We start from the raw sequence: 113,912 nt of genomic DNA on the forward strand, positions 1-113,912 counted from the left end.
GGCACCCAGGTGGAGCTGCGTCTCAGCGACCCGATGGACTCGCAGTTCGCACGAAGGGCGGCCGCGGATGTCCCGGTCGGCGCCCCGGGCCGTGGTCTGACCCACGACAAGTTCCATTTCTTGGCCGCCGTGCCGCGGGTCGGCGGCGGTGCGAGCACCACGACCGGACTGACAGAGGCCACAGCGGACCTCGTCGAGGCCATCCGGTCCCAGTGGACGGAGGCCGGCGCCCCGCCCGTGCGTGTCCTGCCCACGCAGGTGCCCGCGGAAGCGCTCCCGTCGGACTTCGGCCGCTCCAAAGGGGAACTCGCCCTGGGCGTCGACGAGAAGCAGCTGCTCACCTTCGGCGTCGACTTCGATACCGACCCCTATCTGGTCGTCTTCGGGGAGAACGAGTCCGGAAAGACGTCGCTGCTGCGGCTGCTCGCCCAGCGGATCAGTAAGCGGTACACGCCTCAGGAAGCACAACTGGTCGTTGTCGACTACCGGCGTTCGCTGATGGGCGAGCTGCCCTCGGAGTACGTGACGAAGTACGTCCGCAACGGCGTGGACCTTCAGTCCTACATCGAAGGCCTGGTCGGCTTCCTGGAGAAGCGAATGCCCCCGCCGGACGTCACTGCGGAGCAGCTGCGTCACCGGAGCTGGTACACGGGACCCGACGTCTTCCTCCTCGTGGACGACTACGACCTCGTTGCGACCACCTCGAGCAACCCCCTCCACCCGCTCCTGGACTACCTGCCGTTCGCGCGGGACATCGGGCTGCGCATTGTGCTGTGCCGGAATTCGGCGGGGGCCGGGCGGTCGATGTATGAACCGGTCATGCAGTACCTGCGGGAGCAGGGGGCGCACGGGCTCACGCTCTCGGGCGACAAGTCCGAGGGGGCGCTGATCGGTTCGGTGACTCCGTCTCGCCTGCCACCCGGCCGCGCGATGCTCACCGGCCGGCGTATCAGGCCGCTTCAGGTCCAGCTGGCCTACCAGCCTCCCCACGCCGACCTATAACGGAGTGCAGGGCGCATTCCTCCATTGCCATAGATCACCGACGAGTTCGCCAAGACGGCGGTGTCAAAGGCGTAAACCGCGATGAGCCGCGCCCCGTTACGGCTCGCCCGCCACCCCACGGTGGTGAGCAGCGCCTGGGCGTCGCCCACGGACGCCACCACGTCCAGGTCGCGCAGCAGCTCGCCGGACGCAGGCATTGACGGACTGAATCCATGACCGCACGGGACGGGACACGCCGTCGCCCGGCGGAATACGGAGATCACTTCGCGTGGTTTGGTACGACGGATGTCAAACTTCAGTGCAGTCGACGGGCGTCACGCTTCGGTCGACCTTACGGCAGGAGATGGGCCCATGGGGTTCAGCGGCAACAGCACGCAGGCGCAGGCAATCGGCCGGTACGGCCTGTGGAACACCGGGCTGCGCGATCCGGATCCCTCCGGCGCAACCGAACGTGCCGAAACTGCGGCGGAATTGGAGGAGCTCGGCTACGGCGCCCTCTGGCTCGGCGGCAGCAGCGGCGTGGAGCACGCGGCCCCGCTGATCGCAGCAACCCGGTCGATCACCGTTGCAACGGGCATCCTCAGCATCTGGCAGCACGAACCGCAGGACACCGCCGAACGGTGGGCCGCCCTCGAGGCCGCCCACCCCGGACGCTTCCTGCTGGGGCTGGGCGTCAGCCACGCGAAGCTCGCCGAACAGTACAAGCGCCCGTACGCAGCCATGACCGGCTATCTCGACGCACTCGACGCCGCGGGGGTCCCGGCCGGCCGCCGGGTGCTGGCCGCGCTCGGCCCCAGAATGCTGGAGCTCTCCCGCGACCGCGCCGCGGGCGCTCACCCCTACCTGGTCACCCCCGAGCACACGGCTCAGGCACGAGAGACACTCGGCGAGGGGCCCTTGCTGGCCCCCGAGTTCACCGTGATCCTGGAAGCCGACCCGGATCGCGCGCGGGCTGCCGCCCGCGGGTTGCTGGCCTTCTACCTGGAGCTCCCCAACTACACCAACAGCTGGCTCCGGCTCGGCTTCACCGAGGACGACCTGGCCAACGGTGGCAGCGACCGACTGGTCGACGCCCTGTTCGGCTGGGGCGACGAGCAGCGGGTACGCGAACGAATCGACGCCTTCCTCGACGCCGGCGCCGACCACGTCGCTGTACAAGTGCTGTCCACGGTTGAGGATCGCGCCGGTCTGCCCCGGGAGGAGTGGCGGCGGCTGGCGGCGGCACTGGACCTCTGAAGTGCTCAGCCGCCATTGACAGGGCAGTTGAGAACAGCAGGCCGTACGTGACCGATGTCCGGAAGCGCCCGCCCCAGGCGTGCGAGCGGGGACAAAGCCATCAGCACCGGGGACAGCATCATGCCGCCGGCCGTCACCAGGAAGCTGGTACGCAAGCCCCACTCCCCTGCGAGAAGGCCTCCGAGCAGCGAGCCGAACGGGGTCAGGCCCATGCCGACAAACGTGATCGTCGCGGCCACGCGGCCTTGCATCCCGTCCGGGGTGACGGCCTGCCGGACGGCCATGACCGTGACGTTCACCAACTGGCCGAAGGCCCCGAACACAAAGTTGACGGCAACGAGCGCGGGGATCGTCACCGCGGAGGGGCCATGGAGCACAGGTACGCAGAGCAGTACGCCGTCGCCGAGCGCCGCCGCGGACACAAGCACCACGCCGTAACCGAACCGGTTGGGGAGTCGGGCAGCGAGCAGTGAGCCCAGGAGCGCGCCCGGCCCCGTCGCCGCGAGCGCCAGACCGACGGCGGTGCCCGACAGGTGCAGTTCCCGTGGCAGGAAAAGCAGATAGACGGTCATCATGGCCGCGAAGGAGAACTGGAATGCGGCCGAGGCGAGGCCCACGGTCCGCAGCAAGTTATGGCCGCCGACAAACCGGAGGCCCTCATGGATCCGTCGCCACACCCGAGGGGGACGTTCCGAGCGCTCCGGGGTCGATTCGCGGCGACGGATCCGCCGGATCGTCAGGAAGGACAGAGCGAAGAACAGCCCACTGGAGGCGGCGGCGATCGGCGCGGACAGCAGGGACACCAACGCGCCGCCGAGGGCGGGGCCGCCGATCTGGGCCGCTGACCGGCTGCCCTCGAGCGCGCTGTTGCCCTGCACCAGCTGATCGCGTTTCACCAGCCGTACGAGAGAGGCCTGGTAGGCCACATCGAAGTACACGGACAGTGCCCCGACGGCGAAGGCCGCCAGAAACAGTGCCGGCAGGCCGAGCCCGCCGAGGAGGCCGGCCACCGCTGCCGCGCCCAGCGCCAGGGCCCGTCCGAGGTCCGCCAGCACCATGACCGTGCGGGTCCGCCACCTGTCCACCCACGCGCCGACGAAGAGCGAGAGCAGCAGAATCGGTGCCTGCCCAGCCGCGCGGAGGGCGCCCAGCTGGTCGGCTTCGGCGTGGAGCGTCAACACGGCGATCAGCGGCAGGACCACCAGGCTTCCGTGCTCGCCGAGTTGGGAGGCCGTCTGGCCCGCCCAGAGCCTGCGGAAGTCGCCGTCCCGCCACAGGCTTGGCAGACCGGTTCGGCCGGAATCGGGTACAGCGGAGGAAGCGGACGGCACACAGACCCCTTGGGTTGCCGAAGACGGGTCCCGCCATCCGTCGCACGACAGGTGCGCCGACGGTTCGGACGGGGGATGGCTCGCCGTGCCGCGCATCCAGGGCAGCACGCGATGACTGGCCGATCACGGCCTACGACGTCAACGCGCGCTCGGACGACCGGGCATGTCTCAGCTCCTTGTGGGGGTCACTCGCCGCCCGAAGACTAGCCCTGCAACGCTTCACGCGAAAAGCGATTTGAAGCCTGTGGCAGACGACCGGGTCGCGCTCACGGAGCCCCCACGCCCGAAGCGGTTGCGTCACGCGAGGCCAACCGCCCCAAGAACGGCTACGGCGGCCCCTGGACCGTAGGCATCCCCGACGCAGCCCTGCGCCGGGAGACCCCGCGTCGCGGGCTCTGGCTGGACACGTCGCACCAGACGCCCGACCAGACCGTGGACCAGCTTCTCGCCGACCTCGCCACAGCCCGCATCGCCGGCTGAGAGAACCCGTCAAAGGATCGCTGTCGAAACCCGTCGACCAGGGAGTTTGCTGTCCCGTCGGGCGAACCGGCCAACCCGCTGCAGCGCAAGCTGACCCAGCAACACCCGAGACGCCGCACCTGTGGCGCGGCGGCCCACGGCCACCGCGCCACACGACTTCCTCGGACTGACGGGCTCATCCGCTCGGCAGGCACAGCACGTCGGCCCGGGACGTGCGAGTAGAGGGCTGAGGAAGGCCCGTTTGTCGAAGCGGGTGGCCACGGCCCGGAAGCCTTTGAAGGCATTGATCGCCCGCTCGACTTCGTTGCGGCGACGGTAGATCGCCGTGTTGAAGTCGGTCGGGCGCCCGCCCTCGCTACCTCGGCGTCGGCGTGTGGCCCGCTGGTCCCTCGGCCGACGAAGGCAAGAGGCCGGTCAGGCGCTGAGTTCCGGGTAGAAGTTCGTGATGTCGCCGGACAGGGCGGCCTTGGCCTGACGGGAGGTCTCGTCGGCGAGCACCTCGAACGCGCCCTTCTCGATCCCGTCCAGCGCCTCCTTGGCGATGTCGGCCGGCTTCGACTTGGGCTGGGTCACCTCCGCGGTCATGTCGGTGTCGACGTATCCCATGTGCAGGCCCGTCACGCCGATGCCGCGGTCAAGCAGTTCAAGCCGGATGGCGTTGGTCTGCAGCCAGAACGCGGCCTTGGTGGCGGAGTACGCGCCGTGCCGAGCGATCCACGAAAGTGCCGAGTGCGCGTTCAGGATGTGGCCGCCGCCGTTGCGCTCGATCACCGGGACGAAGGCCCGGGTCACATTGAGCGGGCCGAAGAAGTTGGTCTCGAAGACGTTCCTGATGTCCTCGATCGGCACGTCCAGGTAGGTGTCCGGTGCGCTGCTGCCGGCGTTGTTGATCAGCACGGTGACGTCGGGCGCTGCCGCCACCAGCGCCTCGATCGAGGCGAGGTCGGTGACCTCCAGAGCCAGCGGTACGACGCGGGCGTCGGTGCTCGGCTGCGGGTTCCGCGCGGTGGCGTAGACCTTCTTCACGCCGCGGGTGAGCAGCTCGTCCACGATCGCCTTGCCGATACCGCGGTTGCCGCCGGTGACGAGTACGACGGCGCCTTCGAGAGTGGTCACTTTGACTCCAGACAAAAGATGGAAACCGATCTGTTTCCACCAAGGTAAACCGATCTGTTTCCGACTGCAAGCCCAGCCGGTACCCTCGATGCCATGACGACCTCGGTGACACCCCGCGAACGACTGCTGCAGGCGGCGGGCGAACTCTTCTACCGCGACGGGATGAACATCGGCGTGGATGCGCTGTGCAAGGCCGCCGGGGTCTCGAAGAAGTCGATGTACCAGTTGTTCCGGTCCAAGGACGAGGTGATCGCGGAGAGCCTCGCCAGCCGCGGCCCGACGTACGAGGCCGCCCTGCTACCGGGCCCGGACGACGCGCGGTCGCCGCGCGGTCGCATTCTGACCGTGTTCGAGCGGCAGGACCGGATGACTGCCGAGGGCAGCTTCCTCGGCTGCCCGTTCGTGAGTGCTGCGGTGGAGCTGAAGGACCCCGGACATCCGGGCAGTGTGGTCGCGCGCCGTTTCAAGCAGCACCTGACCGACTTCTTCCAGGCCGAGCTCGTCGCCGCCGAGGCTGAGGATCCGGAGAGCCTGGCCGTGCAGTTGACGATCGTCTTCGACGGCGCGAGCGCCCGGGTCGTCGTACAGTCCCAGGCGCTCGCGGGCATCGGCGTGGCCACGGCAGCGGCCTTGCTGGATGCTGCCGGCGTCGAGCAGACAGTGCCTGCGGGCCAGGCCCGCTAGTCGGCCCTTCCGCGGACGCGGGTGATGGTCTTGTGCTCGACGTATCCGGTCAGGCCGACCTTGCCGTACTCGCGGCCGATGCCGCTGGCCTTGTAGCCGCCGAACGGTCCGTCGAAGCTCATCGGGGAACCGTTGATGGTGAGCGTGCCGGTACGCACTCGCCGAGCGATCTCAAGTGCTCGGTCGGGGTCGGCGGACCACACGCCGCCGGACAGGCCGTACTCGGAGTCGTTGGCGATCCGGACCGCGTCGTCCTCGTCGTCGTAGGCGATGACGGCGAGCACCGGGCCGAAGATCTCCTCCTGGGCGATGCGCATCCTGTTGTCGACGTCGGCGAACAGGGTCGGGGTGACATAGTTGCCCCTTTCCAGCCCGGCGGGGATCTGCGTACCGCCGGTGACCAGCCGGGCGCCCTCCTCGATGCCCACCTGGATGTAAGAGATCACCCGCTCCTGCTGATCCGGGCGGATCATGGGGCCGACGAAGGTGTCGGGGTCGGCCGGGTCGCCGACCTTCAGCGACTCCACCAGATCCTTGAGCGCGGAGACGACCTCCTCGTAGCGGCTGCGCGGCGCGAGGATGCGCGTCTGGAGAATGCACGCCTCGCCGTTGTTGCCCAGCGAGCCGAACTTCAGCCCCTGGGTGACCTTGCCGAGGTCGGCGTCCTCCAGGATGATCGCGGCGGACTTGCCGCCGAGTTCGAGACTGACCCGCTTCAGTTGCTCGCCGGCGATCGAGGCGATGCGACGGCCGGCCCGGGTGGAACCGGTGAACGCGATCTTGTCCACATCGCGGTGCGACACCAGGTACTCACTGGTCTCCCGGTCGGCGGGCAGGATGCTGAGCACACCTTCGGGAAGGCCGACCTCGGCAAACAGCTCGGCAAGCATCATCATGCTCAGCGAGTTCTCCGGCGAGGTCTTCAGCACGACGGTGTTGCCGGCCAGCAGCGCCGGGGTCAGCTTCGCCATCGCCGCCGAGAAGGGCGAGTTCCACGGGATCACCGCTGCGACCACCCCGATCGCCTCGCGGCGCACGATGGTGTCGTACGGAGCCGCGGGGTCGGAGGGATCTACGATCTCCTCCCAGCCGAACTCCTCGGCGGCCTTGAGATAGGAGTTGATCTGCCGGGTCAGGAACGGCTGGCCCATCTTGGTGAACCAGCCGGCCGAGCCGTTCTCCGCGGAGATCATCTCGGCGATCTCGTCAGCTCGCGCCTCACGCAGCGCGTTGAGATGCCGGATGATCTCCTGCCGCTCCTTGGGATCCGTCCGCGGCCACGGTCCGTCGTCGAACGCTGCACGGGCCGCGGCCACGGCCCGGTCGATGTCCTGCGGAGCGGCCTGTGCGACACGGCCCAGAACGGACCGGTCGTGCGGAGAACGGATCTCCAGCAGGTCAGGGGGGCTGGGGGCGGTCCAGGCGCCGCCGATGTAGAGCTTGTCGTACAGGATCATCTTGGTTCGCTCTCTTCTTCCCGATTCGCAAGCCGCCGCACGGCGGGACGGCGCGTCGCAAGCGGTGTCGTCAACAGGTGGAGCCGGTGGACTCGAAACTGCGGGTCCTGCCCGGGTGGGGGTGGTGCGGGGCCGCCCGAGCGACGAAGTGGCCAGGGCCGGTCCCTTTTCGGCACATTCCGGTGAGCGGGTCACGTCCGGCCGGTCGCCCGGCTGTTCCGCTCGGGTACGTCAGCTGCTGATCGTCTTGAACTCGACGTACTGGCCCAGTCCGACAAGCCCGAATTCACGGCCGATCCCGCTGGCCTTGTAGCCGCCGAACGGCCCGTCGAATGCGGCGTGGGCCCCGTTGACGGAAAACGTTCCGGTACGGACACGGCGGGCGATCTCCATGCCGTGCTCGGTGTCGGCGCTCCACACGCCGCCGCCGAGGCCGTACGGGGAGTCGTTGGCGATCCGCACGGCGTCCTCCTCGTCGTCGAACGGGATGACGACGAGAACGGGGCCGAAGATCTCCTCCCGGGCGATGCGCATGCTGTTGTCGACGTCGGCGAACAGCGTGGGGCGCACGTAGAAGCCGCCCTCCAGCCCCTGCGGCACGTCGGATCCGCCTACGACGAGACGCGCACCCTCCTTGATCCCGAGGTCGATGTAGTTCCGCACGCGCTGCTGCTGATCGGCGCGGACCATGGGACCGATGAAGGTGGCGGGGTCGGATGGGTCCCCCACCGTGAGCCCCTCGAGCATCGTTGCCAGCGCGGCAACGATCTCCTCGTAGCGGCTGCGGGGCGCAAGGATGCGGGTGTGCGCGACGCAGCTTTCGCCGTTGTTCGCCAGAGACGCCGTCTTCAGCCCCTCGGCAACGGCAGCAAGGTCGGCGTCCTCGAGGATGATCGCGGCGGACTTGCCGCCCAGCTCCAAGCTCACCCGCTTGAGCTGTTCGCCCGCTATCGCCGCAATACGGCGGCCTGCCGCCGTTGAACCGGTGAACGCGATCTTGTCCACGCTCGGGTGCGAGACCAGGTACTCGCTGACCTCCCGGCCGGCGGGCAGGATGCTGAGGACGCCCTCCGGCAGGCCGGCCTCGGCGAAGATCTCGCCGAGCACCAGGGCGTCGAGCGCGGTCTCCGGCGCGGCCTTGAGGACGACGGTGCAGCCCGCGAGAAGGGCGGGAACAATCTTCGCCAGAGCCGACTGATGTGGTGCGTTCCACGGGATGACCGCGGCGATCACCCCGACCGGCTCTCGGCGGACCGTCGTGCCGGATTCCAGGCGCTCCTCCCAGCCGAAGGATTCCGATGCCCGCAGGTAGGAGGCGGTCTGCTCGGCGATCCCGCCGTTGTGCAGCAGACCGGTGAACCACAGCGGGGTGCCGTTCTCGGAGGTGACCAGGGCCGCGAGTTCCCGGCCGCGCGCCGTGTGCAGCTCGTTGAACCGCGCGAGGACAGCGCGCCGCTCGCTCGGCGTCGTCCGTGGCCAGGGCCCGTGGTCGAAGGCCTGCCGCGCGGCCTCGACCGCCCGGTCGACGTCCGCCTCGGCTGCGCCTGGGACCCGGCCCACCAGTGACTGATCGTGCGGAGAGCGCACCTCGATCGTCTCGGAGCCCGCAGGTTCGGTCCAGCGTCCGCCGATGAAGAGCTTGTCGTAAGAGGTCATGGGGGGTGCGTCGCTTTCGTCAGACAGCAGGGCCACCGAATAAGAGGCCAGTGGCCCTCTACGCCCTCCAAGGTAACAACCCACTGGCCCTTTAACAAGAGGCCAGCGGGTCTGCTACTTTGAACGCGAGCCATACCTAGGAGGAAGGCCGTGAGCCAGACCGAGAGCGCCGCCTTCCAGCGGGCCCGGCGACCGGAACAGGTCGAGATTCGCAAGCAGACGATTCTCGACGCGGCCGAAACCCTGCTTGGTGAGATGTCGATCGCCGAGATCAGCCTGCGCGAGCTCAGTCGCCGGGTCGGACTGTCGAAGACGAACGTCGTGCGCTACTTCGAGACCCGCGAGGCGGTATTCCTCGAACTCCTGCGCCGCTCCCAGCAGGAATGGCTGGACGCCCTCGAACGCGACCTGCCGCCCGCCCGGTCGGCGCCGCACCACGTCGTCTGCAGCGCACTCGCGGCTTCCCTGGCGCAGCGGCCGCTGCTGTGCGAACTATGGAGCGCACTGGCCACAGTCCTGGAACGCAACGTCTCCCTCGAATCCGTCCGCGCATTCAAACTGTCCAACCTGGAAGCGCAGGTGCGCTTCGCCGGCCTGGTCAGCAACCGCATTCCCGAACTGGGAGACGACGCCGCCCGGGAACTGGCGGCCCTGTGTACCGTCGCCGTGGCGGGTCTGTGGCCCTTCGCCAACCCCTCCCCCACCGTCCTGGCGGCGACCGAGGACCCGCGCCTGGCCGGATCCCGCATCGACTTCGCCACCATGCTCACCCGACACCTCGACCTACTGGTCACCGGACTGCTCCACCGCCCCGCCGCCTCGCCGACTTGTCCCTCCCGGCAATGAATGCGGGGGGCGGCAACACCCGGCAGACCTGGTCCAATTGCGCGACTGCGTACCCGCGGTAGCGAAGGCGACGTATTGCGCGGAGTGGGTGGCACATGGCTTCGGCTTCCGGCCGGCGTCGTACAGGTTCTCCGACCAGTGGCGAGGAGAAGACCAGTCGTCCGGCCGCAACATCTCCGCTGCTGTCGATGAAGAGTTGAATCGTCGCCCAGCTCGGGACGCGACGTGATCCCGGGACCCGGGACCGGGAGCTCCACTGGCGTACACGCACCGCAGCATTCGCGTCATCCCTGGGATGGCGCAACTGAACAACCTGCCGCGACGACCTAGCATCCGTTGTCGTGGCACACACGCTGGCACCGACTGTCGGGAGCAGCGCGCCGCGGACAAGGCGCACGCCGGACCTCGCAGAACAGTGCGCGTACTTCAACGGGCGAGAAGCATTGACCGCCTGACTGCACCGCGGGATCGGTCCGGCCGAGGGACAGGTTGGCACGTGGAGGGACGAACGGGGTCTGCCGGTCGACGAACAGTGCTCGCCCGCGCCTTCCGGCGCATCGCCGATCCCCCCGCCCTGACACCCCACTGCTGTCACCCGCCCCACTGGCCAACCATGCGAAACCCCTCCTTGCCCCGGGCAACGGAGGAAAACAGGAAGAGAGAGGAGACCGTCCATGACCGCCGTGCGCGGAACATCGGTGGACATCCCCACCCAGGACGGCACCGCCGATGCCTACCTGACCCACCCCGACGACAGCACTCCCCATCCCGCGGTCCTGCTCTACATGGACGCCTACGGACTCCGCCCTCACCTGAAGGAAATGGCCGACCGCCTCGCCCGAGCCGGCTACACCGTCCTGCTTCCCAACGTCTTCTACCGCCATGGGCGGGCCCCGGTGGTCGAACTGCCCGACGTCATCGGCCCGGCCAGCCGACCGGAGATCTTCGAGCGTCTCGGCCCGATCATGACGTCACTGACGCCCGATCTGGCGATGCGTGACGCAGACGCCTACCTGCGCTGGCTGGCCGCCTCCCCCCTGACCACCGACGGGCCCGTCGGCATCACGGGCTACTGCATGGGCGCCGGCCTGGCCCTGCGCACCGCCGGCACGTACCCGGAGCGGGTCGCAGCCATGGCCGGCTTCCACGGCGGCCGTCTGGCCACCGACTCGCCCGACAGCCCGCACCTGCTCGCCGACCGGATCACCGCGGAGCTGTACTTCGGCCACGCCGACCAGGACCCCTCGCTACCTCCCGAGCAGATCGACCGCCTCGAGGAGGCCCTCACCGCAGCGGGCGTACGCCACCACAGCGAGATCTACACCGGGGCGCACCACGGCTTCACCCAGGCCGACACCGCCGCCTACGACAGCACAGCGGACAAGCGCCACTGGGCCGCGCTCTTGGCGCTCCTGGACCGCACACTCTGACTGCCCCGCCGCTGCTCGGGCACCATACCCTCCAGCGGGACCGTCTCCCACAGGGCGAAGCGCGCCCTCCGTCAGGGGCTGCCCGCGGTAGAGCGCCTCGCCCGGTCGGCAAGCCGCCGTCCCCTTGTCGGCATGCTGATCGCCATCGCCGTCCTCCTGGCGCTCAAGGACGCCACCGAGGCCTCAGAGGCCGCCGGGCCGACAGCTCTGCGCGGGTACGGGGACCGGCAGTTCGAACCACAGGGTCTTGCCGGTGGGGGTGCGGGAACTGCCCCAGGCTTCGGCGAGCAGGTCGAGGAGTTCCATGCCGCGCCCGCCTTCCGCGTCGGCGCAGGTGGTGCGGCGTACCGGACCGTCGGAGTTGGTGTCCTCGACCTCGCACCGCAGATGTGAGCCGCGGACCTGGAGATTGAGTCGTACGGGGCCGCGTGCGTGACGCAAGGAGTTGGTGACCATCTCGCTGACCAACAGCTCAACGGTGTCAGCCAGCTCGTTCAGGCTCCACGCGCCGACTTGCGCGGTCGCCAGTCGGCGGGCTCGGCTGACGGAGATCAGCTCCGGCGCCAGAGGCCAGGAGGCGTCCTGGGCGGTGGCCCGGGCGCGGGGAGCGCTCAGCGGCCGCAGGGGCTCCATGGTCCGCGACCACAGGGCCAGCTGGCGGGCGAACCACGAAGACGGGGCGCCCTCGGAGACACTCGCCTTGCCGAGAGCGGCGTCCTGGGCAGCCATGCCGATCAGTCCCTTCCCTATGAGCACGCCGGTTTACGTAGCGGTTATTACATTTAAATATACATGTAGCGGGTGTTACGGTAAAGGTCGGGCTGAATCGGACACTGGCGAGGAGGCTTCATGCCGCGGCCGGCTGACCCAGCCAAACGAGCGGACCTGCTGCGCCGCATCCGCGCGTACGTGCTCCGCAACGGACTGACGGGCCTCTCCCTGCGCCCGCTGGCCCGGGAACTGGGCACCAGCGACCGCATGCTCCTCTACTACTTCGACACCAAGGAACGCATGGTCGCGGAGGCACTGTCCGTGGATGACCGACGCCCGCTCCTGCGCTTTCGCGATGTACGCAACTCCACCGATGCCCCCGAGGACGCGGCGGGCCTGCGGCGCCTCCTGGAAGAGCTGTGGGAGGAGTTCCACAGTCCGGACCGCCGCGCCGCGATGCCACTCCAGTTCGAATTGATGACGGCCAGTGTGCTCCACCCCGACAAGTACGGGCCCCTGATGCGCGATCTGATCACCGAGTGGACGGATCTGTTCACCCCCCTTTTCGTCCGCCTCGGCATGTCCGACGAACGTGCCCGGAACGAGGCCACCCTGCTGGTCGACGCCATCCTCGGGCTGCTCTACGGGTCGCTCGCCGACGGCGACTGGGACCGGGCGACGGCTACCTTCCGCACCCTTCTGGGCCGCCTTGAATCCGGCTGGACACCCGACGGCACGTAAACCGACACCGCCCCCACGCATCGTCACAGGGCGACGCGCACAGCGATGCGTATGCGCCGACGGACCTTCGGCTCAGGCGAAGGTGTCATGGGATCCCACTCGACTCCGCTCAGGGAGCGTCGCTTCGATCAGCGGTGCCGGAGATCGCCAGGACAGCGTCTTGCTGCGCCGCCCGCCGTTCCATTCCCCAGCGCCGGCGGGCAAGGGCGAAGCCGACTCCGGCTATCAACGCGGGAACGGCCAACTCCATTGCCAGTGACGCCATCCAGTCCGGGTTCATCCGCCGCGTCAAGCCGCTGGTGTACTGACAGGTCGCCTGAGGTGGGAAGAAGCTGTACTCCAACGTCTTCGGCGCATTGGTTCCCCAGTCCGCTCCTACTGAGCAGACCGACGACGGCCCCGCGAACAGCCTCCATCCGACCAGCGCGTAAAACATGAGGAACACAGACCCGGTCACGAAAAACGCCGTCCCCGTGCGGCGGAGCCTCTCGCCCCTGGACATCGGTACAACCAGATCACTACCGAGTCGCGGATCGAAACACTCCGCAATCAGGGCCACGAGCAGGCAGGTGACCATGACCAGCAGGCTCCCCCAGAGCAGCACGCCGAGCACCCCCCGGCCGCCGATCGAGGAGACGTCTCCGTGTTGGAACTCGCAGATGGTGGCCGGAGGAAACGCCTGATCCCGCACCCGCAGGAGTCGGCCCGGCCCCTGCGTCATCCCCTGCATGCACCGCTCGTCAAATTCGAACATGCCGAGCAGTGCGAGCCCTGAGCCAACCGCCACAGCACCGAACGAGATTCCTGTCGCGACCCATAGGCCGCCCGTCCGATAGCCGCCGTACGTACGTGCGTTTGACATTCGCGCACAGTAGCGGATCGCAATGCTGCAACTGACGGAATCGGGCCGCTGAAGCTCAAGTGACCCGGAGTCGGCGCCGATGCAGCAGCGGGCCCCGCGGGTGCTTGGCGTCGACGAGTTCGCCTCCCGCAGGGGCCGCACCCACAGAACCCTCTTCGTCGATTTCGCAGCCGGCCTGGAAGTTGACCTCCTGCCCGACCGCACGCCGGAGCCTGCGCCACCTGACCGCGCGACCACCCCGGCGCCGGGAGCGTCCAGTTGGCCCTGAAGGCGGTTCACGAGCCCAAGTCGGGCGTTCTCAGGCGTTGGGACGCTTGCCGTGATTGGCCTTCTTCTTCTTGCGGGCGCGTCGCTTGTTCCCTCGCTTGGCCATGGTCCACACCTTCCAGATTCCGGACTTTTCGGGCGCTCGTCAGTCTAGGTTCAGCCAGACGCGTCCGCATCGGGCGGCGCGCCGTTGGGGCCAGGGAGCGCTTCCCCTCTCTACGGCCTCGTGAACAGCGCATCCCGGGTCATCCCGGGCCGACCCTCCCCCCTTCGTCGTCGTGCTCGAGCCCGGCTGCACGTGCTGGACCGCGAGCTGATGCCAGGCCAGGCGTGAAGCAGCGGTGTGCCGGATAGGCCAGAAAGCCCGCCCGTTCAGGGGACCCACTTGTACTTGGCTCCACCGACCCATCTCACGACCGCGGGATCGTCGAGGTCGACATCGGTCACCCCCGCCTGGTGCGCCAGCCTGATCACATCCACCATGTCGTAGGCAGGGCCGACCAGCTCCCCGTTGATCTCCACCATGCGGTACGGCGGATCGTCCGGCACTACGCCGAGGACGACGACGGGGGTGGGGTGGAACACCTCTTGAGCATCGTTGGTCATGCTTACAGCGTGTGGCAGGGGCGCGACACTCACATGTCGAGCGGACCAGCGGGCGCAGATCCTCGGCCGGACTCACCGCCAGGCGGGAGGGCTGCCTGAAGAGGACCGGTCGCTGATGCCGTGACCCGGCGGGATGTCAGGCGAGCCGGACGCAGGCAGATGCTCAGCCTCAAAGGCTACCGACCAGGATGATGATTGACATCGCAAGTGCGTCAATCGAACCGATCCAGGCGTTGGTTCTGAGACCGGCCCCGCTGACAAGCTGAGGGCCATGGCCGATCTCCCACCCGGATGGCCGTCGCTGGATCGGTCGGCACCATGCTGTGCGAAGGAGCCCTGTGGATAGGCGCAAGACAAACGACGGTTGGGTACAAGGCCATCGGCCGGTTCCGGATGTCGTCGCCTTTTTCGGTATTCCTTACGCTGCTGCGCCGTTCGGGGGCAACCGGTTCAGGGAACCGCGCCCGGTCCACGCATGGGGAGGAGTTCGAGAGTGCAAGGATTTCGGCCCCATTGCCCCGCAGTCGGCAAGACTGCCCGGGGCACCTGCCTGGTCGCCCGGCAACGAGGAGATTCTCACGCTCAACATCTGGGCTCCTTCATCCGACGGTGCTCCGTTGCCGGTCCTGGTGTGGATCCACGGCGGTGCGTACACCTTCGGGTCCTCCGCGCAGCCTGATTTCGACGGCACGGCACTGGCCCGAGCCGGTGTGATCGTGGTGACCTTCAACTACCGACTCGGTTTTGAAGGCTTCGGTCACCTTCCGCCCGGCACCGAGTCGCCGTACCCGGAAAATCGGGGCCTGCTCGACCAGATCGCCGCGCTGCGGTGGGTGCGTGACAACATCACCGCTTTCGGCGGCGATCCGACAAACGTCACGCTGGCCGGGCAGTCTTCCGGGGCAGCCTCAGCCGCCTGCCTGATGGTGATGGACCAGGCCCGCGGTCTGTTCCGGCGCGTCATAGCCCATAGCGTCGCGAGCCCTTGCTATTCGATCGAGCTCGCTGCTGAGACCACCCGGAAAGTTGCTGATGCAGCCGGCATCCCCTGCACGGCCGATGCCTTGGTGTCCGCCGCTCCGCACACGCTGGTCGCCGCCTCCGATCGGGTCGTCGACGACTACCGGCAGGACCCATTCTCCGGGCACCGCCACTACGACCCCGTGATATACGGTCCTGTCGCCGGAGGTGGCATCCTGCCCAGCGACCCGTTGTCCGCGACAGCCGCCGGATCCGCCCGCGAGGTGGACCTGTTGGTCTGCCACACGACGCAGGAGTACCGGCTGCTCGATGCCGTGGGCAGCAGCGCGAAGGTCATCACCGACGACCAACTCGCGCTTTTCGCGAAGGACTTCCATCTCCCCGACACCCTGGTGCCGGGCTACCGTGCGCTGATGCCCCTTGCCCCCGCCCTCGACATCTATCTCGCCATCTTCGGCGACATGCAGTTCAGCGAGTACAGCACTCGGCTCGCTGAGCGGCACGCTCAATCCGGTGGCCGAACCTTCATGTCCCGCTTCGCCCGTCAGCGCAACGGTCCAGAAGGAGCGGTGTACGCCTGGCACTGCGCGGACATCCCCTTCGCGTTCGGCAACCTCACTGCCAAGAGCGTCGAGTTCCTCATCAGCGGACCGCCGAGCGCTGAGGACCACCAGCTGTCTCGGCGCATGCTGAACGCATGGGTCTGTTTCGCTACTACGGGCGACCCCGGCTGGCAGCCGATCAACGACTCCACCAGCAGCGTCCAGACCTGGGGCAGGTCAGACAGCCCCTCCCAGCTGCACGCCGCCGGCATCCGCGAGCTGTGGCACCAAGCAGACTTCCCACTCCTGCGGCCATGAGACGCAAACTCTGCGGCTCCGAAGCACCACCCCGACCAGTGCCCGCCGCAGCCGACCGGTCGAGCAACGCGTCCGAACGAGCGATGCCGACCGATCGAGCACCCCACAGGCACGGGCCCCGAAAATGGGGGCCGCAGGGCTGCAGCCCACCGGGGCCGCCTTGCCGCGACACGCGGGGAACTCGATGAACGCTTAGTATGACGTAGAGGGTGTATAGGAGCTCCAGGCGCGCGTCATACGTGTGCGCGACCGCCTGGCATCTGTGCATCTGCGCATCCGTTGATCCGCCGAGGGGTACCCCCGCGCCGGAAACCCCGGCCCGATTCCGACGGGCCGGGGTTTCCATGTGATGCGGGTGGAGCTGTTACCACTTGTTGCCGTAGTGGTCCCTGACCACTCGGAAGCTGCCCACGACACCGTGGCGAACCTTCACGCCACCGCGGACCTGGCGGGTGAAGACACCGTTGCTGGTGCTCCAGGGACCGACAGTGGCGACCGGGGAGCCGTTGTCGCAGGTCGCCCCACGGAAGAGCTCCACAGACCGGTGGCTGTCGTTGCGAACGTTGAAGCTCCGCGAGCCCAGCCCGCTGACCACGGTGATGCAGCCCTCCTCCGAGCGGGCGGAGTACGACCGCTCGTTGATGAAGATCCGGCCTTCGTACTTGTAGCCGTGGCCACCACCGTAGCCACCGCCACCCCCGTAGCCGCCTCCTTCATTGCCCTTCCCGCCCGCGACTCCGCCTTCGTTGCCGCCTTCGCCACCGAGCGGAGCCGTCGCAGGGGCACCCTGCTGGACGGCCGGCGCGGCCTGCTGGACGGACGGGGCAGCCTGGGGGGAACCAGCGGCCGAGGCATAGGTGATACCAGTAGTTGCGAGGACCGCGGCGCCCACTGCGGCGGCGGTCACGGCGACGGTACGCGTCGTCATGTCATTCTCCCTTGTCTCTGAGGGTCGGCCGGGCAACCGGCCTGCAATGAACGTACTTATGGGGCCTTTACCTGTCATGTCGGATGTGGCACCAGGGGGCCGACCGGGCGAATGCGCGGCTCATATCGCACATCTGGATAGACCTGATGAACCGTCAAAACACTTAAAAATAGGCCTATATGACATACGACTAGGCCTTCTGGGTGACTTCATGACACCCACTCACCCTCTCGGCAGCATGCCGCCGGGTTCCAGCGCCAAAAGCCGCTCCTTACCTCCCTGAACGAGCGTCACCGACACTCACTCCTGCCGCCCTGACCGCCGCAGCGGCCCGGCCGCACCCTCCCCCGCACACCAGGACGGAGCCGTCGGCATCACCACGGTCCACCCTGCCGACGAGGCACTCACCAGCCCGTTCCGACGGTGCGGCCCCGGCCTGGCCGCCGGTAGGCGCCCGACAGATCCGTAGCGCATGAGGGGTGACACAACGCCGATGACGTCAGCGCCGTCACCGGCCGGCGACGGCGGAATGGTCCAGCAGAACGGCGAAACACTGACGGCCGTCGACCAGCCTGGCGAGGGGCCACACGTGCCTCGCGATCCGTAACGCGGACGGGGAGGTGCGCACGTATTACCCGTTGGCGGGTCGGTCCCATGGAGGAGTTCGGAACCGAGGCCGGCGCCCCGGAGACGGGCCCGTTCGTGGTACACAAGGTGACTTCGGTCAGGGTGTCACCGCCGCAGCGGCCCCGGACTCCGGCAGAGGCCCGCTCGCAGTGGAATCCCTGATCAGTGGCAGGGGTGGCAGGGGTGGCAGGAGTCGAACCTGCGGCATCCGGTTTTGGAGACCGGCGCTCTGGCCATCTGAGCTACACCCCTTCGGCACTCGCAGCTTGCCACGCGCGGCGAACCCTGATCCACCGATTTTCGCTCCTCGACAACCAGTAGCCCGGAGCACCCGCTCCGTGCCGCTGCTCGCTCCCGACTCTCCACAGCCCAGGCTTGCGCCCGGCATGGCCGGCTCCCATGTCCACGTGCCGTCACGCGAGTTGACTCCCACCCACCCTCTTCACTCCGCTGCCCCGCCATCTTCACCCGGTTGGACGGTGCGGCCGGGCTCAACAGCGCCGATGCGTGAACGCTGGGGTGCTCCAGGCACCTCAAGGGAAGCGAGAACGGCATGACCGCATTGGCGATCTTCGGCGCACGGCATCGAATATTGCGTGCACACGTCACCGTGGCCGGATGTGCCCTCGCCCTGTGCGTGGTCTCAGCGGCCCCCGCGGACGGCGACACTTCAGGTGCGAAACCCACCGTGGTTTTGGTACACGGCGCGTTCGCGGACGGCTCCAGCTGGGACGAGGTCATCTCGCGGCTCGAGCGCAGCGGATATACCGTCATCGCGCCCGCCAACCCACTGCGCGGCCTGTACAACGACTCCACGTACATCGCCTCCGTGCTCAACAGCATCAAGGGTCCGGTCGTGCTGGTGGGCCATTCCTACGGCGGCGCTGTGATCAGCTCGGCCGCGGCCGGCAACCCCCAGGTGAAGTCGCTGGTCTACGTGTCGGCTCTGATGCCCGACGTGGGCGAGAGCGGCATGTCCCTTGCCGCACGGTTCCCCAGCGAACTGAGCACCGCCACCAGGTCCGTCCCGTACCGCGAGAGCGGCCGGAGCGGGACCGACCTGTACCTCAAGCGCGACAAGGTCCGCCAGGTCTTCGCCGCCGACCTGCCCGAGAGCGAGGCCAATCTGCTGGGGGTCACCCAGCGGCCCGTCGCTACGACTGCTTTCTCCGAGAAGGCCAAGGTCGCAGCCTGGAAGAGCATCCCGTCCTGGGCACTCGTCGGTCGGCAGGACAAGACCATCAACCCGGAGCAGGAGCGATTCCAGGCGAAGCGCGCCGGTGCGCACACGGTGGAGATCAACTCCTCGCATGTGTCCTTGATCGCCCACCCCGAGGCGGTCACCGACCTGATCCTGCAGGCGGCCGGGGGTTCCTCCTCCGCCCAACCGTCCTTGGCGACCACCGGGTCCGTGTATGACGCCCGCGTCGAGGCCGGCATCGCCGGTGCGTCCCTGGTGGTCGGCACAGGTGCCGTCCTCCTCGGCCGCCGGCTTCGACGCCGCCTCCCCTGACGGCGCACCGGGGCAGCGCAACACCTGGTGGGCGGCCGATGACGGCCCGAAGTCGGGGAGTCGGCCGCCCGGGGAGCCACGGTGTCTCAGGGCTTCCGGGACAGGTCCTGGATGCCTCGCAGGCAGAAGTGCCCGGTCACGACCAAACCGCGGCGGCAGCAGCGAGAGTCAGAGATCGAGGATGAGATCCGTGGGTGGCTGTGAGCAGCAGATGAGCGCGTTGCCCTCGGCCGGTAGGTCGATGGGGTCGGGAGAGTAGTCGACACGGCCGGAGACGACTGCGGTCTCACAGGTGTGACAGACACCGGTGCGGCACGACCACTGCACGGGGACGTCGCATGCCTCGGCGAGTTCCAGGAGTGTGCCGTAGCCGGCGTCCCAGGGAACGGTCAGACCGCTGCGGGCGAACGAGACGGATGGGCCGGTGCCAGGTCCAGGTGGATGAGCGGGCAGATGGGGGGCCGGCGCATCGGTCGGGACCACTCCGGGCGTGATCGCAGTCACGGACCCAAAGGTCTCTGTGTGGATCCGTGCAGGGTCCAGGCCGCAGTTCACGAGTGCTTTTGTCATGTCGTCCATGAACGCCACCGGACCGCAGATGTAGGCGTTCGCGCCGGGCGGGAATTCAAGGTCCTCGAGCAGCTGAGCGGTGAGCCGGCCGGTGGAGGTGTAGTCGTCGCCGAGACGGTCGTCGTCCCGCGGCCGGCTGTAGGAGACATGCCGTCGGCCGGACGGAAGGCGGGACAGCAGGGTGCGTGCTTCGTGAGCGAAAGGATGCTCCGTGCCGTCCCGGGCTCCGTGCACCCACCACACCGGGCGGGGATCGAGGTTGTCGGCCAGTGCATGGAGCATGGCGAGCACCGGGGTGGCCCCGACGCCGGCGGAGACCAGCACGATGGCCGCCTCGTCCTCGGCGAGGGTGAATGTGCCCCGCGGGGCAGCCACATCCAGGACGTCCTCGACCGCGACGTGTTGATGCAAGTAACTGCTGGCCACGCCATGGGGTTCCTGTTTGACGCTGATCCGGTATCGCACGTCTCCGGGGCGCCCGGACAGGGAATAGCTGCGGATGACCGGCGCGCCCTGCGGATCGGGGCGCATCCGGACCGTGACGAACTGGCCGGGCAGCGCCGCGGGAAGCGGACTGCCGTCGGTGGCAGCGAGGGTGAGGGAGAAGATGCTCCTGCTCTCCGGAGCGATGTCCGTGACCACCAGGGGACGGAAGCCCGGCCAGGCCGGCGGCGGGCTGGTCGCGGCGGACGTCAGGCCCGTATTGCCTCCCGTACTGCCTGTTGACCGGCCCTTCGAGTCGTAGTCGTCCAGGAGCGACTGCATGGAAGTCTTCCAGCCGGGGCTGAGCGCGGGAATGCGGAGCGCCCGTTCCACCTGAGAACGCGAGCGCCCGGGTTTGTAGAGGACGGCGTCGATCTCCGCGACGGTCATGGCTTCCGGCCCCGTGGAGACTTTGACGATCTCGTCTCCGGCCTGGACGAATCCCTCGGCCAGCACCTTGAAGTAGAAGCCTGGGCGTCCATGGGCGACCAGCAGGGCAGGCATCTGCGGTTCGTCCATGCGAAGGCCTACGCGGTAGCAAGTCACCCGGGGCTGCGTTACTTCGAACAGCGCGTCGCCGATGCGGTACTGGTCGCCGATGCACACTTCGTCGTCGGGCAGGCCGTCCACGGTGAAGTTCTCGCCGAACTGGCCATGAGTGAAATCGTCGCGGTGCAGGTGCCTCTGCCAGTGCCGATAAGAGTCCACCTGGTACACCAGCACTGCCCGGTACGGACCGCCGTGACCGGCAAGGTCGCCCTGGCCGTCGCCGTCGATGTTCAGTTTCCTGACCATCCGCGGGCCCGTGACCGGCTGCTTCCACACACCCGTATGCGTCACTCGGCCCTTCCAGGGAACATCCCGGGGCATCCCGACATTCACGGCGATGAGCGTGGCCATCGGTGCATCTCCCTGGTCGAGCGGACCACCCCCACTGGTGCCACGCTAATACGCCGACTTTCGATGGTGAGTCAGGACACGTGACGCAACGCCATGCACTGAGGTCCTTTTGGCCGCGTGGTATCCATCGCGGCGGTGGAGCCCGGTTTCGCTCTCAGGGGCTGGTTGCAGCATGGGGCAGCGCTGAGATGAACTCCTCCGTGGCGAGGATGGCGTGGGCGTGGGCGGGAGCGTTGAGTTCGGACGTCGCTTGCATCTCCTCAGGGCGGAAGACGGCGATGGCGTCCATGACCAGCGGGACGTGATAGCGACGCTCCCCGTCGACTTGGCATGTGGTGGCCGATCATCACGAGCGTCTGCCATCGCTGCCCATGGATATCGACGCGCAGGGACGAGGGCCCGTCAGCCGTCCGCGGCCTACCCGTTCAGCTCAAGTACCGGCCCTGTCAGCGCAGCTCGCGCGGGCAGCCAGGGCAGCGTGGAGGTGGAGCCCGTCCGGGAGTCCTTCGCACGTCGACCGGGCGGGCCGCCACATCCGAGCCGCAGGTGTCAGATCCTGCGCAGCACGGCCGTTTGCCCGAGGGAGCCGTGTCATCACCGGGATGCGCTCGTACCTCACGGTACGAGACGCCCCTCGCAGGTGATTTCGTCGATCACCCTTTGGCACATCACCCTCAGCGCGAACAGTTCGCCCTCACCGACCAGCCGGCGCGGCCGCGGGCAAGGCGCCGCCAACCGCAACCGACGGTTGGACACTCCACTGATCAGCTCGGTCGGATGGTCAGGCGGCCGGCGCCGCAAGCTCCGCGTTGGCACGCTCGGCGACCAGTGCGAGGACCCGGCCGGCGGCGGCCAGATCCTCGGCGGGTATCCCGCCCCAGATGCGGGCGGTGACGGGGGCGGTCTCCGCGCCGATGGCGGCGATCAGCTCGCGCCCCGCATCCGTGGGGCGAAGGTGCGCGCCGTCCGCGACGAGCAGCTGCTTTGCCAGCAGCTCGTCGAAGGTGGCGCGGATGTCGGCCGGATCAGCCTTGAGCGATCCCCGGACCTGGGTGACGAGATCTTCCGGCGTGTGCGGGGCGTCGGCGGTGACGGCGGCGCGCAGGGCGATCTGCTGCTGGAAAGTCGTGCCGTGCCGGGCCAGGACGCGCTCCAGGACGCCGCGGGCGGCGTAGTGGGCCAGGCCGAGGGCGCGGGCGTCGGCGGTGGGTGCGGTGGGTGCGGTGGTGGTCATGGTGTTGTCCCCTGACTGCTCTCGTCGTTCGGTACGGATGGAGCGAGAGGTGCGTCGAGCAGGGTCGTCAGCTCGTCGGTGAACGCGCGCGTCCGCGGCGCGTCGAGGCCGCCGAGCGGCTCCAGCAACTGCTGAAGCAGCTTTTGGACCACCGCGATGGCCTGCCGCGTGACGGACTGCCCCTGCTCGGTGAGGGCCAGCTGCACGGCGCGCGGGTCGCGGGGATCGCGGGTGCGCTCGATCAGGCCGGCCGACTCCAGGGCGCGCGCCAGTTTCGAGACGTACAGCGCCTCCAGGCCGGTGTGGTCGGCGAGTCGGCGCTGACTGGGCCGCTCACCGGCGCGCTGCATGCCGTGCAGCGACGCGACCAGTGAGTACTGCGCGTGAGTGAGGCCCAGCGGAGCCACCGCGCGATCGACCGCGACACGCCACTTGTTGGCGAGCCGCCACACCAGGAAGCCGGGCGTGGGACCCGGTGAACCCTTACTCATGCCGAATAGAGTACATGGCTACTATGTCCATGGCTACTATTTTCTGCGGATCCAGCCCGCCCGTTCCGCCCTGGCCCGCGACGGTCGATGGTGTTGACCGTGCGAAGCGGACGATGCCCGCCCGGCGATCGGTGCACCCTTCGGGCTTGACGCAGAATGCCGGGCGGGCGCACGCCGGAGGGTATCCGCACGACGGAAACCCCGGCCCGATTCCGACGGGCCGGGGTTTCCATGTGGCGCGGTGGCGCGGTTACCACCCGCCGTGGTCGCCGATCACCCGGAAGCTGCCGACGACGCCGTCGTTGAGGAACAGGCCGCCCTGAACGGTGGGCGTCACGACGCCATGAGTGCTGCCGTAGGGACCGACAGTGGCGACAGGAGAGCCGTTGTCGCAGGTCGACCCGCGGTAGACCTCGACGACCTTCCGGCTGTCGTTGCTGATGCTGAAGCTCGAGGAGCCCAGTCCACTGGCCGCGGTGATGCACCCGTCCGCGGCTGCGGAGTACGTCCGGTCGTTGAATTGGATCCTCCCCTCATCCTTGCCGCCGTAGCCACCGCCGTCACCGCCGCCATAGCCACCTCCGTCACCGCCGCCATAGCCACCACCGTCACCGCCGCCGTAGCCGCTGTCGTCTCCGCCGCCGTAGCCACCGCCGTCACCACCGCCGCCGTAACCGCCACGCCCCTCACCCCCGTTGCTCTTACTGCTGTCTTCGCCCAGGGGAGCCGCGGCCGGGGGCGCAGCCTTCTGTGCGGGTGGGGCGGCCTTCGGCGCGGGTGGGGCGGCCTTCGGCGCGGGTGGGGCGGCCTTCGAGACAGGCGGCCGAGACTCCTGGGCGGACGAGGCGGTGTGGGGGGATTCGTCGTTCGAGGCGTAGGTGATGCCGGTGATGGCAAGCACCGCGGCGCCCACTGCAGCGGCGGTCACGGCGACGGTACGCGTGGTCATGTCACTTCTCCCTGTCTCAGAGATGCCGACCGGACAGCCGACCTGCGACGAACGTACTGACAGCTCCTATAACTGTCATATCGGGCATACCTATGGTGTGACACCAGAGGGCCGACCGGGTGTACACGTAGCACTCATCGCACATGGATCCCGCACCTGACATAGCATCAAAAATGTAATAGGGGGTACCTCTAGCGCATTGTTAGGCTTTCCGGGCGGCACATGCCGCCCGCTCACCCTGTCGGCAGCAAGTGGTTGGATCCTCGCAGGGCGAAAACGCACCCACTCCCCCTGAATGACCGTCATCGATGCCCACCCGCTCGCCTCGGCTGGAGCGGCTGCCGAGAGCATCTCTCCGCCTTCATCCGTTCACGCCACACGTTCGCAACGAGGCAGCCGCCGGCCCGGCCGCATGCTGTGGACCTGCCCCGGCCCGGAGAGCCCAGGAGGTCACCCGGCTTTGTCGCCGGCCTCGGCCCGCTCATCGGGAACAGCACAGCCGAAATCCGGACAGCCATCGAACTGCCGATCTACACCGGCCGGCGTCCCGATCAACTCTGGCGTCACTGCAGAGCGGGTGACCACCGTGCAGTTCGACCTGCACGGCCGTCGTGAGCATCAAGGGCGCGTGACTGCCGGTTCAGTGGCAGGGCTCCATGATGATGTCGTCGAACTCCGGGAACTCCTCGGTCGCCGGCTCGATCACTGCAGCCCCCGACCCGCGCCGGTGCCCAGCAGCTGGTCGGCGGCCTACAGGATGGAAGGACTCCGGGTCACGGCTCGATCAGTCCGACTCGGATTGCGTATCGGGTGAGCTCGAGCCGGTCCTTCATACCGAGTTTCTCCAGCAGGTTGGCGCGGTGGCGTTCGACGGTCTTGACGCTGATGACGAGGATGTCGGCGATCTCCTGGGAGGTGTGGCCCTCGGCGACGAGCTTGAGGATTTCTTCCTCCCGGTCGGTGATGGCCTTGGCGGGGATGGTGCCGCCTTCGCGGGCACGGTCGAGGTAGTTGCGGATGAGGGCGTTGACGGCGCCGGGGTAGAGGAACGGTTCGCCGCGCATGGTCGCGCGGCAGGCTTCGACGAGGTCGCGGTCGGCCACGGATTTCAGGACGTAGCCGGAGGCGCCGGCGGCCAGGGCTTCGAAGAAGTACTGCTCGTTGTCGTACATGGTCAGTATGAGGAGGCGCAGGCCGGGCTTGGTGCGGGCGAGTTCGCGGGCGGCCTGCAGGCCGGTCAGGCGGGGCATGGCGATGTCGAGGATGGCCAGGTCGGGCTGGTGGATGCGGGCCGCTTCAACGGCTTCGGCGCCGTCGCCGGCTTCGGCCACGACAGTGAGGTCGGGTTCGCTGTCGAGGATGAGGCGGACTCCACGGCGGACCAGCGCGTGATCGTCGGCGAGAAGGATGCGGGTTTCGGTCGCCTCGGGCATAGTCAGTGGCTCCGATGGGAGGTGGGCACGGTCAGGCGTACTTCGGTGCCCCCGTCGCGGGCGGCATCGAGGGAGAGGCCGGCGCCGACGAGCAGGGCGCGTTCGCGCATGCCGCTGATGCCGGCTCCTTCGGGAGCGCCGTTGATACCGCGGCCGTCGTCGCGGACGCGCAGCTCCACACCCGCGGGGGTGTGCCGGACGGTGAGCTCGACGCGGCGGGCGCCGGCATGGCGGGCGGCGTTGGTCAGGCTCTCCTGTGCGACGCGGTAGAGCACGAGCTCGGTGTCCCGGCTCAGCGGTGGCAGGTCGGCGTCGATGTGGTGGCGTACGGCCAGAGCGGAGCCGGTGAACTCGTTGGCCAGGGCTTTCAGGGCGCTGGTCAGTCCGAGCTCTTCCAGGACGCCGGGGCGCAGACGGCGGGCGATACGGCGGATTTCGTCGAGGCTGGCGCGGGTGGTCTCCTGTACCTGATGGAGTTCTTCGCGTACCGCGGGTGGGACGTGATCGGCGACGCGTTTGAGTTCGAGCAGAACGGCGGTGAGGGTCTGGCCGATCTCGTCGTGGAGTTCCTGGGCGATGCGGTGACGTTCGGCTTCCTGTGCGGACAGGGCGCGGCCGGCGCTGGCGGCACGTTCGGTCTCCAGCCGGTCGAGCATGGTGTTGAACGTCGTGATCAGTTCTGCGACCTCGCCGTGACCGCCGACGGCCGGACGAGTTCCCGGTCGAAGCAGGTCGGTGGTGGTCATGGCGCGGGTGAGGCGTTGCAGCGGGGCGAGGCCGATACGCAGCAGGAGACCATTGGCGATGAGCATCGCGGCCAGTCCCCCGGTGAGGACGGCGGCTTCGGTGAGCAGGACGGGGGTGGAGACGGTGACCGGCCCCAGCAGCAGGGCGGTGGCACCGATCAGCACCACGGCATTGAGCAGGAAGATCCGCCAGAACAAGGGCACCGAGACCGCCTCCGTCCAGTCGCCGTCCTCACCACTGATACCGGCCTGACCTCCCCACCGCCGCACGTGCCCCGGCGGGGGATCTATTCCCGTCATGGTCAGCCTGGGTGCGATGCGCGCTGGTGTCCATCGGTGGCAACACCCATGTGCCGGCCGGTCCGGTGGGGGTCGGCCACCTGGGGAAATGGGTGCCGGCCCCGATGGTGACGGCGGAGGGATCCGTGTGACCGTGGCAGAAACCCCCTGACCTGCCGGACCCGGGAGGAGGAGCCATGGCACGTCCTGGCGACAATCCGCAGCACCATCTCGAGGAGCAGATGGAGCGGAAGGATCTAAATGTCGTGCGCGATCCGGATACAGGGCGCTCGCGCCGACCGCGGGCCGTCCGGCGCAGACCGGCCTGGGTGTTGCTGGCTCTTTCTCTGGCGATGTTGATCACCGGCATGGTGCTGCCGCACGGCCTGCTCCTTGCGGCCGGCCTGGTCACGGCTGGAATGGCGGCGAATCTGTTCACACCTGCGCAGGATCGCACCGAGCCCCGCCCTCGCCTGCCCTGACACCCACCGCCATACCCATCAGCGACAGCGGCCTTCAGACGATCACCAGTGCCTGAAGGACCGCGAGCAAGGGGGACGTATCCGCTCCCGTCACCCTCGACACCCCAGCCTCTCCGTGCTCCCGAAGGTGGTGACCCGTGGGACATGCCGACACCCTGCTCGCCATGGGCGGCGCCTTCCTGGCCGCCGCTGTCCTGGCCCGCCTCGGCAGCCGGATCGGCCTGTCGACCATCCCGCTGTTCATGCTCGCCGGTATTCTCCTCGGCCCCCACACCCCGGGCCTGGTCCTGGTCGAAGACGCACGCGACTTCGACATGCTCTCCGCACTCGGCCTGGTACTGCTGCTGTTCTACCTGGGCCTGGAATTCCATCTCGACGAGATCAGGAGTGGCGGCAGACGCCTGCTGACCGCCGGCGGAATCTATCTGCTGCTGAACGTCGGCGCCGGCCTGGGATTCGGGTTCGCACTGGGCTGGGGTGCGCGGGAAGCCCTCGTACTCGCCGGTGTCCTGGGCATCTCGTCCTCCGCGATCGTCACCAAGATCCTCATCGACCTCGGCCGTATCGCACGCCCGGAGACCCGCCTGATCCTGGGCGTCATCGTCGTGGAGGACATCTTTCTCGCCCTGTATCTCGCCGCTCTACAGCCCATCATCAGCGGGGCCCAGGGCATCACGGAAGCGGTCCTGCAAGCGGGCAAGGCGTTCGGCTTCCTCCTCGTGCTGGCCGCCGCAGCCCGCTACGGCACCCGCCTGATCGGGCGACTGATCACAGTCCGCGACAACGAACTGCTGGTCATCAGCTTCCTCGGAGTCGCAGTCCTCATCGCCGGCGTATCCGAAGTCCTCGGGGTCGCCGACGCCATCGGCGCCTTCATGGTCGGGCTGATCCTCGCGGGAACCCCCTCCGGACCGCGGATCCGCGAACTGGTGCACCCGTTGCGCGACGCCTTCGCAGCCATCTTCTTCTTCGCCTTCGGACTGGCCATCGACCCAGGGGACATCGCTTCCGTCGCCACGCCGGTCGCCGCCGCAGCAGCCCTGACCATCGTCATCAACGTGGCCGCGGGACTGCTCGTGGCCCGCCTCTACCACCACGGCCCCCAGCGCGCCGCGCGAATCGCCACCACCCTCCTGGCACGCGGCGAGTTCGCGCTGATCCTGGCCGCCATGGCCACCAGCGCCGGCCTCGACGGCCGTCTGGCGCCGTTCATCGCCGGCTATGTCCTCGTCCTCGCCGTCCTCGGCCCCGTCGTCGCCGGGCGCGCGCACCTGCTCGCCCATGTCCTTCGAGCGGCGGCCGCCTGTCTGTCCGGCCACCGAGCCCGCACCCGGTTTGCCGCCACCCCGTCGGCCGAGCCGGTACAGGGCGCGTCCGGCATCCGCTCCGACAGCGCCGCCGGCCCGCCGGCACCGACTGAAGTGCCCACCGAAGCGCAGCGGTAGTGCCGGGGAACCGCGGAGCCCGGGCCCCACCGACCGGCTCCGCGGGCCGACGCACCGGTTGGGCCGAACAGCGATGCCGGCCGCACCGGCCATCACCCAACGCGGCGATCCCGCCTTCCATAGGCACCGAGCGCAGCTGACGTTCACCCTCGAAGGCGGCTAACTCCGATGCTGTACGGCAGATTGACGATTCATCAGCAATTGCAGTCCCCGACGAGGGCGGCTCGACCGACGCCACAGGCCATCGTCCGCCGCTTGCCACGCCGAGCTCGCACTGCTAAAAATGCCGCGACATATTTATTTAAGCCCTAAGGTAAATGAGCGGGCGTCATGCGCGCCATGGTGAAGGGACGGTGCCGATGCGGCGCGCGGCATTTGGACGGCTGGGACGTCCTGACGAAGGGACTACGGACCTGAGATCCAAGGCGGGGCGCTGGTACGGCGTCCTCACCTTCACCGTCGTCGTGGCCATCTCCTATGTCGACCGGGTCAACATCTCGGTGCTCATCACCGACAACGCCTTCCTGGACAGGTTCGGACTGGCCGGCGACCGGGTGGCCCAGGGGGCTCTGATGACGGTCTTCCTGCTCGGTTACGGTCTCGCCGCCTTCGTGCTCACGCCGGTGTACGAGACACTGCTCGGGGTGCGGCGGGGGCTCGTGGTGAGCGTGGCCACCTGGGCGGTGCTCACGTTCGTCTCGCCATGGATCGGCAGCCTGTTTCTGCTGCTGGCCGTGCGATGCCTGCTCGGGGCCGCGGAAGGTCCGCTGTTCTCCCTGAAGACGATGTACGTCAAGGACCGGTTCGCCGACGCCGAATTGGGCCGCCCGAACGCGGTCAGCTCGATGGGCGTCTCCCTCGGCACCGCCGTGGGGATGCCGCTGATCACCCTGCTGATCGTGCACTCCGACTGGACCACGTCTTTCCATGCCCTCGGTGCGCTCAACGCGCTTCTCGGCATCCCCCTGGTGCTGTTGTTCATCCGTCCCATGACCGCAGGCAATCGCGGATCAGGTCGCGATCGCGCACAGGACCGGGACGTGGACCGGCAGCCGGAAGACGGACCGATTCCCCCCGATCACCGCCCGCGTGGTTTCGGCATCCTGCTGTCCACCCTGGTCCGTGCCCTGCGAACGCCGCGACTCGGTTGGATCCTGCTGATCGAGATCGCCACTCTGGCCTTCCTGTGGGGCACCGCTTCCTGGCTCCCCTCGTATCTGCTGCAGGAACGACACTTCTCCGCGGCGCAGACCGGCTGGCTCGCTGCGTTGCCGTTCACCGTGAGCCTCGGCTCGGGGCTGCTCGGTGGCCTTTTCATCGACCGCGTCCCGCAGCGACACCTCCCGCTGATGCTGGTGGTCGGCAGCGTCGGGGCGGGTGCGTGCGCCACGCTCGCCGTGGCCGCGACCTCGGCCACCGTCTCGGCAACGGCACTGATCCTCGCCGGTGGATTCTGGGGGCTGCAGGGTCCCGCCATCCCGACCCTCGTGCAGCGCCACGCCCCCGCGGGCAGCGTCGGCAGTGCCTACGGGGTGGTCAACGGCGTCGGCAACCTGGTGTCGGCATTCATGCCGACCCTCATGGGAACGGCAATCGCAACGGACAGCGGACACGGCTTCGCCGCAGGCCTGTCCCTCCTGGTCGTGACGCAGCTGATCACTCTGGTCAGTGCCGTGGTCCTGCTCCTCCGGCACCGGGGTCCGCACGCCGGACAGGGTCTGCCCCTGCCGAGCGCCGGACCTGCGGTCAGGTCCGCGGGGCAGGCGGCCGGCACTGCGCCCTGACGTCGAAGGAGGTGCGCGTGTTCCCGGTACGGTGCGGTGCCCGGACACCTTCTGCCGACGCACGGCTACGACGTAGCCAAACCCGACCGGGCTCAACGAACATGCGGTTCACACACCATCAGCGGCCGTCTCAGCGTGCCCGGTGGCAAACGGCTGTGAGAGAGAATCCCACAGCGAGCATCCTCGGCGCGTCATGAGGAAGCCGAGCCACCCTCCGGGGAAACTCTCGTCATGACCAACGCAGCAAAGGCAGTCCTCGAGGGCGGACCCGACGATCTCCCCGAGCGGATCGTCTCCCTCACCACGCCCGGGACCGACGTCAAGATTCCGTTCCGCGGCGGATACGAACACTTCAAAGCCACAGCACGCCACCAGGAAACCACCGAGGGCGAGCTGCCTGTCTACGAGTGGTGGGAACGCACAGAGATCCCGGGCTGATCACTCCTCACCGCACAGAACCCGGCACCGAACCGTCGGTACGCGGGCACCACGCGACCTGCCTGACCACTTCCGCGGCCGTGATCCCGCCCCCTCACCGACAGGCCACTCATTCACCGCAACGGTGGTGACCCTCACCACCGCCGACACCACTGCACCGAAGTCGGGCAACGGCGGAGGATCAGCGCCCACAACAGCCCCCAGCCGTGGGCGGCGGTCCGTATCCGCGCCCCTACATCTCCTGTACGTCCTGGAAGCGCAGTACGAATCGTCGTTGCCAAGGAGTTTCCACCGCGCGGCGGTGGTAGTGCCGGCGGACGAACGCCACCGCTTGGTCGGCCGGTACTCCGTCGAGGACAGCCATGCATGCCAGCGCTGTTCCCGTCCGCCCGTATCCACCGCCACAGGCAATCTCGACGCGTTCGTTCGCCGCGCGCGTCAGAGCCTCTTCGACGAGGCTCCGCGCCTGCTGACGGTCCGGGAGCCAAAAGTCGGGCCAGCGCAACCACCGAGCATCCCAGGCGGTGGCCGGTGGCTGCTTGCCGAGCAGATACACCGCGAAGGACGGAGTCGGTCCCGGCGGCAGTGGATGACGTAGGCCCCGGCCGCGCACCAGTGCGCCAGAGGGAAACCGAATGATCCCGCTGTCCGTCGAGCTCCAGTTCTCCGCCACGCGAGCAATCTACCGACGGTTGATGGGCAACCGCGGTCACGGGCCTCGAAGTTCTCCTCCGGACCGGCCGAGATGACAGGGTCTCCCGTCAGAACTCCGGGCTCCGGCACAGTGACGGTGGTTCGGCCGCTGCCTGACAGCGCCCGCCCGCGCACACGGGAGGCAAGTCCCCCACCAGTACGGATACGCCGCACCGCCTGATCGGCACACCACCCCGGAAGGGCTGCACCCCTCCCGCAAAAAAATCTTTCGCCGCCGATGTAGAGATCTGCTTTGCTGCTCCGTCCATGGGGTGAGTGCGCCACACTGGGCGCAGCGAACACGGGAGTCGACATGCCGAAGTTCATGCTCATGGTCAACCACGACGGGGGCGTCTTCGAGGAGCCCATGGACCAGTGGGAGCCCGGCGACATCGCAGCGCACTTCAACTACTACGAGGTGCTGACCAAGGAGCTGACCGAGAGTGGCGAAATGGTCCAGTTCATGGCGCTCGCCGACCCGCGGCTGACCAAGATCGTGCGGTCGGACGGCAGTGCGGCGCCGCTGGTGACCGACGGGCCGTTCCCGGAATCGAAGGAAGTGCTGGCCGGGTTCAACGTCTTCGACGTGGAGTCCGAGGCCCGCGCCCTTGAGATCGCGGCGCGAATCTCCGCCGTGCCCGGCCCGGGCGGGGTGCCGACACAACAGCCGGTCGAGGTCCGGCAGGTGATGAGCGACAGCCAGGGCGACCTGTGAGCGGTCTCCACTCCGTCGAGGACCTGTTGCGCTCGCTGGCGCCGCAGGTTCTCGGCGTGCTCGTGCGGCGGATGGGGGACTTCGACGCGTGCGAGGACGCCGTGCAGGAAGCCCTCATCGCCGCCGCCCGGCATTGGCCCGAAGACGGTGTACCCGGCAATCCGCGCGGCTGGCTGCTGCAGACCGCGACGCGGCGATACATCGACCAGGTACGCAGTGAGCAGGCGCGGCAACGGCGCGAGGAGCGCATGGCCCAGGAACCCGCCGCAGGCAGCGTCCCCGCCGGCGACGACACGCTCATGCTTCTGTTCATGTGCTGCCATCCCGCACTCACACCCGCCTCGGCGATCGCACTGACGCTGCGGGCGGTCGGTGGCCTGGCCACCTCCGAGATCGCGGGCGCCTACCTGGTGCCGGAGGCGACCATGGCGCAGCGCATCAGCCGGGCCAAGCAGCGTGTCAAGGCAGCGGGCCCCGGGTTCGAGGTCCCCGAGCCCGGGGCGAAAGGCTGGGCGACGCGGCTGCGTTCCGTCCTGCACGTGCTGTACCTGATGTTCAACGAGGGCTACGCCACCACGTGTGGCCCCGCACTGCACCGCGCCGACCTGTCCGGTGAGGCCATCAGGCTGGCCAGACAGGTACACCGGATCCTTCCCGGCGAGGCCGAAGCAACCGGGCTGCTGGCCCTTATGCTGCTGACCGAGGCCCGCCGCCCCGCCCGAACCAGCACGGACGGGGACCTGGTGCCTCTGACCGAGCAGGACCGCACTCGCTGGGACCGCCGCCTCATCGGCGAAGGCGCCGCACTGCTCGCCACGACGATCGGCGGCGGACCACCTGGCGAATACCGGCTGCAGGCAGCCATCGCAGCCGTCCACGACGACGCCGCACACGCCAAGGACACCGACTGGCCACAGATCCTCGGCCTGTACGGACTGCTCGAAAACGTAGCGGCCAGCCCGGTGGTCACCCTCAACAGGACAGTCCCGGTCGCGATGGTCGAAGGCCCGGGTGCCGCACTCGCGCTTCTCGACGAACTCGACACCGACAACGGACCGCTCCACGGCCACCACCGTGTGCACGCCGTGCGGGCACACCTGCTCGAGATGGCGGGCGACATCCCATCCGCGCTCGTCCACTACCGTGCCGCGGCGGCCCGCACCACCAGCACTCCTGAACAGCGTTACCTGACCGCGAAAGCCGCCCGGCTGCACCACCATACGCGCACGAGCCCCAACTGCGATTGAGCGCCCCAGTTGACCTGCCTGAACACGACAGTTGACTCCGAACTCTCCGTCGGATTTCCGCCAGCAGCGCATGCCCGGCAGCGCCACGATGAATGGCATGACCAGCACCTATCAACCGCGGCCCATCACCCCCACCGCCCTGAAGGAGCTCCGCGTCCGCGACGACGCCGGGCATCCGATGTACCCGTACGTGGACGAGGAAGGCGGCGCTCCGCTCCGCTGCTGCCTGCGGCTCAGCGTCGTAGGTGACCGGATCGCCCTCGTCTCGTACGCCCCGCTGCGTCGCTGGGCGGCCCACACGGGTGCCGAGCCCGGGGCGTACGACGAGCAGGGTCCGGTCTTCATACACGCCCAGGACTGCGGCGGTCCGGCCCCGGACGGCACCGGCTACCCCTGGGCCCGCCCCGGCGCTCTCCGTGCGTTCCGCCGCTACGACAACCGAGGGCGCATCATCGGCGGCCGCATGGTGGAGCTGCCCGACGACGCCGACGCATCCTTCGACCGCGCCTTCACCGAAGCCTTCTCGGACCCGGATACCGCCCAGGTCCACGTGCGAGCTGTCGAATACGGCTGCTACCACTTCCGCGTGGACCGACCCTGACTGTCTCAGGGGCGGACCGTCGGCCACGTCGGGGCCCGCCCCTCACGCCTCCGAACGACCGGGTGCCCACGACACCACCTTCTCGATCACGATCCCGCCCTTCCTGACCGTCCGCAGTCGTCCACCGGGCTCCTCCCTCGCCTCCACCAGGACCCGCATTGTCACTACGAGGACAAGCCCGCCGAGCAGCCCGACTGTGGCTTGGCGCTTCATCTGGCGAGTGAGCGGTTGACCTGGCGGGACCGAGCGCTCCAGCCGGTGAGCGAGTTGATCTCTGTCTGGCGACGGTGCCTGCGGATGTCGATGCAGAGTGCATGACGACACCCCGACACGTGAGCCCTGTGGGCTCGTGCGCCATGACCCCGGGTGGGTTGGGCTGCGGCGTCTCGGTCGATCGGGCGGTGAGAGCTTGCGTGTGGGGGCGAGATCAGTTTTCTCGCCAACCACAACGCTCAACTCGCCAACCGAACCACGGGATGCTCATCAGGTGCCTCGGGCGGCGCCGGGTCGACCGGGCCGGTGAGCGAACCGGGCACCGGCCCCGACGTCCACCCGCCGGACGCTTCGTCCAGCACCGCACGAGTCGATGGGCGCAGCGCGGTCATCAGCTCCAGCCTGCCGCGACGAAACTCGGTGGAGAGTCTGTCGCGGCAGGCCTCGGAGACGGGGCACGGAGTCGACGGAGCCGATGGGGGCCATGGCGTACGACTCCGCCGACGTGTCGACGCCGTACCGCCGGATCCGTCAGGCCGTGTGCAGCGTCAGCCCGTACCGGTTGAGGATCTCGTTGATCGGCTGGTGCCAGGTCTCACCGCCACTGCTGCAGTTGCCCCAGCCGCCCGAAGTGACGCCCTGTGCCTGGTCACCGCTGATGAACGAGCCGCCCGAGTCGCCCGGCTCGGCGCACACGCTCGTCTTGGTCATCTGATAGACGGCGCCCTGGCTGTAGTTGACGGTCTCGTTCGTCGCCAGCACATTCCCGCAGTGCCAGTGGGATGTGGAGCCGGAGCGGCAGATCGAGGCGCCGATGGGGGCCTCCGCGGAGCCGCGGACCAACTGGTCGGAGACCGTGCCCCAGCCGAGGACCACCGGCACGGTCCACCAGCCGCTGCCCACGCTGACCCAGGCGTAGTCGTCGCCCGGGAAGGAGGACCCTTGGAAGTTGCCGATGTACGAGCCGTCCCATCCGCTGACCCCGGCGCCCGCCTGACCGCAGTGACCGGCCGTGACGAAACCGCCGTACACGGAGAAGCCGATGGAACACCGCACGTTGCCCGTGTAGTACGGGTCGCCGCCGACCGTCCCGGCGGCGAAGGTCTTCGGCGCCTCGGCGGTCCGCTGCACGAGCACCGGTCCGACCTTGCGGGCCTGCTCCACGAACGCGCGGACATCGTTGTCATCCTCCGACGACGCAACGACGTTCACCACGACCCGGCTGGCCTTCGGGTCGACGTGCCAGCTCGCGACACCATCGGGCGCGGAAAGCGAGTCGAGCCGCGCTTTGGCCGCATCGAGCCGACGCGCACTGTGGTCCACCAGCCGAACTGCCGCACCCGTCGCGCGTACCGCACCGGCCTTCTTGTCGCTGGTGACGGCGACCGTGAGCTTGCCCGTTGCCGGATCGAACCAGGAACCGCCGTACGACGGTCCCGCCGCCCGTCGAGCCTTTCCCTGTACGGCCGTTGCCGTCCGCTCCGCGGTCAGGCGCGCCTTTGCCTGACTTGCCGTCAGACCCAGGTCCTTCTGCATCGCGGACAGCAGGCCGGCCGAGGCCGGCGCCTTGGCGGTGGAAGCGGAGGTGAAGCTGGAGGTGGTCGTGGATGCGGATGCCATGGAAGGGGCGTCCGCGGCGGAGGCGGGGGCGACACCGGCCGTCGCCCAGGCTCCGAGCAGAAGTATGGCGGACAGACCGGTGCGTAACGCTGTCGTACGTCTCAAGGGAATGGACCCTTCTGTTGTTCCGGCATTGGTGGGGGAGGAACAGCAGACGTCCGAGACCTCTCACCTGAGAGCGCTCTCAGAGTGTGCCGCGACAGACTGTAATGCAGCACCATCGTCAGGTCCATGCCAATGACGGCGAAGGTGTGCGCCCGGCTGTTCAGGCTCTCGTCGCCGGGCAGTTGCGTCGGCGACGAGAGCCTGCGGGTCGCTGGTTGTGCGTGCGGGGGTGACCTTCCGAGTGACAGGGCCGGTCAGGAGCCCGCTTTGCGCTTGTTGTAGACGTCGAACCCGACCGCGGCAAGCAGGACAAAGCCCTTGATGACCTGCTGGTAGTCGGTGCCGATGCCCACCAGCGACATCCCGTTGTTGAGTACGCCGAGCACCAGGCCGCCGATGATGGCGCCGAACACCGTGCCGACGCCGCCGCTCATCGAGGCGCCGCCGATGAACGCGGCGGCGATGGCCTCCAGTTCGAAGTTGGTACCGGCCTGAGGGACGCCTGCATTGAGGCGGGCCGCGTAGACGACGCCGGCGAGGGCGGCGAGCACCCCCATGTTCACGAAGACCAGGAACGTGACGCGCTGGTCCTTCACCCCGGACAACTTCGCTGCTGCCCGGTTGCCACCGAGCGCGTACACATGGCGCCCGACGATCGCGTTGCGCATGACGTAGCCGAAGCCCATGAGCAGTACGGCGAGCAGGAGCAGGACGACCGGGACGCCGCGGTAGCTGGCCAGGGTCATGGTGAAGGCGAGGACCGCCGCGCCCATGGCCACGCACTTGGCGAGGAAGAGATTCCTGGGCAGGACGTCGAGTCCGTACCGCTGTTGCCGCCGCCGGTCACGGACCTCCTGGATCAGGGCGAAGGCCAGGAGTGCGAGGCCCATGAGAAGGGTGAGATTGTGATAGTTGGTGTGCGGACCGACCTCCGGGAGGTAGCCGGTGGATATCTTCTGGAAGCCTTCAGGGAACGGGCCGAGCGAGCGGCTGCCGAGGAGGATCTGGGTGCCGCCACGGAAGAGCAGCATCCCGGCCAGCGTGACGATGAACGACGGGATTCCGACGTACGCGATCCAGAAGCCCTGCCAGGCTCCGGCGACCGCTCCGACGACGAGGGCGAGGACCAGGGCGAGGACCCATGGCACATCCTGCTCGACCATCATCACGGCGCAGGCGGCGGAGACGAAGGCGGCCAGCGAGCCGACCGACAGATCGATGTGGCCGGCGATGATGACGATCATCATGCCGATGGCCAGGACGAGGATGTAGCTGTTCTGGAGCACCAGATTGGTGACGTTGTTCGGCTTGAGAAGGACGCCGTCGGTCCATATCTCGAAGAGCACGACGATCAGTCCGAGGGCGATGAGCATCCCGTACTGGCGCATGTTGCGGCGGGCCGCGTCCAGGAGGAGGGTGCCGGTGGTCGCGGGCGCTGCCGCTGTGGCCGGCGTCGGGCGCTGCGGGGTCTCGGTAGGGGCCTGGGACATTTCCTGCTACCTCTTGTCGCTGGTCATATGGCGCATCAGGACCTCCTGGGTGGCCTCCGCGCGCGGGACTTCGCCGGTGATCCGGCCGGCCGACATGGTGTAGATGCGGTCGCACATGCCGAGGAGTTCGGGCAGTTCGGAGGAGATCAGCACAACTGCCCTGCCTTCTGCGGCGAGCCGGTCGATGACGGTGTAGATCTCGTACTTGGCGCCTACATCGATGCCGCGGGTCGGTTCGTCGAGGATCAGCACGTCGGGTCCGGCGAAGATCCACTTGCTGAGGGCGACCTTCTGCTGGTTGCCGCCGGAGAGCCGGCCGACCTGCTCGAAGACGGTCGGGGCCTTGATGTTCATGGACTTGCGGTACGACTCCGCGACCCGGGTCTCCTCGTGCTCGTCGACGACGCCGCGCCGCGCCACCTTGCCCAGGGCGCTGAGGGTGATGTTGCGGCCGATGGTGTCGATGATGTTGAGGCCGTACTGCTTGCGGTCCTCGGTGACGTAGGCGATGCCGTGCCGCACGGCCTCCGGGACGGTGCGGGTACGGATCTCTTGTCCGTCCTTGAAGACCTTGCCGCTGATGTTGTGGCCGTAGGTGCGCCCGAAGACGCTCATGGCCAGTTCGGTGCGTCCCGCGCCCATCAGGCCGGCAATGCCGACGATCTCGCCCCGCCGGGCCTCGACCCGGGCGTGGTCGACGACCTTGCGGTGCTGGTCGATGGGGTGGTGCACGGTCCAGTCGCGGATCTCCAGGGCAGGGTGGGCGCCCGGATCACCCTCGTACCTGGTCCGTTCGGGGAAGCGGTGGTCGAGGTCGCGTCCGACCATGCCGCGGATGATGCGGTCCTCGGTGGTCGCCTCGGCGTGCACGTCGAGAGTCTCGACGGTGCGGCCGTCGCGGATGACGGTGACCGAGTCGGCGACCGCCGCGATCTCCCCCAGCTTGTGCGAGATGATGATCGAGGAGATCCCCTGACCCTTCAGCTCCTTGATGAGGCTGATGAGCTGGGCGCTGTCCTCGTCGTTGAGTGCGGCGGTCGGTTCGTCGAGGATCAGCAGTTCGACCTTCTTGGCGAGGGCCTTGGCGATCTCGACGAGCTGCTGTTTGCCGACTCCGATGTCCGCGACCCTGGTCTGCGGGTGCTCACGCAGCCCGACGCGTTCCAGGAGGGCGGCGGCGTGTCGCAGTGTCTCGTTCCAGCTGATGAAGCCGTGGCTGGCGTGTTCGTTGCCGAGGAAGATGTTCTCCGCGATGGAGAGGTACGGCACCAGGGCGAGTTCCTGGTGAATGATCACGATGCCGCGTGCCTCACTGGCACGGATGTCCTTGAACGCACAGCGCTCGCCGCGGAATCGGATCTCGCCCTCGTAGCTTCCGTGCGGGTGCACTCCGCTGAGGACCTTCATCAGGGTCGACTTGCCGGCGCCGTTCTCCCCGCAGAGGGCGTGTACCTCGCCCTCCGCGACGGTCAGGGAGACATCCGAGAGCGCCTTGACGCCGGGGAAGGTCTTGACGATGGACCGCATTTCGAGGACTGGGGCGGTCATCGGAGGTCGCTCTCCTTGATGTAGCCCGAGTCGACCAGCTCCGCCTGGTAGTTGGTCTTGTCGACACTGACCGGGTCCAGGAGGAAGGACGGCACGACGCGCTTCTCGTTGTTGTACGTCGTGGTGTCGTTGACCTCGGGCTTCTTGTCGTGGAGTACGGCGTCGGCCATCTGGACCGCCTGCTTGGCCAGGGCCCGGGTGTCCTTGTACACGGTCTGGGTCTGCTGTCCCGCAATGATCGACTTCACGGAGGCGACCTCGGCGTCCTGGCCGGTGACGACCGGGTAGGGCTTCGACTTGGTGCCGTAGCCGTCCGATTTGAGCGCCGAGATGATGCCGATGGAGATGCCGTCGTACGGGGAGAGCACGGCGTCCACTTCGGCCGACGAGTAGGCGCTGGTCAGCAGGTCGTCCATGCGCTTCTGCGCGGTGCCGCCGTCCCAGCGCAGGGTGGTGATCTGGTCAAGCTTCGTCTGCTTGCTGCGGATGACGAGCTGCTTCTTGTCGATGTACGGCTTGAGGGTCTTCCAGGCGCCCTGGAAGAAGTAGCGCGTGTTGTTGTCGTCGGGCGATCCTGCGAACAGTTCGATGTTGAAGGGCCCCTTCCCGGAGCCGGACTTCAGGCCGAGCTTGTCGACGATGTAACCGGCCTGGAGTTCGCCGACCTTTTCGTTGTCGAAGGAGGCGTAGTAGTCGACGTCCGGGCTGCCGAGGATGAGCCGGTCGTAGGAGATGACCTTGATGTTCTGCTCCCCCGCCTGCCGCAGGACGTCGCTCAGCGCGCGGCCGTCGATCGCCGCAACGACCAGGACGTCCACGCCCTTGGTGATCATGTTCTCGATCTGGGAGACCTGCTGGTCGACGTCGTCCTCGCCGTACTGCAGATCGGTCTTGTAGCCGAGCTTCTTGAACTCGGCGACCATGTTGCGGCCGTCGGCTATCCAACGCTCCGACGACTTCGTCGGCATGGCGATGCCGATGGTGGAACCCTTGCCACCCCCCTTCTCCTCCTTGCTGCCACCGGCGCTGCTCTGCCCGCAGGCTGCAAGTGAGAGGGACAGCGCGACAGCTGTCAGGGCGACTGCTGCAGTACGTGTGCGGGTCGTGCGCATGATCGATCCTCCGGAGTACGAGGGAAGCGGCGGGAGTTGGTCCGACAGGAGGTGGATCCCATCGGGCGTTCGGTATATCGGACAAGGTTCGAATCGCTGAGCGCGCCCATTCGTGACTGCCGGACGATCAGCCGACTCCCATGAGTGGCAAGGCGGTTGCTCCTGAGGCTCGCGCAACTCCTATAGCTCCTAGGGCGTTCGATATTTCGTCAACCGTTCGAAATTCTGGCGTGACCGTAGTGAGGGGTCGGGGAGAGTGTCAATGGTTCGCGCACGCGCAACTGGGACAAGCAGGTAGCCGGAGCGGGTTTCGGCCGCTCCGAGGCCGGCTCGCATCGCTCCGGCGCAAGTGCTGGAGCCGGGCCCGGGAACTCCCCGTACAGCCTGGGAACCTATGCTGTCGTCAGGAACTCACAGCCGTCCTCAACTCCAACTCCGCCTCGGACAAGGCGGACCGTGCCGCACCTCCGCTCGGGAGCCATCACCATGACCTCCTCCGCCGGCGACGCCTCCTGGACGAGGCTGTGGGCCGGCTCCCCGCACATCCCGCACGCGCCCCTCGACGACGCGACACGGCGGCACGCGGATCTCCCCGCAACGCTGCTTCCGGCCCCCGTCGGCATGCATCACCCGGCGATCTTCGAACCTGCCTTGAAACAGTTCGCCAACGCCTACCGGGCCGGGGAACCACACTTCGAGGATGCTGCGACGGGCCGGGCCTGGCACCGGGCGCGGCGGACCGTACTCGATATGGTGCTCGCGGCTGTCGCGGACGGTCCCTGGGCCCGCCATCTGGTGCTGCGCGGCAGCGTGTTGATGGCCACCTGGTTCGGTGATGCGGCCCGCGATCCGGGCGACCTGGACTTCCTCGTCGTACCTCAGGACTGGGCCATGGACGGACCCCGGACCGCGGGTCTGTTCGACACGATCGCCCGGGACGCCGCGGCAGCCGCGCGCGGCGCCGTCCGGATCGACGCGGCCGCCATGGTGACCGAGAACATCTGGACGTACGACCGGGTTCCGGGCCGCCGCATGCTGCTGCCGTGGACTGCGGCGGGACTTCCCGGTGGCACCGTACAGCTGGATGTGGTGTTCAACGAGACCCTGCCGGCCCCGGCCGAACTCACCGGGATCCGGCCACTGGGTGACGGTCCCGGCTGCCGGGTACCGGCCGTCTCCCCCGCTCTGTCGCTGGCCTGGAAGCTGCTGTGGCTGGTCACCGACGCCTATCCGCAGGGCAAGGACCTGTACGACGCGGTCCTGTTGGCGGAACACACACCGCCGTCCTACGAACTGGTACGGGACGCCTTCGTACTCAGTGGTGCGGAGGGGGTGAGGCCGGCCGGTGCCTGGTGGCTCGACGAGCTGGACGTGGAGACCGGTTGGCGCCACTTCACAGCCGAACACCCCTGGGTCACGGAGGATGCGGCAAGCTGTCGGGAGCGCCTCGCCCGCACCCTCGGACCTCTGCTGGAGGCGGCGGAACGACCGGGAGAGGACGGCTACAGCCGGTGGGCCAGGTGGCTGCGGCCGCTGGTGGATTCCACCCGTGCCATGGCCGCCGACCACCCTGAGACCGCCCTCGGGCATCTCTGCGCAGGCGGCAGGGACGGACTGACGGCTGCGATCGTGATCGTCCGCGAGATCGTGGGACGTGAGCGGCTCCGCCCGGAGGACGCACTCGCCGCTGTCCTGACGGACGGGAACAGCTGGCGCTACTGGCGGGAGAACCCGGACGCCTGCCGCCGGGCCCTGGACGAGTTGCGATGACGGCGGCAGCCCGATGCGTTACGCGCCGGCGACTCCGTCTCGCGTCACCCGGCGGTGGAGTGAGGGGTTGCGAACTGCTGTCGGTTTACTGCATTGAAGTGAGTTGTAGCGAGCGGGATTGAGTCCTGCGGGTGGACTTGTGGGGGGAACTGCGGTTCTAGTGATCGTGCGGGGCATCGGACCGCCCAGGCCGAACCAGGCACCCGGGGACGTGAGGGAACCCGCCCACCCACAACGGACCGGCCCCCCGGAGGGCCGCCGCCGAGCGGGAAGCGAAAACGGGAACCCAGCGCATCCAAAACCGTTCGGGATGCGCCCAGTACGCACCGGTGGGTCCAGGACTCACTTATGTGCACTGGCTAAGGGCTGTCCCGTAAATAGTTCTTGGGTCGGCTTGACGTGGCTGTTCGTTGCTGGCCGGCTACCGCCCGCCTACCCGACGAGGGCGAGGTTGTGCATGCGCGCGACGCCGAGCATGGCGTGGTGTGCGCCGTCACCCTTGAGGTGACAGTTGCGGAGGATCTTCCAGGTCTTCATGCGGGCGAAGACGTGCTCGACTCCGGCGCGGACCTGCTTGTGGGACTTGTTGTGGGCTTCCTTCCAACTGGGCAGAGCTTCGCCCTTGCGCCGCCTGTGGGGTATGACAGGTCCGGTACCAGGATTGCCACCGTCGGCGATTGTGGTTATCTAGCACAGACGCAACGGCTGGACCCGGACGTTCTCCGTCGCCGGCCCTTGACCTAGAGCGCGGTCCAGCATCTAGCGTCTCCGTCATGACGACACCTCAGCACAAGATCGGATCGGGCTTCGGTGCCCGGAGCACCGCGGACGACGTCCTGAGCGGGATCGACCTGTCCGGCAGCACCGCGATCGTCACCGGTGGCTACTCGGGACTTGGTCTGGAGACGACCCGCGCTCTGGCGGGTGCCGGAGCCCGCGTCGTGGTCCCCGCCCGGCGACGGACGGCCGCTCAGGAGGCGGTCGAGGGCATCGAGGGTGTCGAGACCGACGACCTCGACTTGTCCGACCTCGAAAGCGTCCGCGGTTTCGCCGAGCGGTTCCTGGCCTCGGGTCGCAAGGTCGACATCGTGATCAACAACGCTGGGGTCATGGCCTGCCCCGAGACGCGGGTCGGCCCGGGGTGGGAGGCGCAGTTTGCCACCAACCACCTCGGTCACTATGCGCTGATCAACCATCTCTGGCCGGCGATCGCTCCCGGTGGCGCGCGCGTGGTCGCCGTGTCCTCCGGCGCCCACGGCATCACCGGAGTGCGCTGGGACGATGTGCAGTTCGAGCGTGGCTACGACAGATGGCAGGCGTACGGGCAGGCGAAGACGGCGAACGTGCTGTTCGCCGTGCAGCTCGATGCGCTCGGCCGCGACGCCGGAGTCAGAGCGTTCGCGCTGCATCCGGGCAGCATCCTCACCCCGCTGCAGCGCCACCTCGCGAAGGCGGAGATGGTCGACGCGGGCTGGATCGACGAGAGCGGCAACCCGACCGATCCCACCTTCAAGACGGCCGGGCAGGGCGCGGCGACGCAGGTATGGGCGGCGACCTCCCCCCAGCTGGCGGGCATGGGCGGCGTCTACTGCGAGGACTGCGACATAGCCGAGCTGGCCGGGGACGGCTCGGAAAGCGGCGTGCAGGCACACGCGACCGACCCCGAGCAGGCTGCGCGCCTGTGGGCGCTGTCGGCCGACCTCACGGGCGTCGACGCTTTCGCGGCGACAACCTAGCCCCGGACGTCGCGGGTCACCGTTTCAGGTCTGTGGCCAGCCGGCCCCCGGGCCGGTCACACCATACGAATCGGCGTCCACCACGCCATGCTCGGCATCGCGCGCATGTGCAACCTCGCCCTCGTCGGGTAGGCGGGCGGCCAGCAACGACCAGCCACTTCAAGCCGACCCAAGAACCATTTACGGGACAGCCCCCTAAGGGCTGTCCCGTAACTGCTGGTCACAGGTGAGATGATCTTGCGGTGTCTGGTGTGATCACGGCGTCGGAGCCGTCCTGGATAGCCCCGTTCACCGGGCTGAGCCCGCGTTCCTTCGGCAAGCTGGTTACCGCGCTGCGCCGTGAAGGTGCAGATCCGGTCCGCAAGGGTCGCCCGTGGTCTCTTCCGCTGGAGGACCGGGTGCTGCTCGTGGCGGCCTACTGGCGCACGAACTTGACGATGCGCCAACTCGCTCCGCTCTTCGGTATCTCGAAGTCCGCGGCCGACCGCGTCATCGACCACCTCGGCCCGTCGCTCGCGCTCCAGCCACGCAAGCGGTTCCGCAAGGACGCCGTACTCATCGTGGACGGCACCCTGGTGCCTACCCGCGACCACACCATCGCCGCGCAGTCCAAGAACTACAGGTACTCCACCAACCACCAGGTCGTCATCGACGCCGACACCCGGCTCGTCGTGATGGTCGGCCGACCCCTGCCGGGCAACCGCAACGACTGCAAGGCGTGGCAGGAGTCCGGCGCGAAGGCTGCCGTCGGCAAGACGATGACGATCGCCGACGGCGGCTATCCGGGCACCGGGCTCGTGATGCCCCACCGCCGCCGCAAAGGCGAAGAACTACCCGACTGGAAACAGGCCCACAACAAGTCCCACAAGCAGGTCCGCGCCCGCGTCGAGCACGTCTTCGCCCGCATGAAGACCTGGAAGATCCTCCGCGACTGCCGCCTCAAAGGCGATGGCGTCCACCACGCCATGCTCGGCATCGCCCGCCTGCACAACCTCAACCTCGCCGGATAGGCGAGCAGCCGGACCGCCACCGACCACGCCACACCCAGTCAAAGATCATTTACGGGACAAGCCTTAGGAACGGTGATCGCCACGCTTGTCGCCCCACCGGAATTGACACAATCGAGTTCGGCTCCGCAGGCACGGCGTATATGCGCGTCCCGAAGGGCTGTCCCGTAATCCCTGGCGGGCGCACGACGACAGCTACGGCACCTCGCCACGTTGTCGGAACGCCCGAATACGCCCAGTGCGATGACGCCCCTCTGCCTTGCGATGCACCGCATCCGACGCCGCGCGCTGATCCACCAGGGATTACGGGACAGCTCCTGGCCTAGCGAAGGAGGGAATCAGCTATGGGCGAGAAGATCGCAGGCGTCGAAATCCCCGATACGCGGCTGGCGGCCGAGGCCACGGCGCTGGTCCGCGAAGATGAGCCGCCGCTGTTGTTCGACCACTCTCGCAGAGTCTACCTCTTCGGGATGCTGCAAGGGATACAGCGCGGCCTGAAGCCCGAACCGGAACTGCTCTACGTCGGAGCGATGTTCCACGACCTGGGTCTGACTCAGTCATACCGGACCGCTCAGCAGCGCTTCGAGATCGACGGTGCGGACGAGGCGCGTCGGTTCCTTACCGAGCATGGGGTCGGCGCTGACGATGTCCGCCGGGTTTGGACGGCGATCGCCCTGCACACAACGCCTGGTGTTCCGGAGTTCATGGAGCCCGAGATCGCGTTGGTCACCGCGGGCTCGGAGACTGATGTGCTCGGGATCGGCCGTGACGCCCTGGATCCCGCGTCACTCGAAGCCGTCACCGATGCGCACCCGCGACCCGACTTCAAGCGCCGGATTCTGGTGGCTTTCACTGACGGCTTCAAGGACCGGCCCGACACAACCTTCGGCACCGTGAATGCCGATGTGCTGGCCCACTTCGTGCCTGGCTTCCAGCGCATCGACTTCGTCGAGGTCATCCTGAACAGTTTCTGGCCCGAGTAACCGGCTGCCCGGGCGGCGCGCTCTCGGCAAGAGGTTCCGACGCTCCGAGTCGCGTCCGGTCCTGATGTAAGTGCCCACGGCAGGAACGTGGTGGGGGCCGGGGGACAATCTTGGACCGAATTGCGCCGCCGAACCGATTGACCAAGACCACGGTCACAGCCTCATTGCGAGCTCCGCGCACCGTTTGCTCCCAGAGACCTCACCGGAATTCCATGGAATGCGATCTCTTCGTACGGGCCGTTGTCCCCGGTCTCATACAGAATCCCAACTGTCCTGTCATCAAGCTGCACCAGGTCCGAGTACCCGGCCTTCCGTGACGACAAGGTCAGCACCTTCCGGAATGAGCGCCCACCGTCCGCGCTGCTCCAGAGAGCCATGGCGACTCGCCCGGACGGCACTGAAGGCCCGGAGAACAGCAACTCACCTCGCTCTTCGGTCGTCAGTTGCAGCACACTCCCTTGGACCATCGGGACGTCGCTGAGGGTTGGCTGTACCGCGTAGGGCCGGTCGAGCGACGCACCGTCGTCATCGGAATAGGCGTCCAGACGATTACCAGGACTTGTCCCGCGCTGATTCCTCGCGCTGAAGTACAGGCGGCCGTCGGGCAATTGCGCGGCAGTGGATTCATTCGCATTCACCGCACCCTCGTACGCATCATCCACAAAACCAAGGTGCCAGGACCGGCCCGAATCGTCGCTGTAGATCGCATGCGCCCCGTAGTACTTGGCCTCCTGCCCAGTGTCCCCGGACCTGGCAGAGGGGGCAGCAGAATGGTTCGCAGGCACCACCAGGCGGCCGGCATGCTCGCCGCGGGTCAGCGCGACCGCATGGCCCGGCCCCGTCGCGTACCACCGCCAGTTCGCGCGCTTCACCGCTGATGTGATCTCACGCGGTTCCGAGAACGACCGCCCCTCGTCCTGGCTCGTCTGCACGAACACCCGACGGCTCTCCTCGTCCGCCGTCTCGCCTCTGAGGATCTGCTCCTCGGTCACCTCACCACTGTTGTACGAGGTGACCAGCACGATGGCGCCGGTGCGGGGATCGACCACTGGTGCCGGATTGCCCCGGGTATCCCCCCGCCCTGCCGCGACAACCTGCAGTGGCCCCCAGGTGCAGCCCCCATCACGAGACCGCCTGACCACGACGTCGATGTCACCGCTGTCTTCCCGCCCGCCGACACGGCCTTCGGCGAACGCAAGCAGCGCACCCGCGCGCGTCCGGACGACGGCGGGTATCCGGTATGAGGCATAGCCACCGGAACCCGAGCGGTACGGAATCGACAACGTGCAGCCTCGTTTCGAAACCCGGGCCTTGTCGTCCGTCTCGTCCGCCCCGGATGGCAACATCACTACACCCGCCACCGCAACCACGGCCAAACCAAGAACGGAAATCCTTCGACGACGAGAAAAACGAGCCATGAATTCCACCCCTCCTTGCACCCAATGCAGCCACCTACGCCACACCGAGCTTGAGCGACAGATTCAATCCGAACTCCCACGATCTTGTACAGATTTCGGCGCCACCCCCCGTGACCGTCGATCTTGGCCGAAAAGATCCCGTGGCCCGCGCGCCAGAAACGGCTGGAATCTCCCCCAGGGGGAGGTCCTACCGTCCTGACCGACCGCATAGGCGATGCTTCGAAAGAGGTCTGTCATGACGACGTTTCTGCTGGCCCCGGGGCTTTTCATGGGTGGCTGGGCCTGGGAGGCGGTGGCCGCCGAGCTGACCGGGCAAGGGCACCGGGCGCTTCCGGTCACCTTGCCCGGCATGGCCGATCGGGCGGGGGAGGACCCCGCCGGCATCGGGCTGGGTGAGCACACCGATGCCGTGGCGGCGCTGCTCGACGCGGAGGGCCCGGGGATTGTGCTGGTGGCGCACAGCTACGGCATCTTCCCGGCCCTCGCGGCGGCCGACCGGCGCCCCGGACAGGTCGCCCGGGTGGTGTTCGTGGACACCGGCTTCCCGGAGCCGGGTGAGTCGGTGGTGGCGCAGATGCCGCAGCTCGGCCTGCTGGACCGCGCCTTCGGCGGCGTCGTCCCGGTGCCAGAGGAGATCCCGGCGGTGCACGCCGTCCCGCCGGCGGAGCTGGAGCGCTACCACCGCCTGGTCACCCCGCACCCGGTCCGGGCCGTCACCGAGCCGATCGAGCTGACCGGCGCCTGGCTCAAGCTCCCGACCACCGGGGTGTTCTGCCTCGCGAACGGCCTCAGCCTGGAGTTCGCCCGCACCCTGCACGGCACCGGCCTGCCGCGGTTCGCCAAGCTCGCCGAGCCCGGAGTCACGTTCTTCGAACTGGCCACCGGGCACTATCCGATGCTCTCCACCCCGGTGGAGCTGGCCGACGTCCTGGTGCGCGCGGCGGCCGGCGAGGGCCTCGGCCTGTACGAGGGCTGACCGTCCGCCGACCAGGGGCTGATGAGCGTCTTGGTCACCCACTTCAGCCGGGGGCCGGTGCTCGGCGTGATCGCCCGGTTGACGCGCAGGCTCGGGGCCACGGTCGTGCTTCAGGAGGGTGTCGCCTTGGACGGTTGGACGACCTGCCGTGGTTCAGCCGGCCTGGCCGATCGCGCCACGGAGCATGGCCACGGTCGTCGCCGCCGCTCTGCGCTCCGCGTCGTCCTCCGTCGTACGCACCCGTTCCTCCAGGAGCACTACGGCTGCCTGGAGCACGCCGATCCGTACCGGAACGCTCTGCATCCCTGCCAGCACGGCGGCCGCCTGCTCCGCCGGGGTGGCGGTCGCGGCCTGCGGAATGAGGGTTGTGATGCCGCGCCCGAGCGCGCGGTCTCGTGGTGGTTGAGCCGCATTTGTGGTCACCGAAGAAGTCTGCCGCACCGGGCCCGCGGATCGGGTCAGCGACTTGGCGCCTCGCCGGTCGCGGGTGCGTGCGACCGGGCCGGGAGCCGGCCCTCCGGACCGCCCGTGGGCGTGATCCAAAAGCCACGATGGCCGGTACTCACTGGTCCGGCGCGGACGCGGACGCGCCTGCGGCGGTGCGGTTCCCGATCGCCGGGCGGATCGGCCGGACACCCCTAGGGCCGGGCCCAGTTGCGCATCGCGGTGCGCGACGCGAAGGCGGCCACGTCCTTGTCGAGCGGATCGTCGGTGTACTGGTGGATACGCCAGGTCGCCTCGATACGTGGTTTGCCCGCGGTCACGTAGTCGGCGATCCACAGGCCGTCACCGGCGTACGACGTGGTGTCGTAATTCAGCCAGAAGTGCCGGTTGCAGTAGAGCAGAACCCGGTGGTCCGGCCGGAGGCGCTTGACCTCGCGGATGAAGCGGTCCTTCTCCGCGTTGGTCGCGCGCGTTCCGTCGCCGGTCATCTCCCAGTCGACGGCCAGCAGATCGCCGGCCTTCTCCGGAGCCTTGCTCACGAAGTACTCCGCCTGCGCCGTGAGATTGCCCGGCCACAGGAAATGGTAGAAGCCGACCACGCATGAGGCGTCCCTCGCCCGCTTGACCTGCGAGGCCAGATGCGGATTGACGTACGAACGGCCCTCGGTGGCCTTGATGAAAACGAAGTCCAGTCCATCCGTGTCGAAGGACGACTGATACGAGCTGACATCGACGCCGTGCAGCATGGGTTCCGCCTTCAAGTGGGCTTCTGGGGTTCCGTTTCTCGTTCTGTACGTGCCCGCAGTCGCCGGTTCTCACCCGGTCCGGCCGACCGGGCGTACGTCTTCCAGCCACCCGGAATAGGTACCGATGCCGAGGAGTTGGTGAACCGGCGAGACCGCACTGCACACCGCACGCACCATCGAAAGGTCGGATCCATGAAGATCGGAATCATCGGAGCGGGCAACATCGGCGGCAATCTCACCAGGCGTCTTACCGCGCTGGGCCACGAGGTGTCGATCGCCAACTCCCGCGGCCCGCACACGCTCACCGCGCTCGCCGAGGAGACCGGAGCGACCCCGGTCACCGTGGCGGAGGCGGCACAGGGCGCCCGTGTCGTGGTCATCACCATCCCGGTAAAGGCAGTCCCGAACCTGCCCGCCGGGTTCCTGAACGGCGCCGCGGAAGACGTCGCGGTCATCGACACCGGCAACTACTACCCGCAGCAGCGCGACGGCCGTGTCGCCGCCATCGAGGACGGGCTGCCGGAGAGCAGGTGGACGCAGGAACAGATCGGGCACCCGGTGATCAAGGCGTTCAACGGGACCTACGCGGATGACCTCCTCACCAAGGCTCTTCCGAAGGGCAGCCCCGGCCGTCAGGCCCTGCCGGTCGCCGGTGACGACGCGGCCGCCAAGCAGACCGTGCGCGACCTCATCGACGAGCTGGGCTTCGACACAGTGGATGCGGGCGGTCTGGACGAGTCCTGGCGCCAGCAGCCGGGCACTCCCGTCTATGGCAACCAGGGCGATGCCGAGACCATCGCGAAGGCGCTCACCGCTGCCTCCCCGGAGCGTACGGCGGAGTGGCGCGCCTGACAGGGCCGGCCCCGGTCCACCCTCGTGCTCCCGGTCGGCAGGGCGGGGGCGGACCGACGGCGTATTCGCCGATACCCCCGCTTCCGCCTCTGATTTCGCTCGGACCGCGCCGGCCAAAACCCGCGTGGGCCGACGGCACGGGCAACGCCATGGCGCGGGGCTGCGCCGAGGTCGTACGCGAACGCGGCTCCGCCGCACGGGCGTTGTCCGACGGCTGTCCGACCCGGCGCCCGTCGTCCGGGCATTGCCCGACCTCGGGCCCCCCGGGTCTACTGGCCGTCGTCCGGGGCGGCCGGCAGGCTGTCCATGAACGAACTGACGGAGAACACGGCGCGCCCGGGTCCGGGCGGACCGTAGCCGGGCGGCGAGCTGAGCCCGTACTCCTGCATCGTCGAGCGGTAAGCGTCCAGCAACCTGATGTGGTACTCCAGCGGTGCCCCGTCCGGGTTGGTCTTCCCGAGTGGCGTGGTGGGTTCCGGGCACCAGGTGGTGAACCGCGGGGTGATGCCGTGCGACATGAAGAACCGCAGCCCCTCGGTGGTCGAGTCGATGGCCTCGTCGACCGTCGTGAAGCCGAACGGCTCGGCCATCTCCACGCCCGCCACGAAGTTGGGAATGACGTTCCGGGCACCGAACACCTCGGCGGAGTCCAGAATGCGGCGGTGCCATTCGTCGCGGCCGACGTAGCGCTCCTTGCCCGGGCAGTACAGCTCGAACAGCCGGCGGTCCCACACCTCGTAGTTGGGGTGGTAGATCTGGACGCCGAAATCGTGGAAGCGCTGGACGTCGGCCTTCGGCAGGGCCTGCGCGACGACCTTGCCGATCCAGCGGCCGGGGAAGGCCTCCTCGATGGCCTTGGCGTACTGCCCGTAGAAGTCGGCTTCGTCGCGCCCGCCGATGTGGGAGGTGATGGCGCCACCGGTGAGGGTGTAGGCGATGGAGGTCTTCGCGGTGTCGTACCGGTCGATGATGGCGAGCGCTTCCAGCACCTCCTCGACGGGCTTCACACCGGTGTACGGGCGTCCCGCCGCCTTGTGCTGGCGCCAGTTGTGGTTGATGTCGCAGTACTGGCACTCCTCCTTCGCGCCGAAGTACTGGCAGACGCGGAAGACCGTCAGATAGACGAGGTAGCCCCACTGGATGGTGGGCGCGACCTCCATCACCGACTTGCCGTTGGCGAGCGTGTGCCGGTAGTAGTCCGGCATCGGCGGCAGGCCCACGTCAGAGATCCGCCTGCCGTCCAGATACAGCCCGAGGACACCGTCCGCGTCGGCCGCGACACGGTACGGCGACGCCGGGTTCACCCGTACCGACACGACCGTGCGGCGCAGCTCGTACGGGCCTCCGGTGAGCACGATCTCCTCCGGCGGGCGGCGCAGGGCGGCCGCGCCCAGCTCGGGCAGGGTGCTGTGGTCGAAGGAGAAGATGAAGTACGACTTCGGCTTGACGTCACCGTCCTCGTTGTCGCTGAGCGCGGACTCGTCGAACGCCACGCCGCCGCGCAGCAGGTCTTCCTTGACGACGGCTTCCCGCGGCACGTGCGGGAACCGTTCCATGAGCTGCTCGATCAGGCGGGTACGGGTCGCGTCGGTGCGGTTGGGGTCGCCGGGGTCTCTGCGGCCGGTGTCGGTTCGGCTGGGCATCTGCGGGGCTCCTCGGTCCGGGCGTCGAAGGTTCTTCCGGTACGCCACACTGTGCAACGAACCACGGACGTCAACCGTTCGCGACGCCGGCCGGAGCAGGTGCCGTCGGTCACTTGTTCCAGTGCGAGGGGGGACTGAGCGACGGCGGGAGTTTCGTGGCAGCGTCGCCGCGCGCCGCGTTGAGCTGCGCCTGCGTGAGGAACAGACTCCCGGTCAGGTCGGCTCCGGACAGTTCGGCGTCCCGGAAATCCGCGCCGATGAGGTCGGCCAGACGCAGGTCTGCGCCGGTGAGGTCGGCGGCGATGAGAAGAGCGCCGCGCAGGTCGGCCCCCTGCAGGTTCGCGCCCTTGAGCCGGGCGCCGATGAGGTCGGCGCCCCGGTGGTTGCGCTTCTTCTTGCGAGGGACGGTGGCCCGTACGAGTTCGCTGGTCCGCAGCAGCAGCGCGGCGACGTCCTCCCGGTGTCCTGCGACGTCGAGGTCGGCGAACGCGTCGGGGGCGACGTGCGTGAGACGTTCGGTCGTGTCGAGGGCGCGCCGTATCTCGCCGTGGAGGGGGCGGGCCGCCCGCAGCGTCAGGGCTTCGGTGAGGTACCAGAGCAGTTCGTGGAGTTGCCGCATGACCGGGAACACCTGGAACATCTGCTGGGCGGTCTGCGGGGCCTGCCGCCAGTCCTGTCCGTCGAACGTCTCCTGGGAGACCTTCTGGCCGGCGCCGAAGCAGTCGTACACCGTGCAGCCGGGGAAGCCCTGGGTCCGCAGCTCGGTGTGAATACCGCAGCGGAAGTCGTCCTGCAGATTGTGGCAGGGCTGCCCGACGTCCTTGTTGACCGCGAAGTCCGCCGACCGGGTCAGGGTCAGCGCGACGCAGCACAACCCGAAGCAGTTCGCGCAGTCGGCGCGCAGGACGCCACGGCCGGAGCCGTCGCCGCTCAGCTCGGTGCGATCGGTGGAGCGGTCGGTGTCGGAGCCTCGGGCGTTGTCGGACACGGTGCGGTGGATCCTCTGGTGTACGGAGTGCCTGGACGTTCGAGCCTACCGAGGTCCCGCAGGCCGAGGCGCACGGGGACGGACAGCCTCGTTCCCCGTGTGCCCGGGCCCCTCCGGCGCAGGCCGGAAGCTGTGCGCGCGATGATGGAGGCTTGCATCGTTGCAGGAGGTGGCCACCGACGTGGCGAACACACCAGTCGACAGCATCCCGGCGGCACTGTCTGGCGCACCGCATCCCGGTGGTGCCGCGCGGTGCGGGCACCGCACATTCCCGCCCGGCCTGAAGGCCGGGATTCCCCACGAAGAGCAGGGATGGGGCTGTGCGTCGACGCGGATGTGGTGCTGCTCGGCCCGGTCGACACCTCGGGCGCCGAGGGCGACGCCGAGGCCGAGCTGGTCCGGGACTGCTTCGAGCGGGCGGGCGCATGGGCCGTGGTCTCCACGGATCAGCAGGAGGCGGACGCGTTGTTCCAGGCGCGACGGCTGGCCTGTCCGGCGCTGGAGCGGCTCGGTCCCGTGCTCACCGAGGATGTCTGCGTGCCACGGACCGCAGTGCCGGAAATGTTGGCCCGGATCGAGAGGACTGCGGCCCGGCACGACATACTGGTGGCCAATATCGCGCATGCCGGTGACAGCAATCTGCACCCGTTGATCATCACGCCGCCCGGTGACGAGGCGGCGCGTGCGCGCGCCCAGTTGGCCTTCGAGGACATCCTCGACGACGCGATCGCCCTCGGTGGGACGGTCACGGGCGAGCACGGGGTGGGGCTGCTGAAGATGCGCGGTATGGGCAAGGAGCTCGGGCCCGCCGTGCTCGGGATGCATCACGCGGTGAAGGCGGCCCTGGACCCGCACGGCATCCTGAATCCCGGGAAGGTGCTCAGCTCGGGGCCCGCCGCAGCGGTGTAGCGGCCGGTGGGCGCCGGTCGGGGTTGGCCCGCTGTCGGTGGGGCGACGCACACTGGCAGGAGGGCGGGTCGGGTGAAGGGACGTGGATGAGCAGCGGGAACGACCATGACGCCGGCTTCGAACCGGCCACCGGGGACGGCCCGTTGCCCCCGGGTCCTGCGGAGAAGCGTGCCGCGTCGGTACGGACGGCGTTCGAGGGGCTGCTGCAGATCCGACGGCTGACCAATACCGGCCGACAGGACCCGGAGGGCGGGCCGGCCGAGTGGGAGCTCCGTCGGGTGGTACGGGCGGTGGCCCTGGCGCTGGAGGCGGACGGCCGCCCTCCCTCGGCCGTCGACACGTCCGGGCAGCGGATCGCGTCCGGGTACCGCGTGCAGGAGGGCGAGACGCCCGGCACCGTACGGGTGGAGTGGCTCGGTCCGCCGGGCAGCGGGGCCGCGCACGAGGAAGAAGCCGAGCTGACCCGCTGTGCGGCGGCGCTGGGACGGCTGGGGTGGACGGCGCTGCTGTACCGGGGGCCACGGCGCCGCAGGTTCTTGGAGGTCGAGTCATGACGGTGGCGTTCAAGTCCTGAACACGTCGGTGGTGCGGTCCGTCAACAGAAGGTCTGTACCAGCTCCTTGACGCCCTCTCGTGCCAACACTTAAATCAAGAAATGAATTAAGCGTCGGGAACGAACGTCACCCGGGCGCCGGTTCAGCGTGCGATCTGTCATGAGCATGCCCCCACCATGAAGTGATGTGATGACTGTGCGAACCCCCAGACGGCGTCGGACGGCGCTGTACCTCGTTGCCCTGCTGTGCTGTTCCGGCGCGGTGACCGCCGCCGCCCCCGCGGGCGCCGCCCCTCTGCCCGAACCGCGCGTCGCCGCCGCGGCCGCAGCGACAACGTTCTCCGACGACTTCAACGGGCCTGCCGGATCGGCGGTCGACGGCAGCAAGTGGCAGACGGAGACCGGCGACAACGTCAACAACCACGAGCGGCAGTACTACACGGCGGGCAACAGCAACGCCGCCCTCGACGGCCAGGGCAATCTCGTCATCACCGCCCGCAAGGACAACCCCGGCAACTACCAGTGCTGGTACGGCCGGTGCGAGTACACCTCGGCCCGGCTGAACACGGCCGGCAAGTTCACCTCGACGTACGGGCACGTCGAGACGAGGATGAAGATCCCGCGCGGTCAGGGCATGTGGCCCGCGTTCTGGATGCTCGGCGACGACCTCGGCAGCGTCGGCTGGCCGAACAGCGGCGAGATCGACATCATGGAGAACGTCGGCTTCGAGCCGGGCACTGTGCACGGCACCATCCACGGTCCCGGGTACTCCGGCTCCGGCGGCATCGGGGCCGGCTACTCCCTCCCCGGCGGCCAGGCGTTCGCCGACGCGTTCCACACCTTCGCGGTGGACTGGGCCCCCGACTCCATCACCTGGTCCGTGGACGGCAATGTCTACCAACGGCGTACGCCGGCCGACCTCGGTGGCAAGAGCTGGGTGTTCAACAAGCCGTTCTTCATCATCATGAACCTCGCGGTCGGCGGCTACTGGCCCGGCGACCCCAACGGCAGCACCGCCTTTCCGCAACAGCTCGTCGTCGACTACGTGCACGTCACCACCAGTGACAGCGGATCCGGCGGCACAGGCGGCACCATCACGGGGCTGGGCGGCAAGTGCGTCGACGTGGCAGGTGCCTCCGCCGCCAACGGAACAGCGGTCCAGCTCTACGACTGCAACGGAACCGCCGCCCAGAAGTGGACCGTCGGCACCGACGGTACGATCCGCGCACTCGGCAAGTGCCTCGACGCCAAGGACAACAGCACGGCCGACGGCGCCCAGCTTCAGCTCTGGGACTGCAACGGCGGAGCCAATCAGCGGTGGGGGGTGTCCGGCGCCCGGGACATCGTGAATGTCCAGGCCGACAAGTGCATGGATGCCACCGGCAACTCCTCCGCCAACGGCACCCGGCTCCAGATCTGGACCTGCTCCGGAACCGCCAACCAGAAGTGGACGGTGAACGCCGCATGAGCCCCTCCCCCGGCCTGCGCCGCCGCCTCGGCCCGCTCGCCCTCCCGGCAGCCCTCCTCCTCGCCGCCGGAGCCTCGCTCGTCACCCTCCCCGCCACGGCCAGTGCCGCGGCCACAGCCACCGGCGCGATCACCGGGCTGGGCGGCAAGTGCGTCGACGTGGCTGGGGCCTCCGCCGCCAACGGAACAGCGGTCCAGCTCTACGACTGCAACGGAACCGCCGCGCAGCAGTGGACCGTCGGCACCGACGGTACGATCCGCGCACTCGGCAAGTGCCTCGACGCCAAGGACAACGGCACCGCCAACGGCACGCAGCTCCAACTGTGGGACTGCGGCGGCGGAGCCAACCAGAAGTGGTCCGTCTCCGCGGCCCACGACATCGTGAACGTCCAGGCCGACAAGTGCATGGACGCCACCGGCAACTCCTCCGCCAACGGCACCCGGCTCCAGATCTGGACCTGCTCCGGAACCGCCAACCAGAAGTGGACCGCGCCTTCGGACGGCGGCACCCCCACGCCCGGTGGAACGATGGCCGTGGCACCGTATCTGTACAACGGCTGGGGCAGCCCGCCCAGCCCGACGACCGTCATGAACGCCACCGGCGTGAAGTGGTTCACCCTGGCGTTCGTGCTCAGCAACGGCTACTGCAACCCGCAGTGGGACGGCGGACGACCCTTGACGGGCGGCGTCGACCAGCAGACCATCAACACCGTGCGCGGCGCCGGCGGGGACGTCATCCCGTCCTTCGGCGGCTGGAGCGGCAACAAGCTGGAGAGCTCCTGCTCCAGCGCGGGTGAGCTCGCCGCCGCGTATCAGAAGGTCATCAACGCGTACGGTCTCAAGGCGATCGACATCGACATCGAGGCGGACGCCTACAGCAACGCCACGGTCCAGCAACGCACGGTCGACGCGCTGAAGACCATCAAGGCCAACAACCCGGGTATCAAGGTGTACGTCACCTTCGGTACCGGCCAGAGCGGCCCCGACACCAGCCTGATCAACAGGGCCGCCTCCGCGGGGCTGACCGTCGACAGCTGGACGATCATGCCCTTCGACTTCGGCGGCGCCGGACAGAACATGGGCACGCTCACCACACGTGCCGCCGAGGGGCTGAAGAACGCGGTCAAGAGCGCGTACGGATACAGCGACGACCAGACGTACCGGTCGATCGGCATCTCGTCGATGAACGGCATCACCGACGACAACGAGACGGTGACGGTCGACGACTTCCGCACCATCCTCGCCTACGCCCAGCAGCACCACCTGGCGCGGCTCACCTTCTGGTCGGTGAATCGTGACCGGCCCTGCACGGGCGGCGGAGCCGACACCTGCTCCGGCGTGAGCCAGCAGGCATGGGACTACACGCGGGTGTTCGCCCAGTACACGGGATGACGTGACGGGAAGCGCAGGGGGCTGCCGGCCGGTCGCCCGCTGCGCTTCGGAGGCGACGCGGACCGCCCGCTCGGCGCCGGTGCGAACCACCGGGCCGGGCGGACGGTTCCGCGGTTCCCCGGAACGTGCCCGCTACAGGTGGGGCTGCACCCTGCCCGCCCCGCCGAATTCCCGTCGCCTCCGGGCCGGTCAGGGCCTACGCTCCGCGCATGTCACACGCGAAGACCTCGTACGTCTGTCTGCCCTGCCGGGCCTCGTACAAGCAGCGCTGCACGGGAGACCACGACCGAATCTGCCCGCGCTGCACGCAGCCGTTGATCCACGTCGGCTCGGCCTTCGCCACACCGCGGCGTCGGGACACGGATGCCTGGCGCACCCTCTCGGTCCTGTTGAATGCGGGTATCCGCTTCCACAAGAGCTGCTGCGGCGGTCCCGGCTACCGTCCGCGCACCATGAGCGAGGTGCGCGAGCGGATGGCGTACGCGCGCACCACCGGGGAATCCTTCGCCCGAGCGCTCGTGCGTCGCAGCCTGCCATAGCCCGCCCGTACCTTCGGCGGGGTCGGCCACCGGATAGGCCGGCTGCCGGATAATCCGCCACGGACCGAATCGCGATTACCCTGGGCGGCATGACTGCCATGGCACCCGCCCGGACCGAACCAGACCTCTCCTTCCTGCTGGATCACACCAGCCATGTTCTGCGGACCCAGATGGCGGCAGCGCTCGCCGAGATCGGGCTCACGGCGCGCATGCACTGCGTCCTGGTCCACGCCCTGGAGGAGGAGCGGACCCAGATCCAGCTCGCCGAGATCGGCGACATGGACAAGACCACGATGGTCGTGACGGTCGACGCCCTGGAGAAGGCCGGCCTCGCCGAGCGCCGCCCGTCCAGCAAGGACCGCCGCGCGCGGATCATCGCGGTGACCGAGAAGGGTGCGGAGGTCGCCGAGGAGAGCCAAAGGATTGTCGACGGGGTGCACGAGCGGGCGCTCGGCTCCCTCCCCCAGGACGAGCGCGAGGTGCTGCTTCAAGCGATGAAGCGCCTGGTGGACGGCCATCTGGCCACTCCCTCCGAGAGTCCGCAGACGGTTCGTCGGGCTCGTCAGCGCGGGTAGCGGCCGGCAGATCGACCCGAAACAAATAGTCTGCAACAAAACCATCTGCTAACTTCTCTCCTGTCACCTCATCCGACAGGAGAGACCGCATGTCCGCTCCTTCTGCTCGCCCCGCACCCGTCGTCCCGTCCACGACACCTGCCCTCACAACCCGCTCCCGCCACTTGGCTCTCGGGGTTATCGCGACGGGGATGCTCATGATCATCCTCGACGGCTCCATCGTCACCGTGGCCATGCCGGCCATCCAGAACGACCTGGGGTTCACCCCGGCCGGACTGAGCTGGGTCGTCAACGCCTACCTGATCGCCTTCGGCAGCCTGCTGCTGCTCGCAGGACGGCTCGGCGACCTGCTCGGCCGCAAGCGCATGTTCCTGGCCGGCACCGCGGTGTTCACCGTCGCATCACTGCTGGCGGGCCTCGCCACCACGCCCGCGCTGCTCATCGCCGCCCGGTTCCTGCAGGGCATCGGCGGCGCGATGGCGTCCGCCGTCGGCCTGGGCATCCTCGTGACACTCTTCACCGAGCCCCGGGAACGCGCCCGCGCCATAGCCGTGTTCAGCTTCACCGGCGCGGCCGGTGCGTCCATCGGCCAAGTCCTCGGCGGGGTCCTCACCGACGCCCTCAGCTGGCACTGGATCTTCATCATCAACCTGCCGATCGGGCTCGCAGCCCTCGCCGTCGCCGTGCCCGTGCTGCCCGCCGACCGCGGTCTCGGCCTCCGCGCCGGAGCCGACGTCATCGGGGCGCTCCTGGTCACCGCGGGGCTGATGCTGGCCATCTACACCGTCGTCAAGGTCGAGGAGTACAGCTGGACATCGGCTCACACGCTCGGTCTGGGCGCGGCCGCCGCCGTCCTGCTCGGCGCGTTCATCGCCCGCCAGGCCGGCGCCGGAACCCCGCTCCTCCCTCTGCGGATCCTGCGGTCGCGCACGGTCGCTGGTGCCAACCTGGTCCAACTCCTCATGGTCGCCGCACTGTTCTCGTTCCAGATCCTGGTCGCCCTCTATCTGCAGAAGGTCCTCGGTTACGGCTCCGCGCGGACCGGACTCGCCATGCTTCCGGCAGCGGCCGTCATCGGCGTGGTGTCCCTGGGCGTCTCGGCCCGTCTCAATGCGCGCTTCGGCGAGCGACGCGTACTGCTGGCCGGACTCGTGCTGCTGGTCGGGGTGCTGGGGCTGCTGGCGCGCGTACCCGTCCATGCCCACTACCTCACCGATCTGCTTCCGGTGATGCTGCTCGCGGCCGGCTTCGGTCTCGCGCTCCCGGCATTGACCTCGCTCGGTATGTCCGACGCGAAGGCCGATGACGCCGGGCTCGCGTCCGGGCTGTTCAACACCACCCAGCAGATCGGCATGGCCGTGGGCATCGCGCTGCTGTCCACGCTGGCGGCCTCCCGGACCGACGAGCTGCTCGCGGACGGACAGAGCCGGGCTGCGGCACTGACGGGCGGCTACCACCTGGCGTTCATGGTCGGCGCCGGCTTCCTCGTCGCCGCCTTCGTCGTAGCCCTCGCGGTACTGCGCCCGCACAGGCCGAAGCCCGTCGCCGCCTCGGAGAGAAACGCCGCGACTGTCTGACCCACCTCTCCCTCTCCCCCTCCCCCTCACCTTCGTTCACGACCACTACCGACGAAAGGTCGCCTCATGAACGCGAACACGGAAGAACCGGCGAAGGACGAGCAGCAGCCGGGCGCCGGGCCCGCACCCCGCGTGCTCACCGATGACGAGCTGTCACGTCTTCTGAGCGATCAGCAGTTCGGAGTGCTCTCCTTCGTCAGGCGCAGTGGCCACCCGCATCTGTCCACGGTGCTGTACGACTGGCATCCCGTGGAGCGTGTTCTACGCATCTCCGCCACGGCCGACCGCCTGAAGGTGCGCCGGCTGCGAAACGCACCGCGGGCCGCCCTGCATGTACAGGGGCCGGACGTCTTCTCGTTCGCCGTCGTCGAGGGCGATGCGGAGGTCTCGGAGGAGACGACCGTTCCCGGTGACGCGACCGGCAGGGAACTGCTCGCCATGACACCGGGGTTCGAGGACAAGGAGGAAGAGGCCGCATTCCTGGAACAGGTCGTGGCAGACCGGCGCGTAGTGATCCGCATTCGGGTCTCCCGTCTCTACGGAACGTCCCTGGACGTCCCCGCAGCGCAGTCCTGAACCGCGTTGTCAGACCCATGAGAGATGCTTGATGGTCCGACACCTCTGACCAGGAGATGCTGAAATGCACAATGACGAGCTCGCTGCGGCCCAGGCCTACGTCCGGTTACTGGAAGCGACTCGGGCAGCTCTCGCGGACCAGGACCAGGCGCCGCTGTACCTGTCGCTGCTCGCCTCCCCGATGGCTGAGGCCGACGGCGCGTTGCGGCGTGCGGGGCTCTGCGGCAACGAGGCCAGATTCTTCGATCTCGTACGGTCACTTCAGCCGAGCATGTCCGGCAGCGATCACTGACAGCACGACCGGCGGGCAGGCCGACAGGCCGACGGCGACGGTGCCGCGGCGAGCGGTCCGTCTGTCGATGTCGGGCTGCGGCCCTCCTGCGCCGACCATGGCTGCGGCTTCACGTCACGAGCCGATGCCCTCACGACGTGGGCCCGCGCCTTCGCGCCGCGCCCCGTGATTCAGCCTGTGGCCGGGGCATCGCCGGCGAGGCCGAGTTCGCGGTCTCCCAGCGGCTCGAAGAAGCCCGCCACGTCCGCCGAGCTGACCTGGGCGAGCCGGGCCGGGCTCCACTGCGGGTTGCGGTCCTTGTCGATGATCTGGGCGCGCACGCCCTCCACCAGATCGGGCCTGGTGAAGGCGGCGCAGGAGACGCGGAACTCCTGGTCGAGCACCGCCTCCAGACTGCCGAGGCGCCGTGCGCCGCGTACCGAGGCGAGGGTCACCTTCAGTGCGGTGGGCGACTTGGCGAGAATCGTTTCGGCGGTCTCCTTCGCGGCGGGTACGCCGCGGTTCTGGAGCCGGTCGACGATCTCCTCGACCGAGGCCGCCGCGTAGCAGGCGTCGATCCAGTCGCGGTGGGCGGCGAGTTCGCCGGCGGGCGGCGCCGTGGCGTACCGCCGCACAGTCGCCTCGACCTCGGCCGGCGTTGCGCTCCCGGCGAGATCCCGGGTGAGATCCACCAGGTGCTCGGACGGGACGAAGTGGTCGGCGAGGCCGCACAGCAGCGCATCGCCCGCACCGACCGCGTCCCCGGTGAGCGCCAGGTGGGTGCCGAGCTCACCGGGTGCGGAGGCGAGGAGGTGGGTTCCGCCGACGTCGGGCACGAAGCCGATGCCGGTCTCCGGCATGGCGACGCGTGAGCGTTCCGTGACGATACGGACGCCGGCGTGGGCCGAGACGCCGACGCCGCCGCCCATCACGATGCCGTCCATGAGTGCGACGTACGGCTTGGGAAAGCGGGCGATACGGGCGTTGAGCCGGTACTCGTCGCGCCAGAACTCCACCGATGCGCTGCCGCCCGCCCGGGCGTCCTCGTAGATGGCGCGGATATCGCCTCCGGCGCACAGACCGCGCTCCCCCGCCCCACTGAGCAGCACCGCGGTGACCGAGTCGTCGTGTTCCGCCGCGGCAAGGGCTTCGTCGATACGGAGCACCATGGTGTGGGTCAGCGCGTTGATCGCCCGGGGCCGGTTGAGCGTGATGTGCCGGATGCGGCCGGCGGTGCGCAACAGGACGGGGTCTTCGTTGTTCATGAGTGCGCTCCGGTCAGCCCCTGTGCCGTACCGTCCGCCGGTCACGGACGATCTTCCGCTGTTCATTGTGCGTGGTGGGTGGTGGGGTGGGGCACAGGGGGTGCCGAGGGCCGGGAGCAGAAGCTGGGGGCGGTACGGAGCGTCCGGGGTGCCGGGGGGTGCCGTCCGCTGTGGCAGTCATCTGCGACCGGTTCGACAATTGAGGCGTATACGAGTACCGCACACAGGCCGCACTGCCCGCCAGTCCCGCCGGACGATCTCCGGAGCAGGAATGACCGACAATGACCGGAAGCCAGACTCCGACGATAACCCCCGCGTGCAGCTCGACCGGCGCCAGACCGGCGAGACCGGGACGGCGGAGCGGCTTGCGCTGAACCGCACGGGCAGCTTCGAGTGGGACCTGGACGCGCGGACGCTGGACATCGACGTGGCCGGCCTGCTGGTCTTCGGGGTGGACCCGGACAACTTCACCCCTCGCCCGGGGGCCCTGCTCGAGCGGCTCGAACCGGTGGAGCGGACCCGGCTGGAACTCGCGGCCGACGAGGCCATCCACGGCAGCCGTAACTCGTACAGCATCCACTTTCAGGTCCCGCTCGACGACGGCACGCACCAGTGGACCCATATCCAGGCGCGGGTCCTGCGCAGCGACGACGGACGGGCGCACCGGATCATCGGAGTCGTACGGGATGCGACGGCGGAGATCACCCATTCGGCCTTCGTGCTGGACCTGGAGAAACGCCGCCAGCGCCAGACCAGCATCGTTGAACGCACAACAAGCGCAATGGCGCGCGCGGTGACCGTGGACGACGTGACCGCGGCGCTCACCGGCCCGGGCGGACTCGCCAGGCTCGGCGCCGACGGGCTCGCACTCGCGCTGGTCGAGAACACCGTGCTCAACGTCATCGCGCTGAGCGGTGACGCCCCGGAGGCGATCACCGAGATCGCGGCCAGGAATCTCGACCCTCGATTCCCCCTGGCCGAGACCATCCTCAGCGGCCGGCCACGGTTCGCGACCTCGGTCGGCGCACTCACCCGGCGCTACCCGGCGCTGGAGCCGTACGCGGACCAGTTGAAGTTCCGCGCGGCGGCGTACCTACCACTGGTCGCACAGGCGCGTACGCTGGGCGGGCTTGCGCTCTTCTACCACGAACGCACGGCCTTCAACGCCGACGAGCGCAATCTGTGTCTGGGGCTCGCGGCCATCGTGTCCCAGTCGCTGCAACGCGCGACCCTCTTCGACGAGGAGCGCGAATTCGCCACGGGGCTGCAGTCGGCGATGCTTCCCCGGCAGATCCAGGAGATCAAGGGTGGCGAAATCGCCGTGCGCTATCACGCTGCGTGGAGCGGGCGGCAGGTCGGCGGCGACTGGTACGACGTGATCCCCCTGCCCAAGAACCGGTTCGGCATCGTGGTGGGCGACGTGGAGGGCCACGACACCCACGCCGCCGCCATCATGGGCCAGCTGCGAATCGCCCTGCGCGCGTACGCCGCCGAGGGGCACCCACCGGCCACGGTGCTGGCTCGGGCCTCGCGGTTCCTCGCCGAACTGGACACGGATCGCTTCGCCACGTGTACGTACGCGCAGGTCGATCTCGCCTCCGGGACCGTGCGCATGGTCCGTGCCGGACACTTCGGTCCGCTGATCCGGCACACGGACGGCCGGATCGGCCTTCCACAGGTACGGGGCGGGCTACCGCTGGGGATCTCCACCGCCTTCGAGGACGAGGAGTTCCCGGAGACCCGTCTCGACCTGGTGCCCGGCGAAACGCTCGTCCTGTACACCGATGGCCTCGTGGAGGAGCCGGGAGCCGACATCGATGCGGGTGTCCGTGCCCTGGTCCACGAGGTTCGCGCCGGTCCCACGCGCGCGCAGGCGCTGGCCGACCATCTGTCGGATCGGCTCTGGGAGCGTTGGGGCGCGGGGGACGATGTCGCGCTGCTCGTGCTGCGGCGCAGTCCGGATCCGGGGTCGCCGCGAGCGCCGCGGTTGCACCAGTACATCCACCAGGCGGATCCCGAGGGGCTCTCCGAAGCCAGGGCGATGGTGCGCCAGGCCCTGGAGGACTGGGAGCTGGCCGCATTCGCCGACGATGCCGAACTGATCACCGGTGAGCTACTCGTGAACGTGCTGCTGCACACGGACGGCGGGGCGGTCCTCACGCTGGAGGTCCTTCCGAAACCCGTCCGGCGGGTGCGGCTGTCGGTGCAGGACCGTTCCAGTGCCTGGCCGAGGCGGCGAACTCCCGGCGAAACGGCGACATCGGGGCGCGGCCTTTTGCTCCTCGATGCCATCGCCATCCGCTGGGGTATCGAGTCGCGCGGCGAAGGAAAGGCCGTCTGGTGCGAGATCGGACCGTCGACACCATCCGCCTCCACTGCCCGGGTCCGGAAGTCGACCCGGTCTACGGAACCCGGTGCGCCTGTGAAGCCGCCCGGCCCTGAGGAGTCCGCGGATCCTTCTGACGGCCCGGGTTGAGGGGCGCGCCGCCACGCCTGGCGTGATGCGGCACGCCCCTCGCCCCATGGTCCGTGGCGCGGTCCCGCGCTACGGACCAGCGGACCACTGAGCTATGTCAGTGCTGTGCGGTGCGACGCTTGCGCACGGACCACATGATGCCGCCACCGGCCAGCAGCACGGCGACAGCCGCACCACCGATGACGGGGGTGGCCGACGACGAACCCGTCTCGGCCAGGTCGGGCGAGCTGGGGCTCGGCGAGGCCGCGGCGGGCGCGGTCTCCGGGGAGCTCTCGCTCGGGGAGGGCGCCGCCGTGGTCGGCTTCTCGGCCGGCTTCGACTCGGACACCGACGGCGTGGGCGTCGGGGTGTTGTCCTCACACACCGGCGCCGTCTTGGTCTCGTCCTTCGAGAACTGGTCGCCGTCACCGGCCTTGACGACCAGGTGGACCGTCAGTTCCTTGTCGTGCTGAGGCAGCTCGAGCTTCTTGTGGAACTCCCTGCCGAACGTCTCGGTGGACAGGAGGTCCTTTCCGTCGACGGTGACAGTCACCTGGTTGGTGACGCCACCGTTGTAGGCGGTCAGGTCAAGGCTCACATCAGTACAGGTCACGGCCCAGGTGGGGGTGTGAGCTGCGGCCGGTCCGGCGCAGAGAACCGCACCGGTCAGGCCGGCAACCGCAACGGCCGCGTACGTCCCCGCGGCACGCCACGATCTCCTGGGTATGGTCATGGAATTCTTCCTCCACATGTTTCATCGCCCGAATGGCGGTGGAGCGCACAGTACTGCCCCCCATAACCGTCCGCGCAACCGACCCATGCACCACGCGAGGTCACAACTGTCACCACATCACCTCTGGTTGGTACATGCCGGACACTCCCCTGGCGCCGCGGCCCGTCGCGCTGTGGCGCGAAGTGAGCGTAGGGCGCCGAACCGCCCTCTCTGCCGACCCGAGAGCGGCCCGGGGAGCAGCAGCCCTGCCGACAGCCCGAACAGCAGGCCTCGCGAGTCAGAGCGCGCGATGCATGATGTGCAGTCCGACGAACCCGCGCTTCGGGTGGTTGAACCCTTCGGGCAGGGTCCCCAGGATCTCGAACCCGAGTGAGCGGTAGAGCCGCACCGCATAGTGGTTGGTCTCCACGACAGCGTTGAACTGCATCGCCCGGAACCCTGCCGAGCGAGCCCACTCCACCGTGTACACGCACAGCGCCCGGCCCACTCCCTGACCGGAGTGCTCCGGGTCGACCATGTAGCTGGCGCTGGCAATGTGCCCGCCATTGCCCATGTGGTTGTTGTTCATCTTCGCCGTACCGAGAACGGTCCCGTCGTCGTCGACCGCGACGACCGTACGGTTCGGCTCCTTCAGGAGCCACCAGTCGCGGGCGTCGTCCTCGCCCAGCTCGAGCGGGTAGGTGAACGTCTCCCCGGCGGCGACGATTTCGTGGAAGAACGGCCAGATGGCGGGCCAGTCCTCGGTGGTGGCTTCCCTGATCAGCATGAGGACACAATGCCGATGCGGAGCGCCTTTCGCGAATCTTTATTCCTCACGCCCGGCAGGCGCTTGCTCCCCTGCTCCCGGGTCGAGAGTTCGGATGACTCGGGCGGGGCTGCCGACCGCCAGCACTCCCGACGGCAGGTCCTTGGTCACGACGGATCCTGCGCCGACGACGGTGTTCGCCCCGATGGTCACGCCGGGACAGACGATCACCCCGCCACCGAGCCATACGTTGTCCCCGATCGTCACGGGGTCCGCCTTCTCCCAGCCCGCACGGCGCCGCTCGGTGTCCAACTCATGGCTGGGGGTGAGAAGCTGCACGTTCGGGCCGATTTGTACGTCGGCACCGATCGTGATGGGCGCCGCATCGAGAAAGACCGCTCCGAAGTTGATGAACGTACGCGGGCCGATGGTGATACGGGAGCCGTAATCACAGTAGAACGGCGCGCGAATGTTGACATCCGCGCCCACCGCGCCGAGCAGCTCCTCAAGGATCTTCCGCCGCTCGCCGGGTGTTGCCCGCGCCGCGGTGTTGTAGGCCTCGCAGAGTTCGATGCGCCGCTCGGTGTCCGCGCGCAGTTCGAGATCGTCCGCGATGTACCAGTCACCGGCCAGCATCCGCCTCTTGTTCTCCCCCACGACTCGCCTCTCTCTTGCGTATCCATCGTGTCGGTCGTGTCCGTCGTGTCCGGTTCATTCAACGGTCTTCGTCGGCAGCCCGTTCCCAGCCGTACTGTGCCCGGTGACGCGCCTTCGCAGACCGAGTCGGGCGAGCAGTCCGGGTGCGGGATCGAGCAGGGGCTCAGTACCGGGATCCGAGACGGGAACGGAGACGAGGACGGGGCGATGGTCGTCTCCTGGACGTGGAGCCTGTCGCGACGCCCGTGCGCCGTCCAGCTCCATGATCAGAGTGATCCTCCGCCAGAGGATCTCGTCCGGATCGTCGGCCTGCATCAGCTGCGCCATGGCCTCCCGAGCGGCGACGGATCCCGGCGGCCCGAAGACGGGCTCGGGCCGGACCTTGGCGAGGTGGGCGCGCTCGTAGGGATCGTCGACCACCTCCGCGAGCTGCACCGGATCCAGCGCGCTCGCGAGCACCGCCGCACGCCGCCAGGGATCCTCTGTCCGGCTCAGTAGCCGCTCGATCCGTTGTGCACGCCAGTTGCGCGCCCGCCAGTCGATGCCTGCATCCAGCCGGGCCCTCATCCAGACCGGGCTGTTCCCGGCCAGCAATTGAGGAGCCCGGGCCGCGAAGTCGAGGACTTCTCGGGCGAGATAGAGCCAGACAACCGCTCGATACCGATTCAGATAGAACGTGACCGGCGTGATGCATCCAGCCCGGGCCAGTCTGGTGAACCGGACCGGACTGATACCCAGCAGACGCGCCCCTTCCGCCGTGCCCACCGTACGAACCCGTTCGCGCACCGCGTCCGGGAACCCGTCCTCCGACCGGAGGCGGTCGATCTCCCCACACCCCACCCTGGGCCTGCCGCCGGCCAGCTCCGCCGTGGTGCACACGAAGCCCAGGTGCACCGCGAGTTCGAATTCACCGCGCTTCAGACCCAGTTCCTGCGCCGCTCGTCCCGCAGCCACCGTCCCGCCACTGGCGTCGGCGGCAGCGGACGCCTGGACGCACAGCACCTCTGTACGCGCTGCTTCCGTAACAGCCATGATCGTCCTCCCCCGTGAGGTTCCGCGAGTTCCGTAACTCTCTGTGATCACGGTATCTCGAGAGGGAGACTTTCGCCCGGCCTGTGGACAACTCTCACGGCCGGGCGAAAGGTGCAGGTCGGACGGGCTCCGTAGGGTCAGATCCGGTTGACGCCTCCGTGGCCGCCCTGCCGCGCAGTGACGCCGAGATGTTCTCCGACCTTGTTCACGAGCAGCGTCATCTCGTACGCGACCTGACCGACGTCGGCCTCGGCCGCGGTCAGCACGCACAGACAGCTGCCGTCTCCTGCGGCAGTCACGAAGAGGAGCGCCTCGTCGAACTCCACCATCGTCTGCCTGGCCTTGCCTGCCCGGAAGTGCCGTCCCGAGCCACGGGCGAGGCTGTGCAGCCCCGACGAGACCGCGGCGAGATGCTCGGCGTCCTCCCGTGCCAGCCCCGTACTCGCTCCCGTCACCAGGCCGTCGTTCGAAAGCACCAGGGCGTGCCGTATGTGCTCGACGCGGCCGGTGAGATCGTCAAGGAGCCAGTCAAGTCCCCTGTCCAGCGCCATTTCCCCGCTCCTCCCCGCTCATGCGTTCCCCGTACGTGTCCGCGTTCCCACGTTGCGCGCAAGCCTTGCGTACAGCTCACGTACGAGCAAGCGCCCTCCTGCATCCGCGAGTCGCACAGGAAGGGTCAGCCCACCGAGTCGAGGAGCCGCGCCGTGTGCATCCGGCCGGCGTACTCGACCATGCGGATGAGGACCTCCTTGCCCGAGTCGCGGTCGCGCGCGTCGCACAGCACGACCGGTGTCCCCAGGTCGAGATCGAGGGCGCGGGACACTTCGCGCTCGCCGTAGGCGCGAGCTCCCGCGAAACAGTTGACGGCCACGACGAACGGGATCCTGCGATGCTCGAAGTAGTCGACGGCCGGGAAACAGTCTTCGAGCCGCCTGGTGTCGGCGAGCACGACCGCGCCGAGGGCCCCTTGGGATAGTTCGTCCCAAAGGAACCAGAACCGGTCCTGCCCGGGTGTGCCGAAGAGATAGAGCGAGAGGCCGGACCGGATGGTGATGCGCCCGAAGTCCATGGCCACGGTCGTGGTGGTCTTCTGATCCACCCCGTCGGTGTCGTCGACCGACTGTCCGGCCTCGCTGAGGAGTTCCTCAGTACGCAGCGGCCGGATCTCACTGACCGCACCGACGAGAGTCGTCTTACCGACCCCGAAGCCTCCGGCGACCAATATCTTCAGCGCGAGAGCGTCGGTCTCCGCGGCCGGCTCAGCCGCTCCCCCGACCGTCTCTCCGCCCGTTCTGTCAGCGTCCTCGGAAGGCATCGATCACTTCTCTCACCCGTGAGCCTCAAGATGGAAAAGCGCAGATCAGAGCCATCTTGACGGGCTCGGTTCGGTATCTGTGGGCTGCGGTACGTGTGACAGCATGGCAAGCAGTGGCCCCACCCCGAGCAACGTGATCGGATTTTGACCGGAGTGGCCGGACAGAGACCACTCGGTGTTCGTATGAGATCACTGTTTGAGCCGAATTGGAGCCTGGTTCCAGCCAGAGCTGAACCTGGCGCGGTTGTGCGGTCAGGCCCGAGGCCTTCACGTCCGGCGCCTGCACTGATCGCTTCGGGCGTGGGGAGACAGTCCGGACGGACAGGAGACAAGAGTGTCGACACCAGCCGGCGGCGGCCTCGACGATCCGTCCGCGGAAGTGCTGGCGGAGGCGGCCGCAGCCTTCGCACTGCTCGCGACGCCGGCGCGGCTGCACATCGTCTGGGCGCTGTCACAGGGTGAGAGTGATGTGACCGGTCTTGCGGAGCTGGTGGGCGGCACGCTGCCGTCGGTGAGCCAGCATCTGACGAAACTGAAATTGGCCGGTCTGGTGCGATCGCGGCGCGAGGGCCGCCGTCAGGCGTATCTCGTGGACGATCCAGACGTGGTGACGGTGGTTCGGCTGATCGTCGGCCAGCTCGCAGCACGGGCCGGACACGCGCCCCCGCAGCACGTACACCTCCGTGGCCTCGGCGTCTGAAAGCAGCGCAGCCGCAGGATCCCGCCGCACCGGCCGCGGTGACTCCGACTCTCCGGCCCAGGCGCTTCGTCCCCGGTCTCGTGGACGTAGCGTTCGGTGTCCTGCTGCCGCCGCTCGAAATCGCGTTGCCTGCCATGGTTCGCGCGTTGTACGCGTATGGACAGAGCGCGACCCGTAACCGCTGCCCACATAACTGGAGATCCTCATGAGCCTGCAGCACATCGATGTGTGCGTGCGTCGCGCGACCCTCGACGACGTGCCCGCTCTGGTGCGGATGCGAGCGCTGATGCTGTCGGACATGGGAATGCGGACCGGCGACGCCGATGCTCCGTGGCGTGCGGCATCGGCGCTGTGGTTCTCCGAGCGCCTGCGGTTGCCGGACGAGTTCGCCGCGTTCCTGGTCGCCGATCCCGATCTCGGCGTTGTCGCGAGTGCGGTCGGTGCGTGCGATGTGCACGCGCCCAGCCCGGCCAATCCCAGCGGACTGCACGGGCACATCTCCAATGTCAGCACCGATCCGCGCCGTCGACGCCGCGGGTATGCCCGGGCGTGCCTCGACTCGTTGCTCACCTGGTTCCGTGAGGAGACCCCGGTGACGGTCGTCAATCTCAATGCCACGGGGGACGGCGCCGGTCTGTACGAGTCGTTCGGCTTCGCGGCGCCTCGGCACCCTGCTCTGCAGCTCCGTACGGGGGCGTGACGGCCCGCAGTTCCGCAAGGGCCGGGGGAACCGGGCCGGTCAGCCGTAGGAGAGGTCGGCGCACAGGTCTTCGTCGGCCGACCGGACTCCGCCGCCGGCGGTGGACGCGGCCGTACCGGGCGTCGTGGCCGCGGCGGGCGACGGATTCTGTGCGTACGAGCTGCCGACGATCACTCGGATGCCCGGGGTGTCCGAGGCCGTGGTCCGCGCCCCGGTGAAGAGTCGCGCAGTCGTCTCCGCCTCACTCCGGAGGCCCGGCCCGTATTCGATGACCGTCGAGGTGTGGTCCTGGGTGCTCGCGGTCGCCGTGACGGTGACGGTGAAGCCGTGGGCGCGCAGGAGTTCGGTAGCGCGGGCGGCGAGTCCGGTGACGGTGGTGCCGTTGTAGACGGCCAGACTGATGCCTGTGCCGGAGACCGCGGCCGGGGCGGCGGGAGACGGTGACGCCTCACCCTTACCCGTGCCGTCGCGGCCTCTCTGGCCCTTGCCGGCGGCGTCCTGGTCGTCGATCGCCCGGTCGGCCTTGAGCGCTGCCCACAGCGTGTCGGCGTCCGGCTCGACGATCGCGACGCGCGCGCCCTCGTAACGCCAAGGGACGGTGACGAACTTGGTGTTGTGCAGATCGATGTTCTTCATCGACATGGCGAACGACAGCAGCCGGTCGGCCGATCCGAGGCCTGGGTCGACGGTCATCGCGTCGGTGGCCGCGTTGGCGAGCGGCAACAGGGTGGTGGGGTTCATGCCCCGGGACTTGACCTTCTTGATGAGGGAGCCGATGAAGGCCTGCTGGCGTTTGATCCGTCCGATGTCGGAGCCGTCGCCGATGCCGTGCCTGATCCGGACGTAGTCGAGCGCGCGCTGCCCGGAGACGGTCTGCGGGCCCTTGGCGAAGACCAGAGCGCCCCGCGTGGGCCGGTTCGGGCTGAGGTCGCGCTCGTAGACGTCCTGCGGCAGACAGACCGGGACGCCGCCGACGGCCGACGTCAGGGCGGCGAAACCGGAGAAGTCCACCACGATGGTGTGGTCGACGCGCAGGCCCGTGAGGTGCTCCACGGTGTTCTGGGTGCAGGCCGGGTTTCCCTCAGCGGTGTTCCCCACCGAGAACGCCCCGTTGAACATGACGTGGTGCTGCGGTGCGGTCCAGTCGCCGTCGGGCGTCTTGCACGCCGGGATGTCGACGAGGGAGTCACGCGGAATGGACACGGCGACCGCGTGCCGGTGGTCGCCGTACACATGGAGCAGGAACGCGGTGTCGGAGCGGCCCACGGTGTCCTTGCCGCCGCCCAGCTTCCTGTTGGCGCCGGAGCGTGTGTCCGATCCGATGACGAGGACATTCTGACCGTTGGACGAGGAGGGCGGCCGGTCACCGGAGATCCCGTCCGCGCTGAAGGTGTCGATCTGACCGGTCAGCTTGAGGTAGCCCCAGCCGACGCCCGCGACGAGCAGGATGAGGAATGACAGTCCCATGGTCACGGTGCGCCGCAGCCGGCTGCCCCGTTCTGAGCCCGCCGCCACCTTGTGGCTGCCCGTCATCGGTCACCTCGCCCGTCCGGCTTTCCGTCTTCCGCGGAGGAAGACGTACGTCCCCGCCTCTAAGTTGCACTTTGCGCAATCCAACAAGTGTCGTTGTGCAAGGGGATCGACGGACCCGCCCGCAGCCGTCCGGATCCGCCGGCTCCGGAACATCCGAAGGAAGGACGGAACAGCGGCGCTGCGCAACGGCCTTGAACCCTGGCACCTCTTGATTGTCGCGGTTGCACTCGTCGCACTGTCCGGATCGGAGAAACTGCCGGACTTGGCCCGAATGCGGGGCAGGTCCAAGCGGATCCTGAAAAGCGTGTGGCAAAGGCCATGAACGAGAATGAATCATAGTGAGCCGGGCGGTGCGGTACCGTGCCCGGGCTGACCGTGGTGACGGTCGCCCCGGACTGGGACGTGTGGACGACGGGTGAGGGCGAGGGCTTTCGGGGAGCTGTGCCGGCACGGGGCGGAGTGGAACGTTCCGCACGGTGGGCCAGGGTTACGCGCAAGGCCCTGCCGGTGTCCCGTCCGCCTCCGGCGTCATTGTCAGGTCTCTCGGGCCGTCGACCGGATCGGTGGTTCAGAGCGCCCGCAGTCCGTTGATCACCTCGCGCAGGATCCGCTCGTCGGGCAGTTGTGCGGGCGGTACGGGTCGGCTGACCCGCACATAGCCGGCTTCGAGCAGGTCCCCGAGGAGTACGCGGACGACACCGACGGGGAGATCGGCGTCGGCGGCGAGTTCCGCGACGGACTGGGTCTCGGATCGGCACAGAGCGAGCAGGGCGCGGTGTTCGGGGCCCAGCAGGCACTCCTCGGAGCTGTCCGGTGCGCTGTCGGCGACGGCGACGAGTGCGATCAGATCGAAGTGCGCCCCGTTGGGGCCCGGTTCGGTCCGTCCGCCCGTCATGGCGTACGGGCGGACCAGGGGCCCGGCTTCGGCGTCGTACCACTGGCTGCCAGGCAGTTCGGGCGGGTCCGGGAAGCGCTGGGAGCCTCCCGGACCCTTGCTGGTCATGTCCACTGCGGTCTTCGCCCTCTCAGCCGGCCGGGGACGGGGGTGCGGTGAGCCGCGGCGGGGTACGCAGGTGCTCGCCGACCCGTTTGACGAGGCGGGCCATCTCATAGGCGACCAGGCCGATATCGGCGAAGGCCGTGCTCAGCACGGCGAGGCAGGAGCCGTCCCCCGCAGCCGCGACGAACAGGAAGCCCTCATCCATCTCGACCATCGTCTGGCGGACGTCCCCGGCCTGGAAGTGCCGTCCGGCGCCCTTCGCGAGGCTGTGGAAACCGGAGGCCACCGCCGCCAGGTGCTCGGCGTCCTCGCGGCTGAGCGCGCTGGAGGCGCCCACCGCCAGACCGTCGTTGGAGAGCACCACGGCATGCCGGACTTCGCCGACCCGGGCCACCAGATCGTCAAGCAGCCAGTCGAGTTCGCCCGAGCGCCGGTGCACCTCGGTCCTCTCGTTCGCGATCATGCGTGGTCTCCTTCGCTGCCGGGGCGGGGGCGGGGTTCGGTGATGTTCCGGCGGGGTGCGGGTGTGCCGGGGGCGGTGCCGCCACCGCGTACCCAGCCGTTGCGGTAGGCGGTCATCCGGTCCCTGGCCTGCTCCGGGGTGCGCTCCACCGGGGTGTCCGCACCACTCCCGTCCTCGCGCCGGGCCGGTTCGGGACGGGGCTCCTCGCGCAGTTGCGGCACGAGACTGGCCTGCCGGACGCGGCGGGGCAGTGTGCCGTCGTCGTCCGCGCTGCCGCTCTCGCTCCGGGGCGTCGGCCTGACCGCGCTCCTGCCCTCCGCCCCGTCCTCGTCCGTTCGGCGGGCACGCGGGCGCAGCGAGGTGACTCCGGCCGGGGGTGCCGTCCGGGATTCGAGGGCGTGCACCGGGGCCGGAGCGGGGAACGCCGTGGCCTGGGGGCGCACCGCACGCGGGCCCGGTCCCGGTCCGAACGGCACGCGGTCACCGTCGCCGTCGTGTCGGCGCTCGACCGTCGCCTTCTCAGGTGCGGCCGTTTCCTCGCCCGCCGGAAGCGCACCCTGCAGGAGCGCGGTCGGCAGCAGGACCACGGCGGTCGTTCCACCGTACGGGGAGGTGCGCAGCTTGACTTTGATGTGGTGCCGGACCGAGAGCCTGCTGACGACGAAGAGGCCGAGTCGGTCGCTGTCGAACAGGTCGAGGGCCTCCGCCTGCTCGATGCGCCGGTTGGCCTCGCCGAGGAGTTCGTTGCCCATGCCGAGTCCGCGGTCCTCGATCTCCAGGGCGTAGCCGTTGCCGACCGGCTCGCCGCTGATCCGTACCTTGGTGTGCGGCGGTGAGAACTGCGCTGCGTTCTCGACGAGTTCGGCGAGGAGGTGAGTGAGGTCGGCGACCGCCGTGCCCTTGACTGCGGCGTCGGGCAGTTGCCGTACCTCCACCCGGGCATAGTCCTCGATCTCGGACACGGCCGCGCGTACGACGTTGGTCAGCGGTACGGGCATCCGCCACGCGCGGCCGGGGGCGGCGCCGGACAGGATGATCAGGCTCTCCGCATGCCGCCGCATCCGGGTGGTGAGGTGGTCGAGGCGGAACAGGTTGCCCAGTTCGTCGGGGTCGTCGGCGCGGCGCTCCATGCTGTCGAGGAGGTTCAGCTGGCGGTGGACAAGCACCTGGCTGCGGCGGGCGAGGTTGACGAAGACGCCCGAGATGCCGTCGGCCAGTTCGGCTCGTTCGACGGCGGCGCTGAGGGCGGCCCGGTGCACGGTGCCGAGGGCCTCGCCGACCTGTCCGATCTCGTCGTGGGAGGCCAGGCCGGGTGGGGCTTCGGCCTGGATGTCGAGGGTCTCGCCGGCCCGGAGTCGCTGCATGGCGCGGGGCAGTTTGCGGCGGGCGATCTCCAGTGCGCTGTTACGGAGACTGACGAGCTCCACGACGAGCGCGCGGCCGATGCGTACGGAGATGACCAGCGAGGCGGCCACGGCGACGCAGCCGAAGAGGACGGCCGCTCCGGACGGACTGAACAGGCCGCGGGTCAGCGGGTCGGTGCGGTCCGCGGCCCGTTCCGCGGCGCGGGTGTCGATGGTGCGCAGCTCGCTCCGTACGCTCGCGGCGGCCGTTTCCCAGTCGGCGGTGTTCACCGCCCGTGCGGCTTCTTCTCCGGGCGATGCCGCCAGCACCTGCTCCTCGGCCGCCACGATCCGGCGGTATGCGGGCCGGGCTGTGAACTTCTGCCAGGTGAGGCGTTCGGCGGCCGGCAGATCGGCGCCCGCGGTCTCGATGAGGTTCCTGCGGGTCTCCGCCGCTCCGGTGAACTGCACCAGTCGGTCGCCGTCGAGGCTCTTGGTGAGGCCGGCGGTGGCGAGCAGGGCGTCCTCGCGGGCCAGCATCTCGTCGGCGCGGGCCAGTTCGAGCAGGACCCGTGCATCGGATCCGAGCGCGTCGTCCTGGATTCCGGTCACAGCGCCGGAGACGGCGAAACCCGCGGTGACGGCCCGGGTGTACCGCTCGAACACCGCGTTCTCGTCGCGCTCCTGCTTCCCGTCCCGGTCCCGGTCGCCCGCCGTGCGCAGTTCGTGGGTGCGGTCGAGGAACCGGTCGAGCCGGTCGGCGACGCTCGTCGGAAGGCTGCCCGTGTCGGCGATGGTGTGCTGCTTGTCGATTCGCAGGGCGGCGAGCGCGGTGTCGGTGCGGCCGGCCTGCTGTTCCAGGGCGGCGGCGCGGGCGCTGCTGGGGGCGACGGTCTGGAGCAGGGCGGCTCTGCGTTCGGCCTGGAGTGCGGCGACAGCGGTCGATATCGGGGCCCGGACCTCTTTGTCGACCTGTTGCAACTGCCGTAGCTGTGCCACCTCCTGGGCGGTGTTGACCGTGGCGAAACCCCACAGGGCGAGCAGCGAGACGACGGGCACCATCAGAAGCGAGATGATCTTCGCTCGTACGGTCCTCGGCCTCAGGGTCCAGCGTCCACGTGGCCCGGATGTGTCCTGCGTCAGGAGCAGCCGCACGTCGTGCTCGACGCTCTCGTCGGCCGGCGGTCCCGCGTGCGCGCGTCGTCCGCGCGCCGCGGGCGGGGGCGAGGAGTCGGGCGAGGGCTGGGCGCTGGGCCGTGCGGCGGCCGTCGTGCCGGGGTCCGGGGTCGTGCGGGGTGGGCGCATGGCCTCCTCGTTCCGGGTGTGGAGCTGGGCAGGAGTGAAAGGGGCACAGGCGTCAGGGCGTGGCGGCGGGCGAGGGGTCGTGGCCGCGCGGGTCACGCCGTGTGTGGGGATCGCGTCCGCGTTGCGCGGATCGTGCCGGGGCCAGGGCGTCCCCTTCGGCGGGCTCCGCACTGCGCCCGGCGGAGACGTACGCGGCACGCTCGCGGGCCGTCGGCGAGAGGGCGACGAACGCCGACGTCAGGAAGAGGTACGAGCCGAGTCCGACGGCCAGGGGGAAGATGAACTGCATCGTCGATGCCCCGGGAAGTTCCACGTCGGAGGCGGTCACGCGGACGCCGACGGCCATCATGCCCGTGTAGTGCATGCTGCTGACCGCCGCGCCCATGACGAGCGAGGCGAGGGCGACGGCACGCGGTGACTTGATGTTCAGCGCCGCCCACAGGGCCGCCGTCGCGGCGACGACGGCGATGACGACGGAGAGTGCGACCCGCAACGGGTCGTAGTCGATCGTGCCGTGCAGCCGCAGTGCCGCCATGCCCAGGTAATGCATGCTGGCGACGCCGAGTCCGGTGCCGAATCCTCCGACGAGCAGTGCCCTGGTGCGGTCACGGCTGTAGCCGACAGCGAAGACCCCGCATCCGACCACCGCCATGGCGCCGAGCAGGCTGAGCAGGGTCAGCGGCACGTTGTAGCGGATGTCGGTTCCGGTCACGCCGAAGCCGAGCATCGCGACGAAGTGCATCGTCCAGATGCCGGTGCCGAGGGCGGATGCGGCCGCGATCAGCCAGTTGCGGCGCGAACGGCCGCTCGTGTCGAGTGCGCGCACGGTGCAGCTCAGTCCGAGCGCCGAGCCAATCACTGCCATCGCGTACGACAGCGCAGGTGTCAGCCAGCCGAAGGTGGCGTGGTCCAGGTGTCCCATGAATCGGGGACGCTAGTCGCGATGGGGGCGCACGCCTGGGGCGCATTTCGAAAGCTGCCGGAATATGACAGAGAGATGTCCCCCGACGATCGCACGATGCTCGAACATGCACACCGATTCCCGTGGTTTCGTTCCATTTCGCTCCGGCTGCCGCTGCGCGATCATGTCCGTATGGCCGATCACCACACACATGTCCAGGACTTCTTCACCGCCCGCGCCGCGGACTGGGACACCCGATTTCCCGACGACGCTCCCGCCTATGCGGCCGCCGTCGAAGCACTCGGGCTGCGCCCCGGCGACGCCGTGCTCGACGCGGGATGCGGTACGGGACGGGCTCTGCCTGCACTGCGCGACGCCGTCGGGCCACAGGGCACGGTTCTGGGTGCGGATCTCACCTCGGCGATGCTCCAGGCGGCGGTACGGGCCGGACGCGACCGGAACGGTCAGCTGCTGCTCGCCGATGTGGCCCGGCTGCCTCTGCGGAACGCCTCGCTCGACGCAGTGTTCGGTGCCGGGCTCATCTCCCACCTGTCACATCCCGGACCGGACCTGGCCGAGCTGGCGCGCGTCGTCCGGCCCGGCGGGCAGCTGGCACTGTTCCACCCGATCGGCCGGGCCGCACTCGCGGCGCGCCACGGCCGCCGGATCACGGACGACGATCTGCGGGCCGAGCCCAGCCTCCGGCCGCTGCTCGCACATTCGGGCTGGCGGTTGGACTCGTACACCGATGAGGATGCCCGATTCCTCGCACTCGCCGTGCGGGCGGACTGACCGGCGAGCGGGCCGAGCCGGCGCGGGCCTCCGGGGCTACTCGACCGGCGCGCCGGGCCCCCGGTCGTGCGGGACCGGGCAGCCACCGGTGCCGGGGGTTGTGAGCTGCTGTCGGTTTACTGAGCTGAAGTGAGTAATGGTGAGCGGGAGTGAGTCCCGTGGGTGGGTTCGCGGGGTGGGAACGGGAGTTCTGGAGTCGAATGGGTGACCTTGGCGGCTGCTGCTCGTTGACCGGATGGCGGGTGTCCGACCTTGAGGGGGGTGATGTGGTGGGTGGTGTGCGGAAGCTGACGGCCTCGTTCGTGGTGGCCGGGCCGTGCGGGGTGGCGGTCCGGGACCGTCTCAAGCACCTGACCACCGAGGACGAGAGGGTGCTGCGTGCGGTCGGTGCGCACCAGGGCACGCTTGCTTCTCGTGATCTCAAGACCCGCTGTGCGGACGGTCTGGAGCACGGTGCGGACACCTGGGCAGCGCGTAAGCGGGACCTGACGAAGGAGTCGTCGTCGCGTATCGCGGGTGCGATCACGAAGGCCACGCATGATCAGTGGGCGCTGGCGCGCCGTTGCCAGGCCGCGCACATCCAGAACCTGGCAGCCGGGATCAAGATGCTGCGGCACCGGCTGTCCCTCCCGCTCGGGGAGAGGGGCACCAAGCGGGCTGCGGGTGGCTACCGGTCGAAGAGCGAGTGGTTCCGCAAGTCCCGCCGCCTCGCGGCACTCGAGGCGCGGCACACGGCGGCAGTAGCCGACTGGCAGGCCGGACGGGTGCGGGTGGTACGGGGCGGCAAACGTCACTTCAACACCCGCCACCACCTCACCGAGGCCCGTCTCACCGAAGACGAGTGGCGACAACGGTGGGAGGCGGAACGCTGGTTCATCGCCGCCGATGGTGAGTCGGGGAAGCGGTTCGGGAACGAGACGATCCGCGTCACCCCGGACGGCGAAGTGTCCATCAAGCTGCCCGTTCCGCTCGCGCACCTGGCCAACACCCGGCACGGCCGGTACACCCTCACCGCCCGCATTGCGTTCGCGCATCGGGGCGCGGAATGGGCCGACCGCATCACCGCGAACCGGGCCGTCGCCTACCGCATCCACCTCGACGTGGAGCGAGGCCGCTGGTACCTCACGGCCTTGTGGCAGCGCCCCGTCGTGCAGACCATCCCGTTGGAGACCGCCCGCGCCAGGGGCATGGTCGGTGTCGACACCAACGCGGACCATTTCGCCGCCTACCGGCTCGACCGGCATGGCAACCCCATCGGTGACCCGCACCGCTTCGGCTACGACCTGTCCGGGACCGCCGGCCACCGCGACGCACAGATCCGCCACGCCCTGACCCGGTTGATCAACTGGGCGGTGCGGGCTGGTGTCGCCGCGATCGGCATCGAAGACCTCGACTTCACCACCGAGAAGACCCGGGAGAAGCACGGCCGCAGGAAGCGGTTCAGGCAGCTCATCTCCGGCATGCCGACCGGCGAGCTCAAGGCCCGGCTGGTCTCAATGGCCTCCGAACAGGGTCTTGCGGTCGTTGCGGTCGACCCGGCCTACACCAGCAGGTGGGGTGCCCAGCACTGGCAGAAACCACTGACCACCCCACACCGAAAGATGTCCCGTCACGATGCCGCGGGTATCGCGATCGGACGACGCGCCCTGGGACACCCTGTCCGGCGTCGGACGGCACCGCCCCCACACGACCGGAGTGATCGTGCGGGGCATCGGACCGCCCAGGCCGGACCGAGTGACCGGGGGCGTGAGGGAGCCTGCCCACCCACAACGGACCGGCCCCCTGGAGGGCCGTTGCCGAGCGGGAAGCGAAAGCGGGGGACCAGTGCATCCAACACCGTTCGGGATGCGCCCAGTACGCACCGGTGGGTTCAGGACTCACTCATGCACACTGGCCAGGAACGGTCGGGAACGTACCGAGCCCGCCGATCTCGTAGCCGTCGGGGTAGCCCTTGATCTCCGGGTTCTGGCGCGCGTAGTGCGCGGTGGAGCGGGGCGGCAGCAGTCGCACGGCCCGCGCCCGCAGCCGCAGCGCGCCGCGAGTGAGACCACGGGCGACGGGGCCGGGACGTTCGTAACGGAAGGCCCGCAGCAGCGCATCGTCGAGGAGCGCCAGGCTCGCCTTGCGCAGGACGGGTGCGAGCGGGCCCGGATACCAGGAGGCCATCAGCGCCAGCGTGGCGTCGGAGACCTTGCGCGCGCCCTCGTCCCAGCCGAAGTGCTCGTCCTCGTACGCGTCGAGGGTGCGCTCGAACTCCTCGAAAGTCTGAGGCACGCCCTTGATACCCATGCGGTCGCCCAGGGTGCGGTAGTAGACGGCGAACGCCTGCAGTTCGTGGTCGGAGAGCCGGCGCCAGCCGTACGTGTCGATCCAGCGCTTCGGGACGACGACGAACGTACACAGCACGTAGCGCATGTCGTCGTTGCTGATGTCGTAGCTGCGGTGCATCTGATTGATCCGGCGGATAGCCGTGCGCCCCGAATCGCTGTCGAAACCGTGCTCCACGACGGCGTCGAGGAGGAGTGCGGTGTCGTCGTACCGCTTCTGGGCACGGCCCGTCAGCTCTGCCGTCTCGGCGAGGAGTCGGCCGATGCTGGGGACGGCATATGTACGATAGAGGGCCAGTTCGAGGGCCCGGGTGATGTCCCAGGGGAACTCGTAGGTGGCTGTCAGCCGGTAGATCTCCAGGAAATCCCGTTCCGGATCGAGACGCTGGATCTCCTTCAGCCGGTCGTATCGCTTCACCGCGCGGTCCCCGTTCCTCGGTGGGTGGTCCAACTCTACGTCGAGGGGGAAGACCGTAAGTACGTACGAAGACAGCTTGCGTGCACGGCTCGCCGTGCATGATTCCCCGGGAAGGCGGTCTCCATGATCGACATGTTCAGCAGTCTCCGGAAGGTGGTCTCTCCCGGCCGCAAAGGCGGGCTGCCCGCGCCACCGCGCGAGGAACACCGACGCAAGCAGCACAATCTGTTCGAGGCGGCCGCCACCTATGTCTCGGCGTACGTGGAGGACGACCAGGACCGGATGGACGAGGTGAGCGGATGGGTATCGCCCGGAGCGCTCTCCTTCGGGGTCAATGAGCTGGCCTGCAGAGCCGTCGTCGCGCTGGCGCGCGAGCGCGGTCAGTCGCCGCAGTCCGTGGCCCGCGACCTGCTCGGGCTTCCCGCCGACTGAACGCCACCGTCCGCTTGACCACGCACGATGGGTCTTCCCTTGTCAGGGCCTCGACGACCGCGTTACCCACTGGTTAAGGTGCGCCGACGGAAACCATGAGGGACGAGGAGAGTGCTGTGGCCGGGACGGACGACGCGGTCGCCGAGGACGACGCACTGTATGTGCTGACCGCGGTGCTGCTCACACCCGCGCAGTTCCCGAGCGTGCTCGGTGACGACTACCCGGCGGCCTGCGGGGCCCTCGGCCTCGAGCCGTACGCCGAGGGCTACGGACTCGTCCTCGGCCAGGACGGCGACGGTGCCCGGTGGACCGTCGTCGTCGACGACGTGTCACTGGTCGCCGTCGCCATCGCCTCGTGGGACTGCGGCATGGAGTACGACCTCTCCCCCGACGACCGCTCAGTGGTCTGCGCGCTCCCCGGCTGGCCCCTCGCACTGGCGGTCGCCGCACCAGGGGTGCCCGCCCCCCACGACCCGCCGCCGGACCCCGAGGCCGAGGGCACCGATCTGCCTCCGCTGACCCCGCCCGACACCGAGACGTGGGGGCCTGCACAGCGGCGTCTGGGCGCGGACGAGATCGCGTTGCAGTGGGCGGCGTGGCGCGACCAGATCGACGACGAGACGACTTTCGCGGGGTCGAACGGCCCGGACGGCACGGATGGCGTGGAAACCGGGGGTGGCGCCGGCGAACTGAGCGGCACGGACGGTCCGGACGGCGCCCGGGAGCCGGATGCCGGGGCCGCAGTGGACGCGGACTCGGCCGCCGGTGCGGCAGAGGAGGGCTCGGCAGGCTCCACCGCGCTCTCCGGAACCCATCCCGGTGTGCGACGCGCTCTCGCGGAGGCCCATGCGTACGTGGACAACCCGCCGCCGCCCGGACGCATCCGGTCCTCCTTCGCGCCGGGTGACGCCCGGACCCTGCGCGCCGACGGACCCGGCTGGTCCCTGGTCGCGAGGACCGACGACATCGCGTTCGTCCTGCTGGACGAGGAACCCGGCGAGGTCCTGCCCGTGGGACGCGGGGTGGCGCTGCCCGGCCTGTTGAAGGCGCTCGACGCGCTCGCGGTGCGGCCGGCCTGAGCCTCTCGGCTCAGGCCCGGCCGGACGGTGACGAGGGGCCCGCACGGGACGACCGGTGCGGCTCCTCCGCTACACGCGGTCCAGCGGCCGGTGCGGCTCGGCGGGCAGCTCCACCTTGACCGGATCGCCCGGCCGGACCGTTCCACCGGACGCGACGATGCCCATGATCCCGGCCTTGCGCACGATGTTGCCCGCTGCATCCCGGCCGACGACCTGCTTCAGCAGGCCGTCCTGGAAATTGTCGATCTGCAGGCACGGGTTGCGCAGGCCGGTGACCTCGACGACGGCTTCGTCACCGAGGTGCAACAGCGTGCCGACGGGGAGGCCGAGGAGATCGATGCCGCGCGTGGTGACGTTCTCCCCGAGATCCCCGGGAGCTACCTCGAAGCCCGTCTCCCGCAGTTCCTCGAACAGCTCCTCGTGGATCAGATGGACCTGGCGCAGATTCGGCTGGGTGGGGTCCTGTGCAACACGGGAACGGTGCTTGACCGTGACCCCCGCGTGTACGTCCCCCTCCACACCGAGTCCGGCCAGCAGGGTCACGCTGTCCCTGTTCGGCTTGGTGAAGGTGTAGGAGCCGTTGCTGCTCACCACGGTGACTGTCCCGCTCATCTACGAATAGCCCCCGTCCCGGCCGCCTGTCTTCTCAGCGACCGATTTCCTTGCGAGTGATCCTGCGGAGCCTGCGCCGCTGCGAGGGATCCAGCATCAGATAGGCCACCGCAGGCACTCCGATCAGCACCAACAGCGACAGCCAGAATCCGATGAACGGCATCAGGACGACTGCCGCGACAACTCCCCCGATGGCGATCTTTGCGGTGTTCGACATCGTCCACTCCTTCTTCGCGGCGTAAGCCGCTTCTGCTGTGACAACGCCTGTGCAGGCCTGTCGGTTCCAGCTTGCACCAGAGGTCGTCCCGATGGGTTGCCCCAGAAGGTTGCCCGAGTCGGCTGCCCCGAGTGGGCTACTCGCTGAGCTGTCTCAGCGAGCCGTCTGGGCAGGTTGCCTCAGCGGTTCGCCGACCTCATGCATGTGCTGCAGCGCCTGACGGTAGGACTCGACCAGGCCGGTCTCCGCGTACGGCATGCCCAGCGACTCGCAGTGGGCTCGTACCAAGGGCTGCGCCCGGCGGAGGTGGGGGCGGGGCATGCTCGGGAACAGATGGTGTTCGATCTGGTAGTTGAGCCCGCCGAGGAACCAGTCGGTGAGGACGGCGCCTCGTACGTTGCGCGAGGTGAGGACCTGTCGCTGGAGATGCCCCCAGCGGTCGCCGTCGGGGTCGGGCATCTCCATGCCTTTGTGGTTCGGTGCGAAGGCCATGCCCAGGTGGAGTCCGAAAAGCGCGTGATGCACGAGCGCGAAGACGACGGCCTTGCCGGGGGACATGACGGTGAGCAGCAGCGTCGCGTAGAGCCCGAGGTGGGTGACGAGGAGCAGCGCCGACAGGACACGCTCGCGGGCGGGCTGCTGCCGCAGGTACTGGAAGCCGGAGATCTTGAGGGCGATGCCTTCGAGGAGCAGCATCGGGAAGAACAGCCGGGCCTGGTTACGGGTGAGCAGGCGGGCGAAGCCTTCGCGCTGGGCTGCCTGCTTCTGCGTCCAGACGAGGGCGCCGACGCCGACGTCCGGGTCCTTGTCGATGTGGTTGGGGTTGGCGTGGTGGCGCACGTGTTTGTCGTTCCACCAGGCCTCGTTCATGCCGAGGAGCAGGTTGGCGTGGACGAGGCCGATGATCCGGCCGGCCCGGCGGTCGCCGGTTATCTGGGCGTGTCCGGCGTCGTGGCCGACGAACGCGGTACGGGACCAGAGGATCGCCAACGGCAGTGCGAGCAGCAGGGCCCACCAGGTGTTGCCGAGGAGTACCAGGCCGGTGAGCACGCCGCCCAGGGCGAGGAGGTTGGAGGCGATGACGGCCGCGTACCATCCGGTGCGTCGCTCCAGGAGTCCTTGCCCCTTCACGGCCCGCAGGAGCGGCGCGAAGTCACTGCCGCCGACGCCTGCCGCGCGTCCCCCGGCGCCCGTGCTTCCGGCGGCGTTCTCCGTACTTCCGGCTCGGTCGCGGGGGCGGTCCGCGACGGTGGCTACGGCCTGGGGCATGTCGTCTCCGGTCTCTGGGAGGCATGGGAAGCTGCTCTGACCTGTTGAAACGTACGGGCTGGGGTCCTGCGCAAACCATGGCGCCACCACCCGGAGTCTCGGGGGGTAGCCCCCTCCTGGGAGGGGGGTGCTGCCTACACCGGGCAGCCCGCAGCCGCCATCGAAGTGAGCTGGATCACGGCGGTTCCACTCCCGGACGACCTCGCCGGTGGAGTACCCTCGGCGACCTTGGGCCCCCACTAGTCAAATTTGAGGAATCCGACATCGCTGTGCACAGGCTCCCTGCGGCAACCCTCGCCGAGATCTCCGCACTCTCCCGCTGCTCCGTCGTCTTCCTTCCCGCGGATCCCTCCCGTACCGGCCGGGTCGCCTTCTGGCATCCGGACGGCAGCAGCCCGCCCGATGCACCGGGGACCGTCGGGGCACTGACCGTCGTCGGAGCCGACACCCGCCCGTACGATGTGCCGGCGCTGCTGCTGCCGGTGCGGGACGCTCTGCCCGTACTGACCCGTGCGCGGGCCGCGGCCCAGGCCTCGCCCTCGGCCGCATTCTGGGGCGCGGCCGCCCTCCTCGCCCTGCAACTCGCCGCCCGCGGACTGCTGCTGCCGGGGCTGAGTGCCTCCGACCACGACGAGTGGCGGGCCGGGCCGCTGACCGCCGCCGACCTCGACCGGATCCGTGACCTCGCGTCTTCCATGCCGCCCACCGCCCATGCCGTGCCGCTCGACGACACCGTGGAGCCCGTGCAGCTGCCGGAGCCGGAGCGGCTGCTGCGCGCGTTCCTGGACGCGGTGGCCGACGGGCTGCCGCGCACGCCCGCCGCGGTGTTCGCCACCGGAAGCCCGGCCTTCGCCGTCGACGCGCCGCAGCGCCTGCCCGAGCGCCGGGCCTGGGCCGCCGATGTCGCGGCCGGGCACGACGCGGGTGTGCGGCTCTCGCTGCGAGTCGAAGTCACCGGTCTGACTCCTGCTCACGAGGACGCCGAGCGAGATGCCCTGCCGTCCTTCCGTGCCGTCCTGCAGATCCATAGCGTCAGCGATCCGACAGTGGTCGCCGACGCCGCAGACGTCTGGGCGGGCACGGCGCCCACCGCTGCGGGGTTCGGTCCGCGCGCGCGGATGGACGCCCTCCTCGCCCTGCGCCGCGCCGCCCGCGCCTGGCCACCGCTGACTCCTCTGCTGTCGGCCGCCGTACCGGACTCCGTCGAGCCGGCCGACGAGGAGATCGCCGAACTGCTCGGCCCCGCCGCACGGTCACTCGCCGCGACCGGGGTCCAGGTGCACTGGCCCAAGGAGCTCGCCCGCACGCTCACCGCACGCGCGGTGATCGGCCCGCCGGACGAAGGGGAAGCCGGGGACGCCGGCGACGGCGAAGGCCCCCACGACGACCGCGACGGCGAGTCCTCGAACAGACAATCCGCGTCCGACGTCCCGTCGTTCCTGTCGGCCGACGCGCTGCTGGCGTTCAACTGGTGGTTCGCACTCGGCGACCAGAAGCTCAGCCGCGCCGAACTGGACCGGCTGGCCGAAGCCGGCAGACCCATTGTCCGGCTGCGCAACCAGTGGGTGCTCATCGACCCTGAAGAGGCGCGCCGCGCCCGCGCGACGCAGGACCGCAAGGTCACTCCGATCGATGCGCTCGGGGCCGTTCTGACCGGTTCCACCGAGATCGACGGCAGCCCGGTCGACGTGCAGGCGACCGGCTGGCTGGAGCGACTGCGGGCGCGGGTCGCCGATCCGGAGTCCGGTGCGCAGCAGACGGTCGGTCAGCCCCCCACGCTCGACGCGACGCTGCGCGACTACCAGCTGCGCGGCCTGAACTGGCTCCACACCATGACCTCGCTCGGCCTCGGCGGCTGTCTCGCCGACGACATGGGCCTCGGCAAGACCATCACCCTCATCGCACTGCATCTGCACCGTCAGAGCGTCGAGGAGGCCGCCGGACCGACCCTGGTGGTCTGCCCGACCTCACTGATGGGCAACTGGCAGCGGGAGATCGAGAGGTTCGCACCCGGCACACCGGTGCGTCCCTTCCACGGCGCGTCCCGGAACCTGGACGGCCTGGTCGACGGCGAGTTCGTCCTCACCACGTACGGCACGATGCGGCTCGACGCGGCGAAGCTCGCCGGGGCCGGTTGGTCCATGGTGGTCGCCGACGAGGCGCAGCACGTGAAGAACCCGTACTCGGCGACCGCGCAGCAGCTGCGGACGATCGGTGCCCGGGCGCGGGTGGCGCTCACCGGCACCCCCGTGGAGAACAACCTGTCCGAGCTGTGGGCGATCCTCGACTGGACGACGCCCGGACTGCTCGGCCGCCTCGGCACGTTCCGTACCCGGTACGCGCGGGCGGTGGAGGGCGGCAACGACCCTGCGGCGGCCGAACGGCTGGCAGCCCTGGTGCGGCCGTTCCTGCTGCGGCGGCGCAAGTCCGATCCGGGCATCGCCCCGGAGCTGCCGCCGAAGACGGAGACCGACCGCGCGGTCTCGCTGACGGCGGAGCAGACCGGTCTGTACGAGGCGGTGGTACGAGAGACCCTGGCCGAGATCTCCGGCGCCGACGGGTTCGCCCGGCGCGGCCTGGTGATGAAGCTGCTGACGGCGCTGAAGCAGATCTGCAACCACCCTGCGCAGTATCTCAAGGAGGAGCGGCCGCGGATCGCGGACCGTTCGGGGAAGCTGGAGCTCCTCGACGAGCTGCTCGACACCATTCTCGCGGAGGACGCGAGCGTGCTCGTGTTCACCCAGTACGTACAGATGGCGCGGCTGCTCGAACAGCATCTGGCGGCACGCGGGGTACGCACCCAGTTTCTGCACGGTGGTACGCCGATCGCCGAGCGCGAGGCCATGGTGGACCGGTTCCAGGCGGGCGAGTCCCCGGTCTTCCTGCTGTCGCTGAAAGCGGCCGGTACGGGGCTCAACCTCACCCGGGCGGGCCACGTGGTGCACTTCGACCGCTGGTGGAACCCAGCAGTGGAGGCCCAGGCCACCGACCGTGCGTACCGCATCGGGCAGACCCAGCCGGTACAGGTGCACCGGCTGATCACCGAGGGGACGATCGAGGACCGGATCGCCGACATGCTGGCCCGCAAGCAGGGCCTCGCGGATGCGGTGCTGGGTTCCGGTGAGACGGCACTGACCGAGCTGACCGATGCGGAACTTGCCGATCTGGTGCAGCTACGAGGGGGCTCGCGATGAGCGACACGTACGAGACCGACGGATACGCGAACCCTGGACACGAGGGCGAGGAGTACGACGGCGACGGTTACGAGGGGGCGGGGCGATACCCCGCCGCCGTCGGAGCCGAGGTGTCGGCGCCGGGGCAGGAACGTACCTTCGCCGCTCTGCCGCCCGCGCGGGGCCGCGGTTTCGCCGAGTCCTGGTGGGGCCGTGCCTGGCTGAAGGCCCTGGAAGACACCGCGCTCGACGGCGAACAGGTCAAGAAGGGGCGCCGATTGGCCCGCGAGGGAAGGGTCGGCGCGGTCTCCGTACGCCCGGGGCGGATCACCGCAGTCGTCCAGGACCGGGACTCGACCCCGTACCGCAGTGATGTCCTGCTCCAGCAGCTGAGCGAGGAGGACTGGGACCGCTTCCTGGACATGGCGGTCGACCGGGCGGGGCACATCGCCGCGCTCCTCGACCGGGAGATGCCGCCGCATCTGGTGGAGGACGCGGCGGCGGACGGGGTTGATCTGCTGCCCGGGATCGGCGATCTGGATCCCGAGTGCACCTGCGAGGCGTGGGACCACTGCGCGCACTCCGCCGCCCTCTGCTACCAGGTGGCGCGGCTGCTGGACCAGGACCCCTTCGTCCTGCTGCTGATGCGGGGGCGTGGCGAACGGCGGGTACTCGACGAACTCCAGGCGCGGATCACGGCCCGGGCCGCGGAGCGGCAACCTGCGGAGTCCTCCCGCGCGGAGGACCGGCGGGCGCGCGGCGTACGGGCGGACGAGGCATTCGCCGCGCAGGAGATCCTGCCCCCGCTGCCCGCTCCACCACCGCTGCCCGCCGAGCCGGGCCCCCCGCCGTCGCTGGACACGGGGACCGAACCGGAGCCTGGCCTCGACCCGGCCGCTCTGGAAGTGCTGGCGACCGACAGCGCCGTCCGGGCCCACCGGATGCTGGCCGAAGCCCTGTCGGCCGATCACGGACAACAGCCCGTGCAGGCCGGGTTGACGCCGGACCAGGATGCTGTACGGCTGGTCGCGGACGCCCGTCCCGAGCCGTGGCTCATGACACGGCTGGCCGCCGGGTCGGGGCGGCAGCGGGCCGAGCTCGACGCCGCGGTGCGGGCCTGGGGGTACGGCGGGACCGCCGCGCTGACCGTGTTCGACGAGGAGTGGACACCGGATCCGGAGTCCCACGCCCGGGCCCTCACCCGGCTCGACGCGGCGTGGGAGGACGGCGAGCGTCCGCGGCTGCGGGCGGTGCGCAACCGGTGGACCGTGGCGGGCGGCGACGTACAGCTGCGCTACGGGCGGGACGGGCGCTGGTGGCCGTACCGCAAGGAGCGCGGGCGCTGGATTCCGGCGGGGCCGTCGGACGACGACCCGGCGGCGGCGCTGTCGGAAGCGCTCGGCATGGGGTAGCCGCCCGCCGGTGGCCCCGCCCCACCGGACACCGCACCCCACTCCCCCAACTCCCTTGCACCCCACCGATTTTCGGCCGCATGCCATCTTCCGCCAGCCACGCCGCGGTCGTACGGTGGGGCGCGCGAGACGCTCGGCCGTACATCGGACAACGCATTCCGGTCAACGGACAAGAGGGAGTCACGGAGTGTCGGGGGAATCGGAAACCACACTGCTGCGCGATGCCGTCGGGCTGCGCGAAGTTCTCTTCCAGAGCATCACGGCGATGGCGCCCGCCGCCGCCATCGCCGCGTCCATCCCGTCCGGGGCCGCGTTCGCCGGCGGCAGTCTGCCGCTCTCCGTGCTGGTGGCGCTGGTGGCCTGTCTGTTCACCGCGTCGTGCGTCGCGGAGCTGGCCCGCCACCTGCCGGCGGCGGGTTCGGTCGCCACGTACTCCGCACAGGGCCTGCACCCGGCCGTCGGCTTCCTGGTGGGCTGGGGCTATGTCTTCGTCGAGGCGCTGGTGCCCGCGCTGCTGCTGCTCCAGCTCGGGTTCACGACAGCGGGCACCCTGCACCAGGAGTGGTCGTCGTACCCGGCGGACCTGTGGTGGCCGTGGTCGCTGCTGGGTGCGGTCGTCATCGCGCTCGCCGGCTACTTCGGCGTTCGGGCATCCGCCCGCTTCGGGACCGTACTCGGCATCTTCGAGGTGCTGGTCTTCGTCGCCTTCGCGGTGATGCTGATCGGACAGGCCGGCTCGGACAACACCCTGTCGGTGTTCGGCACGTCGCACACCGCGGACGGCTTCGACGGCATCAACGGGATCTTCGCGGGCTCCGTCTACACCGTGCTGGCGTTCGCGGGCTTCGAGGCGGCGGCGCCACTCGCCGAGGAGACGAAGAACCCACGGCGCACGATGCGCCGGGCGGTGCTCGGCGCCGCGCTGTCCATCGGCCTGGTGTACGTCCTCACCACATACGCGATGTCCGTCTACTTCGGGCCGGACAAATTCTCCGGATTCGGCGCTTCGGGGGCGGCGTCATGGGAAGGCGTGGCCCGTGCCTCGTTCGGGCTGTTCTGGGTACTGCTCTTCCTCGCCGTCGTCAACTCGACCGTGGCCAACGCCAACGCGTGCGCGAACGTGTCGACGCGTACGGCCTTCGCACTGGGGCGCATCGGAGTGTTCCCGCAGGCGTTCGCCAGGCTCCATCCACGCCGCCGCTCCCCCGTCACCGGAGTGGCCGCGCAGTTCGTGATCGCGGTCGGAGCGACGCTCGGGCTCGGCTTCGGCTATGACCCGGTGACCGCGTTCGTGCTGCTGGCCACCATTATCGTGACCGTGATCATCGGTGTGTACATCGTCGTGAACCTCGCCTGCGCCGGGTACTTCCTGCGCCGGCGCCGCGACGCGTTCAACCCCATGCTCCATCTCCTCTTCCCGGTGCTGGGCATCGCGGCGTTCGTGCCGGCGCTGCTGACGGCCGCCGGAATCCCGGTCTTCGACTTCGTCTCGGAGCTCAGTGCCCCGGTCTCGTACGCCGGTCCGGTGGTCGGCATCTGGATGCTCATCGGTATCGGTGTGCTGGTGGTGCTGGTGCGCAGACATCCGGAGCGGGTGGCACAGACTGGTCGGATCCATCTGGACGAGGCCGCCCCGGAGGCCGTCGTCGACATCGAGGCAGGAGCAGAACAGCGATGAGCGACCCACGGATCCTGACGGTTCGCCCCAAGGAGGGCGAGTACGCATGGACCTTCGGCGGTGCCGCGCCGGTGGCCCGGATCGAGCCCGGAACCTTCCTCGATGTGTACACGGAGGACTGCTTCGCGGGCCGGGTGCGCTCCGAGAAGGACCTGGTCTCCGCCGTCTGCGAGTTCCCGTTCCTCAACCCGCAGACGGGTCCTTTCCATGTCGTGGGGGCGGAGCCGGGCGACACCGTCGCGGTCCACTTCGTTTCGATCGAACCGGCCAGGGATTGGGCGGCGTCCACGACCGTGCCGCTGTTCGGCGCCCTCACCTCCACCCATACGACCGCTTCGCTGCAGGCCCCGCTGCCCGAGGTGGTCTGGATGTGGCAGCTCGACCGGGCCCGCCGCACCTGTCTCTTCAGCGCCCGCGACAGCGACATCCAGGTGGAGCTGCCGATGGATCCGATGCACGGCACGGTCGGGGTGGCTCCGGCCAATCTGGAGGTGCGTTCCGCGCTGGTGCCGGACGCGCACGGCGGAAACATGGACACGCCCGAGATGCGGGCCGGCGTCACCTGCTATCTGGGGGTCAATGTCGAAGGTGCGCTGTTGAGTCTCGGCGATGGCCATGCCCGGCAGGGTGAGGGCGAGACGTGTGGGGTCGCGGTGGAGTGCGCGATGAACACGGTGGTGCTGGTCGAGCTGCTGAAGGGTGTCGCGACGCCGTGGCCGCGGATCGAGTCGGACACCCATCTGATCTCCACCGGCTCCGCCCGCCCCCTCGAAGACGCCTTCCGTATTTCACAGTTGGACCTGGTGCAGTGGCTGGCACGCGACTACGGGCTCTCCGAGCTCGATGCGTACCAGCTGATCAGCCAGGCCGGCGAAGCTCCGTTGGCGAATGTCTGCGACACCAACTACACCTGTGTGGCGAAGATCCGCAAGAATTGGCTGCCTGCGGGCGATCCTCATCGTGGGCTGCACCGTCATCTGCGGGAGACTGCCGCCCTACTGCCCACCGCTTGATCCCGCCCCCACAGGAGCGTTCATGCACCGCAGAAGGATCCTTCAAGGCGCCGCGGCGACGGCAGCCGCCGCTCTGCTCCCGGCCTCCACCCGCGCCATGGCCTCGTCCACGGCGGGCTCCACCGACTATCCGCTCGCACACTGGACGCCCGCCTCCGCCGTCAACTACACGGCCTCGATGCGCCCTTCGGCGTATCCGGTGCAGTACGTGATCATCCATGTCACGCAGGAGATGTTCTCGGACGCGATCGGGATCTTCCAGAATCCGGCGAAACAAGTGTCCGCCCACTATGTGGTGCGTTCGGCCGACGGGTACGTCGCGCAGTGCGTCCGGGAACAGGACATCGCCTGGCACGCGGGAAATTGGGACTACAACACCCGCAGTGTCGGCATCGAGCACGAGGGCTGGGTGGACCAGCCGGCGTACTTCACCAACGCCCTGTACGAGCAGTCGGCGCTGCTGACCGCGTCGGTCTGTGACCGCTACGGCATCCCCAAGGACCGTGAGCACATCCTCGGACACGCCGAGGTACCGGGCACCGATCACACCGATCCCGGACCCAACTGGGACTGGGTGCGCTACATCCGCCTCGTCAACCTCTTCAGCGCCGGCTGAACCGAAGTCCCGTGTGACTACTCTCCGCACCGAGGTTGTCGCAGAGCCCGGCTGCGACGACGATGGGGGTGCACGACATCCCTTGGACGGGAGGGTGAGTTGACTGACCCCTGGGTAGCCCTGACCGCCGATACGGACGTCGTCGAACGGCTCGGCGAACTGCGTCACGCACACGAGGTGTTCACCACCGCGGGCCGGCTGGAGCTGCCGGTACGATCCGTGGTCGGCGAGTCGTGGCGGCGTTCCGCCCGGGCCCGGGTCAGTCCGGACGGTGCGGCCCAGGTGGAGCTGGGCGCGGACGAGCTCGGACCGTACCGGGAGGGACATCCGCTGGCCCGCGCCATGCCGGTGATCCGTGAACTGATGAGTGCGTACGCCACCGACGGAGAGCATCTCCTCGCGGTGTGCGACGCGCACGGCAGGCTGCTCTGGGTCGAAGGACACGAGACGACGCGGCGGCGCGCGGGGCGGATGAACTTCGTGGAGGGTGCCCGCTGGTCCGAGTCCGTGGCGGGGACGAACGCACCGGGGACGGCGATCGCGGTGGACCGGCCGGTGCAGGTGTTCGCCGCCGAGCACTTCCTGCGTCCAGTGCAGCAGTGGACCTGCGCCGCGGCGCCACTCCACGATCCGCGCACAGGGCGGGTGCTGGGCGCCGTCGACATCACCGGTGGAAACGGGCTCGCGCACCCGCACAGTCTGGCGTTCGTCCAGGCGGTGGCGCGCGCGGCCGAGTCCCAGCTCGCTCTGCTCGCGCCCTCGCCCGCGCGGGAGTCCGTACAGCTCAGCGCGCTCGGCCGGGACGAGGCACTGCTCGTCGCGGGCGGCCGCAAGATCCAGCTCAGCAGGCGGCACAGCGAGATACTGGTGACGCTGGCCCGCCATCCGGAGGGCCTGGGCGGCGACGAACTTCTCATCGAGCTGTACGAGGACGAGTCGGTGACCCCGGTGACGCTGCGGGCCGAACTCTCCCGGCTGCGAAGGCTCCTCGGCCCCGAACTGCTGCTCTCCCGCCCGTACCGGTTCGCCGCCCCGGTCGACGCCGACTTCGACAACGTGGCGCGCAGGCTCGCGTCCGGTGCGGTGGCGGCGGCGCTCAGCGCGTACGCGGGGCCGTTGCTGCCCGGTTCACAGGCTCCGTCCGTCGCCCGGCTGCGGCGCCGACTCGACGATCAGCTGCGGGCCTCGCTGATCGCGCGGGGTGACCCGGGACTGCTGGCGGACTGGGCGTACAGCCCGTGGGGCGAGGAAGACCTCCCGGTGTGGCAGGCGCTGGCCGCGGCAGCTCCGCCCGGGCAGCGGCCGGCGCTGCTGGCCAGGGCGCGTGAGCTCGACGCCGAACAGCGGTAGAACTGCCCGGCCGAACGGGCCGGTGCCGCGGCGCCCCGCACGACCGCGCGCAACGGGCTTGCAACGTTGCGCTGCCTAGCCTCGCGCCGAGGGCCGTCCAACGGCGGGCGGCACCGGATCCGGGAGGCCACAGAGATGACCCGTTACGCTGCGCCGGGCACCGAGGGCGCCATCGTCTCGTACGAGTCCCGCTATGACCACTGGATCGGCGGCGCTTACGTTCCGCCGGTCCGCGGCCAGTACTTCGAGAACCCGAGCCCTGTCAACGGCCGCCCGTTCACCGAGATCGCCCGCGGCACCGCCGAGGACATCGAACTCGCCCTGGACGCGGCACACGCCGCCGCCCCCGCCTGGGGAGCCACGGCCGCCGGTGAGCGCGCTTCGGTCCTCAACCGGATCGCCGACCGGATGGAGGCGCATCTGGAGGAGCTGGCGGTCGCCGAGAGCTGGGACAACGGCAAGCCGGTGCGGGAGACGCTGGCCGCCGACATCCCGCTCGCCATCGACCACTTCCGGTACTTCGCGGGTGCGCTGCGGGCCCAGGAGGGCTCGCTCAGCGAGATCGACGACGACACCGTGGCGTACCACTTCCACGAACCGCTCGGCGTGGTCGCTCAGATCATTCCGTGGAACTTCCCGATCCTGATGGCGACCTGGAAGCTGGCCCCTGCGCTCGCCGCGGGCAACGCGGTGGTCCTCAAGCCGGCGGAGCAGACCCCGGCTTCCATCCATGTGTGGCTGAGCCTGGTCGCCGATCTGCTGCCGCCGGGTGTCGTCAACATCGTCAACGGCTTCGGCGCGGAGGCCGGTAAGCCGCTCGCCTCCAGCCCGCGCGTCGCGAAGATCGCCTTCACCGGCGAGACCACGACCGGCCGGCTGATCATGCAGTACGCCTCCGAGAACATCAAGCCGGTGACGCTGGAGCTGGGTGGCAAGTCCCCGAACATCTTCTTCGACGACGTCTGGTCGGAGAACGACGACTTCCGCGACAAGGCCCTCGAAGGGTTCACGATGTTCGCCCTCAATCAGGGCGAGGTGTGCACCTGTCCGTCGCGTGCGCTGATCCAGCGTGGCCACTACAGCGAGTTCCTGGAGGCAGGCATCGCCCGCACCGAGAAGATCGTGCCGGGCCACCCGCTGGACACGGACACCATGATCGGCGCGCAGGCCTCCAACGACCAGCTGCAGAAGATCCTCTCCTATCTGGACATCGGCCAGCAGGAGGGTGCGAAGGTCCTGTCGGGCGGTCAGAAGATCGAGTACGACGGCGAGCTGGCAGGCGGCTACTACGTCCAGCCGACCATCTTCGAGGGTGACAACCGGATGCGGGTCTTCCAGGAGGAGATCTTCGGCCCGGTCGTCGCGGTGACGTCCTTCTCGGACTTCGACGACGCGATCAGCACGGCGAACGACACGCTGTACGGCCTCGGTGCAGGCGTCTGGACCCGGGACATCAACACCGCATACCGCGCGGGCCGCGCGATCCAGGCAGGCCGGGTCTGGACGAACTGCTACCACGCCTACCCCGCTCATGCGGCCTTCGGCGGCTACAAGCAGTCCGGGATCGGCAGGGAGAACCACAAGATGATGCTGGAGCACTACCAGCAGACGAAGAATCTGCTGGTGTCGTACTCGCCGAAGAAGCTGGGCTTCTTCTAGACGCACGAGAAAAGGCGCCTGACCTGGGCTTTCACCCGTCAGGCGCCTTTCACTCAGCCCGCTCTCGACCGAGCCCGGCTTGCGCGCTGGCTCCTATGCCCTCCCACTGCTGTACTCCTCCCGACCAGTGCTTCCGGGCCAGTCACGGACCAAACCCCGGTTCAGCCCTCGGGTGTGTCACCTTGGCTGACGCGCTGCCACACGTTCGTGGATTGCTCGATGAGGCGGTTCGCCTGCTCTCGAAGGCCGTCGAGGAACTTGGCGTAGTGGCGAAAGAGAACCTCGATGCTCTGGCCGGCGCGGCAGGCGCATTCGGCCGGGTCCACTCCGGAGCAGAGCCAGAACGAGATCCCGGCCTGCCGGAGATCTGAACGGCTCAAGGCACTGCGCGACGGCGAACTGGAAGGCAGCCGCCCGGAGTACCGGGAAGAGTTCCAGATCCACCACACCGAGAACCACCTGTTCGACGTCACCGGCCCCGAGTCCGAGATCGGCCACGCCTCCTTCATCCCCACCGTCACCGCCGGGCACATGCTCAAACGGAAGTGGTTCACGGAGGACGCCTTCGCCCGCCGCGACGAACTGACTCCCGGTCTCGACATCACCCCCGACCGCTTCGAGGCGTACCTGGGCGAAGATTTGGGCCTCCAGGTCCGGGCTGTGCCGCCCTTCCAACGCGTCCGCTACGACATCCAGTGCGAGTCGATGCGCACCGGACACGTCTACGGCATCTTCCTCGACCGCTGCGCCCTCCTGGCGGCACCCGAAGTAGTGCTCTCCCAGTGCGAGCTTGAGAACCTACGCTCGCGCAGCATCCTCGACCACGACCAGGGCGAGGTCCTCATCGAGATGGAGGGTCGACAACTGGCTCTGCGAGTACCTCGCCATTCACGACTGGGCGACCGAGCACACCTTCTACTCGAAGCGCAGCTTCCTCCGCGACGCCGTCGCCCTCCGACCGGAGCTCGCTGCGCCATGACCAACCAGGCGGCACCCGGCAAACCCCCGGAGGAATTACCGCAACCCACATGAGTGATCGAACACAGCATCACAGCCCGCTGCACTCGGCCGCACAAGGAGAGGGTCCGGTATTCGAAATCGAGTTCTAGATTTCGCCCGCCCCCACCCGTTACGGCGACAGCAGAACCTCCGTTACCCGAGCACCTGTCCGCATCTCGCCCCGAGGAGTCCCCATGCAGCCCGTACGCCGCCCTGCCCTCGTTCATCCTGCGTTCGAGAACACCGCTGTCTCCTCGGGCACCAACCCTCGCATCACCTCCGACCGCGCCGCCCTGCTCGCCGAGGGGTCACGACCGGATACGAGGTACCTGGCATGACGGAATCCACTCGTCTTCCCTCCTCCCTCGCCACCTGGGTGGAGAGCGTGCTGGGCCCCTTGAACTGTGTGCGGGACGCCTCGCATGCCCGCGACAACTCCCAGGTGTGGAGGGTGACCGGACCGGTCGGCGACCACTACGTGAAAGTGGCGCCCAAGCCGATCCTGTATACGCGCGAGACCTGCGCCTACCGGGTGGCCGTTCCTCACCTCGGCCACGCCAACGCCCCGGTGCTGCGTGACAGTTCTGCAGAGCTGCTCGCCCTGATCCTTACCGCTGTGGACGGCGAGCCGTTGAAGGAACAGGAGTCACCCGCGCGCCGCCGCGTTGCCCACCGGCAAGCCGGCCAGCTCCTGCGCCGCTTCCACGACGCAATGACCGGCCCCCTGGTCCAGCCTGAAGCCGCCAGAGTCGTCGAGAACACGGTGGCCGGCCTGGACAAGCACCTCGCGGAGGCTGCCGACCACCTGTCCGCCGCGGAAGCCGACACGCTGCAGCGCCTGGTGAGCGCGCTGCCCGGCTGCGGACCGCTACCGGCTGGGTGGAGGCACGGGGACTTCTGCGAGCGCAACCTGCTGTGGAACGGCCGACGCTGCGCGTTGATCGATTTCGAGCGCAGCGAACCGGGCCCTCTCGTCACCGACTTCGTCAAACTCGCCACCTCACTGTGGCCGGACCACCCCGAACTGCGAACCGCCCTGTTCGAGGGGTACGGCCGGCCTCTGTCCGAGACAGAGGAACGGGCGCTGACAGCGTTCGCTGCAGCTGACGCCGCCAGCGCCCTCGCCTACGGCCCCCTGCACGGCGACCCGCTCGTGACCGCGCGCGGCCGGCGCACTGTCGAATGCCTGATGCAGGAGGGCCGTCTGTGAGCGACGCGCCTCACCTGCTGATCTCTGACGTGGCCCAGGTCCTACTCCGTGCCAACGGTGCCGCCCTGTGCGTGCGCCGCAAGCCGGACGCGGCCCTCGCACCGGGACAACTCACCGTCGTGGGCGGCCATCTCGAAGCCGGCGAACCGCTCGATCGCGCCGCACGGCGCGAAGCGAAAGAAGAGACGGGGGTCCGCATCAGCGCTGACCAGCAGGAGTTCTGCGGCCTCATCCACCACCACGAACCTGGCGGTGGCTTGGACAGGATCACCGCTGTGTTCGTCGCCCAGTCCTGGACGGGCGAGCCGCGCAACGCCGAGCCGAACAAGCACGAAGGGCTGGGGGTACCGATGGAGAAGCCCCCGCCGGACTGCCACCCCTACACCACCCACATCTTCCACATGCTCACCCACGGCCCGTCCTACCGGGCTCTGAACTGGCCGACGCAGGGAGGCAGCCAGTGAGGCGATTCTTCGGCAAGGTCCGCATGGCCGAGCCTCAGGTCTCCGACGCAGAACGCGAACTCTTCGGTGGGCCACTGCGCTACGACATGGGCTGGTCCCAACACGAGCATGCGGGCCTGGACTTGACCATGCGGTCAGCGTTGCGTCAGATGCCCAGACTCGTCAGCGCCACCCTGCGGATGGCCTGGAGCGCGGACCGCCGCGCGCTCCTGGCGGTGGCGATCAGCGAACTCGGCCAGGGCATCGCCGCCGCAGTCGGCCTACTTGCAATCAACGCGGTCATGCACGCGCTCCTGGGGGCCGGAGATACTGCCGAGCGGCTGCACGCGCTCCTGCCGGGCCTGCTCGCCGCTGCAGGTGTCGCCGTCGTGAACTCCGCCTTGGCCGGCTGGTCGACCTCTCGGGCCGGACGCCTCGAACCGCTCGTCGAGCGGATCGCCACGACGCAATACCTGGCCGCAGCGACCGCCGTCGAACTCGAAGCGATTGACGATCCGGACTTCCGCCGCCTGATCGACGTCGCCCAGTACGGGCCCGCCTCCGCGCGCCGCATGATCGGCGCCTGCGTCTCCGCACTGAACAGCACCATCTCGTTGATCGCCACGGCCGGTGTGCTCACTGTCTTGCACGCGGCACTGCTGCCCATGCTGCTGGTCATCGCAGCACCCCGCGGTTGGGGCGCCATGCGGGTGGCACAGGAACGCTACGTGTCGATGATGAGCTGGATCGAGCACCTGCGGGCCAGCCGCCTCATCGGCAACCTCCTCACCGAGCGAACGGCCGCCCAAGAAGTACGTATCCACGCCGTCGGCCCCTTCCTCCTCGACCGGTACCGGCGCATGGCCGCGAGCGCAGAAGCGGAACAGGAACGCCTGGCCTCCAGCAAAGCCATCACCGAATGGGTCGCCTCCGCACTGTCCGGGCTAGCGATGGCCGCCACCTACGGAAGCATGATCTGGCTGATCGTCGCCGGGCACATGAGCCTAGCCGTCGCCGGCACCGCCGTGATCGCGGTACGGACCGGGTCAGCGAGCCTGGGCGCCCTGGTGATGAACATCAACCAGCTGCACGAAGAGTCCCTCTACGTCAGGGATCACGGACAGTTCCTGGTCGATGCCACCCAACGCGCCATCCCGCAGACCGGCAGTCCCGTCCCTGCCCAGGTCAAGCAGATCTCCTTGGAGCACGTCACCTACCGGTATCCCGACCGCGACGCACCGGCCCTGGACGACGTGACGCTCACCTTCCCCATGGGGTCGGTCACCGCCGTGGTGGGCGAGAACGGCTCCGGCAAAAGCACGTTGATGAAGATCCTGTCCGGGCTGCTGCTCCCCCACGACGGAACCGTGAAATGGGGTGAGTCAGACATCACCGAGATGGAACGCTCCCAGGTCTTCGACCGCGTCTCCCTTCTCACCCAGGACTTCCAACGCTGGCCCCTAACTGCCGCGATGAACATCCGCATCGGCCGCCCCGGCCACGACGCCTCGACCCCCGACCTGCAGACATCCGTCGACTACGCCGGAGCGGGGCCCATCACCGCCAAACTCCCCAACGGCCTGCACAGCATGCTCGGCCGCATGTTCCGCGGAGCCATCGAACTCTCCGGCGGTGAATGGCAGAAAGTGGGCCTCGCCCGCACCCACTGGCGCAGCTCAACATCGCAGGCGGACAGCATCCTCATCGTCGACGAGCCCACCTCCGCCCTGGACCCCGAAGCCGAGATCGAAGCCTTCGACCGCATCCGCCGCCTCGCCGCCCCGAACCGGGCCGTCGTCCTGGTCACCCACCGCATGTCCGGCGTCCGCCACGCCGACCACATCTACGTGCTCAGCCAAGGACACCTCGCCGAACACGGCACACATGACGAACTCATCGCCACGCGTGGCCGGTACGCCGCCATGTTCGACACACAAGCTGCCCAGTACGCCCCCACCGCCAGCATCCCGAACCCCGCCGCACCCCCCGTCTCGGACCCCGCATGACCCGCTCGCCCGAAAGGCCCGCCGTGACGACACCGCCCACCACCGACCTCGATGAAGCACGCGCCCTGCGCCACCAGCTGGCCGACCAGCTCGCCGATGCCGGCCACATCCGCACCCCTGCGGTCGACAACGCCCTGCGTGCCGTGCCCCGGCACGCCTTCGCCCCCGAAGTACCGGTCCAGAAGGCGTACGCCAACGACATCGTCGCCACCCGTCACAGCGACGACGGCAGCATCATCAGCTCCATCTCTGCGCCCTGGCTGCAGGCCGACATGCTCGAAGCCGCCCGCATCCGGCCAGGCCACCGTGTCCTGGAGATCGGCTCCGGCGGCTACAACGCCGCCCTCATGGCCGAACTCGTGGGCCCGACCGGCAGCGTCACCACCCTGGACATCGATCCGGCCGTCACCGACCGCGCCACCCGCTTCCTGGCCCAGACCGGATACGACCACGTGCACGTGGTCACTGCGGACGCCGAGCACCTGCCCGCCGGCATCGTGCCGGACGGCGGCTTCGACGCCATCCTGGTCACCGTCGACACCTGGGACCTGCCCTGGACCGACGCTCTCACCGACGGCGGACGCCTCGTCGCCCCGCTCCGCCTGCACGGCTACCACTGGGCCATCGGATTCACCCAGCACGACAGGGTCCTGCACAGCGACGAGCCGCTCATTGTCTGCGGGTTCGTCGCCATGCAGGGTGACGGCGCCTGGAACGCGAACCGGCGCAGCGTCCCTGGCACCGGCGTCCACCTGTCTTGGGAGGACGGCGCCCCGCTGCCCGTCGACCAGCTCGCCCCCGCCCTCACTCGCGAACCGACCGTGGCGCACACCCACGTCACCGTCGGCGGCCAGGAACCCTTCGACGCCCTCACCCTCTACCTGGCCGGCGCCCTGCCCGGCTTCTGCCGCCTTGCGGTCGACCCCGACGGCGACAACGGGGTCCTGAACCCACCGCCCAAGCACTGGCCCGGCGCCGCGATCGTCCGCGGTGCCTCCCTCGCGCGGCTGGCCACCGAGCGTTTCTCCGACGGAGACGACGGCAAGGGCCTGTACGAGTTCGTCGTCCACGGCTACGGTCCCCACGGCCACCTTGCCGCGAAGGAGATGGCCGAGCAGGTCCAGCACTGGCAGCGCAACCACCGCGCCGCCCTCTGCCCGCGCATCACCATCCGCCCCCTGGACGACAACAGCCCCACGCCCGCGACCGGTGCTCCGCACGTGTTCGTCAAGAAGCACACCCTCGTCGCGATCGACTGGCCGACGATTCCCGGTACCGCGGCCCTGCTTACCGACGACGACGGCCGCTACCTGCTCCACCTTCGCTCGGCGCACAAACCGATCTGGCGCCCGGGACACTGGGCCCTGCTCGGCGGACACACCGAGAAGGGCGAGACCTGCGACGAAGCCATCGCCCGGGAACTCGATGAGGAGATCGGACTCGTCATCCCGGACCTGACCGGCTTCGTCACGCTGGACACCCTGGATGCGAGCGGGGCCTTCAAGGGCCGCGTGCGCGCCTACCACGGCACGCTGAACACCCCCGCGCACGAGATCGAACTCCGCGAGGGCATCCAGCTTCGCTGGACCCATATCGAGGAAATCGACGAGATGACCATGGACCCCGGCGCCGCCGCGGTCCTGCACGCCCACCACAACGCGGACCAGCCCGGTGGGCGCCAGGACGCAACGCTTCCTGTGGTGGAAGTCCGCGAGCCGCGCGATCACCGCAGCCGCAGCATCGTCGGCGCCCACCTCGTCCTCATCCGTGACGGGGCCGTCCTTCTGGGCAAGCGCCACCCGGACAGTGCCTTCGCCCCCTCGACCTGGCACCTTCCCGCCGGCCACCGCGAAGACATGGAATCCGCCGTCACCTGCATGGTCCGGGAAACGGAGGAAGAGACCGGACTCCGCATCCCGCAGAGCGACTTGTCACTCCTCCACGTCCTCGACCTGCTCGACCCCGGGAGCACGATCCCGCGCATGGGGCTGTTCTTCGCTCCCTCCCGCTGGGAGGGCGAGCCTGTCGTACGTGAACCGGAGTGCTGCACCGAGTGGTGCTGGTGGCCGCTGGATGCGCTGCCCGAGCCCATCGTCGAGTACACGCGCGTCGCCTTGGAGGCCATCTCCAACGGCACCTTCTACGTCCCCATGGGCTGGTCCTGACGGGGTCTACATCCGGACGACCGGCTCCGGGCGGCTACCAGTGGAGTCAGCCGCCCTGCCGTTGCCAGAACTGCTAACGAGAGGGCGTGCCTTCGCACATGTTCACCACGCAGGACGAATGGGACCGCGGTTATACCGAAGGGCGCCGCTATCGGCCGCTCACCAGCGACGAACGCACGCTGCTCGCCACACATCTACCGCCTGACGCCGAGGCCCTGGCTCTCGATGTCGGGTGTGGAACCGGCGAACTCGCCGCTCACCTGGCCTCATCCGGCTACACCGTGGACGCCATCGACTGGTCCGAAACCGCCCTCACCGAAGCGCGCACCCGCCAGGGTGAAGCTGCTCGCTGGCTCCGTCTCGACGTCGAGGAAGACGACGGGGCCTCGTTGAACGCCGACGGCTATGACCTGATCACCCTGCGCTTCGTCGCTCCGTTCCTGACCTCCCTCGACCGCACCTTGAGCGCGCTGGGCCGTCGGCTGCGGCCAGGCGGTGCCCTCGTCCTCATCACGCCGCTCGCCGCCGACACTCCCACTGAGCGACGCGGTATCGCCCTGGTCGAGGACGAAGTTGCCCGCCTGCAGAGTCGCTGGGCGGCTGCCGAGCGGCACGATGCCGACGGGCTGGTCTTCCTCGTCCTGCGTGGGCCGCGCCAGAACGAGGCCACACCGCACGTCGCGGCACAGCGCACCCCGTCGCATGCGCACAACGGGGAAGAAGCTGCCGCGCGGCGCGAGCATCACTTCCACCTCATGGGCCGCTCCTACGGGCAGGTGGAGTCCGGGCGCAAGACGATCGAGGTCCGCGTCGCCACGCCGGAGAAGGCGGCCGTCGGGGTGGGGGACGCCGTCGTCTTCCAGGACCGGGACAGCGACCGGGAACTCGACATCATCGTGAAGCGGATCACCCCGTACGCCTCGTTCGAGGCTCTGCTCAGCGCGGAGGATGCCACCCGTATCGACCCGGACGGACCGCGCGAGGACCTCCTGCTCAACCTCCGCGCCATCTACCCGCCGGCCAAGGAGGCGCTCGGCCCCCTCGCCTTCGAGTTCGACCACCGCCCTGCCCGGCCCGGACGCCTCATGCCGATGACTCCCTCGCAGTACGCACAGACCGTTCCCCACCACACGGTGTACGGCTGCCTGTACGTCCGTGACGAGCACGACCGGCCGGTACAGCTACGTTCAGTCTACGGCTCGCGGCTCTGGCAGTTCCCGGGCGGAAACCTCGACGCCCAAGGAGAGGACCCGCTCCAGACCGCCCGGCGCGAAGCGGTCGAAGAGACCGGCCTCGAACTCGGCCTGGAGACACCGAGGCTGCTCCTCACGCACTTCCTGCACGCCGGGCCCCGCATGCCGCTGAACAAGGTGGGTTTCATCTTCGACGGAGGCCGGCTGACCTCAGACCAGCTGCAGCGGATCCGCCTCGATCCCGCCGAGCACGACATGTGGGCCGTGCACGACATGGCCGACTGGCAGGAGTTGATGGCGCCCCGCGCCTTCGCCCGTCTCGACGCCATCGAACGAGCCCGGCGCGGCGAGGGCCCCACCTACCTCATCACGCACACCTGATCCGCATCACGCCCACCGAGGAGGCATCGTGCCCGTCGAGGACATCAACACCCACGCCTGGAAGGTCTACGGCCAGCGCCAATTGGCCCGCGCCTACACGCCGCCCATTCCCGACCGGATGTCCTGGGCGCCCTGGGAGGGGGTCGGACCGGGAGCTGAAGTCCTTGGTGACATGATCGGCCGCCGCGTCCTGGACATCGGTTCCGGGGCCGGCCATCACGCCGTCCATCTCGTACAGGCTCACGGCGCTCGCGTCACTGGAATCGAGCTGTCCCCGACCCAGCACGAACGCGCCGCCTCCAGCCACGCGGATGTTGAGGGTGTGGAGTTCACACAAGGGGATGTAGCTGAGTACCTGGCCGGGGTCGAGCCGTTCGATGCCGCGTACGCCATCGGCACGCTGGGGTTCATCGACCCGCACCGTGTGCTGCCGGCGCTGCGCGACGGGCTGCGTCCCGGCGCGCCGCTGATCCTCTCGCTCCTGCACACTGACCTGCACGGCCGCGGGCCGTCCACGGAGGTGGCGCCGCGCGAGCAGATGATTCTGCTGCGTGACGATCCGCCCTTGCCGACTCAGATGTGGGTCTTGGCGCCGCAGCTGTGGGAGGACCTGCTCACGGAGTGCGGCTTCCGCGTCGAGGCCATCGACCTGCTGCATCACCCTGACGAGAACGCCCCGGTCATCCAGCAGCTCATCCGCGCTCGGCGCCTGCCCGACCGGCCGGCACGGGTTTCCAGCCGCCCCCGCAGCATCAGACCGCCGGTGGCGCACGCGGCCGTCGGTGTCGGAGCGATCCTCCTCAGTGAGCAGGGAATCATGTTGGGCCGTCATCGTCGCGGCACCCTCGAACTTCCGGGCGGAACTGTCGAGGCCGGGGAGTCCTTCGAAGCTGCGGTGGTCCGCGAACTCGGTGAGGAGACCGGTCTGATCGCGCGACCCGGGGACGTCAGGCTCCTGGGCACGCTCGTCGACCATGTCGAAGGAGTCCTGCGGGTCACCGTCGGCGCGCTCGTCCACGCCTGGCGGGGACAGCCGGCCACCCAGCCGGACGAGAGCGTTGGCGACTGGGCCTGGCACCCTCTCGATCAGCTTCCAGGCGGCTTGTTCGTGTGCAGCGCCCAGATCCTCACCGCCTGGCGTCCCGACCTGCCCATCGACCACACACCCGCGCACTTCACGCCCTTCACCCTCGGCACACCGACCACGACGACGGTGGACGGCCTGGCATGACATCCAACGCAGACTCGAGTCTGTGGCGCCACCGCGACTTCCGCCTCTACTGGACGGGCCAGGCAGGCGACGTGCTGGGCTCCTCGCTCAGCTCGGTCGCCATCCCCCTGGTCGCGGTCGTGAGCCTGAACGCCACGACGTGGCAGGCCGCCGTCCTGGCGGCCGTGCAGAAGACGCCGCCCCTGCTGTTCTCGCTGCCGGCCGGTGCCTGGTGCGACCGCGTCCGCAAACGGCCCCTGATGATGACGACGAGCCCGGCCTGCGCGGCAGCGATGGGATCGATCCCCCTGGCCGCATCCTTCGGCAGGCTGACCCTGATGCAGCTGTGGGTCGCGGCGTTCGTGGTCGGCTCCTGCCACGTCGTGGGCATGGCCGCGAGCCTGTCCTACATCCCGCATCTCCTGCCGTCACACCGGCTCATGGAGGCAAACGCCAAACTGGCCAGTGCCAACACGCTGGCCGACATCGGCGGTCCGGCCCTCGCAGGAGCGCCCATCGACGTGATCGGCGCGGCTCGCGCGGTCGCCGCGGACGCGGTCTCCTACCTCGTCACCGCCTGGTGCACCCTGAGCATCCGCAGCCCCGAGACCGTGCCGGAGCGGCACACCGCAAAACGGAGCCTGCGCAACGCCGTTTCGGCGGGGCAGGTCGGCGAGGAACAGGTTCCGCGACCACCAGGGGAAGACGACTTCCAGTGAGATCGAGTCACAGAAGCTGTGGCGCTCGATCATGTCGGCGGCCTGGAGGGCGACGGCGGCGAACACCGGGGAGAGCGCGCCGAACTTCGCGGGCAGGGTGACCGGGGTGGCCGACGCGATGGCTTGGGCGAACAGGACCTGTCGGAGCCGGATTTCGTGGGCGACCATGGAGTTGCGGAGGTGCCAGGAGACGAGCTCGGGGAAGTGGCGTTGGGTCAGGATGCCTGTTTCGAGGCAGACGCCGACCGCGTCGCAGCGGACCTCGACCGGGTCCGGGCAGGGGATCCGGAAGCAGGGCTTCGTGGCACCGGAGATGTCGTCGGCTTCGGTGTGGAGCCATGTCATCGCCGCGACGTCCAGGGACGGCGTCTTGTAGTCGCGCAGGCCGCCGCGCGCGAGCTGGATCTCGGGGGCGTCCCACAGCATGTCCGGGCAGGACACGGACGTGAGCTCGTAGACCGTCTCGGAGGGGGCGCACCAGCCGCCGGAGTCTACGAGGTTGCCCTGCGGCAGGCGGTTCTGGTCCGACGCCCGCAGCGCGACGTTCGTGCCCTCGGGTGCGCTCGAGGAGTCGGTGACGATGAGGTCCTCGGGGTACGGGTGCCGGTAGCTGATCACCTGGCCGACACCGCCACCGGCGGTCTTGAGGGCGTTGGCGCGGCTGATGATGCCCGCGGTGATCTCGCCGAAGCCGAGCGAGCTGCCTGGGGTGTAGCCGGGGACGTCGACCGCCGCGGTAACGGAGGTGGTTGGTGCGGGCGGCTCGGGCAGGCCGCGCGGCTGGTGCCGCCGCACATTCGACAGGTTCAGGGCCGGGCGGGCGACCAGGGACGCGGTGGCGGTGGCCGGCGGCTGCACCGGTGCCTCGACGAGGGGCTCGGGCTCCGGGTCGGCGGCGGCGGTGGTCTCTGCCGGGGTCTCCTCGACCGGCTCGGCGTCCGCGTCGTCACCACGCACCGGCGCGGCGAGCTGCTCGATCTCGGTGGCGGCCTGCTGCGCGGCCTGGAGGCGGTTGGCCTGCTCCTGACGGATGTCCTGGACGCCGGTGGCGAGGGCGCGCATCCGCGTCATGCCCTGGTCGTCGATCGTGTTCTCTGCCGAGAGGGCCGCAAATGCGGCGCGAGCCTCGTCGAGGGACTCGGCCAACTCATCGTCGTTGAGGGAACCGATGTCCTCGGGAAGCTCAAAGGCCATGGGACGGATCTCCAGTGATCGATCTCGGAGTGTCCGGCCCAGAACCAGCGACGCTGTCCCAAAGCATAGCCAGATGACGGCGTCGCGGGTTTGTAGCTACGCCAGGTCAGCAGGCAGCCGTGCCCAAACCTTGCCCGAAGGGATCTGACGCCTGTTTCGAAAGGCGGTAGTGCCAACAGGCGATCCAGCCTGCTGTCGAAGATTACCCGGGCAGAAGAAAAGGAAGCAGAGGGACAAGTCCTAAAACTTGAGTCTGTCGGGGAGCTTGGTGTTTCCAGGAAACGGCGGCGTGACCGACGGGCATGCTTGGGGCAGCTTCGAAGGCCGACGCCCAGGACGCAGTAGTTGAGGCGCAGAGCTGGGCGAATATTCCCTCGTCGCGCCAGGCCGCGTAGTAGGCGTACACGGTGATTAGGGAAGTCGTGCGGAGGTAATTCCATTGGATTCCCGTACGGTTGGCATAGAGGAGCGCGTCCAAGACGTCGCGCAGTTCGATCCAGGGATTCGGCGTAGTCGGGTGGCGTCCGATTTGTGCTCAACGTCAAACAGCGGTCAGACCCAATGTCTCGTCGGTGATGCAGAGCGGTTCCGTTGGGGAGCCCTCGGGTTCTTCGTCCAGGTCGAGGGTGTCCCAAGTGGGGGCGAGGAGTTGTTCGACCCAGATGGTCTTGCCGGTGGCGCCGTAACGGGTGCCCCAGCTGTGGGAGCACTGCGCGACGAGGAACAGCCCTCTCCCGCCCTCGTCCGCGGGGGTGGCGCGGCGGATGTGCGGTGAGGTGCTACTGGCGTCGCTGACCTCGCAGATCAGCGTCTGGTCGTGGATGAGTCGGAGCTGGAGGGGCTCTTTGCCGTAGCGGATGGCATTGGTGACGAGTTCGCTAATGATGAGCTCGGTGGTGAAGGCGAGGTGCCCGAGGTCCCACTGGTCGAGTTGCCGCAGAACAAGTGAGCGAGTGGTGGCGACGACGGCGGGGTCGCAGGGCAGATCCCAGGTGGCGACGCGCTCGGCGGGCAGCGAGCGCGTGCGAACGAGCAGCAGGGCCAGGTCGTCCTGGGTCGCGAGGTGCGGCTGGACGATGTCGGCTATGGCCTGGCACGAGTCGTCTAGAGTCCGCCCGGGCTCGCTAAGGAGGGCCCTGAGGCGGGCGGGCAGCGTTGGGTCCGTACGGCAGGCGCGCGCGAGGCTATGGGTGGACAGCAACAGTGTGCTGCCTTCGGCAAGTTCGATGGCGAGGGGCTCGAAGACAGCATTGCCCACGCCCAGAGGCTTGTTGGACGGTAGCTCTGGGACGTGGAAGCGCCCGGCCGGGTCGACGATGACGGGTGGGGGATGGCCGGCGCTGGCCATCGTGCAGCGGCGCGAGACGGGGTCGTAAACCAGGTATAGGCAGGTCGCGCCGACGAGACTCTCCACAACGGGTGCCAGTGCCGTGGCGTGTTCCCCCTCGGTCAGGCGGGGCACCATGTCGTCGAGTCGGGAGAGCAGCTCGTCGGGGGCCAGGTCGAGCTCTGCAAGGGTTCGGCCGGCGGCCAGAAACAGTCCCATGGAGGTGGCGGCTTGGAGACCGGTGCCGGGTACGTCGCCGACCGCGAGTGCGACGCGGGCGCTGGAGAGCCGGACCGCGCCGAACCAGGCGCCGTTCACGCCGGGATGGGCCCGCGCCGAGATCAAGCAGTGCGCAACGTCCAGGGCGCTCTGTTCCGGCACCTGGCGTGGCAGCAAGCTCTCGCGGAGGGCGACGGCGGCGGTGTGCTCGCGGGTGTAGCGGCGGGCGTTGTCCACACAAAGCGCGGCACGGGCGACAAGATCTTGGGTCAGCAGGAGGTCATCATGTTCGAAGGCCTCTGCAGGCACCATCCGGTACAGGTGGACGAAGCCCAATGTGACGTCTCGGGCACGCAGCGGGACGAGGATCAGGGAGTGAGCCCCGTGCTCAAGGAGGGCGCGAACGCGGGGGTCTCGGGAATTTCGAATCCAGTCCGCGTTCGCGTCGACGACCGGGACCAGCTGGGGGTGCGCGTCGATGAGGCTTTGAGCGTAGGGCGAGCCGGCGGGGAAGTCCTGGAGCTCTCCGACCCGTCTCAGTCCCTCGATGAATGCCGGGCTCGACGCCTTGCGTGCCGCGAGGCGCAGGGCGAGGCTGCCGGAAGCGGGGGGCTGAGGTTCCTCGCCGACGGTGACCCCGTCCAGGAGGTCGATCGCAGCGAGGTCGGCGAGGCGCGGGACGAGGACGTCGACGAGTTCTTCGGCAGTTCGGGTCACGTCGAGCGTGGTCCCGATGCGCGCGGCGGCCTCGTCCAGGAACGCCAGGCGTTCGCGGGCTCGGTAGCGGTCGGTGATATCGATGACGGCGTCGGTGACCCCGAGTGTTCGGCCGTCTGGTCCGGTCAGGGCGAAGGACGAAACGTTCCAGACGTGGTCTCGGCCGGGGTCGGCGGGGGTACGACCACGGTGTACGGCGTCGACCATCGGCACTCCGGTCTTCAGGACCCTCCGAAGTCGGCTCTCGATTGCCGCGGTGTCCATTTCGGGGAGAAGCTCGCTGAGCCGCCGGCCAAGGACGGCTTCCGACGGCAATCCCTGTATGCGTTCCAGGGCGGCGTTCATCCGCACGAGGCGTAGCTCGGTGTCGTAGACGGCCACGCCGATCGGCGACTGGCTGAACAGCCCGTTCAGGATCGCCTGGTCCTCCTTACGTCGCATCGGGGGCTCGGCAACGGCGAGGATCATGGATCCCCTGCCTGCAGGCATGTCTGACGCGAGGGGGAAGGCCAGGAACGCGACCTCCAGGCGACGCCCCTGCCAACGGACGTTGGACACGCTGTAACGCCGAGCGCAGTCGACTCCCCTGCCCTCCCGTGCCTCGGTGAGGAGTCCCGGGAAGACTTCCGGCCACAACTCGGCCGCCGGTCGGCCCACGGTCTCGGTGGTGCCGTAGCCCAGGAGCTTCTCCGCAGCGGCGCTCCACGCCGTCACCATGCCCTGGTGGTCCAGGAAAAACGTGGCCATCCGGCCGAAGTCGGGAAACCCCGCCCCGGAACGCGTCGGGGATGTACTCAGTGAACCCATCCGCCTGATCCCGTCATTACGAGACGAAATGCTTAAAACCACCCTACGAGACCTCTAACCGAGCGGCTCGATCGCAGGGACTCCAGCTCACATTCGGTGTACGCCCCCGCGGGTCCGGACGGGACACACGGTGGTTCTGTGCTCAAATGCCGATCGAGGTTCGACTGCGCACGGCGGCACACAAGCGAGGGGATGCGGGCCGGCGAGTCGCTACTCATGCGGGGCGCCAGCTGATCGATTCCGTGAATGGCAGGCCCGCCTCCCCCCACGTCTCCGCCAAGTTCGGCACGGCGGAGCGGACCGCCGACTTGCGCGCGCATCGCCGACATGGAGTGGGCGGGGCGTCCGTGGTCGGCGGAGTACCGGCGTCAGGTGGTGGGATGGCGCCGTGCCCGTCGTCCGTGGCCGGGCGGTTTGGGTTTACGGCCGCAGCGCGGCTTCCAGGTAGGCGGTAAGCGCGATCCGGCCGTGGCGGATCACGTCAGGGTCGGGATCGCGGCGCTCCCGGAAGGCCACGTCCAGGATTCGGTCGCCCAGCTCGACCGCCATCACGAAGACCAGCAGATCGGTCTCCGGGGCGAGCAGGTCAGCCGCTACGGCCAAGCCGTGCAGCCGCTCGGCGGTCCGTCGCTGGTTGCGCAGCACCGCCGCCCGCACCGTCGGCGAGACGCGCCCGTCCAGCCACAGCCGGGCGGCGTTGTGGTTGGCCTTGAAGTAGGCGGCGAACGAGTCGAGTTCGCGTCCGACGAGCTCTGCGAGTGACGAGGCCGTCCAGCCCTCCTCGTCCTCGGCGAGGAAGGCACTGAGTCGCTCGAGGTGCTGTTCCATCAGCGCGTCGAGGATCTGATCACGGTCGGCGAAGAAGCGGTAGAGCGAGGGCGCGGAGATGCCTGCGCGCTCGGAAATGGCGCGGGTTGTGACGGCCTCGACGCCACCCTCTTCCAGGAGAACGGCCGCGGCGTCGAGGATCCGCTCCACGGTCTCGCGACTGCGGGCCTGGACCGGCTTCCGGCGGCGACCGGGCTTGGCCGGTCCCGTCCCGGAGCTGAGCGAATCCACGGGTTCTGGGCTCTTGACCTCTGCTGCCATGAATCGTAGTGTAACGCGATTCACGTTAGCTTTCCACAAAGCCTATACGACCGCTCAGCCCGACGCCGCAGCACGCTCCACGTCGCCGGAACGCGAGCAGGGGAGGTCGGCAGTGTCTGGGCAGAGAACACTACTGTCTGGCGCGCTCGATACCCCGGTGCGGATTGCCGATCACGTCGCCGCACTGAGGAGAACGCCCGACGGCGTACCCGGCCCGATGTTCGCGCTTGGGTATGCCAAAGGCTTACGTACGTCGAAGGCCGATCTGGTCTTCGGTGCGCTGAGCCCGTCCGATCGGCACGTTCGACAGCACTCGCGGCATCTCGTCGCCTCGCAGGTGCCGCAGACATTGACCGCGCCGCAGTTCCATTCATCGAGCTGAACCGCGTCTGCTTCGCGCTCGCGGAGGCTGTGGCTTTCACGGCCGCACCCGGGCTTCAGCCGAGCGGATCGCGCGACTGAAGCGCATAGCCCTTTCCGTGCGACACCCAGTCCCCTCGGGAATAAGCCCGGACCAACGGCCGAGCAAGCGCTTATTCAATTCAACAGAGAAGGTGGACCGTCATGACACAGACCCCTGCACGCTCCTCGGCTCCCCCGCCGCCCCCTGCCGTCGATGCCCGGCGCGGACTGTTGGGCCGGCAACTGGACCGCTATCTTGGCCAGCAACGATCGCAGGACGTGCACGATGCCGTCGTCGCCGCCGACCGCAAGCCCGTATGGCGTAGGGGCGGCCGACCGCGACGACCCCGCCGCCGTACCCGGTCGGAGTAGGCCGCTGCGGTCATCGTGTCGGCGCTGACGGGCCGTCCCCTGGCGAAGTCATGTGCCCCGCATGCGTTGCGTGACCGACTTCGACGTGCGGCTTCAGACCGGAGCGCAGCACGCGTCCGAGCGCAACGGACAGTCCGATGCGCAGCAGGTGTCCGCTGCCAACTACCCTTGCCCTGAAGCGGATCGTCCAGGTGAGCTCCGTCTCGTCTCCATCCGCGCGAAGCGAGATCTCGCCCTGGTGGCAGACGAACGGCGACCCATTGATCTCACGGTAGCGATATGTGGTCGGTGGCTCGAAGGTCACGACCTGTTCTGTCGCTGTTGTCCCGGGCAGCTTCAGCAGCCGTTGCGATCCGCGGCCGTCTAGCCCGGGCGTGCCGTCGACGACACGTCTCGCCGAGCCGATGCCGAGCCAACTGGCCATGTTGTCGTGGTCGGTGATGACGTCCCAGGTGGCCTGGACGGGTGCGGCGATACGCACCGCCTGCTCGATGGCGTGGGTGTCGGCCTTCGGTCGCCGGTCGGCCGGCTTCGCGGTGAATCCCCAGTGCTTGTCGGACTTCGCCGACATCCACAGCAGCTCGACGGAGAACTGCTGAGGATCATTGACGTAGACGACGCCGGCGCCGGGCAGGTGACGCGGCTTGCTGTTCGGCACCGCTCCGGCACGGCATGCCCGTTGGTAAAGGTCGTCGTGGTCGCGTCGCGAGCGCGCGCCGAAGGCGATGTTGAGTATGCCTTGATCGGAGATCCGGTGATCCGCGGGGCGGTCCCGCCCGACCGGATCGAGGTACTGGACGACCTCCACCAGGACGTCCCCGGCGAGGTACACGGCGCTCTGGGTCTGCGCCCCTGGCAGACCCCACAACGACTCGTGCTCGGGTGCGCGCAGCGCGGCGGCCGAGCGGGCGAGGCCAAGTCCGTCGAAGAACGCGGCCGAGCGGGCGAGATCCGGCACCGACAGGGTGACCGACCGCAGCGCGACCGGACATGTCGCCCGGTCAGCATCCCCTGCGGTGCCGCCCAGCGGGTCGTCCTCCGTGATCTCGACGAAGACGCCGTCGGGGTTGCGCACGCAGGCTCGTCGCGCACCGGGTGGGCCGACCGGGGTGGTGAGCGGCGGTGAGGCGAGCTGCGCCAGCCGAATCAGGGTCTCGTCGAAGTCGGCGACCCAGACACCGATGCGCGAGTACCCGATGTCATTCGGCGTCCGGTCGGGCGGCATCAGCCGTGCCAACGGGCGCTCGAACTGGAACATCTCAAGCTGAAACCACTCGTTGCGGCCGACCAGCCACCAGCAGGTCGAGGCGACGCGCGGAAGGCCCTGCACCGCCGACGCCAGCGGGCCGCGCATCGCCGCTCGTGCCCCACCTGCCGGCCAGAAGCCGAGCCCTTCGCGGAACCACCGCTCGGTGCGCGCGAGGTCGATGACGGAGAAGGCCACCTGGCACAGCGATGGGTGTTCGGAGATAGGACGGTCCGAGGTCGGAAGTGTGGTCGACATGCTGCTCTCCCTGCTGAGGTCGCGAAGTGTCTAGCGGGGTTGCGACGTTGATGTGGACGCGGCCCTGGTGGCGCCGTGCGGTGCGCGACTCGCCGGCCCAACGCCGGCGACGGGGCCGGCGGCGCGCAGCTCATACGGTTCGGGGTCGAAGCGACGGATCGCTCGTCGGTGCGCGAGAGTCGCCGTGGGCCAGTCGGTCGACGCCACGCCGTCGGCACCCTGGTTCCAACTCGTACAGCCGCCGGTCGACCAGACCGTCCGCATCATCTGGACGATGTACCGCTGGCTGTACGCGAGCTGCTCGTCGGCACGCACCTCGACGCTGGTGATGCAGCGTGAGGAGGCGCGCGGCTCGAACCGGCCAGGCACGTCTGACATCCCCCTTGAAAAGCGAACGCGAGTTGCGTTAGGTTTTCAGCCATGTCGGCACCCGTCAAGAGCAGTCAGGTCGCCGGTTCGCCCCGACCAGGCGTGGACGAGGCCGGGTCCGATCGGCCGCGCCGACGGGAGCCGGTGCAGACCCGCAGCTGGGAGACCGTCAAGCGCATCCCGGACGCGGCGGCCGCACTCATCGACGAGTGCGGTGTCGATGCCATGACCACCCGCGTCATCGCGGATCGCGCCGGCATCACCGCAGCGTCGCTCTACCGCTTCTTCGCCGACCGTGAGCAGATCCTCGACGCGCTGGTCGGTCGCCATCTGGAACGGCTCACGGCCCACGTGGCCGCGGTTGAGGCGGACTGGGCGCCGACGTCAGTCGCCGAATTCGTCGAGCGCGAACGCGACTCCTACGCCGGCTACTACCGCGACCAACGCCGCCCGGCTGTGGCTGGACGGACGGTGTCGCCGACCGTGCGCGCCGAGGTACTGCGCTACAGCCGCAGCACGGCCGAGCGCCTGCATGGCTTGGCTGTCGCAGCCGGACTGGCAGCGCCCCAGCGCGACCTGCTAAATCATCCACCCCTTCGCAGGAGCCAGCCATGACCGACCGCAAGACCGTCCTCGTTGTCGTACCGCCACACGTCGGCGGACGCCGGGTCGGCGCCGTCTTCGCCGCCGCCTTCGCCGACCGGGCCGAGGTGACGGTGGTGGAGGCCACCGGGGAGGATCCGGTGGCGCTGTCCCGCGCCCGAGTCCTGGTCACCGCCCTTGCACCGGTCACCGGGGCGGACATCCAGGCCGCGCCGTGGCTGGAGTTCGTCCAGTGCTCCAGCCACGGCTTCGACTACGTGGACCTGGACACCGCCTGCGCTCGCGGGGTGGCGGTGTCCAACATCGGCTCCACCGGCGCCGAGCACCGGGAGGTCGCCGAGCACACCTTCGCGCTCCTGCTCGCGCTCGCCAAGCAGCTCGTCCCGGCCCATGCCGCGCTCGCCGCCGGCGACTGGGCCATGGACCGCCTGCGGCCGTCGCTGACCGGGCTCGCG

At 68.9% G+C, this 113,912-nt stretch carries 104 protein-coding genes, 1 tRNA gene and 4 pseudogenes (2 of these 109 only partly in view); 58 read left to right on the top strand and 51 right to left on the bottom strand.

Going from position 1 to position 113,912, the window contains the following annotated elements:
* Both eccCb and OHB49_RS03345 read left to right on the top strand, forming a co-directional pair.
* On the top strand, positions 1–1,002 hold the 3' portion of the coding sequence (gene eccCb / locus OHB49_RS03340; RefSeq protein WP_329157763.1) for a type VII secretion protein EccCb. It extends 3,330 nt beyond the left edge of the window; 1,002 of the gene's 4,332 nt are visible here — the last part of the coding sequence; its start codon lies off the left edge, out of view; its stop codon occupies positions 1,000–1,002.
* Between the two features lie 351 nt (positions 1,003–1,353).
* Positions 1,354–2,238, top strand: a complete 885-nt coding sequence (locus tag OHB49_RS03345) for an LLM class F420-dependent oxidoreductase (RefSeq protein ID WP_329157765.1) — start codon at positions 1,354–1,356, stop codon at positions 2,236–2,238.
* Positions 2,239–2,243: 5 nt separating this feature from the next.
* Here the strand turns inward: OHB49_RS03345 and OHB49_RS03350 are convergent, their stop codons facing one another.
* From OHB49_RS03350 to OHB49_RS03360, 3 genes and pseudogenes are all read right to left on the bottom strand, one after another.
* Positions 2,244–3,569: an MFS transporter gene (locus OHB49_RS03350; RefSeq protein WP_329157766.1), complete on the bottom strand. Its 1,326-nt coding sequence runs from the start codon at positions 3,567–3,569 to the stop codon at positions 2,244–2,246.
* A gap of 714 nt (positions 3,570–4,283) precedes the next feature.
* A pseudogene (locus OHB49_RS03355) lies at positions 4,284–4,394 on the bottom strand (IS5/IS1182 family transposase); the annotation flags it as partial.
* 69 nt (positions 4,395–4,463) lie between these two features.
* A complete protein-coding gene (locus tag OHB49_RS03360) occupies positions 4,464–5,165 on the bottom strand; it encodes an SDR family oxidoreductase (RefSeq protein WP_030980625.1) in 702 nt (233 codons plus the stop codon).
* Positions 5,166–5,258: 93 nt separating this feature from the next.
* On the opposite strand from OHB49_RS03360, the gene OHB49_RS03365 reads away from it, so the two are divergent.
* Positions 5,259–5,849 (top strand): TetR/AcrR family transcriptional regulator, encoded by a 591-nt coding sequence (locus OHB49_RS03365; protein WP_329157767.1) that lies wholly within the window; start codon positions 5,259–5,261, stop codon positions 5,847–5,849.
* Here the strand turns inward: OHB49_RS03365 and OHB49_RS03370 are convergent.
* Complete coding sequence (locus OHB49_RS03370) at positions 5,846–7,306, bottom strand: aldehyde dehydrogenase (RefSeq protein ID WP_329157769.1); 1,461 nt, start codon at positions 7,304–7,306, stop codon at positions 5,846–5,848. The two genes, OHB49_RS03365 and OHB49_RS03370, sit on opposite strands and share 4 nt — an antisense overlap.
* Positions 7,307–7,537: 231 nt before the next feature.
* Entirely contained in the window at positions 7,538–8,962 is a 1,425-nt protein-coding gene (locus tag OHB49_RS03375) for an aldehyde dehydrogenase (RefSeq protein ID WP_329157771.1), read from the bottom strand.
* A gap of 150 nt (positions 8,963–9,112) precedes the next feature.
* Between OHB49_RS03375 and OHB49_RS03380 the strand changes: the two genes are divergently transcribed.
* Positions 9,113–9,808, top strand: coding sequence for a TetR/AcrR family transcriptional regulator (locus OHB49_RS03380; protein WP_329157772.1), 696 nt, complete (start codon positions 9,113–9,115; stop codon positions 9,806–9,808).
* A 674-nt stretch (positions 9,809–10,482) separates the two neighbouring features.
* The gene (locus OHB49_RS03385) at positions 10,483–11,238 is read left to right on the top strand and encodes a dienelactone hydrolase family protein (RefSeq protein WP_329157775.1); all 756 of its coding nucleotides are present in this window, start codon (positions 10,483–10,485) and stop codon (positions 11,236–11,238) included.
* Between the two features lie 183 nt (positions 11,239–11,421).
* Here OHB49_RS03385 and OHB49_RS03390 read toward each other — a convergent pair whose 3' ends face one another.
* The gene (locus tag OHB49_RS03390; RefSeq protein ID WP_443079636.1) at positions 11,422–11,967 is read right to left on the bottom strand and encodes an ATP-binding protein; all 546 of its coding nucleotides are present in this window, start codon (positions 11,965–11,967) and stop codon (positions 11,422–11,424) included.
* 120 nt (positions 11,968–12,087) lie between these two features.
* Here OHB49_RS03390 and OHB49_RS03395 point away from each other — a divergent pair, with 120 nt between their 5' ends.
* Positions 12,088–12,690: a TetR/AcrR family transcriptional regulator gene (locus OHB49_RS03395; RefSeq protein WP_329157779.1), complete on the top strand. Its 603-nt coding sequence runs from the start codon at positions 12,088–12,090 to the stop codon at positions 12,688–12,690.
* Positions 12,691–12,799: 109 nt separating this feature from the next.
* Here the strand turns inward: OHB49_RS03395 and OHB49_RS03400 are convergent, their stop codons facing one another.
* From OHB49_RS03400 to OHB49_RS03405, 3 genes are all read right to left on the bottom strand, one after another.
* On the bottom strand, positions 12,800–13,552 hold the full coding sequence (locus tag OHB49_RS03400; protein WP_329157781.1) for a hypothetical protein: 753 nt from the start codon (positions 13,550–13,552) through the stop codon (positions 12,800–12,802).
* Between the two features lie 298 nt (positions 13,553–13,850).
* A complete protein-coding gene (locus OHB49_RS45755) occupies positions 13,851–13,925 on the bottom strand; it encodes a 50S ribosomal protein bL37 (RefSeq protein WP_100661309.1) in 75 nt (24 codons plus the stop codon).
* Between the two features lie 266 nt (positions 13,926–14,191).
* On the bottom strand, positions 14,192–14,425 hold the full coding sequence (locus tag OHB49_RS03405; RefSeq protein WP_030980881.1) for a hypothetical protein: 234 nt from the start codon (positions 14,423–14,425) through the stop codon (positions 14,192–14,194).
* A 338-nt stretch (positions 14,426–14,763) separates the two neighbouring features.
* Between OHB49_RS03405 and OHB49_RS03410 the strand changes: the two genes are divergently transcribed.
* A complete protein-coding gene (locus tag OHB49_RS03410; protein ID WP_329157784.1) occupies positions 14,764–16,266 on the top strand; it encodes a carboxylesterase/lipase family protein in 1,503 nt (500 codons plus the stop codon).
* A gap of 364 nt (positions 16,267–16,630) precedes the next feature.
* Here OHB49_RS03410 and OHB49_RS03415 read toward each other — a convergent pair whose 3' ends face one another.
* The gene (locus tag OHB49_RS03415; RefSeq protein WP_329157786.1) at positions 16,631–17,194 is read right to left on the bottom strand and encodes a hypothetical protein; all 564 of its coding nucleotides are present in this window, start codon (positions 17,192–17,194) and stop codon (positions 16,631–16,633) included.
* 802 nt (positions 17,195–17,996) lie between these two features.
* Positions 17,997–18,073: transfer RNA gene (locus tag OHB49_RS03420), tRNA-Trp, on the bottom strand.
* A gap of 436 nt (positions 18,074–18,509) precedes the next feature.
* Between OHB49_RS03420 and OHB49_RS03425 the strand changes: the two genes are divergently transcribed.
* On the top strand, positions 18,510–19,334 hold the full coding sequence (locus OHB49_RS03425) for an alpha/beta fold hydrolase (protein WP_329157789.1): 825 nt from the start codon (positions 18,510–18,512) through the stop codon (positions 19,332–19,334).
* A gap of 168 nt (positions 19,335–19,502) precedes the next feature.
* Here the strand turns inward: OHB49_RS03425 and OHB49_RS03430 are convergent, their stop codons facing one another.
* From OHB49_RS03430 to OHB49_RS03455, 6 genes are all read right to left on the bottom strand, one after another.
* A complete protein-coding gene (locus tag OHB49_RS03430; RefSeq protein ID WP_329157790.1) occupies positions 19,503–21,287 on the bottom strand; it encodes an MOSC and FAD-binding oxidoreductase domain-containing protein in 1,785 nt (594 codons plus the stop codon).
* A 781-nt stretch (positions 21,288–22,068) separates the two neighbouring features.
* Positions 22,069–22,521, bottom strand: a complete 453-nt coding sequence (locus OHB49_RS03435) for a MarR family transcriptional regulator (protein ID WP_329157792.1) — start codon at positions 22,519–22,521, stop codon at positions 22,069–22,071.
* Entirely contained in the window at positions 22,518–23,012 is a 495-nt protein-coding gene (locus OHB49_RS03440) for a MarR family winged helix-turn-helix transcriptional regulator (protein WP_329157794.1), read from the bottom strand. The genes OHB49_RS03435 and OHB49_RS03440 overlap by 4 nt, the downstream gene beginning before the upstream one ends.
* Before the next feature lie 250 nt (positions 23,013–23,262).
* The gene (locus OHB49_RS03445; RefSeq protein WP_329157796.1) at positions 23,263–23,961 is read right to left on the bottom strand and encodes a hypothetical protein; all 699 of its coding nucleotides are present in this window, start codon (positions 23,959–23,961) and stop codon (positions 23,263–23,265) included.
* 773 nt (positions 23,962–24,734) lie between these two features.
* Entirely contained in the window at positions 24,735–25,394 is a 660-nt protein-coding gene (locus tag OHB49_RS03450; protein ID WP_329157798.1) for a response regulator transcription factor, read from the bottom strand.
* 2 nt (positions 25,395–25,396) lie between these two features.
* Positions 25,397–26,344 (bottom strand): HAMP domain-containing sensor histidine kinase, encoded by a 948-nt coding sequence (locus OHB49_RS03455; RefSeq protein WP_329166343.1) that lies wholly within the window; start codon positions 26,342–26,344, stop codon positions 25,397–25,399.
* Between the two features lie 272 nt (positions 26,345–26,616).
* Here OHB49_RS03455 and OHB49_RS03460 point away from each other — a divergent pair, with 272 nt between their 5' ends.
* The 4 genes from OHB49_RS03460 (at position 26,617) to OHB49_RS03475 (ending at position 30,568) form a co-directional block, all read left to right on the top strand.
* On the top strand, positions 26,617–26,901 hold the full coding sequence (locus OHB49_RS03460; RefSeq protein ID WP_329157799.1) for a hypothetical protein: 285 nt from the start codon (positions 26,617–26,619) through the stop codon (positions 26,899–26,901).
* A 137-nt stretch (positions 26,902–27,038) separates the two neighbouring features.
* Positions 27,039–28,346 (top strand): cation:proton antiporter, encoded by a 1,308-nt coding sequence (locus OHB49_RS03465; protein ID WP_329157801.1) that lies wholly within the window; start codon positions 27,039–27,041, stop codon positions 28,344–28,346.
* A gap of 359 nt (positions 28,347–28,705) precedes the next feature.
* Positions 28,706–30,130, top strand: coding sequence for an MFS transporter (locus OHB49_RS03470; RefSeq protein WP_329157802.1), 1,425 nt, complete (start codon positions 28,706–28,708; stop codon positions 30,128–30,130).
* A gap of 231 nt (positions 30,131–30,361) precedes the next feature.
* Positions 30,362–30,568 carry a DUF5988 family protein gene (locus OHB49_RS03475; protein ID WP_313940859.1) on the top strand — a complete coding sequence of 69 codons (207 nt, stop codon included), beginning with the start codon at positions 30,362–30,364 and terminating at the stop codon, positions 30,566–30,568.
* Positions 30,569–30,800: 232 nt separating this feature from the next.
* Here OHB49_RS03475 and OHB49_RS03480 read toward each other — a convergent pair whose 3' ends face one another.
* On the bottom strand, positions 30,801–31,241 hold the full coding sequence (locus OHB49_RS03480; protein ID WP_329157805.1) for a protein-tyrosine phosphatase family protein: 441 nt from the start codon (positions 31,239–31,241) through the stop codon (positions 30,801–30,803).
* Positions 31,242–31,574: 333 nt separating this feature from the next.
* Between OHB49_RS03480 and OHB49_RS03485 the strand changes: the two genes are divergently transcribed.
* From OHB49_RS03485 to OHB49_RS03495, 3 genes are all read left to right on the top strand, one after another.
* On the top strand, positions 31,575–31,976 hold the full coding sequence (locus OHB49_RS03485; protein WP_313940857.1) for a YciI family protein: 402 nt from the start codon (positions 31,575–31,577) through the stop codon (positions 31,974–31,976).
* On the top strand, positions 31,973–33,223 hold the full coding sequence (locus OHB49_RS03490; RefSeq protein WP_329157807.1) for an RNA polymerase sigma factor: 1,251 nt from the start codon (positions 31,973–31,975) through the stop codon (positions 33,221–33,223). The genes OHB49_RS03485 and OHB49_RS03490 overlap by 4 nt, the downstream gene beginning before the upstream one ends.
* Positions 33,224–33,311: 88 nt before the next feature.
* On the top strand, positions 33,312–33,824 hold the full coding sequence (locus tag OHB49_RS03495) for a DUF1203 domain-containing protein (protein ID WP_443079637.1): 513 nt from the start codon (positions 33,312–33,314) through the stop codon (positions 33,822–33,824).
* Between the two features lie 42 nt (positions 33,825–33,866).
* Here OHB49_RS03495 and OHB49_RS03500 read toward each other — a convergent pair whose 3' ends face one another.
* The 5 genes from OHB49_RS03500 to chvE all read right to left on the bottom strand — a co-directional run bounded on the left by OHB49_RS03500 (position 33,867) and on the right by chvE (position 39,912).
* Positions 33,867–34,037: an FAD-dependent oxidoreductase gene (locus tag OHB49_RS03500; protein WP_329157811.1), complete on the bottom strand. Its 171-nt coding sequence runs from the start codon at positions 34,035–34,037 to the stop codon at positions 33,867–33,869.
* A 531-nt stretch (positions 34,038–34,568) separates the two neighbouring features.
* Entirely contained in the window at positions 34,569–35,762 is a 1,194-nt protein-coding gene (locus OHB49_RS03505) for a S1 family peptidase (RefSeq protein WP_329157813.1), read from the bottom strand.
* A 254-nt stretch (positions 35,763–36,016) separates the two neighbouring features.
* Positions 36,017–37,252: a multiple monosaccharide ABC transporter permease gene (mmsB, locus tag OHB49_RS03510; RefSeq protein ID WP_329157815.1), complete on the bottom strand. Its 1,236-nt coding sequence runs from the start codon at positions 37,250–37,252 to the stop codon at positions 36,017–36,019.
* Between the two features lie 6 nt (positions 37,253–37,258).
* Complete coding sequence (gene mmsA, locus OHB49_RS03515) at positions 37,259–38,800, bottom strand: multiple monosaccharide ABC transporter ATP-binding protein (protein WP_329157817.1); 1,542 nt, start codon at positions 38,798–38,800, stop codon at positions 37,259–37,261.
* Positions 38,797–39,912 carry a multiple monosaccharide ABC transporter substrate-binding protein gene (chvE, locus tag OHB49_RS03520; protein ID WP_030978668.1) on the bottom strand — a complete coding sequence of 372 codons (1,116 nt, stop codon included), beginning with the start codon at positions 39,910–39,912 and terminating at the stop codon, positions 38,797–38,799. The genes mmsA and chvE overlap by 4 nt, the downstream gene beginning before the upstream one ends.
* A 486-nt stretch (positions 39,913–40,398) precedes the next feature.
* On the opposite strand from chvE, the gene OHB49_RS03525 reads away from it, so the two are divergent.
* Positions 40,399–41,682, top strand: a complete 1,284-nt coding sequence (locus OHB49_RS03525; protein ID WP_329157821.1) for a nucleotidyl transferase AbiEii/AbiGii toxin family protein — start codon at positions 40,399–40,401, stop codon at positions 41,680–41,682.
* Positions 41,683–42,114: 432 nt separating this feature from the next.
* Here OHB49_RS03525 and OHB49_RS03530 read toward each other — a convergent pair.
* Positions 42,115–42,363 (bottom strand): annotated as a pseudogene (locus OHB49_RS03530) (transposase); the annotation flags it as partial.
* Between the two features lie 92 nt (positions 42,364–42,455).
* Here OHB49_RS03530 and OHB49_RS03535 point away from each other — a divergent pair.
* From OHB49_RS03535 to OHB49_RS03545, 3 genes are all read left to right on the top strand, one after another.
* Entirely contained in the window at positions 42,456–43,418 is a 963-nt protein-coding gene (locus tag OHB49_RS03535) for an SDR family NAD(P)-dependent oxidoreductase (RefSeq protein ID WP_329157822.1), read from the top strand.
* Between the two features lie 242 nt (positions 43,419–43,660).
* Entirely contained in the window at positions 43,661–44,428 is a 768-nt protein-coding gene (locus tag OHB49_RS03540; RefSeq protein ID WP_329157823.1) for a transposase, read from the top strand.
* A 341-nt stretch (positions 44,429–44,769) separates the two neighbouring features.
* Positions 44,770–45,408 (top strand): HD domain-containing protein, encoded by a 639-nt coding sequence (locus tag OHB49_RS03545; RefSeq protein ID WP_329157825.1) that lies wholly within the window; start codon positions 44,770–44,772, stop codon positions 45,406–45,408.
* Positions 45,409–45,569: 161 nt separating this feature from the next.
* On the opposite strand, the gene OHB49_RS03550 is transcribed toward OHB49_RS03545, so the two are convergent.
* Positions 45,570–46,826, bottom strand: coding sequence for a sialidase family protein (locus OHB49_RS03550; RefSeq protein WP_443079638.1), 1,257 nt, complete (start codon positions 46,824–46,826; stop codon positions 45,570–45,572).
* Between the two features lie 235 nt (positions 46,827–47,061).
* Between OHB49_RS03550 and OHB49_RS03555 the strand changes: the two genes are divergently transcribed.
* On the top strand, positions 47,062–47,802 hold the full coding sequence (locus OHB49_RS03555) for an alpha/beta fold hydrolase (RefSeq protein WP_329157827.1): 741 nt from the start codon (positions 47,062–47,064) through the stop codon (positions 47,800–47,802).
* A 153-nt stretch (positions 47,803–47,955) separates the two neighbouring features.
* On the opposite strand, the gene OHB49_RS03560 is transcribed toward OHB49_RS03555, so the two are convergent.
* Both OHB49_RS03560 and OHB49_RS03565 read right to left on the bottom strand, forming a co-directional pair.
* Positions 47,956–48,225 (bottom strand): hypothetical protein, encoded by a 270-nt coding sequence (locus OHB49_RS03560; RefSeq protein ID WP_030933512.1) that lies wholly within the window; start codon positions 48,223–48,225, stop codon positions 47,956–47,958.
* Positions 48,226–48,440: 215 nt separating this feature from the next.
* Positions 48,441–48,992 (bottom strand): glycoside hydrolase family 25 protein, encoded by a 552-nt coding sequence (locus tag OHB49_RS03565; protein WP_329157829.1) that lies wholly within the window; start codon positions 48,990–48,992, stop codon positions 48,441–48,443.
* Between OHB49_RS03565 and OHB49_RS03570 the strand changes: the two genes are divergently transcribed.
* Entirely contained in the window at positions 48,885–49,844 is a 960-nt protein-coding gene (locus OHB49_RS03570; RefSeq protein WP_329157832.1) for an NADPH-dependent F420 reductase, read from the top strand. The two genes, OHB49_RS03565 and OHB49_RS03570, sit on opposite strands and share 108 nt — an antisense overlap.
* A 269-nt stretch (positions 49,845–50,113) precedes the next feature.
* Here the strand turns inward: OHB49_RS03570 and OHB49_RS03575 are convergent, their stop codons facing one another.
* Both OHB49_RS03575 and OHB49_RS03580 read right to left on the bottom strand, forming a co-directional pair.
* A complete protein-coding gene (locus tag OHB49_RS03575; RefSeq protein ID WP_329157833.1) occupies positions 50,114–51,487 on the bottom strand; it encodes a radical SAM protein in 1,374 nt (457 codons plus the stop codon).
* Between the two features lie 109 nt (positions 51,488–51,596).
* Positions 51,597–52,421 carry a pentapeptide repeat-containing protein gene (locus tag OHB49_RS03580; protein ID WP_329166346.1) on the bottom strand — a complete coding sequence of 275 codons (825 nt, stop codon included), beginning with the start codon at positions 52,419–52,421 and terminating at the stop codon, positions 51,597–51,599.
* Between the two features lie 366 nt (positions 52,422–52,787).
* Here OHB49_RS03580 and OHB49_RS03585 point away from each other — a divergent pair.
* The 9 genes and pseudogenes from OHB49_RS03585 to OHB49_RS03625 form a co-directional block, all read left to right on the top strand.
* A pseudogene (locus tag OHB49_RS03585) lies at positions 52,788–53,384 on the top strand (FAD-linked oxidase C-terminal domain-containing protein); the annotation flags it as partial.
* 86 nt (positions 53,385–53,470) lie between these two features.
* Positions 53,471–53,938, top strand: a complete 468-nt coding sequence (locus OHB49_RS03590; RefSeq protein WP_329157835.1) for a hypothetical protein — start codon at positions 53,471–53,473, stop codon at positions 53,936–53,938.
* 189 nt (positions 53,939–54,127) lie between these two features.
* Positions 54,128–55,405: a family 16 glycosylhydrolase gene (locus tag OHB49_RS03595; protein WP_443079482.1), complete on the top strand. Its 1,278-nt coding sequence runs from the start codon at positions 54,128–54,130 to the stop codon at positions 55,403–55,405.
* On the top strand, positions 55,402–56,796 hold the full coding sequence (locus OHB49_RS03600) for a ricin-type beta-trefoil lectin domain protein (protein ID WP_329157837.1): 1,395 nt from the start codon (positions 55,402–55,404) through the stop codon (positions 56,794–56,796). Before OHB49_RS03595 ends, OHB49_RS03600 begins: the two co-directional genes overlap by 4 nt.
* Positions 56,797–57,005: 209 nt before the next feature.
* A complete protein-coding gene (locus tag OHB49_RS03605; RefSeq protein WP_030978649.1) occupies positions 57,006–57,335 on the top strand; it encodes a hypothetical protein in 330 nt (109 codons plus the stop codon).
* Positions 57,336–57,424: 89 nt separating this feature from the next.
* The gene (locus tag OHB49_RS03610; RefSeq protein ID WP_329157840.1) at positions 57,425–57,910 is read left to right on the top strand and encodes a MarR family winged helix-turn-helix transcriptional regulator; all 486 of its coding nucleotides are present in this window, start codon (positions 57,425–57,427) and stop codon (positions 57,908–57,910) included.
* A gap of 89 nt (positions 57,911–57,999) precedes the next feature.
* Positions 58,000–59,487, top strand: a complete 1,488-nt coding sequence (locus tag OHB49_RS03615) for an MFS transporter (protein ID WP_329157842.1) — start codon at positions 58,000–58,002, stop codon at positions 59,485–59,487.
* A gap of 66 nt (positions 59,488–59,553) precedes the next feature.
* Positions 59,554–60,063, top strand: coding sequence for a TIGR03618 family F420-dependent PPOX class oxidoreductase (locus tag OHB49_RS03620; protein WP_329157844.1), 510 nt, complete (start codon positions 59,554–59,556; stop codon positions 60,061–60,063).
* Positions 60,064–60,127: 64 nt separating this feature from the next.
* Entirely contained in the window at positions 60,128–60,355 is a 228-nt protein-coding gene (locus OHB49_RS03625) for a hypothetical protein (RefSeq protein WP_030978641.1), read from the top strand.
* Between the two features lie 170 nt (positions 60,356–60,525).
* Here the strand turns inward: OHB49_RS03625 and OHB49_RS03630 are convergent, their stop codons facing one another.
* Positions 60,526–61,599 (bottom strand): enoyl-CoA hydratase/isomerase family protein, encoded by a 1,074-nt coding sequence (locus OHB49_RS03630; protein ID WP_329157846.1) that lies wholly within the window; start codon positions 61,597–61,599, stop codon positions 60,526–60,528.
* Between the two features lie 271 nt (positions 61,600–61,870).
* Here OHB49_RS03630 and OHB49_RS03635 point away from each other — a divergent pair, with 271 nt between their 5' ends.
* A complete protein-coding gene (locus OHB49_RS03635) occupies positions 61,871–64,075 on the top strand; it encodes a SpoIIE family protein phosphatase (protein ID WP_329157847.1) in 2,205 nt (734 codons plus the stop codon).
* A 97-nt stretch (positions 64,076–64,172) separates the two neighbouring features.
* Here the strand turns inward: OHB49_RS03635 and OHB49_RS03640 are convergent, their stop codons facing one another.
* The 6 genes from OHB49_RS03640 to OHB49_RS03665 all read right to left on the bottom strand — a co-directional run bounded on the left by OHB49_RS03640 (position 64,173) and on the right by OHB49_RS03665 (position 68,536).
* Positions 64,173–64,787: an LAETG motif-containing sortase-dependent surface protein gene (locus OHB49_RS03640; protein ID WP_329157849.1), complete on the bottom strand. Its 615-nt coding sequence runs from the start codon at positions 64,785–64,787 to the stop codon at positions 64,173–64,175.
* 277 nt (positions 64,788–65,064) lie between these two features.
* Positions 65,065–65,553 carry a GNAT family N-acetyltransferase gene (locus OHB49_RS03645; RefSeq protein ID WP_329157852.1) on the bottom strand — a complete coding sequence of 163 codons (489 nt, stop codon included), beginning with the start codon at positions 65,551–65,553 and terminating at the stop codon, positions 65,065–65,067.
* Positions 65,554–65,592: 39 nt separating this feature from the next.
* A complete protein-coding gene (locus OHB49_RS03650; RefSeq protein ID WP_329157853.1) occupies positions 65,593–66,189 on the bottom strand; it encodes a sugar O-acetyltransferase in 597 nt (198 codons plus the stop codon).
* Between the two features lie 54 nt (positions 66,190–66,243).
* A complete protein-coding gene (locus tag OHB49_RS03655; RefSeq protein WP_329157855.1) occupies positions 66,244–67,221 on the bottom strand; it encodes a DUF6397 family protein in 978 nt (325 codons plus the stop codon).
* Positions 67,222–67,358: 137 nt separating this feature from the next.
* A complete protein-coding gene (locus tag OHB49_RS03660; RefSeq protein ID WP_030932976.1) occupies positions 67,359–67,772 on the bottom strand; it encodes a roadblock/LC7 domain-containing protein in 414 nt (137 codons plus the stop codon).
* Between the two features lie 125 nt (positions 67,773–67,897).
* On the bottom strand, positions 67,898–68,536 hold the full coding sequence (locus OHB49_RS03665; RefSeq protein WP_329157857.1) for a GTP-binding protein: 639 nt from the start codon (positions 68,534–68,536) through the stop codon (positions 67,898–67,900).
* Between the two features lie 334 nt (positions 68,537–68,870).
* Here OHB49_RS03665 and OHB49_RS03670 point away from each other — a divergent pair, with 334 nt between their 5' ends.
* Positions 68,871–69,236 carry an ArsR/SmtB family transcription factor gene (locus OHB49_RS03670; RefSeq protein WP_329157859.1) on the top strand — a complete coding sequence of 122 codons (366 nt, stop codon included), beginning with the start codon at positions 68,871–68,873 and terminating at the stop codon, positions 69,234–69,236.
* Positions 69,237–69,441: 205 nt separating this feature from the next.
* Positions 69,442–69,936: a GNAT family N-acetyltransferase gene (locus OHB49_RS03675; protein ID WP_329157860.1), complete on the top strand. Its 495-nt coding sequence runs from the start codon at positions 69,442–69,444 to the stop codon at positions 69,934–69,936.
* Positions 69,937–69,975: 39 nt separating this feature from the next.
* Here OHB49_RS03675 and OHB49_RS03680 read toward each other — a convergent pair whose 3' ends face one another.
* Positions 69,976–71,469, bottom strand: coding sequence for an LCP family protein (locus tag OHB49_RS03680; protein ID WP_329157862.1), 1,494 nt, complete (start codon positions 71,467–71,469; stop codon positions 69,976–69,978).
* A gap of 178 nt (positions 71,470–71,647) precedes the next feature.
* Between OHB49_RS03680 and OHB49_RS03685 the strand changes: the two genes are divergently transcribed.
* Positions 71,648–71,791, top strand: coding sequence for a twin-arginine translocase TatA/TatE family subunit (locus tag OHB49_RS03685; RefSeq protein ID WP_329166348.1), 144 nt, complete (start codon positions 71,648–71,650; stop codon positions 71,789–71,791).
* Positions 71,792–72,037: 246 nt separating this feature from the next.
* On the opposite strand, the gene OHB49_RS03690 is transcribed toward OHB49_RS03685, so the two are convergent.
* Genes OHB49_RS03690 through OHB49_RS03705 form a run of 4 tightly spaced genes read right to left on the bottom strand, consistent with a single transcriptional unit; the run spans position 72,038 to position 76,502 of the window.
* Positions 72,038–72,472 (bottom strand): DUF742 domain-containing protein, encoded by a 435-nt coding sequence (locus tag OHB49_RS03690; RefSeq protein WP_052190069.1) that lies wholly within the window; start codon positions 72,470–72,472, stop codon positions 72,038–72,040.
* Positions 72,473–72,494: 22 nt separating this feature from the next.
* Positions 72,495–72,932, bottom strand: a complete 438-nt coding sequence (locus tag OHB49_RS03695) for a roadblock/LC7 domain-containing protein (RefSeq protein WP_030932962.1) — start codon at positions 72,930–72,932, stop codon at positions 72,495–72,497.
* A complete protein-coding gene (locus tag OHB49_RS03700) occupies positions 72,929–75,580 on the bottom strand; it encodes a nitrate- and nitrite sensing domain-containing protein (protein ID WP_329157866.1) in 2,652 nt (883 codons plus the stop codon). The genes OHB49_RS03695 and OHB49_RS03700 overlap by 4 nt, the downstream gene beginning before the upstream one ends.
* Positions 75,581–75,632: 52 nt before the next feature.
* On the bottom strand, positions 75,633–76,502 hold the full coding sequence (locus OHB49_RS03705) for an MHYT domain-containing protein (RefSeq protein ID WP_329157868.1): 870 nt from the start codon (positions 76,500–76,502) through the stop codon (positions 75,633–75,635).
* A gap of 171 nt (positions 76,503–76,673) precedes the next feature.
* Between OHB49_RS03705 and OHB49_RS03710 the strand changes: the two genes are divergently transcribed.
* Together OHB49_RS03710 and OHB49_RS03715 are read left to right on the top strand one after the other, a co-directional pair.
* Entirely contained in the window at positions 76,674–77,273 is a 600-nt protein-coding gene (locus OHB49_RS03710) for a class I SAM-dependent methyltransferase (protein ID WP_329157870.1), read from the top strand.
* Positions 77,274–77,542: 269 nt separating this feature from the next.
* Positions 77,543–79,228 (top strand): transposase, encoded by a 1,686-nt coding sequence (locus tag OHB49_RS03715; RefSeq protein ID WP_329166349.1) that lies wholly within the window; start codon positions 77,543–77,545, stop codon positions 79,226–79,228.
* On the opposite strand, the gene OHB49_RS03720 is transcribed toward OHB49_RS03715, so the two are convergent.
* Entirely contained in the window at positions 79,155–80,018 is an 864-nt protein-coding gene (locus OHB49_RS03720; RefSeq protein ID WP_329157872.1) for an oxygenase MpaB family protein, read from the bottom strand. The two genes, OHB49_RS03715 and OHB49_RS03720, sit on opposite strands and share 74 nt — an antisense overlap.
* 132 nt (positions 80,019–80,150) lie before the next feature.
* Here OHB49_RS03720 and OHB49_RS03725 point away from each other — a divergent pair, with 132 nt between their 5' ends.
* Together OHB49_RS03725 and OHB49_RS03730 are read left to right on the top strand one after the other, a co-directional pair.
* Positions 80,151–80,450 carry a hypothetical protein gene (locus tag OHB49_RS03725; RefSeq protein ID WP_329166351.1) on the top strand — a complete coding sequence of 100 codons (300 nt, stop codon included), beginning with the start codon at positions 80,151–80,153 and terminating at the stop codon, positions 80,448–80,450.
* Positions 80,451–80,545: 95 nt separating this feature from the next.
* Positions 80,546–81,529, top strand: a complete 984-nt coding sequence (locus tag OHB49_RS03730; protein WP_443079483.1) for a hypothetical protein — start codon at positions 80,546–80,548, stop codon at positions 81,527–81,529.
* A gap of 69 nt (positions 81,530–81,598) precedes the next feature.
* On the opposite strand, the gene OHB49_RS03735 is transcribed toward OHB49_RS03730, so the two are convergent.
* The 3 genes from OHB49_RS03735 to OHB49_RS03745 form a co-directional block, all read right to left on the bottom strand.
* The gene (locus OHB49_RS03735) at positions 81,599–82,141 is read right to left on the bottom strand and encodes an MOSC domain-containing protein (RefSeq protein WP_329157874.1); all 543 of its coding nucleotides are present in this window, start codon (positions 82,139–82,141) and stop codon (positions 81,599–81,601) included.
* A gap of 34 nt (positions 82,142–82,175) precedes the next feature.
* On the bottom strand, positions 82,176–82,358 hold the full coding sequence (locus tag OHB49_RS03740) for a hypothetical protein (RefSeq protein ID WP_030978605.1): 183 nt from the start codon (positions 82,356–82,358) through the stop codon (positions 82,176–82,178).
* 153 nt (positions 82,359–82,511) lie between these two features.
* Positions 82,512–83,627: a fatty acid desaturase family protein gene (locus OHB49_RS03745; protein ID WP_329157876.1), complete on the bottom strand. Its 1,116-nt coding sequence runs from the start codon at positions 83,625–83,627 to the stop codon at positions 82,512–82,514.
* Positions 83,628–83,896: 269 nt separating this feature from the next.
* On the opposite strand from OHB49_RS03745, the gene OHB49_RS03750 reads away from it, so the two are divergent.
* The 16 genes from OHB49_RS03750 (at position 83,897) to OHB49_RS45760 (ending at position 104,854) form a co-directional block, all read left to right on the top strand.
* Positions 83,897–86,821: a DEAD/DEAH box helicase gene (locus tag OHB49_RS03750; protein ID WP_329157879.1), complete on the top strand. Its 2,925-nt coding sequence runs from the start codon at positions 83,897–83,899 to the stop codon at positions 86,819–86,821.
* Positions 86,818–88,212 (top strand): SWIM zinc finger family protein, encoded by a 1,395-nt coding sequence (locus OHB49_RS03755; protein WP_329157880.1) that lies wholly within the window; start codon positions 86,818–86,820, stop codon positions 88,210–88,212. Before OHB49_RS03750 ends, OHB49_RS03755 begins: the two co-directional genes overlap by 4 nt.
* Before the next feature lie 187 nt (positions 88,213–88,399).
* Positions 88,400–89,890 carry an APC family permease gene (locus tag OHB49_RS03760; protein ID WP_329157881.1) on the top strand — a complete coding sequence of 497 codons (1,491 nt, stop codon included), beginning with the start codon at positions 88,400–88,402 and terminating at the stop codon, positions 89,888–89,890.
* Positions 89,887–90,903 (top strand): acetamidase/formamidase family protein, encoded by a 1,017-nt coding sequence (locus OHB49_RS03765; RefSeq protein ID WP_329157882.1) that lies wholly within the window; start codon positions 89,887–89,889, stop codon positions 90,901–90,903. The genes OHB49_RS03760 and OHB49_RS03765 overlap by 4 nt, the downstream gene beginning before the upstream one ends.
* A gap of 22 nt (positions 90,904–90,925) precedes the next feature.
* The gene (locus tag OHB49_RS03770; protein ID WP_030978591.1) at positions 90,926–91,519 is read left to right on the top strand and encodes an N-acetylmuramoyl-L-alanine amidase; all 594 of its coding nucleotides are present in this window, start codon (positions 90,926–90,928) and stop codon (positions 91,517–91,519) included.
* Positions 91,520–91,618: 99 nt separating this feature from the next.
* A complete protein-coding gene (locus OHB49_RS03775; RefSeq protein WP_329157885.1) occupies positions 91,619–92,869 on the top strand; it encodes a GAF domain-containing protein in 1,251 nt (416 codons plus the stop codon).
* Positions 92,870–93,004: 135 nt separating this feature from the next.
* Positions 93,005–94,528 carry an acetaldehyde dehydrogenase ExaC gene (exaC, locus tag OHB49_RS03780; protein ID WP_329157887.1) on the top strand — a complete coding sequence of 508 codons (1,524 nt, stop codon included), beginning with the start codon at positions 93,005–93,007 and terminating at the stop codon, positions 94,526–94,528.
* A gap of 285 nt (positions 94,529–94,813) precedes the next feature.
* Positions 94,814–95,560 (top strand): hypothetical protein, encoded by a 747-nt coding sequence (locus OHB49_RS03785; RefSeq protein WP_329157888.1) that lies wholly within the window; start codon positions 94,814–94,816, stop codon positions 95,558–95,560.
* 161 nt (positions 95,561–95,721) lie between these two features.
* Positions 95,722–95,865, top strand: a complete 144-nt coding sequence (locus tag OHB49_RS03790; RefSeq protein WP_329157889.1) for a hypothetical protein — start codon at positions 95,722–95,724, stop codon at positions 95,863–95,865.
* Complete coding sequence (locus OHB49_RS03795) at positions 95,862–96,737, top strand: aminoglycoside phosphotransferase family protein (protein ID WP_329157890.1); 876 nt, start codon at positions 95,862–95,864, stop codon at positions 96,735–96,737. Before OHB49_RS03790 ends, OHB49_RS03795 begins: the two co-directional genes overlap by 4 nt.
* Positions 96,734–97,201, top strand: a complete 468-nt coding sequence (locus tag OHB49_RS03800) for an NUDIX domain-containing protein (protein WP_329157891.1) — start codon at positions 96,734–96,736, stop codon at positions 97,199–97,201. The genes OHB49_RS03795 and OHB49_RS03800 overlap by 4 nt, the downstream gene beginning before the upstream one ends.
* On the top strand, positions 97,198–99,186 hold the full coding sequence (locus tag OHB49_RS03805; RefSeq protein WP_329157893.1) for an ABC transporter ATP-binding protein: 1,989 nt from the start codon (positions 97,198–97,200) through the stop codon (positions 99,184–99,186). The genes OHB49_RS03800 and OHB49_RS03805 overlap by 4 nt, the downstream gene beginning before the upstream one ends.
* Entirely contained in the window at positions 99,183–101,351 is a 2,169-nt protein-coding gene (gene fxlM / locus OHB49_RS03810; protein WP_329157894.1) for a methyltransferase, FxLD system, read from the top strand. The genes OHB49_RS03805 and fxlM overlap by 4 nt, the downstream gene beginning before the upstream one ends.
* A gap of 86 nt (positions 101,352–101,437) precedes the next feature.
* Positions 101,438–102,925, top strand: coding sequence for a methyltransferase (locus tag OHB49_RS03815; RefSeq protein ID WP_329157895.1), 1,488 nt, complete (start codon positions 101,438–101,440; stop codon positions 102,923–102,925).
* A 28-nt stretch (positions 102,926–102,953) separates the two neighbouring features.
* Positions 102,954–104,156: a bifunctional class I SAM-dependent methyltransferase/NUDIX hydrolase gene (locus tag OHB49_RS03820; protein WP_329157897.1), complete on the top strand. Its 1,203-nt coding sequence runs from the start codon at positions 102,954–102,956 to the stop codon at positions 104,154–104,156.
* Entirely contained in the window at positions 104,153–104,854 is a 702-nt protein-coding gene (locus OHB49_RS45760) for an MFS transporter (protein WP_443079484.1), read from the top strand. Before OHB49_RS03820 ends, OHB49_RS45760 begins: the two co-directional genes overlap by 4 nt.
* Here OHB49_RS45760 and OHB49_RS03830 read toward each other — a convergent pair.
* The 4 genes and pseudogenes from OHB49_RS03830 to OHB49_RS03845 form a co-directional block, all read right to left on the bottom strand.
* A pseudogene (locus tag OHB49_RS03830) lies at positions 104,792–106,048 on the bottom strand (major capsid protein); the annotation flags it as partial. The gene OHB49_RS45760 and the pseudogene OHB49_RS03830 sit on opposite strands and share 63 nt — an antisense overlap.
* Positions 106,049–106,250: 202 nt before the next feature.
* Positions 106,251–106,577, bottom strand: a complete 327-nt coding sequence (locus OHB49_RS45765) for a transposase (protein ID WP_443079639.1) — start codon at positions 106,575–106,577, stop codon at positions 106,251–106,253.
* Positions 106,578–106,589: 12 nt separating this feature from the next.
* Positions 106,590–109,058: a SpoIIE family protein phosphatase gene (locus OHB49_RS03840; protein WP_329157903.1), complete on the bottom strand. Its 2,469-nt coding sequence runs from the start codon at positions 109,056–109,058 to the stop codon at positions 106,590–106,592.
* A gap of 480 nt (positions 109,059–109,538) precedes the next feature.
* Positions 109,539–110,207, bottom strand: a complete 669-nt coding sequence (locus OHB49_RS03845) for a TetR/AcrR family transcriptional regulator (RefSeq protein ID WP_329157904.1) — start codon at positions 110,205–110,207, stop codon at positions 109,539–109,541.
* 112 nt (positions 110,208–110,319) lie between these two features.
* Here OHB49_RS03845 and OHB49_RS03850 point away from each other — a divergent pair, with 112 nt between their 5' ends.
* Together OHB49_RS03850 and OHB49_RS03855 are read left to right on the top strand one after the other, a co-directional pair.
* The gene (locus OHB49_RS03850; protein ID WP_329157905.1) at positions 110,320–110,589 is read left to right on the top strand and encodes a hypothetical protein; all 270 of its coding nucleotides are present in this window, start codon (positions 110,320–110,322) and stop codon (positions 110,587–110,589) included.
* A gap of 182 nt (positions 110,590–110,771) precedes the next feature.
* A complete protein-coding gene (locus OHB49_RS03855) occupies positions 110,772–110,981 on the top strand; it encodes a hypothetical protein (RefSeq protein WP_329157907.1) in 210 nt (69 codons plus the stop codon).
* A 10-nt stretch (positions 110,982–110,991) separates the two neighbouring features.
* Here the strand turns inward: OHB49_RS03855 and OHB49_RS03860 are convergent, their stop codons facing one another.
* Entirely contained in the window at positions 110,992–112,485 is a 1,494-nt protein-coding gene (locus tag OHB49_RS03860) for an SRPBCC family protein (RefSeq protein WP_329157908.1), read from the bottom strand.
* A 30-nt stretch (positions 112,486–112,515) separates the two neighbouring features.
* The gene (locus OHB49_RS03865) at positions 112,516–112,863 is read right to left on the bottom strand and encodes a hypothetical protein (RefSeq protein WP_329157910.1); all 348 of its coding nucleotides are present in this window, start codon (positions 112,861–112,863) and stop codon (positions 112,516–112,518) included.
* A 42-nt stretch (positions 112,864–112,905) separates the two neighbouring features.
* On the opposite strand from OHB49_RS03865, the gene OHB49_RS03870 reads away from it, so the two are divergent.
* The gene (locus OHB49_RS03870) at positions 112,906–113,469 is read left to right on the top strand and encodes a TetR/AcrR family transcriptional regulator (protein ID WP_329157912.1); all 564 of its coding nucleotides are present in this window, start codon (positions 112,906–112,908) and stop codon (positions 113,467–113,469) included.
* Positions 113,466–113,912, top strand: the 5' end (the start) of a protein-coding gene (locus OHB49_RS03875; RefSeq protein WP_329157914.1) for a 2-hydroxyacid dehydrogenase. 528 nt of this gene lie beyond the right edge of the window; only the first 447 of its 975 coding nucleotides appear in the window; the start codon lies at positions 113,466–113,468; its stop codon lies beyond the right edge, outside the window. Before OHB49_RS03870 ends, OHB49_RS03875 begins: the two co-directional genes overlap by 4 nt.

Source organism: Streptomyces sp. NBC_01717, assembly GCF_036248255.1.
Taxonomy (GTDB): Bacteria; Actinomycetota; Actinomycetes; order Streptomycetales; family Streptomycetaceae; genus Streptomyces.

What these genes read in the sequence shown, in the direction of transcription:
- OHB49_RS03555 (WP_329157827.1), top strand. Translation starts at nt 47,062, where the DNA reads ATGACGACGTTTCTGCTGGCCCCGGGGCTTTTCATGGGTGGCTGGGCC.
- OHB49_RS03395 (WP_329157779.1), top strand. Translation starts at nt 12,088, where the DNA reads ATGCCGCGGCCGGCTGACCCAGCCAAACGAGCGGACCTGCTGCGCCGC.
- OHB49_RS03430 (WP_329157790.1), bottom strand. Translation starts at nt 21,287, where the DNA reads ATGGCCACGCTCATCGCCGTGAATGTCGGGATGCCCCGGGATGTTCCC.
- OHB49_RS03790 (WP_329157889.1), top strand. Translation starts at nt 95,722, where the DNA reads ATGCAGCCCGTACGCCGCCCTGCCCTCGTTCATCCTGCGTTCGAGAAC.
- OHB49_RS03615 (WP_329157842.1), top strand. Translation starts at nt 58,000, where the DNA reads ATGTCCGCTCCTTCTGCTCGCCCCGCACCCGTCGTCCCGTCCACGACA.
- OHB49_RS03595 (WP_443079482.1), top strand. Translation starts at nt 54,128, where the DNA reads ATGACTGTGCGAACCCCCAGACGGCGTCGGACGGCGCTGTACCTCGTT.
- OHB49_RS03755 (WP_329157880.1), top strand. Translation starts at nt 86,818, where the DNA reads ATGAGCGACACGTACGAGACCGACGGATACGCGAACCCTGGACACGAG.
- OHB49_RS03590 (WP_329157835.1), top strand. Translation starts at nt 53,471, where the DNA reads ATGAGCAGCGGGAACGACCATGACGCCGGCTTCGAACCGGCCACCGGG.
- OHB49_RS03645 (WP_329157852.1), bottom strand. Translation starts at nt 65,553, where the DNA reads ATGCTGATCAGGGAAGCCACCACCGAGGACTGGCCCGCCATCTGGCCG.
- OHB49_RS03770 (WP_030978591.1), top strand. Translation starts at nt 90,926, where the DNA reads ATGCACCGCAGAAGGATCCTTCAAGGCGCCGCGGCGACGGCAGCCGCC.
- OHB49_RS03705 (WP_329157868.1), bottom strand. Translation starts at nt 76,502, where the DNA reads ATGGGACACCTGGACCACGCCACCTTCGGCTGGCTGACACCTGCGCTG.
- OHB49_RS03605 (WP_030978649.1), top strand. Translation starts at nt 57,006, where the DNA reads ATGTCACACGCGAAGACCTCGTACGTCTGTCTGCCCTGCCGGGCCTCG.
- OHB49_RS03500 (WP_329157811.1), bottom strand. Translation starts at nt 34,037, where the DNA reads ATGAAGCGCCAAGCCACAGTCGGGCTGCTCGGCGGGCTTGTCCTCGTA.
- OHB49_RS03640 (WP_329157849.1), bottom strand. Translation starts at nt 64,787, where the DNA reads ATGACCATACCCAGGAGATCGTGGCGTGCCGCGGGGACGTACGCGGCC.
- OHB49_RS03870 (WP_329157912.1), top strand. Translation starts at nt 112,906, where the DNA reads ATGTCGGCACCCGTCAAGAGCAGTCAGGTCGCCGGTTCGCCCCGACCA.
- mmsB (WP_329157815.1), bottom strand. Translation starts at nt 37,252, where the DNA reads ATGTCCCAGGCCCCTACCGAGACCCCGCAGCGCCCGACGCCGGCCACA.
- OHB49_RS03385 (WP_329157775.1), top strand. Translation starts at nt 10,483, where the DNA reads ATGACCGCCGTGCGCGGAACATCGGTGGACATCCCCACCCAGGACGGC.
- OHB49_RS03345 (WP_329157765.1), top strand. Translation starts at nt 1,354, where the DNA reads ATGGGGTTCAGCGGCAACAGCACGCAGGCGCAGGCAATCGGCCGGTAC.
- OHB49_RS03535 (WP_329157822.1), top strand. Translation starts at nt 42,456, where the DNA reads ATGACGACACCTCAGCACAAGATCGGATCGGGCTTCGGTGCCCGGAGC.
- OHB49_RS03365 (WP_329157767.1), top strand. Translation starts at nt 5,259, where the DNA reads ATGACGACCTCGGTGACACCCCGCGAACGACTGCTGCAGGCGGCGGGC.
- OHB49_RS03680 (WP_329157862.1), bottom strand. Translation starts at nt 71,469, where the DNA reads ATGACGGGCAGCCACAAGGTGGCGGCGGGCTCAGAACGGGGCAGCCGG.
- OHB49_RS03840 (WP_329157903.1), bottom strand. Translation starts at nt 109,058, where the DNA reads ATGGCCACGTTTTTCCTGGACCACCAGGGCATGGTGACGGCGTGGAGC.
- OHB49_RS03740 (WP_030978605.1), bottom strand. Translation starts at nt 82,358, where the DNA reads ATGTCGAACACCGCAAAGATCGCCATCGGGGGAGTTGTCGCGGCAGTC.
- OHB49_RS03525 (WP_329157821.1), top strand. Translation starts at nt 40,399, where the DNA reads ATGACCTCCTCCGCCGGCGACGCCTCCTGGACGAGGCTGTGGGCCGGC.
- OHB49_RS03435 (WP_329157792.1), bottom strand. Translation starts at nt 22,521, where the DNA reads ATGACCACCACCGCACCCACCGCACCCACCGCCGACGCCCGCGCCCTC.
- OHB49_RS03450 (WP_329157798.1), bottom strand. Translation starts at nt 25,394, where the DNA reads ATGCCCGAGGCGACCGAAACCCGCATCCTTCTCGCCGACGATCACGCG.
- OHB49_RS03855 (WP_329157907.1), top strand. Translation starts at nt 110,772, where the DNA reads ATGACACAGACCCCTGCACGCTCCTCGGCTCCCCCGCCGCCCCCTGCC.
- OHB49_RS03865 (WP_329157910.1), bottom strand. Translation starts at nt 112,863, where the DNA reads ATGTCAGACGTGCCTGGCCGGTTCGAGCCGCGCGCCTCCTCACGCTGC.
- OHB49_RS03620 (WP_329157844.1), top strand. Translation starts at nt 59,554, where the DNA reads ATGAACGCGAACACGGAAGAACCGGCGAAGGACGAGCAGCAGCCGGGC.
- OHB49_RS03795 (WP_329157890.1), top strand. Translation starts at nt 95,862, where the DNA reads ATGACGGAATCCACTCGTCTTCCCTCCTCCCTCGCCACCTGGGTGGAG.
- OHB49_RS03405 (WP_030980881.1), bottom strand. Translation starts at nt 14,425, where the DNA reads ATGACCAACGATGCTCAAGAGGTGTTCCACCCCACCCCCGTCGTCGTC.
- OHB49_RS03630 (WP_329157846.1), bottom strand. Translation starts at nt 61,599, where the DNA reads ATGAACAACGAAGACCCCGTCCTGTTGCGCACCGCCGGCCGCATCCGG.
- OHB49_RS03495 (WP_443079637.1), top strand. Translation starts at nt 33,312, where the DNA reads ATGAATGGCATGACCAGCACCTATCAACCGCGGCCCATCACCCCCACC.
- OHB49_RS03675 (WP_329157860.1), top strand. Translation starts at nt 69,442, where the DNA reads ATGAGCCTGCAGCACATCGATGTGTGCGTGCGTCGCGCGACCCTCGAC.
- OHB49_RS03470 (WP_329157802.1), top strand. Translation starts at nt 28,706, where the DNA reads ATGCGGCGCGCGGCATTTGGACGGCTGGGACGTCCTGACGAAGGGACT.
- OHB49_RS03625 (WP_030978641.1), top strand. Translation starts at nt 60,128, where the DNA reads ATGCACAATGACGAGCTCGCTGCGGCCCAGGCCTACGTCCGGTTACTG.
- OHB49_RS03375 (WP_329157771.1), bottom strand. Translation starts at nt 8,962, where the DNA reads ATGACCTCTTACGACAAGCTCTTCATCGGCGGACGCTGGACCGAACCT.
- OHB49_RS03735 (WP_329157874.1), bottom strand. Translation starts at nt 82,141, where the DNA reads ATGAGCGGGACAGTCACCGTGGTGAGCAGCAACGGCTCCTACACCTTC.
- chvE (WP_030978668.1), bottom strand. Translation starts at nt 39,912, where the DNA reads ATGCGCACGACCCGCACACGTACTGCAGCAGTCGCCCTGACAGCTGTC.
- OHB49_RS45760 (WP_443079484.1), top strand. Translation starts at nt 104,153, where the DNA reads ATGACATCCAACGCAGACTCGAGTCTGTGGCGCCACCGCGACTTCCGC.
- OHB49_RS03860 (WP_329157908.1), bottom strand. Translation starts at nt 112,485, where the DNA reads ATGTCGACCACACTTCCGACCTCGGACCGTCCTATCTCCGAACACCCA.
- OHB49_RS03610 (WP_329157840.1), top strand. Translation starts at nt 57,425, where the DNA reads ATGACTGCCATGGCACCCGCCCGGACCGAACCAGACCTCTCCTTCCTG.
- OHB49_RS03745 (WP_329157876.1), bottom strand. Translation starts at nt 83,627, where the DNA reads ATGCCCCAGGCCGTAGCCACCGTCGCGGACCGCCCCCGCGACCGAGCC.
- OHB49_RS03600 (WP_329157837.1), top strand. Translation starts at nt 55,402, where the DNA reads ATGAGCCCCTCCCCCGGCCTGCGCCGCCGCCTCGGCCCGCTCGCCCTC.
- OHB49_RS03725 (WP_329166351.1), top strand. Translation starts at nt 80,151, where the DNA reads ATGTTCAGCAGTCTCCGGAAGGTGGTCTCTCCCGGCCGCAAAGGCGGG.
- OHB49_RS03665 (WP_329157857.1), bottom strand. Translation starts at nt 68,536, where the DNA reads ATGCCTTCCGAGGACGCTGACAGAACGGGCGGAGAGACGGTCGGGGGA.
- OHB49_RS03370 (WP_329157769.1), bottom strand. Translation starts at nt 7,306, where the DNA reads ATGATCCTGTACGACAAGCTCTACATCGGCGGCGCCTGGACCGCCCCC.
- OHB49_RS03730 (WP_443079483.1), top strand. Translation starts at nt 80,546, where the DNA reads ATGAGGGACGAGGAGAGTGCTGTGGCCGGGACGGACGACGCGGTCGCC.
- OHB49_RS03700 (WP_329157866.1), bottom strand. Translation starts at nt 75,580, where the DNA reads ATGCGCCCACCCCGCACGACCCCGGACCCCGGCACGACGGCCGCCGCA.
- fxlM (WP_329157894.1), top strand. Translation starts at nt 99,183, where the DNA reads ATGACCCGCTCGCCCGAAAGGCCCGCCGTGACGACACCGCCCACCACC.
- OHB49_RS03390 (WP_443079636.1), bottom strand. Translation starts at nt 11,967, where the DNA reads ATGGCTGCCCAGGACGCCGCTCTCGGCAAGGCGAGTGTCTCCGAGGGC.
- mmsA (WP_329157817.1), bottom strand. Translation starts at nt 38,800, where the DNA reads ATGACCGCCCCAGTCCTCGAAATGCGGTCCATCGTCAAGACCTTCCCC.
- OHB49_RS03710 (WP_329157870.1), top strand. Translation starts at nt 76,674, where the DNA reads ATGGCCGATCACCACACACATGTCCAGGACTTCTTCACCGCCCGCGCC.
- OHB49_RS03400 (WP_329157781.1), bottom strand. Translation starts at nt 13,552, where the DNA reads ATGTCAAACGCACGTACGTACGGCGGCTATCGGACGGGCGGCCTATGG.
- OHB49_RS03660 (WP_030932976.1), bottom strand. Translation starts at nt 67,772, where the DNA reads ATGGCGCTGGACAGGGGACTTGACTGGCTCCTTGACGATCTCACCGGC.
- OHB49_RS03690 (WP_052190069.1), bottom strand. Translation starts at nt 72,472, where the DNA reads ATGACCAGCAAGGGTCCGGGAGGCTCCCAGCGCTTCCCGGACCCGCCC.
- OHB49_RS03575 (WP_329157833.1), bottom strand. Translation starts at nt 51,487, where the DNA reads ATGCCCAGCCGAACCGACACCGGCCGCAGAGACCCCGGCGACCCCAAC.
- OHB49_RS03570 (WP_329157832.1), top strand. Translation starts at nt 48,885, where the DNA reads ATGCGGATTGACGTACGAACGGCCCTCGGTGGCCTTGATGAAAACGAA.
- OHB49_RS03485 (WP_313940857.1), top strand. Translation starts at nt 31,575, where the DNA reads ATGCCGAAGTTCATGCTCATGGTCAACCACGACGGGGGCGTCTTCGAG.
- OHB49_RS03550 (WP_443079638.1), bottom strand. Translation starts at nt 46,826, where the DNA reads ATGGCTCGTTTTTCTCGTCGTCGAAGGATTTCCGTTCTTGGTTTGGCC.
- OHB49_RS03845 (WP_329157904.1), bottom strand. Translation starts at nt 110,207, where the DNA reads ATGGCAGCAGAGGTCAAGAGCCCAGAACCCGTGGATTCGCTCAGCTCC.
- exaC (WP_329157887.1), top strand. Translation starts at nt 93,005, where the DNA reads ATGACCCGTTACGCTGCGCCGGGCACCGAGGGCGCCATCGTCTCGTAC.
- OHB49_RS03445 (WP_329157796.1), bottom strand. Translation starts at nt 23,961, where the DNA reads ATGACCACGCGTACCGTCGCCGTGACCGCCGCTGCAGTGGGCGCCGCG.
- OHB49_RS03475 (WP_313940859.1), top strand. Translation starts at nt 30,362, where the DNA reads ATGACCAACGCAGCAAAGGCAGTCCTCGAGGGCGGACCCGACGATCTC.
- OHB49_RS03765 (WP_329157882.1), top strand. Translation starts at nt 89,887, where the DNA reads ATGAGCGACCCACGGATCCTGACGGTTCGCCCCAAGGAGGGCGAGTAC.
- OHB49_RS03460 (WP_329157799.1), top strand. Translation starts at nt 26,617, where the DNA reads ATGGCACGTCCTGGCGACAATCCGCAGCACCATCTCGAGGAGCAGATG.
- OHB49_RS03785 (WP_329157888.1), top strand. Translation starts at nt 94,814, where the DNA reads ATGCTCTGGCCGGCGCGGCAGGCGCATTCGGCCGGGTCCACTCCGGAG.
- OHB49_RS03545 (WP_329157825.1), top strand. Translation starts at nt 44,770, where the DNA reads ATGGGCGAGAAGATCGCAGGCGTCGAAATCCCCGATACGCGGCTGGCG.
- OHB49_RS03565 (WP_329157829.1), bottom strand. Translation starts at nt 48,992, where the DNA reads ATGCTGCACGGCGTCGATGTCAGCTCGTATCAGTCGTCCTTCGACACG.
- OHB49_RS03440 (WP_329157794.1), bottom strand. Translation starts at nt 23,012, where the DNA reads ATGAGTAAGGGTTCACCGGGTCCCACGCCCGGCTTCCTGGTGTGGCGG.
- OHB49_RS03635 (WP_329157847.1), top strand. Translation starts at nt 61,871, where the DNA reads ATGACCGACAATGACCGGAAGCCAGACTCCGACGATAACCCCCGCGTG.
- OHB49_RS03415 (WP_329157786.1), bottom strand. Translation starts at nt 17,194, where the DNA reads ATGACGACGCGTACCGTCGCCGTGACCGCCGCCGCAGTGGGCGCCGCG.
- OHB49_RS03655 (WP_329157855.1), bottom strand. Translation starts at nt 67,221, where the DNA reads ATGGCTGTTACGGAAGCAGCGCGTACAGAGGTGCTGTGCGTCCAGGCG.
- OHB49_RS03695 (WP_030932962.1), bottom strand. Translation starts at nt 72,932, where the DNA reads ATGATCGCGAACGAGAGGACCGAGGTGCACCGGCGCTCGGGCGAACTC.